The sequence below is a fragment of the Staphylococcus coagulans genome, from assembly GCF_022557135.1.
GTDB lineage: Bacteria > Bacillota > Bacilli > Staphylococcales > Staphylococcaceae > Staphylococcus > Staphylococcus coagulans.
Genome location: NZ_CP092966.1, coordinates 1,507,818 through 1,597,570, shown reverse-complemented (window position 1 = coordinate 1,597,570; position 89,753 = coordinate 1,507,818). Strand labels below are relative to the sequence as shown.

Sequence of the window (89,753 nt, the reverse complement as noted above, 5' to 3'; positions counted from 1 at the left end):
CAGCGTAGAGGTGATTCGATCATGAATCATCTCTACGCTATTATTTTGGGATTTATGTCCCAGGCTCTTTTTTGTTTTTTTCAATTAAAGTATAAGTATAAAGATTCAATTTCATCATTAAGGGTTGAACACGCTTATCAAGATGACTAGAAACGCTTTGTTATTTAAAAATCTAAAAGTTTGCTGAAAAAATTGTTGATTAGTAAAGAGCACGTTTATTAAAAGGCTACAATCAAGACTAGGCTATAAAATGTATTTTGAGTGCAGGTTGATTTTCACCACAAACTTAGGGATATTTTTTATTTTAATTGTAATCAGGTATAATATAAAAAAAGAGGAGGTTTTGTCATTGGTTGATACATTGATGAGTATACAAATCATTCCGCAGACACCTCACGGAGAGGATGTCATTCCTTTTGTTGATGAAGCAATTAAAGTGATTGAGGCATCCGGGTTGAAATATCGTGTTGGTGCATTAGAAACAAATGTCGAAGGCGATATGAATGCCTTGCTTATTTTGATCCAAAAAATGAATGATCGGATGGTTGAATTAGAAGCACCTAGTGTTATTCATCAAATAAAGTTTTATCACGTTCCTGAAGGCATCAGTATTGAAACACTAACTGGTAAATATGACGATACTGAAAAATAGTGTAACGATTTATATTGACTTCGAAAAATATCATTTTGCACTTTGTCTAGAATTTTAATATAATGAACTAATGATATATGGGCAGAAAGGGTTTTGTATGTGAACGAAGAACAAAGAAAAGCTGGGACGATTGATGTTTTAGCACAACGTAATAATAAAGAAAAAGATTATAGTAAATATTTTGATTTTGAGCATGTTTATCAACCGCCAAGCTTAAAAGAAGCCAAAAAGCGTGGAAAAGAATCAGTTCAATATAATCGTGATTTTCAAATCGATGAAAAGTATCGCGGTATGGGGAAAGGACGCACTTTCCTAATTAAAACATATGGTTGCCAAATGAACGCTCATGATACAGAGGTAATGGCGGGAATTTTTACTGCCTTAGGTTATACACCTACTGAGGATATCAATTTGGCAGACGTCATTCTATTGAACACATGTGCGATTAGAGAAAATGCTGAAAATAAAGTGTTTGGAGAAATTGGGAATCTAAAACACATTAAACAAGAACGCCCAGATTGTTTAATCGGTGTGTGTGGCTGTATGTCACAAGAAGAGTCTGTGGTAAATAAAATTTTGAAATCATATCAAAATGTGGATATGATTTTTGGAACACATAACATTCATCGTTTACCTCAAATTTTGGAAGAAGCCTATCTTTCTAAAGCAATGGTTGTGGAAGTATGGTCAAAAGAAGGCGACGTTATCGAAAACCTTCCTAAAGTAAGAGACGGCAAAATTAAAGCATGGGTCAATATCATGTATGGATGTGACAAGTTCTGTACATACTGTATCGTGCCATTTACACGAGGAAAAGAACGTAGTCGACGTCCAGAAGACATCATTGAAGAAGTATGTGATTTAGCACGTCAAGGTTATCAAGAAATTACGTTATTAGGTCAAAACGTGAATGCTTACGGTAAAGATTTAGAAGGTATCACTTATGGTTTAGGTGATTTAATGGCTGATATTTCGAAAATAGATATCCCGCGTGTCCGTTTTACAACAAGTCATCCTTGGGACTTTACAGATCGTATGATAGAAGTCATTGCTGAAGGCGGAAATATCGTGCCGCATATCCATTTACCTGTTCAATCTGGTAATAATGACGTATTGAAAATTATGGGGCGTAAATATACAAGAGAAAGTTATTTAGATTTAGTGGATAGAATTAAGGCTGCCATTCCAGATGTTGCGCTTACAACAGATATTATCGTAGGTTATCCAAATGAAACAGAAGCACAATTTGAAGAAACTTTATCCTTATATGAAGCGGTTGGTTTTGAGCATGCTTACACATATATTTATTCTCAACGTGACGGTACACCTGCTGCTAAAATGAAGGATAATGTACCAAATGAAGTGAAAAAAGCACGTTTACAACGTTTGAATCGTTTAGTAAGCGATTATTCTTCACGTACGCTAGCGGCTTATGAGGGACAAACTGTTCGTGTATTATGTGAAGGCGCAAGTAAAAAAGATGATGAAGTATTAGCAGGTTATACAGAAAAAAATAAACTCGTTAACTTCCGAGCACCTAAATCAGTTATCGGTAAAATTGTAGATGTTAAGATTGTTGAAGCAAAACAATTCTCACTTAATGGTGAATTTGTAGGTGTCAGTGAAGCAGCTGTGGTGACACCATAAGATGTATTCAAAAGAGTCGATTTTGGAAGCTGCTAAAGCATTGGGTCAGGCATTTCAATCTTTAGATACGATTCAAGATTATAGACGCATTGAAACACAAATTCATCAAAATGAACAGATTGCACAACACATGTCAGAGTTGAAACAGAATCAAAAGCAATCTGTAAATCTACAGAACTATAATAAGCCGAATGCCTATGCACGTTCTGAAGCAAAGATAGATCAAATCAGAACGACAATAGATGATATTCCTATTGTCAATGAATTTAGAACAGCACAGCAAGAGGCAAATGAGTTGCTCCATCTCGTTGTAGACACAATATCAACGCGAATTGAAAGTTCAACTGATGACTGAGATTTCTAGACGTTTAACATTGTGTAACTAAATGAGAAGTTGTGAATGAGGACATAGCTTTTTAAAGTAAAATTGAGTTTCTATTCTAAAAATATGGTAGAGCACATAATTGTTTCAACCGTGGTGGAGAGTGATATGTGTGAATACACGTAAATTGACACTGACTGCATTATTTATAGCCGTTAATGTAGTGTTGAGTTCAGTGATTGTCATCCCCATTGGTCCGATTAAAGCAGCGCCAGTGCAGCACTTTATCAATGTTTTAAGCGTTGTTTTAGTTGGACCGTGGTATGGGCTGGCCCAAGCGTTCCTTTCTTCAATCATTCGTGTATTGTTTGGAACAGGTACGCCGTTTGCGTTTCCTGGGAGTATGATTGGCGTTTTGCTAGCGAGCTTGTTTTATTATGTAAATCGGCACTTATTTGTTGCGGCGATAGGAGAAGTGATTGGTACAGGCATTATTGGGAGTTTGTTCTGTATTCCAATTGCGTGGATACTCCACTTAGATCATTTTCTTATTAAACCGTTAATGGCTGCATTTATTACATCGAGTTTGATTGGTGCAAGTATTAGTTACATTCTTTTACTTGTACTTAAGCGACGAGGTTTATTAGCATACTTAAAGTTAGATAAAAATAAAAGAAGATTAAAATAATTATTAAATCATTGAGGGGCTGGGGGTTTAAACAGAAGTTTATACTCTCAGCCTTGATACATATTTAAATCGCATACATAAAATACCTTCAAAAAGTAAATGAAATATAGAAAATTTTGTACAAAAGGATTGTGAAAGTATATGGCAAATGTTACACCAATGATGAAACAATATTTAAATATTAAGGCGCAACATCAAGATGCGTTGCTCTTTTTTCGACTTGGTGATTTTTATGAGATGTTTTATGATGATGCAATTACTGCTTCTCGCGTCCTTGAAATCACGTTAACGAAACGTGATGCTAAAAAAGAAAATCCTATTCCTATGGCAGGTGTCCCATATCATTCTGCGGATAGTTATATAGAAACTTTAATACAAAATGGTTTTAAAGTGGCCATATGTGAACAAATGGAAGATCCAAGACAAGTCAAAGGCATGGTTAAAAGAGAAGTTGTACGAGTGATTACACCAGGTACAGTGATGGAAAAAGGTGGCGTGGAGGATACACGTAACAACTATATTTTAAGCTTTATCCATAATGAAGATGGCTATGGGCTCAGTTATTGTGATGTTTCGACTGGTGAGTTAAAAGTGACACACTTTGAAGATGAAAGCACACTTGTAAATGAAGTGACGACCATTCAACCTAACGAAATTGTTGTCACACAACCGTTATCAGAGACACTTAAACGTCAATTTAGCATGATTACAGAAACAGTTACAGTTGTTGAACGTATTTCGGATACACATTATGCCGTTAATCAGTTGTCCGATCCAAGCATGTTTCAGGCAGTGCAGGTGTTATTAGATTATATATTTGATACGCAAAAAAGAGATATGTCGCATATTGAGAATGTGATTGAATACCAAGCGTTAGATTATATGAAAATGGATTTTTATGCTAAAAGAAATCTCGAATTAACTGAAAGTATTCGACTTAAATCAAAAAAAGGCACATTGCTTTGGCTAATGGATAAGACCAAAACACCTATGGGGGCAAGACGGTTGAAACAATGGATTGATCGCCCCCTTATTCAACGAAATGAAATAACAAAGCGCCATGATGCCGTCGATCAATTTTTACAATATTTTATCGAGAGAGACACTTTGCGCAACTATTTAACAGAAGTTTACGATATCGAACGATTAGTCGGTCGAGTAAGTTTTGGAAATGTGAACGCAAAAGATTTAATACAACTCAAGCATTCGATTGCACAGATTCCTTCTATAAAAACACTCTTACAAACCATTGAACATGAAGCGATCGCACATTTTAATGCGTTAGAACCCTTAGATGACCTTTTACAATTGTTAGAGGATAGTTTAGTGAATGAACCTCCACTATCTGTCAAAGAAGGTGGCCTTTTTAAATCAGGATTTAACGAAGAATTAGATCAATATTTAGATGCTTCAAAAAATGGAAAACAGTGGTTAGCTAAATTACAAGCGAAAGAACGTGAGCGAACGGGGATTAAATCTTTGAAAATAAGCTTTAATAAAGTGTTTGGTTACTATATTGAAATTACACGTGCCAATTTGACGCAATTTGATCCAGCTGAATTTGGCTATGAACGAAAACAAACATTATCCAATGCTGAAAGATTTATTACGGATGAATTAAAAGAAAAAGAAGCTGTGATTTTGGGTGCTCAAGATAAAGCAATAGAGCTCGAATATCAATTGTTCGTAGCGCTTCGTGAAAAAGTAAAAACATATACAGAACGCTTGCAACAACAAGCTAAAATTATATCTGAAATTGATTGCTTGCAAAGTTTTGCAGAGATAGCGCAACAATATAATTATGTCCGACCACAATTCAGCACAGACAAAACATTAGTATTAAAAGATTCACGTCATCCTGTTGTTGAGCGTGTGATGGATTATAATGATTATGTACCAAATGATTGTGAATTAAATCAATCACAATTTATCTACTTAATTACAGGACCTAATATGTCAGGTAAATCAACATACATGCGTCAAGTGGCGATTATAAGTATTATGGCACAAATGGGGGCTTTTGTACCTTGTGAATCTGCTGTACTCCCTATTTTCGATCAGATTTTCACAAGAATTGGTGCTGCAGATGATCTTGTATCTGGGAAAAGCACGTTCATGGTTGAAATGTTAGAGGCACAAAAAGCACTCAAATATGCCACACCAGATAGCTTAATTATATTTGATGAAATCGGTAGAGGTACTTCAACTTATGACGGTCTTGCGTTAGCTCAAGCTATGATTGAATATGTTGCGGAAACATCTCAAGCGAAAACTTTATTTTCAACGCACTATCATGAACTGACAGAATTGGAACAAGCACTTCCAAGCTTAAAGAATGTGCATGTCGCTGCAGATGAATATCAAGGTGAGCTTATCTTCTTGCACAAAGTTAAAGATGGGGCTGTTGCTAATAGTTACGGCATTCAAGTTGCACAATTAGCCGAGTTACCTAAACAGGTGATTGACCGTGCGCAAGTCATTTTAGATGCATTTGAAGCGAAAGAACAAGCCGCGATTAACTCAGAAGCAAATGCTGAAAAAATGGCTGAATTCACAAACCACAGTCTTGAAACACCTAAACAAGCAACATCAGCGCAACATTCAGATACAAAGCCCCAATTCGAACAGCCTGTTTTCGATTTATTTGAATCAGAAACACAAAATAGTGAAGTTGAACTTGAAATTAAACAGATGAATTTATCACAAATGACCCCAATTGAAGCATTAGTTAAGCTAAGTGAACTTCAAAATAGATTACAGTAGAGGGTGAAATTGATGGGAAGAATAAAAACGCTACAAACGTCTTTAGCGAATAAAATTGCTGCAGGTGAAGTAGTGGAACGTCCGAGCTCTGTTGTGAAAGAATTATTAGAAAACAGTATCGATGCAGGTGCAACTGAAATTAATATTGAAGTTTTAGAGTCAGGTGTATCTTCTATTCGAGTTGTTGATAATGGTTCGGGTATATTAGCAGATGATTTGGGACTTGTATTTCATCGACATGCAACAAGTAAATTACAAGAAGATGATGATTTATTCCATATTAGAACATTAGGTTTCCGTGGCGAAGCACTCGCGAGTATTGCTTCAGTTGCAAAAGTCACATTACAAACGTCTACGGATGGTATTGATGGTTACGAAGTGTATGCTGAAGAAGGTGCCATACTGAAAGAAAAACCAGCTAAAGCGCGTAAAGGTACAGACATTCGTGTAGATTCACTATTTTATAACACGCCTGCAAGATTAAAATATATTAAAAGTCTTTACACGGAATTAGGAAAAATTACAGATATTGTGAATCGAATGGCGATGAGTCACCCACATATCCGTCTTTCGCTTAAAAATGATGGTAAAACCGTTCTCCAAACGAATGGCTCGGGACGTACAAACGAAGTGATGGCAGAAATATACGGAATGAAAGTGGCACGTGATTTAGTGCATATTGAAGGTGAAACAAGTGACTATCGTATTTCAGGTTACGTAGCAAAACCTGAGCACTCAAGAAGTAATCGGCATTATATGTCTATATTTATCAACGGTAGATATATTAAAAACTTTCTATTAAATAAAGCTGTTCAAGAAGGTTATCATACATTAATGATGATCGGTCGATATCCAATTGTTTATATTAATATTGAAATGGATCCCATTTTAGTCGACGTGAATGTTCACCCTACGAAATTGGAAGTGCGATTATCTAAAGAGGATCAGTTATTTGATCTCATTGTGAATAAAATACGTGAGGCTTTTAAAGATAAGGTACTCATACCTCAAAATGATTTGAAACAAAAATACGCACCTAAAAAGGTTCTTGAACAATTTGAGCAACAAAAAATAGCTTTTGATCAGCAAGCGCACCAACATGAGAAGCATGAAACAACAACAGATAAAGACGACGTACAACCGTCGCAACCAGATTTCGAGGTTCAAGAGGAAGCGGAGTACTTTTCAACTTCAAACGAACCGTCATCAGCCAATCATTCAATACATTCTGATGACAATTTTGAAGTGGAACAAAAAGCGATTTTAAATGAACTTGATCGTCATCAAGATGTGGCGCGTCCCTTGTTCACTGAGCCATCAACTCAAAGTCAAGATGATGCACGACCTCATAACAAACCTCAAAAACCTAAAAGACGTGTGCCTTATATGGAAGTTGTAGGACAAGTACATGGCACATATATTATTGCCCAAAATGATCAAGGCATGTATTTAATTGATCAACATGCTGCTCAAGAACGTATAAAATACGAGTATTTTAGAGATAAAATTGGAGAAGTGGAAAATGAAAACCAAAACCTGCTCATTCCAATTACATTTAACTTTTCAAAAGATGAACAGTTAATTATTGAGCAATATCGTGATACATTAAAAGAGGCAGGCATCTTTTTAGAACCTTTTGGTGGATATGATTATATTGTGAATAGTTATCCGGTTTGGTTCCCAAGTGAGCAAGTTGAAGAAATCATTAAAGATATTATCGAATATGTGATTCAACACAAGAAGATTGATATTGCAAAGTTTAGAGAAGAAGCTGCGATAATGATGAGTTGTAAAAAATCGATTAAAGCCAATCATTATTTAAAAATAAATGAGATGGCAGATTTAATCCAACAATTAGGGGAAATGGAAGATCCATTTACATGCCCGCATGGAAGACCTGTGATTATCAACTTTAGTAATTATGAATTAGAGCGTCTGTTTAAGAGAATTCAATAATACGATGAAGAGGGAGAATGTTATGAAAAAACATATTTTACCAGCAATTCGTTCGATGAGAGATTTAGAAAGATTGTTTAAAACAGATTATAAAAAATGTGTCATACTTGATACGCATATTGGTCATTTGAAAGGCATGACGCAATTAATTAAAGAGCATGAACTACAACCTTTTATGCACATCGATCTCATTAAAGGGATGAGTCATGATGAGTTTGCTTGTGAATATATTATTCAAACTTATAAACCTAAAGGGATTGTATCAACTAAAACTAAAGTGATTAAAAAGGCAAAAGCGCTTGGTGTCGTTACGATTTTTAGAGTATTTGTTATTGATAGTCACGCTTTACAGAGAAGTATCGATCTCATTCAACGTATCGAGCCAGATTATGTTGAAGTCTTACCCGGTATCGCAGATAAAGTGATACAAGAAATACACGAGAAAACAGGTACAACGGTAATAGCGGGAGGTTTGATTAACACAGAGGAAGAAGTTGAAAACGCCATTAATAGTGGTGCTGCCTATGTGACAACAAGTGACGCATCATTATGGTAAGTAAAAAATAAAGGGGATTTAAATGATGAAAAAACCAGAGAAGTTACAAAAAGGGGATACAATTGCGATTGTTTCCCCGTCTTCTGGCCTTGCTGGTGAGCCGAATATTCAATGGCGTACACAACAAGGTATAGAGAATATCAAAAATTTAGGTTATCACGTTAAAGTTATGGAACAAGCGCTTAACACGATTGAATGGAACTATAATCATCCAAAAGAACGTGCAGAGACACTGACATCGGCGTTTAAAGATCCAGAAGTAAAAGCCATACTTTGTACGATTGGGGGTAAAGAATCAGCAAGAATTATCCCATACTTAGATGATGAAATCATTCAAGCGCATCCTAAGATTTTTATAGGTTACTCAGATATCACACCACTTCATTTGCATTTAAACCAATTAGGAATCGTTAGCTTTTATGGTCCAGCGCTGCTCACGGACTTTGCAGAAAATGTAGCGCTTGATGACTTTACACTTGATCATATGTTTGATGTCGTTTCTAAAGCGGAGCCATTTGGAAAGTTGATCACATCGGATTATGTGCGGATTTTTGGTTTGAGATGGGATGAAGAAAATAAAAATATCGCGCGTGAAACAAAGAAAAATGAAAGTTACATATTAGTAAACGGCGAGGGTAACGTTTCTGGAGAACTTATCGGCGGTTGTTTTGAATCATTAGACCACCTCAGAGGTTCACAGTATTTTCCAATACTTGAACAGTTTGACGGCAAAATTTTGTTTTTAGAAAACTCTGAAGTTAATATTGAACCGTGGGCTTTTGAAGATACTTTTCGTTCATTTGGATATATAGGCATTTTTGATCGTATTAAAGGGATTATATTGGGACGTCCTCAAAATGGAATATATCAAAATGAATATCACCAAATTATTCAAAGCATTTTAAAAGAGTTTAAGCAAGAGGATTTACCGGTCATCGGTAACGCTAGTTTTGGTCACAATGAACCTAAATGTACGATTCCATATGGTGTAAAAGCATCAATAAGTACATCTCCTTTAACATTTAGTATTGATGAAGCGGCTGTAAGTGAAAAAGAGGCACGTGAGAAACGTCAAAAAGAGTAATAATGATCAGGCGCTCAATATTCGTTTGATAGCAGTTTTTAAAACATTTTATCTTTAAAGTGATGGTTATTTAGATTTAAAAAAACAATTAAATAGATAGTTAATTCATTTTCACTAAAATTAAATTTTCATTTATTTATGAAAGCGTTTAAAATAATGGTTGACAACGCTTACATCAAACTGTAATATTAAGTCAAGTTGATAAATTATGAGAGATTGAGAGACTTCTGTTGGCGTATTTTTATTATGCGAAAGGAAGTCTCTTTTTCAATAAAGGGAGGAAAAAGCATGAATGTTTATTTAGCTGAATTTTTCGGTACTGCATTACTTCTACTCATGGGTGGTGGTGTATGTGCCAACGTCAATTTGAAAAAAACGAACGGTAATGGTGCCGACTGGATTGTCATTGCTATTGGATGGGGACTTGGTGTGACGCTAGGTGTCTATGCCGTTGGTCAATTTTCAAATGCACATCTTAACCCAGCAGTGACACTTGCATTTGCAATGAATGGTGATTTCCCATGGTCACAAGTGCCTGGATACATCATTGCGCAAATGCTAGGGGGTATTTTAGGTGGTGTATTGACATGGTTAATGTATTTACCACATTGGCGTGCAACTGAAGATAAAGCAACAAAATTAGGCGTCTTTTCAACTGCGCCAGCGCTTAAAAACTATACTGCAAACTTTATTTCAGAGATTATAGGTACTGCAGTTTTAACTTCAGGTCTTTTATTCATCGGGGCAAATAAGTTCTCTGAAGGATTAAATCCATTAATCGTTGGTGCTTTGATTGTAGCGATTGGTGTCAGCTTAGGTGGTACAACAGGATATGCAATTAATCCTGCTCGTGACTTAGGGCCACGTATCGCGCATGCTATTTTACCAATCCATGGCAAAGGTGGCAGTGGTTGGGGTTATGCGATTGTACCTGTATTAGGACCAATGGTTGGTGGTATGTTAGGTACGGTTGTATATCGCTTGATTTTTAAAGGCGCATTTGATGTTTGGACAATTGTAACGATTATTGTATTAGTTTTAACATTATTACTTGGTGTGGCATTAAATAAAAAATTGCCACAGGATGAGATTGCTAAAATATAATTCATATTACTGTTTTTGTCATAAGTATGAATGTTAAAGTAAGGCACGCAAAACTTTACAATACGTTGTGATCATAGAGGCATTAATAACATGGTGATGACGTATTGTTGTTTTTTAGTGCCTATGAGCTGTATTTGACATCTTATAACAGCATTTTAGGTTATAATAACCTTATCGTAATACTTTACAAGTTAATATCAGTGAAGAGTTGAGAGGAGACTATGTTATGGGAAACTATATCTTATCGATTGATCAGGGGACAACAAGTTCTAGAGCAATCTTATTTAACGAAAATGGGGAAATCGCAGGCGTAGCACAGCGTGAGTTTAAACAACATTTTCCTAAAGGCGGATGGGTAGAGCATGATGCCAACGAAATTTGGACATCAGTTTTATCAGTGATGGCATCTGTTTTAAACGAAAATAATGTATCGGCATCACAAATTAAAGGGATTGGTATCACAAACCAACGTGAAACAACTGTCGTTTGGGATAAAAACACAGGCCGTCCAATCTACAATGCGATTGTTTGGCAGTCACGTCAAACACAACATATTTGTGATGAATTAAAGAACGCTGGTCATGAAGAAACGTTTAGAAACAAAACTGGTTTATTATTAGACCCTTATTTTTCAGGAACTAAAGTCAAATGGATACTTGATAAAGTTGAAGGTGCACGTGAAAAAGCTGAAAAAGGCGATGTTTTGTTCGGAACAATTGATTCATGGTTAGTTTGGAAACTTTCTGGTGGTAGAACGCATGTAACAGACTATTCCAATGCAAGTCGTACATTAATGTATAACATCCATGATTTACAATGGGATGACGAATTGCTTGAAATTTTAGATGTACCAAAAGCAATGTTACCTGAAGTAAAACCATCAAGTGAAGTGTATTGCGAAACAATTGATTATCACTTCTTTGGTCAAAAAGTACCGATTGCTGGTATTGCGGGTGACCAACAGGCTGCTCTATTCGGACAAGCATGTTTCGAACGCGGTGATGTGAAAAACACTTACGGCACAGGTGGTTTCATGCTTATGAATACAGGTGAGGAAGCAGTTGTATCTGATAATGGATTGTTAACAACGATTGCTTATGGAATTGATGGTAAAGTTAATTACGCATTAGAAGGTTCAATTTTCGTATCAGGTTCAGCCATTCAATGGTTAAGAGATGGTCTCCGAATGATTAACTCTGCTCCTCAATCAGAAGATTATGCTAAACGTGTTGATTCTACAGAAGGTGTCTATGTTGTACCTGCATTTGTAGGTTTAGGTACACCTTATTGGGATTCTGAAGCACGTGGTGCGATTTTTGGTATTACGAGAGGAACAGAAAAAGAACACTTTATTCGAGCAACTTTAGAGTCTTTATGTTATCAAACACGTGACGTAATAGAAGCGATGGCACAAGACTCCGGCATTGATGTTAACAATTTACGTGTTGATGGTGGCGCAGTTAAAAATAACTTCTTAATGCAGTTCCAAGCAGATTTAGTAAATATCAATGTTGAACGACCAGAAATAAATGAAACAACTGCACTAGGTGCAGCATACTTAGCTGGTATTGCTACAGGATTCTGGAAAGATAAATCAGAAATTAGTCGTCAATGGAAACTCGAAAAATCCTTTGAACCAGCGATGGATGAAAAAGAAAGCAGTCGTTTATATAAAGGCTGGAAAAAAGCAGTTGAAGCCACTCAAGTTTTCAAATTAGACGAAGAATAAGTGGTGTGATATACTGTAGTTAAGTTAATAGCATCATACGAGATTGTGAGAGACGTCGTTCGTACAACTTTATTTAAGCTGTGGGAGAAGTCTCTCTTTTTTTATGATATTAGGAGGCGGAATATATGAGTTTATCAACTTTTAAACGTGATTCAGTAAAGAACAAAATGAAAAATGAGGAATATGATTTAGTTGTTGTCGGTGGGGGTATCACTGGCGCAGGTATCGCATTAGATGCAAGTGCAAGAGGTATGAAAGTCGCTTTAGTTGAAATGCAAGACTTTGCACAAGGTACAAGCTCTCGTTCTACTAAATTGGTTCATGGTGGTTTACGTTACTTGAAACAATTCCAAGTCGGCGTTGTTGCTGAAACTGGTAAAGAACGTGCAATCGTTTACGAAAATGGTCCACATGTCACTACACCTGAGTGGATGTTATTACCAATGCATAAAGGTGGTACATTTGGTAAGTTTTCAACTTCAATCGGTTTAGGTATGTATGATCGCCTTGCTGGTGTTAAAAAATCAGAACGAAAAAAAATGTTAACTGTACAAGAAACTACTGACAAAGAACCATTAGTTAAACAAGACGGCCTTAAAGGTGGCGGTTACTACGTTGAATACCGTACAGATGACGCCCGTTTAACAATCGAAGTGATGAAAAAGGCAGCTGAGCAAGGTGCAGATATTTTAAACTATGCGAAAGTAAACAACTTCTTATATGATAACAATGAAAAAGTAAATGGTGTAACAGTGATCGATCGCTTAGCGAATGATACTTTTAAAATTAAAGGTAAAAAAGTCGTTAATGCAACAGGTCCATGGGTAGATGAAGTACGTAGCGCAGACTACTCTAAAAACAACAAACAATTGCGTTTAACAAAAGGTGTGCACGTTGTTATCGATCAATCAAAATTCCCATTACGTCAAGCCGTTTATTTTGATACAGAAAAAGACGGTCGTATGATTTTTGCTATTCCTCGTGAAGGCAAAGCTTATGTTGGTACAACTGATACATTCTATGATAATGAAAAATCAACACCACTTGTTAACCAAGAAGATAGAGATTATTTAATTGATGCCATTAATTATATGTTCCCGACTGTTCAAATTAAAGATGAAGATATCGAGTCTACATGGGCAGGTATTCGTCCGTTAATTTTAGAAGAAGGTAAAGACCCTTCTGAAATTTCACGAAAAGACGAAGTTTGGGAAGGTAAATCAGGATTATTAACAATCGCTGGTGGTAAATTAACAGGTTACCGTCATATGGCATTAGAAATTGTAAACTTAGTTGAAAAACGATTAAAACAAGAATATAAATTGAAATTCAATAAAGTTGATACAAAATACATTCCAATTTCTGGTGGGGATGTTGGTGGTAGTGCAAACTTCCATAAATTCGTTGAAGAAAAAGTACAAGCTGCGAAAGCATTCAATTTAGATGAAAAATTAGCACGTCACTTAGCTTCAAAATATGGTTCTAACGTTGATGATTTATTTGCGATTGCGCAAGCTGCACAACATCAAACAACAGGTTTACCATTAGAATTATATGTAGAACTTGTATATAGCGTTCAAAATGAATTAGTTGTAAAACCAACAGACTTCCTTGTACGTCGTACGGGTGCATTATACTTTGATATTAATCGTGTATTAGAATATAAAGATATTGTTGTCGATGTGTTAGCTGACTTATTAGGTTACGATGCAAATACTAAAGCAACTTACCATGCTGAATTAGATAAAGCGATCCAAGAAGCAAGACATGGTCAACACCAACCTGCTGAAAAATAAGACATTAGTAAGCAATTTATGAGATATGAAGTAACACAAGTTGTTTTTAGCTTGTGTTACTTTTTATTTTTATCATCAAATAAATCAGTGATTTCCACTTTATCCGCGTATTTCACCTTATCCAAACAAGCACCTATTTTATACATTTTGTAGACGATGATTTTGAAGAAGTTAAAATTTTCACTTGATAGTTTCTTGGTGACAAGTGAAAGGTATCCTCAATTTATAGTATGCAGTTTAATTTTAATTCGTGTGTGTTTATTCCGATGTTGTGGTAAAGTTGAATTAAGTGAAGAGATGCGGAAAGGTGGATAACAATGGTTAAATCAGAAGCTATGAAAATAGCAGTTACAGACGGCACAATATTAGAAGTAAAAGTAGATCGAACGGATTGTGAGGCCGTTGGTGTTGTGCATATTTTCCACGGAATGGCAGAACATTTAGAAAGGTACAATGCGCTTGTTGAAAAATTAAACCAGCAAGGCTATCATGTGATTCGACATAACCATAGAGGTCATGGTATTGATATTGATAGTGAAAGAGGCCATTATGATTCAATGATACAAGTGGTTAAAGATGCACATGAAGTACAAACGACATTGAAAGCACAATTTGATGATACGTTACCTTTGATTGTACTTGGTCATTCAATGGGTTCAATTATTGCACGTCAGTATGTGCAAATCTACCCTAATGACTGTCAAGGACTCATATTAAGTGGTACAGGCTTGTTTCCATCATTTTATAGATTCACTATTGTACCATTATTAAAATGTATTACATTAATTTGTGGTAAAAAACGCCGTATGAAGTGGCTCAACAATGTGATGACGAATAGCTTTAATAAAACATTTAAGCCACTGCGTACTGAAAGCGATTGGATTAGTTCAAATGAAAGTGAAGTGGATGCTTATATCGCAGATCCATATTCAGGCTTTCTCGTATCTAATCAATTGATTTATAGTGTTGTTAATACAATGATGCAAACAGCACGTATTAAAAACATTGAAAAGATGAATCCACAATTACCAATTTTGTTAGTTTCAGGAAAAGATGATCCATTTGGTGATTTTGGAAATGCGATCAGAAACTTAGGTAAGTTATTAAAAAAAGGTGGTATTGAACACATCACTGTTCAATTATATAAAAACAAACGACATGAAGTGCTGTTTGAAATTGATAAAGAGACAGTTTGGAAGCATATGTTAGAATGGATGAGTCGACAGATTATTAAAAAAAGAAAAGTAGGTGAACTCAGTGATAGGTAAGAAACCTTTCATTGTAGTAATCGTAGGTCCAACTGCGAGTGGTAAAACTGAATTAGGTGTGGAACTTGCGAAAGAAATTGATGGGGAAGTCATTAGTGGTGACTCAATGCAAGTTTATCGTGGTATGGACATTGGTACCGCAAAAGTGACAGAGTCTGAAATGCAAGGCATCCCGCATCACTTAATTAATATTTTAAATCCAGACCAAACATATTCTGCATATGATTTTCAGCAACAGGCACGTACACTCATAACGGATATTACAAATCGAGGGAAAACACCTATCATTGTTGGGGGCACAGGTCTTTATATTCAATCTGTAATATATGATTATCAATTTGACAAAGAAGAAGTATCTTCAGAGGTTGCAGAAAAAGTTCAGAAAAAAATGGCAGAACTCCAATCATATTCAAATGAAGCGATCCATGAATACTTAGGAACATTTGACCCTCAATCATACGCTGATATCCATCCGAACAATCGTCAAAGAGTAGAACGTGCAATCTCTTACTATTTAACTACAAAAAAAGTTTTAAGTAATCGAAAGAAAAGTACCCAATTGACTGAAAATTATGATACATTATTAATAGGGATAGAAATGTCGCGCGATACATTATATGCAAGAATAAATAAACGCGTAGACATAATGTTGTCTCATGGTTTATTGGATGAAGTGCAAGAACTTATTGAATTAGGTTATGAATCGTGTCAAAGTATGCAAGCTATCGGCTACAAAGAAATCATACCGGTAGTTCATAATGAAATAGAACTTAACGAAGCCGTGGATCAACTTAAACAGCATTCACGTAATTACGCAAAAAGGCAAATGACTTGGTTTAAAAACAAACTTAATGTTCATTGGTTAGATAGAGAGAAGATGTCACTTACTTCAATGTTATCTGAGCTCAAAACCCTAATAAATAAAAGGAGAAATGAACATGATTGAGAAACGCAACATTCAAGATGAGTACCTAGAAACTTTTAAAAACGAGGGTAAGGAACTCACAGTATTTTTAACGAATGGTTTCCAATTACGTGGTACAATTGTTGATTTTGACCAATATGTAATTGATATACTCTCTCAAGGACGTCACCATTTAATTTACAAACATGCGATTAGTACTTTCTTAGAAGGCACAAACTAATTTATTAATCCACAATGGCGGAGTGGGGATGCATGTTAAATGTGCAATCTGAAAGGTTGACCATATGATGACCATCTTTTCAATACGCAATCATATTGAATAGATTGGTGTATTTAGCATACATCTCTACTATCATCCTTGATTGATCTGTTCATTTATAGGGTGTACTTCAATTTTAAATCATTAAATATAAAAACATCACCGCTTTCACTAGTAATATGAAAGGGTGATGTTTAATTTATAAAACATTTTCAATTTCTTTTGTAATACTTTCTGGTGTCTTTTGTGGTGAAAAGCGCTTAACCACATTTCCTTCGCGATCAACTAAGAACTTCGTGAAATTCCACTTAATTTTATCTCCAAATACACCTTTTTGTTGTGATTTGAGATAGTTGAAAAGTGGATGGGCATTTTCGCCGTTAACTTCAATTTTTTCATGCATTGGAAAAGTAACGCCATAGTTTAGTTGGCAGTTTGTCGCTGCTTCTTCCCCGCTACCCGGTTCTTGTTTTCCAAATTGATTACATGGGAAACCAAGAATCGTAAATCCTTTTTCATGATAAGTATCATACAACTTTTGTAAACCTTCAAATTGTGGTGTTAGACCACACTCACTTGCAGTATTTACAATCAATAAAACATCGCCTTTATACTCAGATAAAGGGTAATTTGTTCCATCGATTTTTGTGACTTCTATATCATATAAATGCATTGTCCTCACCTCTAATAAAAATATAACATAATTATTCAACATAGTCTTAATTGAAACACTATGTTAGAATACGTGATGATATGTTTAAAGAAAATGGTGATGTAATGCAAAAAAATGAACTCCATTCTACCAAAAAAGTTAAAGAAAAAGCACTTTTAATTGGTGTAGATGTTTACCAATCAGATTATGATTTTGACAGTACGATGAGAGAATTACATGCACTGGCGTATACATGTGATCTTGAGGTGAAAGGTGAAGTCACACAAAATAAAAATCAAGTGGATCATAAATATTATGTTGGTAAAGGAATATTAGATGAGATACAAGCTTTTGTCGAATCCCAAGAAATAGATGTCCTTGTGGCTAATGACGAATTAACGACAGCACAATCTAAACATTTAAATGAATATTTAGGCATTAAGATTATTGACCGTACACAATTGATTCTTGAAATTTTCGCTTTGAGAGCGAAAAGTAAAGAAGGTAAATTACAAGTAGAATATGCACAACTTAATTATCTTTTGCCTCGCTTAATGGGACATGGAAAAAGTTTATCTCGCTTAGGTGGCGGTATAGGTACACGGGGACCGGGTGAGACAAAACTAGAAACTGATCGTCGTCATATACGTACACGTATGAATGAAATTAAACGTAAATTAAAAGAAGTCGAAGCACATCGTGCACGTTATCGTCATCAAAGAGAAGAGAACCAATCTTTCCAAGTTGCACTCATTGGTTATACGAACGCAGGGAAATCTTCGTGGTTTAACACGTTGACCCATGCAGAAACTTATGAGCGCGATTTACTATTTGCAACGCTAGATCCGAAATCACGACGTCTTAAAATTAATGATGGCTTCGAGTTGGTCATTTCAGACACAGTTGGTTTTATTCAAAAATTACCCACAACGTTAATTGAAGCTTTTAAATCCACACTAGAAGAAGCAAGCGGTGCAGATTTGTTAATCCATGTGGTGGATGCGAGCCATAAAGAATATAAAATTCAATATGATACTGTCAATGAAATTATTAAAGAGTTAGATATGGCTGAAATTCCGCAAGTGGTTATTTTTAACAAAAAGGACTTGCATGAAGGCATAGAGCCAATTGTGGAACAGCCCTCTGTTTTTGTATCCGCTAAAAATCACGATGATATTCAAGTGGTGAAAGACATATTAATAGAAGCAATTCAGAATCAACTTCATTTTTATGAAAGACGCATAGAGAGTCATGAAGCTGATACGTTATATTACTTAAAACAACACACATTAGTTACGAAATTAGAATTTGACGAAACAACAAACGAGTATCTTATAGAAGGTTATAAAAAATAATAGAAAGAAGCAGAAAAATGAAGCAATTAGAACTATTGATTAATGAAGTAGAAACAATAATAACCCCATATTTTAAAGAAATCGAAGCACGTGCACTTGAAAATCAAGCACGTGTCCTTGATGCATTTCATCATGTAAAAATCACTGAATCAGATTTATTAGGGTCTACGGGATACGGCTATGATGATTTTGGTCGTGATCATTTAGAAGCGGTTTATGCGCATACTTTCAAGGCTGAAGATGCACTCGTGCGCCCACAGTTAATTTCAGGGACCCATGCGATTACTGTTGCTTTACAAAGTATGTTAAAGCCTGGAGACAGTTTAATGTATATAACAGGCAAACCGTATGACACATTGCTCGAAGTCATCGGTGAAAACGGAAATGGCATTGAGAGTTTAAAAGAATATGGTATCCATTACCAAGAGGTTGATTTAAAAGAAGATCAAATTGATGTTGATCGTGTTTTACAAGCAATTAACGAAACAACAAAAGTGATTGCGATTCAACGTTCTAAAGGATATAGTCAAAGACCCTCTATAAGCGTTGATGAAATAGGTCGTGCGATTCAAAGTATAAAAAAAGAACACCCTCATATTATCGTTTTTGTCGATAATTGTTACGGGGAATTTGTAGAAACCAAAGAGCCTATCGAAGTGGGTGCAGATTTAATCGCAGGCTCTTTAATTAAAAATCCAGGAGGAGGCCTCGCGAAAATTGGCGGCTATATTGCTGGACGACGAGACTTAGTAGAACGCTGTGGTTATAGATTAACTGCCCCTGGAATTGGGAAGGAAGCGGGTGCTTCATTATATGCATTACAAGAAATGTATCAAGGCTTTTTTATGAGTCCCCATGTTGTCAGTCAAAGTCTTAAAGGTGCGCTATTTACAAGTTTGTTATTAGAGCGTCTCAATATGCGTACGACGCCTCGATATGATGTGCAGCGTACGGATTTAATTCAGACTGTGTCATTTGATACACCTGAACAGATGATCCAATTTTGTCAAAGTATTCAACATGCTTCACCTATTAATGCCCATTTTAGTCCGGAACCTAGTTATATGCCGGGGTATGAAGACGACGTGATAATGGCTGCTGGCACTTTTGTACAAGGCTCATCTATTGAATTGTCAGCAGATGGACCAATTCGTCCACCATACGAAGCTTATGTTCAAGGTGGCCTCACATACGAACACGTCAAAATCGCAGTCATTCGTGCTGTTAAAACATTAATGCAAAAAGGATTAATTGCCATTTAAAATACAAAGTTTTACAATTTAAGTGAAATATGAAAATTTAACTGATTGTCTGACTTTTCTGATTACCTGATATGACAAGGCTTTGCGCTTTCATGTCAGGTTTTCTTACATATTTTTGAAATGCCTGAAATGATGTGCTATTGTTAATACAAGTTCAAAGTTAAGGAGATGCTGGATATGGACAACGATAGAATTCGACGTAACATGCCTGTATTTCCGATGAGTGTTGTCAGCCGTCTAACCGAATTAACTGCACGACAAATTCGTTATTATGAAACACATGAACTTGTAAAACCTTCACGAACTGAAGGCAATAAGCGTTTGTTTTCATTGAATGATTTGGAAACTTTACTTTCAATTAAGCATCTTTTAGAAAAAGGCTTTAATATGAAAGGAATTAAACAAATCATGTTGTCAGAAAGTACATACGCGCTAAACGAAGAGGAAGAACGGTTAAGAAAGCAAATGCTAGTGGATACGACACAAAAGCCACAGCGCGAGTCGATACCACTTAACCGTGGAGACTTATCACGATTTTTTAAATAATTAAAATTGGAGGACAATTATCCATGCCGAAACAAAATTTCACTAAAGATGACATCCGACGCTTTGCAGAAGAAGAAAACGTACGTTACTTACGTTTACAATTTACTGATATTTTAGGGACCATTAAAAATGTTGAAGTACCCGTGAGTCAATTAGAGAAAGTTTTAGATAATGAAATGATGTTTGACGGATCTTCAATCGAGGGGTTTGTTCGAATTGAAGAGTCAGATATGTATTTATATCCTGATTTAAACACTTGGGTGATTTTTCCATGGACAGCAGGACAAGGAAAAGTTGCACGTTTAATCTGTGATGTTTATACAACTGATCATCAACCATTTGCAGGGGATCCTCGTAATAATTTAAAACGTGTATTAAAAGAAATGGAAGAACTTGGATTTACAGATTTCAACCTAGGGCCTGAACCAGAATTTTTCTTATTCAAGTTAGATGAAAAAGGTGAGCCAACAATGGAATTAAATGACCATGGGGGTTACTTTGACTTAGCACCAACAGACCTTGGTGAAAACTGTCGTCGTGATATCGTACTTGAATTAGAAGACATGGGCTTTGATATTGAAGCTTCGCACCATGAAGTTGCACCAGGACAACATGAAATTGACTTTAAATATGCAGATGCAGTAACAGCTTGTGATAATATCCAAACATTTAAATTAGTTGTTAAAACAATTGCACGTAAACATAATTTACATGCAACATTTATGCCAAAACCATTATTTGGTGTGAACGGAAGCGGTATGCACTTTAACGTTTCATTATTTAAAGGAAAAGAAAATGCTTTTTATGATGAAAGCAGAGATATGCAATTAACTGAAGACGCTTGTCATTTTATTGCAGGTGTTTTGAAAAACGCACGCGGATTTACTGCAGTGTGTAACCCATTAGTTAACTCTTACAAACGTTTAGTACCAGGTTACGAAGCGCCGAGTTACATTGCATGGAGTGGTAAAAACCGTTCACCGTTAATCCGTGTCCCAAGCTCTCGTGGATTATCTACACGTATTGAAATTCGATCAGTAGATCCATCCGCAAACCCATATATGGCATTAGCAACAATTTTACAAGCTGGCTTAGACGGTATTAAAAACAAATTAACAGTTCCAGAGCCTGTAAATCAAAACATTTATGAAATGAATCGTGAAGAGCGCGAAGCTGTCGGTATCGAAGACTTACCTTCAACATTATACACTGCATTAAAAGCAATGCGTGAAAATCCAATTGTAAAAGACGCATTAGGAGATCACATTTATAATCAATTTATTAACTCTAAATCTATTGAATGGGATTACTATCGCACGCAAGTGTCTGAATGGGAAGTCGAGCAATATATGAAGCAGTATTAATAGAAGGAACCCTTGAAGCTATTGGCTTTGAGGGTTTTTGTTTTTGGGATTTGAAGTTGCCCAATAGGCTGAAAATTGATGCGTTGGGCAGAAAATGGGCAACTCCACACTAAGATATCTTCCTGTCATTAATAAATTTTTCAAAGTTCTCTTCTGCCTTATGATTCATTTCTAACAAAAATGTGGCATGTGTATGTGTTAATTTATAAGTATTCAACAATTTACGGTGTGCTACGATGTAAGTAATAGAGATTAAACTGTGCGACAAAATATGAATTATTATAGATATACTCATAATATCGGATGGGATACAACAGCTTCGGCGCACGTCTTAAAAGCATGCTATGTGATTTATGATACGCCAATCGATAATAATTGGTACTACGATGATACAAATGATATTGCATTTTCATCTGGCTTTGTTCTGGCTCTTGCTGAAGAGAAATTAGATTATTTTCAAGTGAAAGTTAAATATTTGAGTAATTAAGATTTGATTGTAGAGTTTGAGAAAAAGGTCATAATTTAAAAAATATATTCACAAAAGAAGAAATAAAAAGTATAAAGTTAAAGATCAATTAAGGTAGGGTAAAACTAAATAAACTGTAACAGAAGTAGATAAAATAACATTGTACTTTTCTTCTTCAGATACTAAAAAGATAGTTGCATTAGGTTCTGGTGCTATTAAATAAAATTGCTGAATTGACTGGTGTTATACTTGGAGCAAGTGTAGGGAATTTCTTTGGTTCTATAGCAGCATCAAATGTTGACACTAGTAAAAGCATATATATAATTTAAGTCTAAATAGAATTCTGAACGAGTATATGTTTTAACGCCGGTAAAATGAGGCTATCAGTATGGATGATTATATGGATAGGTTTAAATATTCTTTAAAAATTGGTATTTTAGCGTTCCTTCTATTCTGTACTTTGTTCCTATGCCTAGTGGTATTATCAAGATTGTTATTTATTCTTTTATTTTTGCTGTTTTGCTTATGATTTTAGTTCGTATATTTTTACCTTTAAAAATTACAAAACTGAAAAAGAACAGACTTTAAAGGTCTATCCTTTTTTAAATGATTGAAACAAGTTTTTTCTTATCTTGATAAAGTTAAAACAAAGTTAAATTTTATTACACGATATTTCGATTATTTATATTAGTCAAAGATGGTTATTTTGATTGAAATTCAATATTTTATACATTATGATTTGAGCATAACGACTACGCTCTCACTCCCTTTTAAGTAGTCCATTTCCGGTATCGGGGTATTTTTGAGTAAAAACTTCATCTAAGACAAAGTTCATAAGTCGTAATCATACTCGAATTGGTATGGTATTTTTTATGTAAAAATTTACGGGAAAAGATTGATTACATCCCCTTAGGATAGCATAATAATATATGTAAGTTAATTAACAACTTACAAGTTTTGTGTAGGGAGGTGAAAGCCTTATGCAAGAGATAATAAAAATGCTCCTAGAGCATCCAGTATTTGCGGTACTGGCTATTCCAGGAACATTAAAACAACTTAGAATGTGGCATCTCGGTTACCTAGACCGAAAGCCAAACAACAAAGATTAAATTATCTGGAGCCTTTTGGCTCCTCCTTACACTTGAAGTATATAATAAATTTTGGAGGTTTTCAAATATGACAGGTCAAATGTATTTATCATTATTTATATTAAGCCTACCATTATTGTTGTTTATCGGAAGAAAAATACATTTTTATAATCTAGATAGAAAAAATGCGAGAAAAAATGAATAAGTTTAAAGATGCGATCCAAATACTATTAGATATGACATTTCAGAATATAGAATTTTTAAAGATACGGGTATATCACAAGGCCTTATTTCTGATTTAAGAAGAGGTGTTAGAGAGTTAGGAGGCATCTCATTAGTCGCTGAGGAAAACTTTACGCTTATCAAAAACAACTTGAAAAAAATTAATGAATTACCCTACGTGTAAAATTAGGTGGGGTTAAAGATTAATAATTATCAAGTATGGGACCAAAAATTAATTACGGTAGCTATGGATCCCATTAGGTTGAGTTTATAGATTTTTAATATATTAAAAAAGCTGATATCATGGTAATTTTTACCTAATAATTTGAAGAACTCAAAGGATAGAATAATTGCTCGCTAGTATATAAATGGGAAAGTCGAGCAATATATGAAGCAGTATTAATAGAGTGGTGCTGGCATAGAATCATTCTTCAACGTATAAAAAGTAAAAAATAATAGGGTAGATAAGCTACCCTATTATTTTTGGTCATGATCCATAAGTAATTTAATGACTTGATTGTTTTGAGCAATTTGGGTTGAAATTTGCATTTACTTTTTCATATAGAAATTTTAAGCAATTTGTTTTTTTTGTGTTAGAAGTTAGTTAACTCAAAGCGTGGTAAAAATTATCAAAATTTGTTCTCTTTTGAAAACTTCTAATATTATGTTACATGAATTAGGATTACTTTGTATTTTAAATATTCCTTCCTTTTTTATATTAATTTCCACAACGCTGATGCCAAATAATAGATACTGACTCGTAAATTACTCTTATTTGATATCTGATTTTTTTATATTCCATTTGCCTTTTACATGATTTAAATCAGGCATAGCATTAAGTTCTAAGGTATAAATTTCCGAATCAGGTACATCATAATAAATATATCCATTAGCTGTATTATCTTTCTTCAGTTGATGAGAAAAATCAGCATTAGTATCATCTGTACCATACCACTCTTTAAAATTTTCTCCATTGACTTTAATTGAAAAGTCACTGCTATCAACTAATACTTGCTCATCGTTCTCATTTTTAAAACTCAAGTTTACTTTTAAAGCAACACCGTTGTCAGGTTCTGAAGCATATTCGCTTGAAGTATCTGCGTATTCTACACTTTCCAAAGTATAAGTTACTCCATCTCCTTTAATAGAATCACCAACTTTGTATGTTTTCTTTGCAATGTCTTTTCTTTGCTGTTGTTCTTTTTGTGTCCCATTTAATATATCTATCCCAATTGGAAGGGGTGAGATAAAAAAGATGTTTATTCTTAATAACATAGACTGTATAGCTGTTGGACTTCTGCCTTCTTTTTTATTCATTACGAATGTATTGAATATTAAATATACAACAGAAAATAAAAATGTAAGAACAAAAAAGAAATTATAAAAAGTGACACGATACTGCCTACACTAGGTGATATTTTTGCTATTTTATCAGCTAAAGAATAGATAGATGCCAAAATAGTTAAAGTGACACCGAAAGTAAATATTAATCCAAAGTAGAAGTTGCGCCTTTCTACGAACAGTAATTTTAGTAATATCAATAAAGTATCCTCATTCGTAACAGCTTCATATATACCTTTGCCATTAATCGTGATATTCCAATTATTTTAATAACTCTTTTTTTTAATTCAAACGTAATAACGTTACTCAATTGTTAAAGTAGAACGCAATAAATTTCGACGCTCTGAATTTTAGCGTGATCATGATTAAGATTTTTCAATATAGTGTGCCCTCAAAGCGGGTTAAGTTAGGTATTCATTTTTAGCATTGTCACTATTTATATTCTAACAAAACATTTGTAAGTATTAAAAAATATCATAAATAATAAATTTATAAAACTTAACTTGTTGTCTGGCATTAAAACGAATGAGGCGTTTTTACTTATGCAATAATGCCAATATACTCTTTTTCAGAATACGTTTTGAAGGTGAGTAAACAGTAAAGGTGATTAATACGTCTTTCTATCTATAAGGTGGCAGTAGACATTAAAATGAATTAAAAAATTATTAATATCATATTGTCAGTATAATGTAAACGCTTTATAATAATGAACAGGTCTACAAAAATTATTGTATAAAACCATTGTATCATTATTATTGGCAGCGATTAATCATTGTTTTTAATTTAATTTTTATAAGTGTGGATAATGTCGAATTACGATTGATAGGGTGTATTATCGAATCTAATACGCAATTTATTAATTGCTATGATTTTGTACAATAATAATGCAAGTGATACCAAAGTTTTGTAGATTTAATTTTCAAATTTAGTAAAGGGGATAATTATGACGAATATTTTCGCACATAGAGGATTGTCGAGTAAAGCACCTGAAAATACTTTTGCAGCATTTGATTTAGCTCGTAAAATTGAAGGGGTGAAATGGCTTGAACTCGATGTCGCTATCACTAAGGATGAAGTTTTAATTATATTTCATGATGATGACTTAGATCGAACAACGAATACATATGGAGAAGTGAGTGAAACGCGTTATGAAGCAATTCAGAATGCATCAGCTGGGGCTTGGTTTCATCCAGAGTTTGCAAATGAACGTATTTTAACATTTGAGCAGCTTATAGCATTTGCAAATCATTATAAAATAAATCTTAATATCGAGCTTAAAGGGGTTACAGGTCCAAACGGGACCTATTTAAGTGAACGCATGTTGCAATTAATGAAGACACAAATTGAGAAATTAGATGACGCGCTAGAAGTATTAATTTCTAGTTTTAACTTTAGTTTGCTCAAATTAGCAGAACAATATATACCACAATATAAGCGTGCGGTTTTATTTGAAAAATGTGCGTTTTATAATGATTGGCGTACAGTAGTAGATTATTGTGGCTCGTCTATTGTCCATTTAGAAGATATTAACTTAACACGAGAACTCGTTTCAGAAATTAAAAATTCTGGTTATACATTGAATGTATGGACAGTAAATGATAAAGATCGTGCAAATACACTGATCAATTGGGGTGTAGACGGCATATTTACAGATTATGCTGATGATCTTATTCATTTACAGCAACAATAGATTTTACAACAAAGTGGAAGGGGTACGTCATATGAAACGTATTATGGACAAATTGAACTTTAAAGATAGACAGACGCTTATTGGATTTTTAACTGTTGTGACAGCAGGGCAGTTGATTTACTCAAGTTTCGAAGCATTCAAAGGGACATTTTATAATTTATTACTCGATGTCTTACAAGTAAGTAATGCAGAGCTAGGAGCGATATTTGGGCTCATTGGTATTTCTATATTCTTTTACATTCCTGCGGGTTGGATTAATAACCGTTTTTCGGTGAAATCTATTTTAATTGTTGGATTGGTAATTCGCTTTATAACCATTTCAGTGATCATTTTCTTCAGCCCTACTTTTCAAATGTTAAAAGTAATTGCGATTATTTGGGGTATTGTGGACTCATTTTTTTGGCCAGCTGTACTTAACGGTGTTATGTTATTCACGAACCAAAGTAATCGAGGTATGGGTTTTGGATTATTAGAATCGATTCGACGTGCTGAAGAAATGATTATGAATTTAATTATTGTTGGAATCATGTCTTTAATCAGTGGGATTGTTGTATTTAAAGGAGGCATGCTCGCATATAATTTATTGATTATTCCTTTAATTCTATTAATTATCAAATACGTGCCAAAAAATGGAATTGCTGCAATTGATGAAGAAAAAACAGAAGAGATGCATCTTAATAAATCAGCTGAAGCACTTAAAGGTTTATTCTATGTACTGTTACAGCCTAAAGTATGGTTGGCATCAATGAGTGCGATGTCGATTTATTGGGGTTATATCATTTTAATTTATAGCGTGCCGTATTTACAAAAAACTTATGAACTTTCAACAACACAAACTGCACTTTTCGGAATCTTTAATACAGGACTTATGGGCGTCATTATGGGTGTTTCTGCTGGTTTAATATCAGACTATGTATTTAAGTCATCTTCGAAAATGATTTTCTCAGCGCTTATTTTATCATCATTCGTTTTACTAGGTGTTGTATTTATCGAAGGAAATCTCTTTATCAGCATGGCACTTTTAATTGTATTTTCAGTGTCAACGTTTTTAGCTAAAAGTGTAATATTAGCGCCTATTGCTGAGTTTGATATTCCTAAAAAATATGCTGGATCAGCAATGAGTGTAGGTTCGTTCGCAGCATATGCGCCTATTTTCTGGGTTTATACGATGAATGGTAAGCTCCTTGATGCGCATCAAGATAATGTTGTTACAGCATATCGTATGATATTTGAAATTGGCATTATCGTCTCATTTTTAGGCAGTTTATGTACTTTACTGTTACTCTTTTTAAACCGCAAATCTCCTGCATAGATTTTAATGATGACAGAAGAGAAGTGGCGAGAATTTAAAATAATAGATTGAAAATAAAAGCAGTTGTGTTAGATATTAAATCTTTCACAACTGCTTTTAATGTATAAATAAATAAACTAAAGCTAGTTATTTTTTGACGTGATAATAATTTTATATAACTTTTTGATAAGCTAAAAATTAGGATACTAAGTTAGCGTTCACAAGCAAAATTATCGTTATCCCTGTCTAATTTTGGTTGGTATGCAGGATGTCCTTGAGGAACGCCGTTTGGATAAACCGCACGTAACTGTGTACAATTGGCAAATGATTGAGTGCTTTGAGCTGGTTCTGTTTGTGATTGTTGAGGTGCAGGTTGTGCTGTGTTGTCATTTTTAGCAGGTGCTGGTGTTGTAGCAGGTTGCTCATGACTTTCTTCCTCAAAAGCAGAAGTCAAACTCCATATGCCTAACTTTTCTTCTCTTGCTTTTTCTTGAGAAGCTTCTAACTCAGATAAATATCTTGTATTCGGCGGATAGACATAAGCGACTCTCGCTAAGCCTTCTTTAACTAAAATATCGTTTAACATTTTTCCATCAACATAAATATATGCCAGATATCTTTGGTACTTATCTTGTTTTTGACCTACATCAAATTCTACTTCAATCTTTTTGGCATTTCTAAGTAGTTCAGCTGTCCGATCAGAAGCTTCTTGACCAAATGGCTGTTTGCCTAAACGAGGGTGCTTCGTTTCAGGTGTATCAATAAGTAGGAATCTAAATGTTTCAGTTTTATTATTGTAAACGAATTTCGCGGTATCACCATCTACCGCTGCACTTAACTTAACAGGTATGCGGTCTGTAGTTCCTGGCTCGTATGATTCCTTATCTTCTTTTTCTTTTTTTGCTTCATTTTTTTCATCTTTGTGTTTAGAAGTTTGTTTTTTGTGTTCTTCCTTATTCGCATGCTCTTGAGTTGTTTCTTGCTTTGTTGAATGGGAATCTTGTGGTTGTTTATTATTTTGAAAATTAATCATAAATATGATTAAGACTACGACTGTAATGATAATTTTAATCCACTTACCCCAAGACTGATATTTCCACATTAAAAAAAGACCTACTGGAAAAACAAAAATAAGCATTAAAATTGTAAACCATTGCGTTTGATACCACTGACGTTGTTTCATCTGGTTGACTCCTTCTACTATAATCTTATTCTAGTATCTAAATTTTGAATTCATGCTGGGTTAAACCTTCTTATGATGTGTCATTAAAAAGGAGTAAACATCACTTTAATTCATCTATCAACCGGTTAATCTAAGGTTAGAAAACTATTCAAAAGATGATAAATGTAAGACGATGTCATACAGTTACAAATCAAATTTTATAAATATGAACTGAAATCATCACGAATTATTATTTTTAGATATTAATGAACAGCACAATTATAGCATTAAAATCGATAGTGATAAATATAATTAAAGATTTAAATATAAATATGTCGAAAACATTTATGTGATTTAAAAGATTTTGCTCAAATAAGGAATAAATGAGTGGAATTTTAAGCTGTTTTAGTATAAAGATATGCACATATATGCGTAAAATTTGTATAAAGCTTTAATATAAAAATAAGCCTAAATTAAGATTTTGATTCAATAGCTTACGAAGAATGACACGATATCAAGTGTATAAAAGCAGTTTAAGCCATTATGTAGTTATAAAACAATTATGTGTTATAAAATGAAATTTTAAAATAAAGTTAATTTAAAGTTATAATAAATTGAAGTAAGCCATTAATTTGTATAAAGGGGATGACAATATGAAGAAAAAATCAAATACATTAACAATCATTAACATCGAAGTGAATATAATATCGACAGGACTTATTTTACGTTCACACCTGAAAAGAAAATCGTAAACATAAAAAGGGAAATACGATTAATCTTAATTCGATTTCATCGTATTTCCTTTAATGAATAAGATGAGCAAAAAGAAGCAGATACCAAGCTCTTGTATGTGATATCATCACTTTATCCTGTTTGCTTTGCTTTTACCGCCAGAAAAAAGTGAATAAAGCGATGATTGTCGTTAAAATCGTACCAATCACTGTTAAAGTAACAGCGATTCGGTTAATAATTTTGTCTCGATCTTTTATTCTTTCACCTCTAAGAATTTCTTTCTCTATTTGAAAAATGAGTTTCATCTTATCTTCTAAGTGCATCGGTAACGCATGTAAGTGTCTTTCTAAATCATCAAATCTATGATTAATTCTTTTTTCTAATTGTTCTAATTCATTTTTGTTTAACTCTCCCATTTTTTCTCTCCTAGTTGAAATAATTCTTAATGATACAAAGCTCAAAACTGAATTGCTGTTACGAACGAAGTGTCAAAAGGTAAGTTGAGAATGAGAAACTATCAAAAAATAAAGCACAACTTTAGTTTATTTTAGAAATAAAAATATGAGGTAAACAAGTTTCAGAGTGTAAAATTATCCACTTGTTTATAAGTCGTAATATACCAAAAAATACATTTATTATCAAATCTTTATTAAATCTCAAAAACAGTATTTATTTTCTTGATTTGATATATCATCACTTAGCATTTTAATCACAGCAATTAGTTGTAATAGATTTCTTTACATAGATAGCTTTATTTTGGCCGTATTTCTTTTATTAATGACGTAGAGCATTAAACAGATTTATAAATGTACATAAATAAAATTATATTATAAAAATTTTTAAAATTAATATATCTTATTTTTTAATCGATATCCAATCAGATATTCTTCTGTTTATTGGTTGTACAATAGTTCCATTTAAATTACCTTGAGAAATAATTCCAATGAGTTGATCATTTTCTTTTAAAAATACACCTGATCCTGACTGGCCTCCTGTCGATTGTAGAGTCGTCATCATAGATTGATTATTGTATGTACTAGTTATTACACCTTCAGTTTTATATTGTTTACGTCCTCCTTTATCAATAGGGTAACCTATGGAATAAACTTTTTTACCTTCTAAATCACTAAGGTTAAAACCTTTTACATCAATATCGACATTTCTCATATAATGTGTGTAGGCTGTTGAAGGATTTTCTCCTTTTATTAAGGCGATATCTGCACCGTCGTATGGATTAAATGTTGAAATGGTCATGTTTCCGGCGTTCGTAGACAAGCCTGATGAACCTGGATAGATAGTACCTAGTGATTTATTTTGCTCAAAACCACCATCTTTACAATGTGCAGCTGTTAATCCTACTTTTGGTGAAATCATAATAGCTGTACAATGATGTGTATCTGCCCCTTCATATTTAGCAGTTTCAAGACTTTTACTTGTATTAAATATATCAGTCACTAACTCTCTTTTATCTTCAGATGCGTATGACTCATCAGTGCTCAAGCCTTGTAAACATAAAGCTGAAAACAGTATAAGCGTGTATGGTTTTAATTTCATAATTACCTCCTATTTTTTTTAGAAATCTTTGTATATAATTTTACCATTAAATATAAAAATGATAAGATGTATTTAAGATATTTTAGAGTTTGATTAAATTTTGTGTTAAATTCATTATATCGTCACTAAAAATCTATTGGATTAAATAAACAAAATAGAGAAACTCACATTGAACGTAAAGGTTCGAATTTGGAATTTCTCTATGACAACAAAGGCTACTGATTCAATTGGATTTTGCTATAACTGTTGTAAAAATTGTAACAACATATACATAGAAAAGATTAGTAAAACAATACCCGTAATAAAAAATAGGCGGTTATATTTTTCTAAATGCTTATTTTTTTTAATATCAATCATAAATTGAAAGTCAATTTGGTTATTAAGTGATATGGAAATAAATAAAATTAATAACGCATTGGAGGTCAAAAAACTAAGCATAAACAAGACTATGGGCATGGGTCAATGACACCTCTATTATTCGATAAAGAAACACTTTTTCAACAAGTATTTCTAGACCATTATTTCATTAATAAAAGAATTTTATATTACAATTGTAATATAGAATGATTTGTGACAGATAATGATTTGCTATCAAGGGTTTATAAATTAAAAACGTATTTCCAAAATTATTGTACGATTTCAAAAAAATCCACTGCACAGACTGGCTGTGAGTGGAGAATCTGTTAAAGATTGAGTTGTATCATTTGTGCGTTTAAAAGTGTAGTCTTTTCTTATGATTTATACATATGTGTGTTCAGTTATAGTTTAAGTGAACTTTTTATGGATTATCATTGTATTTACTGACGATGTTTTTGGTCAGCGTCATGATTTTGATCTTTAGGCATTAAAATTTGTGTGATAAAACCACCTAGCATGCCGAGGAAGACACCGATGAATGCACCAGCAAATAGTGGAAGGTTGAATTTATGTTGTAAAAAGAAGCCGATTAAAATGGCTACAATGATAATCACTAAAGATAGATAATTATTTTTAAATGTTTTCATATTTTTTTCACTCCTAATGTCAACATTATAGCATTTGTAGATAAAAAGTCACAATTAGGGCAAGAAAACTTATGGAGAATTATATATAAATATAATAATATAAAAGTATTAATTTATAAATAATAAGGAGGAAATAATGAAGAAATTTACATCTGGTTTATTAATTGTTGTAGTAGCAATCTTTGTCTTAACATTACAATATGTAAATGGACAAGGACCGTTTAAAACGACGGAAGGCAGTACAAAAGGTGACTCTTACATAGTTACACGTGTCATCGACGGCGATACCATTATAGTCAATAAAGATGGAAAAGAAGAACGTGTGCGTATGATTGGTGTTGATACCCCTGAAACGGTTAAACCTAATACGCCAGTTCAACCTTATGGTAAAGAAGCATCTGATTTTACGAAGAAGCATCTTACAGGTAAACGTGTCACTTTAGAATATGATCGCGCGCCGAAAGACAGATATGGACGTACACTTGCTTATGTTTGGGTAGGCGATAAAATGTTTAATGTCAGACTTGCAAAAGAAGGATTAGCACGAGCAAAATTCTATTCACCAAACTATAAATATCGTCCTCAAATCGAACAAGCACAAAAAGAAGCACAAAAGAAAAAGCTCAACATTTGGAGTGAAGCGTAATTGGATAAATTGCTCATGTGAGGCCGATTTTTAAATCACAAGACGAGCGGAATATTTTAATTTTTCATGTGCAAATTGACAAATAAGCTGAGTTATCTACAGATTGAGTTTATACTGTGATAACTTCAGCTTTTTGTTTTATAAACACTTACACATTGAACGGTTATTGATAAAAAATGAAATATCTGACTTAAAAAGTCAGAAAAATCAGAAAGTTTTATTGACAAAATCGACACCCACATTATAATTAAAATAACTCAATTGTAATGGAGGGATGTATATGGTAGCTATAATAGGAATTACCGCCAATATTTTACGTGATAAAGACGGTATGTTTCCTGGGTACGAACGTTGCTATATCAACCAAGATTATGTTTATTCTGTTACTAAGCATGCAGGTGTGCCAGTTGTACTTCCTATACATTCAGATAAAAATGCAATCGTAAAACAGGTCGAACAATTAGATGGTCTGATTTTAAGTGGTGGTTATGATGTCAGTCCTCATTTGTATGGAGAAGATCCGAGAAACTTAATAGGAGAAACGTTATTAAAGCGCGATTTATTTGAATATACGGTATTAGAACAAGCGAAAAAACGTGGCATTCCTATTTTAGGTATTTGTAGAGGGGCTCAACTGATCAATGTATACCATGGTGGTACATTGTACCAAGATGTTTCTTATCGTGAACGCGAAACTTTAAGACATTGGCAAGGTGTGAATCCGACTGAAAAAACACATCGTATCCAAATATTAGAGCAATGTCATTTAGCTCGGGTGTTTGAAGAACGAGAGATTTTTGTGAATTCATTTCACCATCAATTAATTAAAGATATTGCACCGGACTTCAAAGGTACTGCTCGTTCAAGTGACGGTGTGATTGAATGTATCGAAGCTCAGAACTACCCTTATTTAGTGGGGGTGCAGTGGCATCCTGAAATGTTATGGCGAGAAAAAGCAATGGATAAGTTATTTATAGATTTTATTAAAAATGCGAAAGAAAGTGGTTAAAAATGAAGAAATTAGGATTTTGGTCAATCGTCTTATTAGCAATTAACTCAATTATCGGATCAGGGATCTTCTTATCTCCAGGTGCAGTCATATCCATTGCCGGGTCATACACGCCTTATGTCTATATATTAGCAGCTATATTTGCTTCTATATTGGCAGTAACATTTGCCGCTGCTTCAAAATATGTAAATAAAAGTGGTGCGGCGTATGCTTATGCAACTGCGGCTTTTGGCGACAATATTGGTTTCTATGTAGGTATTACACGCTTCATAGCGGCATGTATCGCATGGGGAGTTATGTCTACAGCAGTTGTGAAAACAGTCATCACAATATTCGGGGGTGACAATACAAACACCACACTAATTACAATTGGCTTTTTAATATTAATGGTAACACTACTATTAATTAATATTACAGGGAATAAACTCTTTGAGATTATTAATAATTTATCAACGATTGGTAAATTACTCGCACTCGTTACAACAATTGTAGCTGGTATTGTTGTAATTGTAACAACCGGTGAAGTTCGTTTTTCGGAAGTTACGCATATCGTCGACACTTCTAAAATCGATACCACAACTTTTGTTTTGGCGATTGTTGCTGCATTTTATGCTTTTACGGGCTTCGAAAGTGTAGCGAGTGGATCTGAAGATATGAAAAATCCAGAGAAAAATTTACCACGCGCTATCCCATTAGCTATTCTTTCGATTGCTACTGTTTATTTAGGGATTATTTTAGTTACAATGGCATTGAACCCACAAGCGTTAATTGAAACAAAGCAAGTTGTTTCCTTAGTAGCTGTTTTTCACTCACCAATCATCCAAAATATCATCTTATATGGTGCACTTATATCCATGTTTGGAATTAACGTAGCTGCTTCATTTTCTACACCAAGAATCATTGAAGCCATTGCGAATCAACAACAAATTTCCTCATGGTTTAAAAAACGTACAAAATATGATTTTCCGTTTAATGCCTTTATCGTTACTTTTTTAATTGCTATTATTATTCCTATGGCGTTTCAATATAATATGACAAGTATTATTGTGTTAAGTTCAATCTCACGTTTTATTCAATTTTTAGTCGTTCCAATAGGGGTGATTGTATTTTATTACAATAAAAATAAAGGGACAGTATTAGAAAACGTTAAGAAAAATGTCTTTACAGATGTGATACTTCCTACCATTTCATTTTTATTTACAATCATATTATTAGTTAAATTCAATTGGAAAGGGCAGTTTTCAATCGTTGAAGGCCAGCATACCACTTTGAACTATTTCGCAATTACAGCTATGTTCATTGGTTATATTGTGTTACCAGCTATTTTATTTATACTTAACAAAATGAGATATCAACAAAGTGACATAAAAGAATGAAAATTCTATTGAAACGATTTAATTAAAACTGATAATCAATTATAAAACTTGTTCTCTCCAAACGTTAGGGAGCAAGTTTTTAATAAGGAAGAAGGGCTGTCATAGTCTAACCCAAAAGCATGATACTTACATTTGTTTTTTGAATAAATTTTTATCTAATTAAGCTGCTTTAAATAGGTAATTAGTTAAGATCCAATAGAAATTTTTAAGAGTGCACATATCCAAAGTAAAATCACTGATAGATAATAAATTAAATAAAGCATTTTGATAAGCTGATAAATTTTATTTGTTTATTTATTTTGTTTCATCTAGCCGTATCATCAAAAGATATGAAGATCAACTTATTCTATATGATTTTTTAGTAATAAAAAGACTTGCATAAATTTCTGAAATCGTGTAATATAAAATCACAATATATATTGTATTTATACCTAAAATTACAGAATCTACTAAAACAAGACAAAATGTCGTGTTTATCCCACTAATTTATTAGTGGGATTTTTTTTCGTTTTAAAGTGTATTATAATGTAATAAATAAAATAAAAGGAGGATAAAAATTTGAAAAATAGTTATATTCTCGGTTTAGATGTTGGTATCGCATCAGTTGGATACGGTTTAATTCATAGTGATTCAAAATCAGTGATTGATGCGGGTGTGAGATTATTTCCTGAAGCAAATGTTGAAAATAATGAGGGTAGAAGAGCTAAAAGGGGTTCAAGACGTTTAAAACGAAGAAGAATTCATAGATTAGATCGAGTTAAAAATTTACTAGCACAATACCATTTAATCATTGATGACAAGATTCCTAAGAGTACAAACCCATACGCAATCAGGGTCAAGGGATTATCATCACCATTATCTAAAAGTGAACTAGTTATTGCATTATTACATTTGGCTAAAAGAAGAGGGATACATAATGTAAATGTTGTGATGGACGAGAATGAAAGCGCTAATGAACTATCGACAAAAGAGCAATTAAAAGAAAATGCAAAGCAATTAGAAAATCGATATGTTTGTGAACTTCAATTAGATAGGTTAAATGAACAGTATAAAGTAAGAGGCGAACGTAACAGATTTAAAACTGAGGATTTTGTAAGAGAAGCAAGACAAATATTAACAACCCAACAAAAATACCATGACATTGATGAACATTTTATAGAACAGTACACACATTTATTAGAAACGAGAAGAGAATACTATGAAGGCCCGGGCAAAGGTAGTCAATACGGTTGGGAGGGCGATTTGAAACAATGGTATGAAATGTTAATGGGAAGATGTACTTACTTTCCAGAGGAATTAAGAAGTGTTAAGTACGCATATACAGCAGATTTATTTAACGCACTAAATGATTTGAATAATTTAGTAATCGCAAGAGATGAAAATGAAAAGTTAGAATATTTCGAAAAGTATCATATTATTGAAAATGTTTTCAAACAAAAGAAAACACCAACATTAAAACAAATTGCTAAAGAAATAGATGTTAAAGAATCTGATATTAAAGGATACAGAATCACCAAAAATGGAAAGCCGCAATTTACATCATTTAAGTTGTATCATGATTTAAATAAAATATTTTTGGATAAGAAAAACTTAGAAAATATTGAATTATTAGATGAAATTGCATTTATTTTAACGCTTTATCAAGATCCTTTAAGTATTAAAGAAGCCTTGGATCAACTGCAGGATTTATTAACAGAGTCTGAGAAAGAAGCAATTGCTCATTTGAATGGTTATACGGGGACACATCGTTTATCGTTAAAGTGTTTACATCTATTAATCGAGGAAATGTGGCAGACATCTCGAAATCAAATGGAAGTATTTACTGCTCTAAATCTTAAGCCTCAAAAATATCAGCTTTCTAAACAGAAGCAAATTCCTAAGAACATGGTTGAAGAGTTCATTTTGTCACCTGTCGTAAAACGGTCTTTTATTCAATCAATTGAAATCGTAAATACAATAATTAAAAAGTACGGATTGCCAGAAGAGGTTATTATTGAATTAGCTCGAGAAAAAAATAGTGAAGATCGAAGAAAGTTTCTTAACCGTATACAAAAAGAAAATGAGAATACAAGAAAACAAGTAGAAGAAGTAATTCGAGAATACGGAAATCGCAATGCGAAAGGCTTAGTTGAAAAAATAAAATTGCATCAAATGCAAGAAGGAAAATGTTTATATTCTTTACAAAATATTCCATTAGATGATTTACTTAGAAATCCATCACATTATGAAATCGATCATATTATTCCGAGATCAGTTTCGTTTGATAACTCTTTTAATAATAAAGTTCTAGTAAAGCAAGAAGAAAATAGTAAGAAAGGAAACCGTACACCTTATCAGTATTTGAATTCTAATGAAAGCGCTTTATCATACGTGCAATTTAAGCAACACATACTCAACCTAAGTAAATCTAAGGAGAGAATATCTAAGAAAAAGAGAGAGTATTTGTTAGAAGAACGTGATATTAATAAATTTGAAATTCAAAAAGAGTTTATTAATCGTAATTTGGTAGATACACGCTATGCAACAAGAGAGTTAGTACAATTATTGAAATCTTACTTTAGTGCTAATGATTTAGACGTTAAAGTTAAAACGATTAATGGAAGTTTTACAAACTATTTGCGAAAAGCTTGGAAGTTTGATAAATCTCGAAATAAAGGTTTTAAACATCATGCGGAAGATGCGTTAATTATTGCCAATGTAAGTTATTTATTCAAACAGTCTAAAGAACTTAAAGAAGCTAATGCTATCTTAGAAAATAATAATTTAAGTTTAAATAAAAATAAAGGTTCTAAGAATTTACTAACTGAACAAGACTATCGCAAAATGTTTGAAATTCCTAAGCAAGTCCAAGATATTAAAGATTATAAAGATTTTAAATATTCACATCGAGTAGATAAGAAACCAAATAGACAATTGATTAATGATAGTTTGTATTCTACACGAGAAGTGAATGAAAACCATTATATTGTTCAAACTGTTAAAGATATATATGCCAAAGATAATACTAAAATTAAAGATTTATTTTTAAAAACGCCTGAGAAGTTACTTATGTATCAACATGATCCTCAAACTTTTGAAAAATTAATGCTAGTGATTAAACAATATGGAGAAGAGAAAAATCCATTTGCTAAGTATTATGAAGAAAATGGTGAATACCTTACTAAATATGCCAAAAATGAAAAAGGACCCACTATTAAAAGATTAAAGTATATTGGAAAAAAAGTAGGGACTCATCTAGATATAAGCACAAATTTTTCGGGCGCAAAAAGAAAGGTCGTACAGCTCTCTATTAAGCCTTTTCGCTTCGATGTTTTTCACTCAAAAGCAGGCTATCATATGCTTACTTTAACTTATATGGATATAAAGAAAAAAGAGAAGCATTATCAAATATTAAAAAATGAATATCAAGCATTGAAAGAAAGATATAAAGTACCAAGTGATGCTCAATTTATTGGTAGTTTTTATTATAATGACTTGATTTCTATTAACGATGAACTGTTCAGAGTAATTGGAGTAAACAATTCTACAAGAAATGTAGTGGAATTAAATATGGTTGATATTAATTATAAAGACTATTGTGACCTGATGGGAATTAAAAAAACACCACGTATTTTTAAAACAATAACTAAAAAAACTGAAAAGATTGAAAAATATTCAACTGACATTTTAGGTAATCAATTTAAAGTTAAACCTTCAAAAAGTCCACAACTTATCTTTAAAAGACGTGTCTTATAATGTCTTGGCGTATCGTTTATGCGAGTGATGTCACTAAGTTATCTTTATCATTGAATAGCTTGAAAGTTGCTAAGGGAGACCAGGAGATTAAAGTACCTCTGAGTGATATTTTTGCGGTTGTCATTGAAGATTTGACTGTTACGGTAACAGCTAGATTATTAGTTGAATTATCTGATTATAATATTTTAGTAATTTTTTGCAATCAAAAGCATTTGCCAGAATGTGTATTACAACCTATTTCTGGTCATTTCAGTCAGTATGCACAAATGAAAGCGCAATTGTCGTGGGATGAATTAAGTAAAGAAGAACTATGGAAGCAAATAGTGAAGCAAAAAATATTGAATCAAATTACGTGCATGGAACATAATAATATACACGAAGCTAGGATACGTAAAATGCATGAATTGAGAGATGTTGTTCAATTAAAAGATGAACACAATATTGAAGGACAAGCTGCAAAATATTATTTTAATAGCTTTTTTGAAGAATTCAGACGTGACGATGACAATTCATTAGAGAATGCAGTTCTTAATTATGGATACACGATTTTGAATGCAGCTATTGCAAGAACTATCGTAGCAAAAGGGCTCATTCCCGCGTTAGGTATTCACCATATAGGTGGAAGAAATCATTTTAATCTCGCATCAGACTTTATTGAACCCTTTAGACCTTTAGTAGATTTATTCTTATTCAAACATCCGCCTGAAGATTTTTTGACAAAAGCATATCGATTAAAGCTTGTGAATTTGTTACATGCTAGAGTGCTTATAGATGGTAAGATGCAAACAGTTATACGCGCTATTGAAATCATGATACAATCTATCATTGATTATTTTAGAGAAGGTCAAAAACAATTGCTTAAATTTCCAGATATTAAGCAATTTACTTTCTATGAGCTATAGGTTTATGAGAGTCATGATTATGTTTGACTTACCAGTTGAGACGAAAAAGCAGAGGCGAATTTATAGTAAATTTAGAAAAAGGTTACTTGAAAATGGTTTTTTGATGATGCAATATTCAGTTTATATTAAAAGTGTTGCCAATAAAGATGCTGCAGATTTTTCAGTTTTACAAGTAAAACAATTTTTACCTCAAGACGGCCATGTAAGATCTTTAATTATAACCGAGAAACAATACGAAAAAATGCAAATTTTGTTAGGTAAGGAAGATCAAAACATAGCTTTACTCGGTGATAATCGAACAATAATATTTTAAAGGATAATTATAATGAACAATATGATTTGGGAGATAAAAAGTACGCTTATCCCAAAGACTGAAATGAACATTGGGATGTACACATCAATATACAATGAATTTGAGACTAAGGAAGAAGACATATTAAATATCATATGTGATTATTTTCAAAAGCGCCATTCAAATAAGGATGAAGTAAGCATTTATGAAAGAATCAACCAAGAACAATTGCCTTACACTCTTTATCAATGTTACATGTTAAGTCATGAAGAAATTAATAAGGAACATACTTTGTCTGCCAATGCTTTAATAACTAAAAAAATCAATCGGCTTTTATCAGAACAATATGAACGAGAGAGCTATTTGAACTCTATTAACGTTTTATTAGAAGATTTGTTAAACCTTGTTAAAAGCGATTTACCCTTAAAAACAAAGCGATTTGATATAAAATCCTTTATTAAAAATATAGAGTTTGCATATGATTTAGATCATGAATATAGTCGCTTAATTGTCAGATTAGAATCACTCATACCTTTAATTGTTGAAGAGTTAAATTATCAATCTAATAATAAAACATTATTGATTTATTGCTATCCCGAATCTAATCTAAGTCCGAAAGAACAAATTCGATTTAGAAATATTTTAGAGGGATTAGGGGTTCCAATAATTGTATTAACAGGGTCTAAACATTTTATAGCTCATGATTTAGCGCATATGAATTATATTAGAAATGAAAAGCAATTATTGACAGCAGAGTTTATTGATCACTTGGTGTGGGATGCACCACTTAATTTTGAAAAGCATGAAATTAAACGTAGCTTAGAAAAAATTATTCAATTATATCAAGAGGTCATTGAATTAACTCCGAAGATTTCAAATTATAATTTAGCTGATATCATTGTGTTTGAGCCAATAGATATCTATGTTGTCGTAAGATACCTTAAACATGCAAAACAAGATTTTGAATTGGATATCCATTATGATAATTTACCGATTGCTGTAGCGAAATATATCAGAATGTATGATTTGAAGTTTAATAAATAAATCTAAACGCCTATTAAAGGGAAAGGTTCTAGCGCTTGGTCAATTGACTTGTAAATCAATCGATTAATCAAGCGCTTCTAGATTATTTTAAACAAAATTAAACGAAAATTTAAAAATGTCTAGCATAAACTTGCTTATAATAATCATAAAAATAAGCTATAATTATAGCTAGAGGTTTTAGTACTCTGTAATTTTAGGTATAAATGAAACAGATCTATGATTTAACGGAAGAAGAGAAACGTTTTAGTACTCTGTAATTTTAGGTATAAATGAAACCTGAAGCACTATAGACTGGATAACGCGCGTGTTTTAGTACTCTGTAATTTTAGGTATAAATGAAACCATTGAGCGAAGAATATATAAGAGTTCTTAGTTTTAGTACTCTGTAATTTTAGGTATAAATGAAACTAATCGTTCGTTTTAAAGACGGACAAGATGGTTTTAGTACTCTGTAATTTTAGGTATAAATGAAACTTAAAATACTCACATTCATATTGTACATATGTTTTAGTACTCTGTAATTTTAGGTATAAATGAAACTGAAACGGGAAAAATTGATGCAGGGTTTACGTTTTAGTACTCTGTAATTTTAGGTATAAATGAAACTAGTGTTACGTAAACGCCAACCGTTATTTAAGTTTTAGTACTCTGTAATTTTAGGTATAAATGAAACATGCGACTGTTAAACTATTTACAAATTGGCGTTTTAGTACTCTGTAATTTTAGGTATGAATGAAACACAGTTTAATGTTTGTTTCTATTCTTGCGAGTTTTAGTACTCTGCAATTTTAAATGAATACTAATCACGGATTGTTATAAAATTTGTTTATAATAAAGACAGAGATGTTTTCTAAGATACCTCGTGCTTTTTATTGATTGTATAGTACAAAAAGGCAGAGAAAAATTTGTGAATGTTTTTAACATTTGATATTAAAAAGAGACAAGAATCTTAATTATGTAGTACTGTAAGTTTAGCAAACAAATTAGAACAAATTTTAAAATTGTTCAAGACTCATATAATTCAATATATGAAAAATACAATAATACTAAAATCAATTGACAAGTATTCTTGCTACTGGCAAACGTTGTGACATAAACAATACGGTAGCTTTGTCTATAAAAGTATAAGCTCATTGATGTGAATCTGCTATATACATCAATGAGCTTTTATTTTTAAAGTACTTGTAGAATGAATACACTAAAATTCAGAATTTAATTATTATGTTCAATATTGTTAATTACTTGTTCATATGATGCATTTGAAAGGTTACTATGTGTTGTGGCAATAAATTGTTGTAAAGCATTTTTGAAATCTTGGTTGTTTTCACAAGTATAAACTTGACTATATGGTGTCGCATCGCCATCGATACGCTCTCCATTTTGTTTCGCACAGTAAATAACCCCAATTGTAGAAACTGGTACATCTACTAAGGATTCAAAATGCGTTTGCAGGTTTTGTGTTGCTTTTTCAGCCATTTCATATGGATCATATTTGTTAAATTGATACGTCACTTCATTCTCATGAATGTTTTCACTAAATGTATAGTGTGTTCTTAATTCTGATTGAAATTGGTTGTGGTATTGGTGGGCAATGTAATGACCGACAATTTGATGAATGTCACTTTCATCTTTTAAAGGTAAGCGTCCCTCAAAGTGATAAAATGTTTTTGCTTTTAAAGCTTTAAGATTCAATAGAATTAAACCAATATTTGTGACTACAAGGATATCAAACTGCGAAATAAAAGGATATATCGTATTCTTAGGTGCAATTTGACTTGTAGTAAATATACGATAATGGCGGATTTTCTCATCATCAACAAGTGCATCCAAATCTTGAGTTAATGTCTGTTTGGCGCGGCGCAAGTCGAGATGGTATTCACTTGAATCTTTTTCTTTAGTTTGGAATTGATATTTTTCTTGCTTCATTTTAGAAATTTTATTTAATAGCTGACTCTTTGTATAAAGCTCAACTTCTAATTTATTTTGATAAAATTTAACACGCAATATACTGAGCAAGACAATAATAAATAAGGCAGATATGATAACCCAAATCATAATTGACATGGCATTTATCCTCCTTTCATAACCTTGTTGTAATGAGATATAAGTTAATATTTATCTTATGTTAATTTTAAATGAATGTCTAATTTCATGCATGTGTAAAGTGAAAATATTTTTGAATAATAAAAAGACAGATACCACGGAGAATGATATCTGTTATATCGTACGGTCATTTTGTTGGGGTAGAAGGCCTATTGAAGCACTTCTTTTTGGATTTGATTAAAATCATCTAATAATTGATCCATCTTCTTAGCTTGTTTGTCATCAATAGTAATAAATACTTTTCTTTCATCTTCTGTAGAACGTTCTTTACCAATGATGTCTTTTTCAGTCAACGCCGTTAAAGATTTATGTATCTCCATTAAACTGAAGTCAATCGATTGTTTGACTTTGTGCAAAGAAATACGGCGGCTATTTGTCGTTTTTAAGTGATATAAAAACAAGATGTCGTTTAACTTGAGACCATGTTGCTTTTTTAATTCACTGATAATTTTCTTTCTATTTGATTCATAAAAGAAGATAGCTTCAGTTTCCATTTTAAAATGGTTGTTCATAATTTCACTCCTTTTCTAAATTCTTAATACCCTAAGTCATATTATATTAAAATTTTTATAGTTTTAAAAGAATATTCTTAAGGAAATTCAAAAAAACTGTTTATGTCATTTAAAAGTACACAAAATATCCAATCCATACATGTAAAATTTTAACTGTTATTAAATAGGAATTCAATTATTTTTAAAGCGAAATAGTTATTGTTCAAATGTAGGAGTGATATATTTAATAGCTTACAATGAAATAATATATAATTCAACGTAAAAGTATGAATATTAAAGATTTTTGTTATTAAATTTTCTGAAACTAAACAACTATTACTAGTATTATAATTTAATAATGGATTTGCATTGCCTAAAGATTATAATTATTATACTTAATAAAAAAATATCAAAATAATTGTGACAAAAGTAGCAACAAATGTTTTTTAAAAGGTATGTTGATTGATAAGTATAAGCTTATCTTGTATAATTACTGTCATGTGTAAGCGTTTTCCATGGAGGTGTGAATTAATGGAAGAAAATCAGAAATGTCATGTCAACCAACTGATGTACACATTAATTGAACGCGTTCCGAATGATTTTAAATTTCACGGAGAAGCAGCGACTAATTTATTTTTAAATGATCAATTATGTTTGGAAGATGGGATAGAAATATGTGTTAACAGAATGGATTTGTTGACTGTTTTAAGTGTAATTCCTCAAAATTATCGAATTAAGGGTTTGGATAAACATGGGAAAACGCTGAATTGTGAGAAACATCGTCTACATCAAATCGCATCTGTAGAAGTTTATGAAAATGAAATATTATTACTCAATATAATTGTTTATGATGTATATAATGAAGAGTGGATGTTTCGATTAAATAATAATATTAGAATTCCTGAAAAACAAATATATTATCATTCATTAAAATGGAATGTGGATTATATAAAACCTGAAATAGTTTTAATGTATTTATTACATGAACCTTTAAATCAAAAACAAGTTCAATACTATCGTCACTTAATAGATCGCATGAGTTATTATCAATTTATTACGTTAAAAGTGGCAGTAGGTGAAGATTTATTAAGAAAGGTACTTACAGAAAGAAGTACTTATCGTTAACACCTCATTAGAGAGGGGGGATAAGTACTTCTTCTTTACTTATTTTTGATAACAATGTTGATAGCACGCTTTGACTGCGTCATCGGCATCTTTAGTAGATATACCAAACATCATTGAGATTTCAGATGAACCTTGGTTAATCATTTTTAAGTTGATATTGGCCTGTGCGAGTGCGTCAGTAATTTTATTTGCTGTGCCTACCGCTGCGCTCATCCCTTCACCGACAACCATTAAAATGGCCAAATCATTTTCAACACTTAACTCGTCGATTTCACAACGTTGACGGATTTCTTCTAATACTTTTTGTTCTTTTCCAACGAGTTGTGCTGAACGCATGATAATACTAATATTATCGATTCCAGATGGCATGTGGTCAAATGAAATATGATGTTTAGCCAAAATATCAAGAATATTCACTGTGAAGCCCACTTGTCTGTTCATTAAATATTTTTTTATGTTAATGCTTGTAAAGTTTTTATCACAACTGATACCGGTTACGACATTTTTTCTATCAATTTCTCGATCATGCACAATATAAGTCCCTGGATCATCGGGGCGATTTGTATTTTTAATAACGACAGGTATGCGGTAATGATAAAGAGGTTGTAATGCTTCGTCATGAAAGACGCTAAATCCTGCGTAAGATAATTCTCGCATTTCACGATAGGTGATTTCGTTAATGATTTCTGGTTTTGAAATCACTTTTGGATTTGCACGGTAAATTCCGGAAACATCCGTAAAGTTTTCATACAAATCAGCTTTAACACCTCGAGCAACAATGGCACCAGTAATATCTGAGCCACCGCGAGGGAATGTCACAATATGATTTGTTTCAGAATAGCCAAAAAAGCCAGGAATAATGATTTTTTTATCATAGTTTTTAAGTTGGTTGATTTGATCGTAACTTGATTCAAGAATTTGAGCATTACCCGGATCATCTGTCACAATAATACCCGCTTCTTTTGGTGACAAATACGTCGTTGGAATGCCTTGTTCATTATTATATGCAGCGATAATTTGTGCATTGAAATTTTCTCCTGAAGATTTCAGCGCATCTAATAAACGTGCAGGCTGATCTTTTAATGTAGAAATATGGTGTTCTAATGTTTGATCGATTTCGTTTAGGACGTCTGTTTTGAGTGACAGTCCATCAATAATATCTTGAAAACGTGTTAATATTTCTTCTTTTTTATGTATATAATCTAACCCGTTAACTACTTTTTCGTACAACCTAATGAGAAGATCGGTTGTCTTGATATCATCATCATTCCGTTTACCAGGTGCAGAAACAACAATGATGCGTCTATCATTGTCACTGTTTACAATGTTTAAAACTTTTTTGATTTGTTCAGCAGACGCTACTGAACTTCCCCCAAATTTTGATACTTTCATAAATTTTGACAACCTTTCTTTAATGATGCTTTGCCTATTTAGTTTGATAAAGACTAATGGTAATATAAAGGTATATTTCTAAATTTTTAGAACTTTACAAACTTTGTGAATGAATTTATACTAAACCATATTTACATATATTTCAACTGTACTTGAATAATTTTTGAGAGAATTTAAGCGGAGGGATTTAGATGAAACAACTCAATGTTGCGTTATTAGGATTAGGTACTGTCGGTTCAGGTGTCGTAAAAATCATTGAAGAGAACCATCAACAAATTAAAGATACAATCCAAAAAGATATCCACATTAAACATATTTTGGTCCGAGACACATCAAAAAAACGTCCATTGAACATTTCTCGATATCACTTAACCGAGGATATCAATGACATTTTAAATGACAATGATGTTGATATTATTATTGAAGTAATGGGTGGGATTGAGCCGACTGTGGATTGGTTAAAAGCAGCATTGACTCAAAAGAAACATGTCATTACGGCAAATAAAGATTTATTGGCTGTTCACTTGCGCGTTTTAGAAGACCTAGCACAACAAAATGCAGTGGCGCTTAAATATGAAGCGAGTGTAGCTGGGGGTATACCGATTGTCAATGCAATAAATAATGGATTGAATGCAAATAATATCAGTAAATTCATGGGTGTCTTTAATGGTACTTCGAATTTTATTTTAACTAAAATGACAGAAGAAGGCACACCTTATGAAGATGCTTTAAAAGAAGCGCAAGATTTAGGATTTGCAGAAGCCGATCCAACAGATGATGTTGAGGGAATCGATGCAGCGCGTAAAGTCGTTATTACTTCTTATTTATCATTTAACCAAGTAATTAATTTAAAAGATGTTGAAACAGAAGGGATTAGTGGTGTAACGACCCAAGATATAGATGCTGCAAAAGCTTTAGGCTACAAGATTAAACTTATCGGGAAGGGTGCCTATGTCAACGGTAAAGTGGAAGCATCCGTGAAACCAACTTTAATTGCACATTCACACCAACTTGCAGCGGTTGAAAATGAATACAATGCGATATATGTTATCGGAGACGCTGTAGGCGAAACAATGTTTTATGGAAAAGGTGCCGGCAGTTTAGCAACAGGCTCAGCAGTCGTGAGTGACTTATTAAATGTTGCACTTCAATTTGAGTCTGATCTTCATACATTGCCACCGCATTTTGAATTAAAAACTGATAAAACAAAAGAAATGATGGACGATGGCGAAACAGTAACGATAAAAGAAAAGGAAAGTTATTATTTAGTGATTAATACACCTGAAGTTTCACAAAAGCAAGTCGAAGCGACATTGAAAAGCAAGCTACCTTTTCATAAGTCTCTTCAGATTGAAACGTTATCGTCTAATAGTGTAGCAGCGGTTGTTGTTGGTGTTGATCAACATCCAACAACTTACGTCGAATCAGAAGAAGGCTATCACGTACAAAAAGTATATCCAGTTGAAGGAGTTTGATAAGAATGAAATTATGGAAAGGTCTTGTTGAAGAATATCAATCATTTTTACCAGTCACAGATGATACACCTAAAGTGACATTAAATGAAGGGCATACGCCTTTAATTTATTGCGATACAATTTCAGAAATGTTAGGTGTCGAACTCTATGTCAAATATGAAGGTGCCAATCCTACAGGTTCATTTAAAGATAGAGGTATGGTGATGGCAGTCACTAAAGCCAAGGAACAAGGGCGTAAAATTGTAATTTGCGCATCAACGGGGAATACATCCGCTTCGGCAGCCGCTTATGCAGCAAGAGCAGGTTTAAAAGCAATTGTAGTTATTCCAGAAGGCAAAATTGCATTAGGTAAATTATCACAAGCTGTGATGTATGGTGCAGAAATTGTTTCTATTGAAGGAAACTTTGACGAAGCTTTAGAAATCGTAAAAGAAGTAGCGCAGGACGGTGAAATTGAATTAGTAAACTCTGTCAATCCATACCGTATTGAAGGTCAAAAAACAGGAGCATTTGAAATTGTCGACCAACTTGAAGGACAAGCACCTGATGTTTTAGCGATTCCTGTTGGTAATGCAGGCAATATTACCGCATATTGGAAAGGATTTAAAACTTATCATGATGCAAATCAATCTGGATTACCACAGATGTTTGGCTTTCAAGCAGAAGGCGCTTCACCTATTGTGCAAAATAAAGTAGTGAAAAATCCAGAGACTATCGCAACGGCGATTCGTATTGGTAATCCTGCAAGTTGGGACAAAGCGGTACAAGCTATTGATGAGTCACATGGGCTCATTGATGCTGTCACAGACGAAGAAATTTTAGAAGCTTATCAATTGATGACGTCTAAAGAAGGTATTTTTAGTGAGCCAGCAAGTAATGCATCCATTGCAGGTCTGATTAAATTACATCGTCAAGGTCGACTCAAACAAGGTCAACGTGTTGTTGCGGTATTAACCGGAAATGGTTTAAAAGACCCAGACACTGCGATTGGTTTATTGGAGAACCCAATTCAAGCATTACCAAATAATAAGGAAAGTATTATTCAATATATTAAGGATGCGTTACAATGACAAAAAATAAATTGAGCTTGAAAGTTCCCGCATCGACTGCGAATCTAGGTTGTGGTTTTGATTCAATTGGTATGGCATTAAACAAGTTTTTATATATTGAGGCGCAAATCATTTCAGGCGAAAAATGGCGTTTTGTTCATGAAGGACCGCATTTGGTTGGTTTACCTGAAGATGAGGCGCACTATATGTATCAGATTGCTCAAAAAGTGGCGGATAAGTATCGAGTGACCTTACCTGCTTTAGAAATAAAAATGTTTAGTGATATCCCTTTAGCACGAGGTCTTGGCTCTTCGGCATCTGCACTTGTTGCTGCTTTATACATCGCCAATTATTTTGGAGACATAGAGTTATCTAAGTATGAGCTTTTACAACTTGCCACTAATATTGAAGGCCATCCTGATAATGTCGCACCGACGATTTATGGCGGATTAGTAGTGGGCTATCATAATGTAGAAACACATATCACAAGTGTTGCACATATTGATGTACCAGATGTTGATTTTATTGTCACAATACCAAGTTATGAGTTAGCGACAACAACAGCACGAAAAGTGTTGCCAGAGACATTGACGCATAAAGAAGCGGTGAAATATAGCGCTATTAGCAATACAATGATAAGTGCGTTAATTCAGCATAATTATGTTCTCGCGGGTCAAATGATGGAACAAGATGGCCTGCACGAACCGTTTCGTCAACATCTCATTCAAGATTTTGATCAAATTAAAACAATTGCCCATCGCTATCATGCTTATGCCACTGTTTTATCCGGGGCGGGACCAACTATTTTAACAATGGTAAAAAAAGAAAACAGCGGTCCACTTGTGCGTGCATTACGCAAAGAAGTTAAAAGTTGTCATTCAGAATTAGCAACTGTTAATACAACAGGTGTGGTGAGTGACGTCATTCATCATTATTAAACATGTATCGTGTCGCGTTTGATTTACGTATCAAATAAGATGGAAAGTTGAGATTGAAATATAATACATTTAGTCTAAAAGAGAACTTTAAATATAAGGTGCATAAATGTACTGTTTAAGAGCGCTTTTGTATGAAAGTTTGTACATACTTAGTTATCTTAGCTAGGGAAGGGTGAGACGAATCCAAATCGATTTCTGTCTCACTCTTCTTTATTATCTTCATTGATTCATTTGTACACTATAAAAGGGCTTTATTTGTTGTTACTCAAACGGTTTTATTGTATATGTTCAGAAGACTATTGTAAGATATAAACAAGTTGAAAGGAGATTGTTAGATGAAAATTGAATTAATTGTAATGGATATGGATGATACGTTAATGACTTCTGAAAACCATCTTTCAGAAAAAACAAAATCTTATTTGCTTAATCTACAAAATGAAGGTTATAAACTTGCTTTAGCTTCAGGTCGTCCGACTGAAGGCATGTTACCGACAGCGAAAGAACTTAAAATGGATCAATATGGCAGTTATATAATGAGCTATAACGGTGCTCAAACAACAGACTTAGCCGCTGATGAAATTGTATCGAAAAAAGATATTGAGAAGGAAGAATTTGATAAAATTGTAGATTTTTGTCGAGAACGTCATTTATTTGTTCTTACGTATGATCACGGAAAGATTATCTATGATGGTGAACATGAATATATGAATCGAGAATCTGAACTGACTGGTTTAGAAATGGAAAAAGTAGATGATTTGAAAAGTTACATTCAAAAATCAGTTCCGAAAGTAATGGGTGTTGACTTTGAAGAAAACATTGAAAAAATAATTAAACAATTTGGAAATGAATTTAATAAAGCTATTGACATGACGACAAGCAAACCATTTTTCCTAGAATTCATGAGAAAAAGCGTTTCAAAAGGTGCAGCCATTGAAGCTTTAGCGGAGCGGTTGGATATTGATGTGAATCATATTGTTGCTTTTGGTGATAGTGCCAATGATATAGAAATGTTTAAAACTGCCGGTACTGCAGTTGCAATGGATAACGCATCTGATGAAGTAAAAGAACAAGCAGATATGGTAACCAAAAGTAATGATGAGGATGGAATTCCATACGCGTTGGAGCAACTTATAAACAAATAAGCAATACTCGGACTCGTGAGATTTAATAGATTAAAGTCGTTTGTTGTTTTCATAAAAAAATTTAAAAAGCAACACAAGTCTTTAGATAACGATAAAACACATTGAAGATAAAGTGAAATTCAACTGTTATCGTTGTAACTTGTGTTGTTTTTTTTATGGAACAAATTGATGATGCTATTTTGCAGTATGTGTCCACTCGTGTTTGCCACGATGACGTTTAATATGGGCATACACTTGATCCGCTGTATAGTCTAAGTTCGTATAGACCGTAATTGTGAATGCAGATTGATTCGCTTCAAACTCAGAGTCTAAATATAATTCTTTTAAATGTTGAAATAAATTGTTCATCTGATCATGGGTTAAGCTACTATATTCTCTTAATGTGCGTTTTGCTAACTGCCCATTTTTATTTTCTAAAGCTTGAACGACGATGACAAAACGTTCATCCGGCTTTAAAACATCATCGAAAAGGTTTGTTTGACCGACCATACAATAACCACCTTTACAATTTATTAACTTAATTATACATTATTTACCGATTTATAGTAAATGGGAGATAAATAAGTTTTCACATCAATATAGGGCAGTTAAAAGAGATAGTGGGATAAAAAGAAACATGGAGCGTGACTTTTTAAGTCTCACTCCATGATAGTGTATGATGACTACTGAAAATAGTCATCGTGTATAGGTTGTAATACAAAAAAGTGATTAAAGTGATATTTACGATTCACGATAGGACTCATGCTCACTTAAATCTATTTCTTCAAGAGGAATCACTTTTGTTTTATTGATTGCTTTGTGTACGAAATAAACAACAATTAGCACAATAATAGGTAAAAAGCTTTGAAGTAATTTAGAAACTTCAAAATGAACAATAGCTTCTGCTGAGCTACCAAATATTAAGAACAACAAGATTGCAATAACGATAATAGGTCCCACAGGGAAGAATGGTGCTTTATATGCAAGTAGTTGATCAATATTTTTATTTTGTTTCTTAATTGCACGTCTCATTCGGATTTGTGCAATTAAACTTGAGCCCCATACAAATGTGACAAGTGCACCAATAATATTTAGCAACCCAATGACGCTTTTTGGATTGTAGTTGGCATAGAGAGTAACAATCGCAATAAAAACAAAAGTTGTAAATAAAGCATTTAAAGGTAATTTTGAGCGATGATGAATTTTGCCTAAAAATTGAGGTGCTTGCCCATGTTGACTTAATGAATAAAGCATACGACTTGTAGTAAAAACACCAGAGTTAGCTGCTGAAAGTAATGAAGTTAAAATGACCGCATTAATGACAGAAGCAGCAAAAGCAATACCTACTTTGTCGAATACAATAGTAAATGGACTTTGTGCAATTGACCCATTTTCGTTGAGTAATGTAGGATCAGTATAAGCTAAAATGGATGAAATGACAGCGATGGATAACACATAAAACAGTAAAATTCGCCAGAACACTTGTTTAATCGCTTTAGGCATAGATTCTCTCGGATTGTCAGATTCCCCTGCAGTTACCGCAACAACTTCAGTACCACCAACTGAAAATCCAGCAATTAACAGCACGCTTAAAAATCCTGAAATGCCTCCTACGAACGGTGCTTCTCCAACCGTAAAGTTTTTAAGACCATAGTAATGCCCACCTAGAATACCAAAAATCATTAAAATACCGAGTATTATGAAAATAATAATTGTAATGACTTTGATTAATGAGAGCCAAAACTCAGCTTCTCCAAAAGCTTTTACAGTGAATACATTAACTAAGAATAGTAATGTTAGAAAAAGCAAACTCCAAACAAGAGGTGAGAAGAAATGAAAGGTATCCCAATAACTAATTACATTAGATGCGACGATGACATCTACGCTTGTAACCAACGACCAGATAGTCCAATAAAGCCATCCCATCGTGAAACCAAGTGACGGATCAACAAAACGTGTTGCATAACTACTAAAAGCACCTGACACTGGATAAAATGTTGCCATTTCCCCGATTGATGACATTAAAAAGTACAACATAATACCTATAATTATGTACGCGAGAATGGCACCTCCTGGGCCAGCTTGTGCGATAACGCCACCGGTTGCTACAAACAATCCTGTTCCGATAGCGCCCCCAATGGCAATCATTGTGATATGCCTTGATTGGAGGGTTCTACTCAAATTCTTTTCTTCCATAAACAATTTCTCCTCATAATTTAGATTTTCATTTATTTTACTTCTAAAATAGTATAGTTTCAATAGGAATTTAAGACTTTAAAGTGATAAAAAATAAGGTTTTTAGAGATATACGTTCAGAGTGGCATATGACAAATAGCATGGATGGCGTTAAAGTTACGATTCAGTTTTACTTTTACAAAATTAAATATAGTAAATGAACATTTCATTCAATGGTTTAAATAAAATATGAGGAGCCTCAAAATTTAAAATGGTATGTATTACAAAATAAATGCATTATGAAGATAATTTGAAGTGACTCAATTGACTTAAGTAAGCCTTTAAGGCGCATAAAAAAAGTCAAATTACGTATTCACGTGTGTAACGTAATTTGACTGGTGTCGTATTTTAAATAAAAGATAGGTATCCTGCTCTACTATCAAACGAGCCTAGGACATAAATAATTCAACTCAAAATTAATAATCAAATCGTTTAAATATAGAATTCTCAATGAATGTCTAATTGCCTCGAAAATATGACAAGGCAATGACACTTGTGATTTAAGTTAAAGAAATGATAGATTCATTTTCTTTTATACTTTATAATCGTAGTGTTATGATATAAGCACTACGATTATTTAGTTTCTCTGTGTAAAGTATGTTTGTTTAATCTTGGGCAGTATTTCATCATTTCAATACGCTCAGGATTAGTTCGTTTGTTTTTAGTTGTGATATAGTTACGATCACCACATTCAGTACATGCTAAAGTAACGTTTACGCGCATGGGTAGGACCTCCTTTTCAAATTGAAACTATTACGATTTAATATTTTAGCATGTCACTCCATTTTTGCCAACTCTTTTTTACTTTTTTATATTTTAAAGGCTTGCGAATAGGGAAAAGAATGTGCTATGATGTAAAACGTAATAATTACGATTCAAAGGAGTTGTTCATATAAATGGCTAAGAAGTCTAAAATAGCTAAAGAGAAAAAAAGAGAAGAAATGGTCGCTAAATATGCTGAAATTAGAAGAGAATTAAAAGCAAAAGGTGACTATGAAGGTCTTAAAAAATTACCTAGAGACGCATCACCTACACGTTTAACTCGTAGATGTAAAGTTACAGGTCGTCCTCGAGGTGTTATGCGTAAATTTGAAATGTCTCGTATCGCATTTAGAGAACATGCACACAAAGGACAAATCCCTGGTGTTAAAAAATCAAGCTGGTAAAACCGATCTCCCTTTATTTACTTTGTTTCCTAAAGATAGTATATTATCATAGGAATAAATATATAAAGGGGCTTTTTTTATGAAAATTTTTGATTATGAAGATATACAACTCATCCCTAACAAAAGTGTAGTTAAAAGTCGTTCAGAAATCGATACTTCCATTCAATTTGGACCGAAGCGTTTTAAATTACCTGTTGTCCCAGCAAATATGCAAACCGTGATGAATGAATCATTGGCAGAGTGGTTTGCTCAAAATGATTACTTTTATATCATGCATAGATTTGATGAAGCAGCACGCCTGCCATTCGTTAAATCTATGCATGAAAAAGGATACTTTGCATCAATCTCAGTAGGTGTAAAACAAGGTGAATTTGATTTTATCAATCAATTAAAAGCAGAAGGTCTTTCTCCTGAGTATATTACAATCGATATTGCACACGGTCATTCAGATCAAGTTATTGAAATGATTCAGCATATTAAAAAACAATTGCCGAATGTATTTGTTATCGCAGGGAATGTGGGTACCCCTGAAGGTGTAAGAGAACTTGAAAATGCAGGTGCAGATGCTACAAAAGTAGGTATCGGTCCAGGTCGCGTGTGTATTACTAAAATTAAAACTGGTTTTGGTACGGGTGGATGGCAACTTGCAGCAGTGAATCACTGTAGTAAAGCAGCGCGTAAACCGATTATTGCAGATGGTGGTATTCGTACACATGGTGATATCGCCAAATCAATCCGTTTTGGTGCTTCAATGGTAATGATAGGGTCATTATTTGCTGCCCATGAAGAATCACCAGGGGAAACGGTTGAAATAGACGGTAAAACATACAAGGAATACTTTGGTAGTGCATCAGAATTTCAAAAAGGTGAACGTAAAAATGTTGAGGGTAAAAAAATGTTTGTCGAACATAAAGGTGCATTAAAAGATACCCTCACTGAAATGAAAGAAGACTTACAAAGTTCAATTTCATATGCAGGTGGAAAAGACATTGATGCGCTTAGAAAGGTAGACTACGTCATCGTTCGCAATTCTATTTTTAATGGTGACAGAGATTAAAGGAGCTGTTGATTATCCGTAAATTCCTTTTGTTTTTTCTTTTAGGATTGCTAATTATTCTTTTTGTCCCAATTCAACCGAGTACAGTAATATCTGATTTTGTAAAGCCAGCTAATGAAAAAATTGATCAACTCGTCGATGGCAAAACAAATGAAACCACGTTAAAAACACCAGAACAGCAAGTTTTTGCGATGAGAAATATTCAAATGAATATGACCAAAAAGCAAGTTGATGCAAAACTCGGGCAACCAGTTTCCAAAATAGGCAACGAATACGGTACGCGCTGGTATGTTTATCATCATGATTTTAATGAGTTTGTCATGGTCAGTTTTATCAATGATAAAGTACACGGGTTGTATACGAATCAAAATATGATTACTTCTAAAAATGGGATTAAATATGGAAGCCCTAAAGATTTTGTCCGTGAAAAACTAGGAACACCTGTAGATGAAATTAAAAAAGGTCATACCATTTATAAAAAAGAACAACAAGATTATGATATTTTTGATAAAGATGGTATCTACACGACTGTTTTCTATGATAAATATGACAACCATCAACTCATGGGGTTGATGCAAATCAGTCATACGATGGAATATAAATTAAATGCGCAGTACGCTGCCCCTTCAAAATTTTTGAGTGATAGTTTTGAAAAAGGTGATTATAACTTGTTAAATGCTACAAGAGTTCAAAAAGGCTTAAAGCCATTAGCTTATTCTGATTCTCTTGCGCAAACAGCTAGAAAACATAGTACTGATATGGCAAAAAATCATTACTTTGATCATAATGATTTAAGCGGTAAAACACCATTTGATCGTATTAAAGCTGATGGTCATCAATATCAAGTTGCTGCGGAAAACTTAGCATATGGTCAAACGAGTCCTATATATGCCCATCATGGATTAATGAATTCTAAAGGACATCGAAAAAATATATTAAATAGAAGTGTGAAAACAATAGGTATTGGTGTTGATTTTAATTCAGAGCGCCAACCGTTTTTCACCGAAAATTATATCGGGTAATGTTTGATGCTGAGATAAAGGGGAATAGCTTCTTTGGAAGTGATTAACAGTGAATATGATTTGGAAAAATGAAATTAATCAACAAAATAATCCCCCTTTAAATCAATCGGAAGATATTTTAGATCGTATTAAAAAATTACTCAATAAAAAATAAAAAAATAAAGCAAGCGACTAGTGAATGTGCTTCATTAAGTCGCTTGCTTTTTTTAGAAGGAGTGATCAAATGCCATTTTTACATTTCTCTGAATAAGCCAATAACTTTTCCGAGTACAGTGACATTATCTAAATAAATAGGTTCTAAACTACTGTTTTCTGGTTGAAGACGGTATCTATTTTTTTCTTTATAAAATCTTTTTACTGTAGCCTCATCTTCATCAGTCATAGCTACAATGATGTCGCCATTTTCAGCGATTGATTGGCTTCTAACAATAACTTTATCTCCGTCTAAAATACCAGCTTCAATCATACTCTCTCCGATAACATTTAGGATGAATATTTGGCCATTATGTGTTGAAGTGAAATGTTCTGGTAATGGATAGTATTCTTCAACGTTCTCAATAGCAGATATAGGTGTCCCTGCTGTGACCTTACCAATGACAGGCACATAGATAGTTTCTTCCATATTGACAGGTTCTCCCATGAGTTCATTCACAATTTCTATGGCACGAGGCTTAGTTGGATCTCGTCGAATATACCCTTTTTCTTCTAATCTAGATAAATGACCGTGCACAGTTGAGCTAGAAGCTAAACCAACTGCTTCACCGATTTCTCGAACACTCGGTGGATACCCTTTTGTTTGCACGACATGCTTTATAAATTCAAATATTTCGCTTTGTCTCTTTGTGAGTTCTCTCATTTCGCACACTCCTTCTTCGTTTGGTTTGAGGTTAGTATAACATATTGATGAAATAATCACAAACGTTTGTTCGTTTTGGTGTTGACATAGAACATTCGTTCTGTTAGAGTGTTAATACAAACAAACGTTCTAGGAGTGATAGTAATGATTCATGTTAAAATTTCAGAAATATACCTGTTTTTAACGGTATTTATCATATCTATACTACTTTTCTTTACATTCTTTGTATTAGCAAGCGATAGCAGTCATACAGAACAAACGTACGAAATGACAGATCACCAATTGAAAACAAACCAAACAGAAAAAGTTCAAAAACACGAACACATCGATACGAATCAGCCAGCGATTGCGACAACACTTGGCCGTTAATCAAAATCAACTTTTTCTGCGTACGAAATACTTTCAATCTCCATTTTTACTTCCAATTTTTTCCAATTAGATATCCCATATATTATGACACTTCGAAGTTTTCAGTCTCATTTGAACCTCGAGTCAAAATATGCTCGAGGTCAATTAGACTTGTAGACGAACTCTTGATAAGTTCAATAAATGTAAAAGACAACCTCTTTTTGAATTAGGCATTTTAATTTTTTAATAAATTGTTTCTTTCTATATGCCTATTTTCCACAAGATAAGAAAGTTTCGGCTAAAAAACGGACGCTATTCCACTTTAATTGTAATACAAGTTTAAGCGTTTGGTTTTATCCATTATATCTGTTATATTTTTGTAAAGAAAATGACGGAGGGAATTGATGATGTTTACTCAAGAAAAATTGAATCGAATCAATGAATTAGCTAATAAGAAAAAGCAAGAGGGCTTAACAGAAAGTGAAGCAAAAGAGCAATCACAATTAAGAAGTGAGTACTTAGAGATGTTTAGAAGTAGCTTCAAAAGCCAAATAGAGAACACTAAGGTCATTGATCCAGAGGGTAATGATGTTACACCTGAAAAACTTAAAGAAATCCAAAAGAAAAATCATTTACGTCACTAATTTAAAATTAGGCTTATATTTGGTGATTGGCGTGCTGATTTATTAGGCTTTATACTACCATTTCGGTTATAATGAAAATATGATGAGCATTCGAAAGGAAGGAAGTAATAATATGACAGAAACAAAAGATCAACTTGCGATTAATACATTACGTGGTTTAAGTATTGACGCCATCGAAAAAGCGAATTCAGGACACCCTGGATTACCAATGGGCGCAGCACCAATGGCTTATACTTTATGGACACGTCATTTGAATTTCAACCCTAATTCAAATGAATATTTCAACAGAGACCGTTTCATTTTATCAGCGGGTCATGGTTCAGCATTATTATACAGTTTGCTACATGTTTCAGGAAGCTTAGAATTAGAAGAGCTTAAACAATTCAGACAATGGGGTTCTAAAACACCGGGACATCCAGAATATCACCATACTAAAGGTGTAGAAATTACGACTGGTCCCCTAGGGCAAGGTTTTGCAATGTCTGTAGGTATGGCAATGGCTGAGAAACATTTGGCGGCTAAATTTAATAAAGATATCGAAGTAGTCAACCACTACACGTATGTTTTAGCTTCTGACGGAGATTTGATGGAAGGTATTTCTCATGAAGCGGCATCATTAGCAGGACATTTAAAACTAGATAAACTCATTACGCTTTATGATTCTAATAACATTTCTTTAGATGGTGAGACAAATAAATCATTTTCTGAAGATATTAAAAAACGTTTTGAGGCATATGGTTGGAACCATATACTTGTTAAAGATGGTAATGACGTAGAGGCTATCGACAAAGCCATTTCTGAAGCTAAACAACAAAATGGTCCGACAATCATTGAAGTTAAAACAATTATTGGTGAAGGTTCACCAAATAAATCAAATAGCAATTCTGTTCATGGTGCACCTTTAGGCGAAGAAGAACGTAAGCTTACATTTGAAAACTATCAATTAGACAGTTCTAAATATTTCCATGTTGACGAAGAAGTTTATGAAATTTTCAATTCAACAATGATTAAACGTGCCAATGAAAATGAAGATGAATGGAATAAAAAAGTTGAAGTCTACAGTCAACAATATCCTGAATTATACAAAGAGTTTAAAGACGCTTTAGAAGGCCGTTTACCTGAAGGTTATGAAGCTGAACTTCCAAAATTCGAATTAGGTCATAAAGGCGCTTCACGTGCAGATTCTGGAGATGTAATTCAAGCATTAAGTAAAGCTGTTCCAACATTATTTGGTGGTTCTGCTGACTTAGCTTCTTCAAATAAATCAAATGTAAAAGAAGAAACAGACTTCTCAGCTGAAAATGGCGAAGGTAAAAACGTATGGTTCGGTGTGCGTGAATTTGCGATGGCTGCTGCCGTTAATGGTATGGCTGCACATGGTGGTTTACATCCATACGGTGCAACATTCTTTGTATTTAGTGATTATTTAAAACCTGCTTTACGTTTAGCAGCAATAATGGGACTTCGTTCTACGTTTGTGTTTACACACGATTCAATCGCTGTTGGTGAAGATGGTCCTACACATGAACCAATCGAACAATTGGCAGGCTTAAGAGCAATTCCAAATCTTAACGTGATTCGTCCAGCTGATGGTAATGAAACACGTGTTGCTTGGAAAGTTGCTGTTGAATCAAACGGTATCCCAACTGCTTTAGTATTAACACGTCAAGGTTTACCAGTGTTAGATGTAGAAGAATCTGTAGTAGAAGAAGGCGTTAGAAAAGGTGCATATGTCGTTTATGAAAGTGAAAAAGCGCCTGAGTATGTTTTATTAGCTTCTGGTTCTGAAGTAAGTTTAACAGTTGAAGTTGCAAAAGCACTTGAAGAACAAGGTAAAGGTGTTCGTGTTGTTTCAATGCCAAACTGGAATGCATTTGCAGCGCAATCAAAAGCGTACCAAGACGAAATTTTATTACCACAAGTAGGAAAACGTGTTGCTGTTGAAATGGCATCATCACTCGGTTGGCATAAATATGTAGGTATGCATGGTCTTGTTGTAGGTATTGATCGTTACGGCGCAAGTGCACCTGGCGACTTAGTTGTCGAAAAATATGGTTTTACAAAAGAAAACATATTATCTGAAATTGAAAAGTTATAATTGATGATCGCATTTAAAAGTCGAGCTTGAATTGTTCAAAATTGAGCTCGGCTTTTCTTTTAGTTATTCATATAAGTTTGCTTTCATATCTTGAAAAGAATACATAATTTTAGTAAAATGCAAAAGGATACAGAAAGTGGGTGAAACTATGGCTACATGGTTAGCAATTTTATTAATTGTTATTGCACTTATCGGTGGATTAGTGGGGGGCTTTTTCTTAGCACGTAAATATATGATGGACTATTTAAAAAAGAACCCACCTATTAATGAAGAAATGTTGCGCATGATGATGATGCAAATGGGTCAAAAACCATCTCAAAAGAAAATTAATCAAATGATGACAATGATGAATAAAAACATGGACAAAAAAATGTAATGTCCATGATGTTGATAATAGCAAAGAGAAGTACGGTAATAAAAATCGTACTAAACTTTGCTATTTTTTTAAGTTAAAATAAAGAAGGACTTTAAGCGCATAGCCATACCAGACATTTGGTTTTATTTTAAGACAAGTGGCTTCCACTCTATTAACTGAAAGAGGTAGGGTCTATGTTATACCAAATTGAGTAATGGTGTACGTCCAGTTTATTCATATAGAAAGATTTTAAAATAAATGTGATCAAACTGTGGTTTAGTTTATTTTAATGGATAAGAGGAGGTGTGACATATATGATAGGTATCATACTCATTATTGTTATATCAACGATCGTGACCATTTATTTGGGGATAACAAAAGATGTGAATATTATCGCTTCAGTTGATGCGCAAAAGGTGCCTGCGCATTTAAAAACTAAATTGATTTATTTGTTTATAGTAATGTTATGGTTGACTAGTTTAAGTCTTATATTGACAATTGCTTTAATCGAAACACATCTTTTTATTAGTCTTATTTTGTTCGTGATAAGTTTATTATTGATGGTCTCTTTTTACATATATTATTATAAGATAAGTCAGTAGTTTCAATAAAAGGCATTGATAGACGTGTGTATAAGATGAGTTATGAAAAAGCACATGTTTAGAAGTGAAACCTTAAATAATGCGTCGAAGTAAGAAAATTAACGAATTTAAATGTCATGTGCTATACTATTGAGTATCGAATGAGAAATGAGGAGGATCAACATTGACGTATTTAGTATTATCGATTCTTATTGCATTTGTCATGGGGGCAGCGGTCATTGTAATTAGAATGAAAGCGCAAAAATATCCAGTGAATGAAAAGAAAATTCTTTTACCTCCTTTTTTTATGGCAACAGGTGCATTAATGTACGTCGTTCCCTATTTTAGACTTTCTAATTTTGAAATATTAGAGTCAGTTGTATTAGGTGTGATTTTTTCGAGTGTACTCATTATGACATCACACTTTGAAACAAAAGGGAGTCAAATCTATTTAAAAAAATCTAAAGCTTTCCCGCTTGTGCTCATCACGCTTCTATTAGTGAGAACAGTATTAAAAGTGTTTATAGGCAGTAATATTGATCCGGGTGAGTTAGCAGGTATGTTCTTTTTATTAGCTTTTAGTATGTTATTGCCATGGCGCCTTGCGATGTTACGTCGCTATCGCAAAATTAAGCACCAACTTGTACAATAAAGAGCATGTCATTAAAATGAAAAGTTTCATTTATGTATAGTAAGTGTCGTTTGTTTTAATAAAAAATGCTTGAAGTTTAGCGATATATTCATGCATCGTTGAATCGCTATTATTTATAAACTAACCGTCGTGGATTGAGTTGAATGTTTCAGCCTCAATCCATTTTTTAATCATAATCAATATGCTGGAGTGGGATAATGAAATCTATTGATATCGATCTCATTCTTTTTTTAGGTTTATTGAGTTAAAGCGAGTACATTGATATCATCGTTAAATGATGAAATGATAAATTAGAATTGGACGCTTGAAATCCAATAAAAACACCTATACAATAATAACGAACGTTTGTTCTGAGGTGATGAATATGAAAATAATACATACCGCGGATTGGCATTTAGGAAAAGTATTAAATGGCCATTCATTTTTGGAAGATCAACAGTATATTGTAGATCAATTGATAGAAGTGCTTATAAAAGAAAAACCAGATTTACTTGTTATAGCTGGTGATATCTATGATACAACATACCCTAATAAGTATGTGATTAGACTAATGGAAAATACTATCGCAAAGATAAATCTAGATTTACGAATTCCTATTGTCATGATTAATGGCAACCATGATGGTAAAGAGCGTCTACGTTATGGCGCCTCATGGTTTCAGCACAATCAACTCTACATTGCTACAGAATTAGAGCAGTGCTTAACGCCCTACATATTTGATGATGTTGCACTTTACACTATGCCTTTTTTTACTGTATCGGAAGCGCGTGAATTTCTGAATGAACCGATTGAAACATATGAGCAAGCTGTTAAGAAATTGATTGCACGTATTCAACCACATCTAGACCAAAATAAGACGAATATTTTAGTGGGACATTTCACTTTAAATGGTGCGCCCAAAAGTGATTCAGAACGTGAAATAACTGTAGGTACTATTGAAGCGGTATCGCCCCAATTTTTAAATGATTTTGATGCCGTAATGTTAGGTCATATTCATCATCCGTTTGCGACGCCATTTAAGCATATCGTCTATAGTGGTTCAATTTTGCAATATTCTTTTTCGGAAGCTGGCCAGGCAAAAGGGATTCGAATCTTTGACGTACAGCCTCATGAAATAAAACAGTCTTTTGTCCCATTGAAACCTAAGCATGAATTAGAAGTGGTCGAAGCAAGATTTGATGATTTAATGAATGGTGAATTTGAGCGTAAAAGTAACGAAAGTTATTTTCACTTTATTGTTGAACAACTCAGTCATGTAAAGGATCCAATGCAAAAGTTAAAACAAATTTATCCCAACACTTTATCATTAACCCAACAAGTACAGACTTCCCAATACACATCTAAAGCTTTAAAAGATGTAAAAAAAATGCATCCAATAGATATTGTAGAGAAGTTCTATAGTGAAATGACGACTGAGAAGTTATCGGAATTGCAAAAAGAAAATGTAATGGCATTGTTAGAAAAGATAAAAGGGGAGGAATAAAAGATGAAACCGATACGCCTTCATCTTAAAAATTTTGGTCCTTTTTTAGATGAAACCATTGATTTTTCAAATATACAATCGAATCAACTCTTCTTAATTAGCGGAAAAACGGGTTCAGGTAAGACGATGATATTTGATGGAATGGTTTATGCGCTATATGGACGTGCGTCTACTGAAAAAAGAGAAGTGAAACATTTGAGAAGTCACTTTGCGCAACCTAAAGAACCTTTAACGGTTACCTTTGAATTTGAAATCAACGGTGGTCGTTATAAGGTCGTTCGAGAAGCTTCATTTTTGAAGCCGGGAAATAAAAATGAGACAAAACCTAAACTTGAAGTTTACCATTTAAATGGTGAGGTTTTTGAGCTGGTTGAAAGTACAATTCAAGCAGGAGACCAATTTATTTTAAATCTTTTAAAGCTTAAGCAAGATCAATTTAGACAGCTGTTTATCTTGCCACAAGGTGAATTTAAATCCTTTTTAGTTTCAAATAGCACAGATAAGCAAGCGATTTTGAGAACGCTTTTTAATACGCAACTGTATGACGCTCTTAAAAATGAGTTGGTAGGTAAAACTAAAAATATGAAGAATGAAATTGATCAAATCTATACAAAAATCCAAAGCAGTTGGGATGAAATGTATACATTAGATGACGCTGAATTGGTAGCGCAAAAACAATTGAAAAGTGAACAATATGAATTGATTCTTAATGCATTGCCGGTGTTTCAACGTATAGGACAACAACAGGTTGACGAAACAGCAGTGGAGAAAAGTAAGCGTGAAGGCGCTTTGAAAAAGATAAATGAAGCGGTTGCACGTGAAGAATCACGTCAACAATTAAAGCAACAAAAAGCGGACTTAGAACACAAATTAAATCAATTAAATGAACAACAACCTCGAATTACAGAGCTAGAAAAGAAATTAAAATTGATAACTGAAAGTCAATTCGCTATCAAAACGTATCAAAATAAGCTTGAATACGAAAAAACACTCAATTCTCAAAAAAGTAAACAGTCTACTTTAACATCAGAATTTGATGCATTGAAAGAGATAGAAGTACAAGATGCAACTTTGCTTGAAAAACATTTAGCTCAACAAGAACGGATAGACCAACAATCACAATTCATCCAAAATACAAGACATTATTTTCAACAAGTCGATCAGCTCAAACAAAAAGAACAGCGTGATCAACAAATTAATGCACAGCATCAGCAAGTAGTAGAAGAAATGGATAAAGCGAACAATGAATTACAACAAATGAGTGAAGAAGATATTGAGAAAAAACCGGATTATGAGAAAAAATCACAGTTACAAAATATGCAAATGACGCTCACTGAACAGCATACGTCACTTATAGAATCTGAAAAGCGTATGCATCTCAAGCTAAAACATGAAGAAAGTCTTGAACAGCTAAACAAACAATATGAAAATTTAACGCATGAAATTGAAGCACAGCGTGCACAGTTGCATACGATTTCAAGTCAAGATCAACACTTACTCGATCATGAAAAAGCGGTCGTTACTTTAAGAACAGTTTTACAAGTTGATGAACCTTGTCCTGTTTGTGGACAAAACGTTTCACATGTCGATTATGGTCCGGAAATCGATGCCATTAAATCATTGCAAAGTGAAAATGTGAAAATTGAAACTCAAATTCGAGAACTCACTGAGCAAAGAATTCATTGCGGAGCGGATATCACGAATACAAAGGAAAGATTAAATGAAATTGGAGAAATTCAATTTAATAAAAATTTATTAAATGAAAATGAAGCACAACTTTTAAATGTTAAAAATGATATAGAAGCGGTTGATCATGAAAATAAACGGATTGAAGCATTACAACAACAAGTTGAACGTATTAATAAGGTATTAGATGAAAATACGCGTCAAAAGCAACTTTTAGAAAAAGAACAACAACATATTCAAGAACAATTAGAAAATTTTCAACAAATAACAGGGTACGATGATATTGTGAAGTTTCAAAACGCATTTGAGCGAATTGATTCTGAAGTTCTAGCCTTTGAGGAGCAAAAACTAGCGTTAACACAACAATTAGAAAATACACAAAATAAAGTGAAAAATCATCATTATGATTTGCGCCTTATTGCACAACAAATCGATGATGTTACAACTCAACTCAATCGACTCGACGATGAGTTGAAAATAGCAATGAAGCAATTAGATATTGCGGATGAAGCGGCATTAATGACCATTTCAAACGAAAGTGAAAATAAATCAGACTATACGTCTGAAGTAGAACAATTTCACCATGAAATACAAGCGCTTCAATTTAAACTTCAAGATGTTACGACTCAAATTTTAAATATTGAACCAAATAATATAGAGACTTTAAAAAAAGAGCAACGAGAAATACAAATACAATATGATTCTGTACAAAAGCGGTTGAATGAATTTGCTTTTCAAGTAGATCAAAATAAGAAGACGATACAACGAATAGAACGGGAGATAGCACATTTAAAGCAGACGGTGTCAGCACAAATTGAGCTCTTTCAACTTGCCGAAATTTTAAATGGAAAAAATGAGCATAATTTAACTTTAGAAAATTATGTACTGATGCATTTTCTAGAACAAATTCTCGTTAAAGCGAATCAAAGATTGTTAAGTATGACAGGACAGCGGTATGAATTGATTAGAAATGAGAAAAAAGGGAGAGGTTTTAGTGGCTTAGAAATTGAAGTCTTTGACTATTATTCAAACCAATCACGTCATATCACCTCATTATCTGGAGGAGAAACATTTCAAGCGTCATTGGCGCTAGCTTTGGGCCTTTGTGAAGTGGTACAAAATGAGCAAGGGGGCATTGCGCTTGATGCAATGTTTATTGACGAAGGTTTCGGTACACTAGACCAAGAAACTTTAGAGACAGCATTAGATACATTAATTCAACTTCAATCGAGTGGACGATTAGTGGGTATTATTTCTCATGTCACAGAATTAAAAAATCGAATTCCTGTTATTTTAGATGTAGTTTCTAAAAATTATCAAAGTACAACTTTATTACGTTACAATGAATAAGTATACGACTTATATTATGAAATTGGTTTAAAATATAAACGACAGACGGTAAGATAGAGCTTCTTTTCTACCTTATCGCCTGTCATTTTTAATGCCCACTTATTTTTGGTTTTGACGTAATAAATCACGGATTTCAGTTAAGAGTACAGTGTTTTCTTCGATAGCTTCTTCCTCTTCTTCTACTTTCGGTTTTACAAGCGTATTTGCAATTTTAACAAAGATAAATAATGCAAAAGCGATGATAATAAAGTCAATAATAGATTGAATAAATATACCATACTTGATACCGAACGCTGCCCAATTTTTAGCGAAATCAACTTCGCCAAATAGTAATCCAATTAAAGGCATAATGATGTTTTCGACTAATGATGACACGATTTTGTTGAAAGCAGCGCCCATTACAACCGCAACGGCTAAATCAAGAACATTACCTTTTAATGCGAACGCTTTAAATTCTTTTAACATGACGTTTTCCCCTCCAAATAAACAAATTTAATGGCACACTGATTATACATTACTCATAAAATATTGCAACATTTAATTAATAAAGAAATTGATATGATTCTTAGTTCGTTGATTATACGATAATGTTTTGTTATTGTATATATGTTGATTGCGCTTTAAAATATTTGTACATTGTTAATATAAAGTGCGTGATTATTTAAAATTTAATATATGAAAGGGAGTATGTTATTTTATGAGTTCTTCAACTCCAGAACCAAATGGTAAGAAGTTTTCTCCGGTATTCCTGATTAGTGCAATTATTGTTTTTGCCATTGTATTAGTCGGTGTATTCATCCCAACGCAGTTTGGTGAATTTACGAATACGATAAAACTTTGGATTACAGATAAACTGGGTTGGTACTATCTTATTTTAACGACGATTATCGTATTCTTCTGTATCTTCTTAATCTTCAGCCCTATAGGGAAATTGAAGTTAGGCCGACCACACGATAAACCGGAATTCAACACAATTTCTTGGTTTGCGATGTTATTCAGCGCGGGAATGGGGATTGGATTAGTCTTTTATGGTGCAGCAGAGCCAATTTCTCATTTTGCGGCACCACCTAACGCTGATCCGAAATCAACGGAAGCATTTACTGAATCATTACGCGCGACGTTCTTTCATTGGGGATTCCATGCATGGGCAGTATATGGTGTTGTCGCACTTGCATTAGCTTATGCGCAATTTAGAAAAGGTGAACCGGGCTTATTATCTAAAACATTACGTCCTATTTTAGGGGATCATGTAGATGGTCTCGTTGGTACGATCATTGATGTTTTAGCCGTATTTGCGACAGTTATTGGGGTAGCTGTTTCTCTAGGTATGGGTGCACTTCAAATCTCAGGTGGTTTACATTACCTATTCGGCACGCCTAACAATATTGTTATGCAATCTATTATCATTGTGGTCGTAACGATTTTATTTATTATGAGTGCTTGGTCCGGTTTAAGTAAAGGAATTCAATACTTAAGTAACTTGAATATCGGTTTAGGGACTTTATTATTGATTGCCGGATTAATTGTAGGACCGACAATCTTAATCTTAAACATGTTTACAAGTTCAACAGGAAGCTTATTAAATTCTTTCTTATTTAACAGTTTTGATGCAGCACCAACAAATCCTCAAAAACGTGAATGGATGACAAATTGGACACTTTACTATTGGGGCTGGTGGCTAAGCTGGAGCCCGTTCGTAGGTGTATTTATTGCACGTGTTTCAAAAGGGCGTTCAATTCGAGAATTTATTTCAGGGGTACTGTTAGTGCCTGTTATTGTAAGTTTCGTTTGGTTTAGTGTGTTTGGCGTTTTAGGTATTGAAACGGCTAAAAAACATACAGAAATTTTCAAAATGTCACCTGAAACACAGCTTTTCGGTGTCTTTCATCATGTGCCATTAGGCATGGTGCTTTCAATCATCGCACTACTTTTAATTGCGTCATTCTTTATTACATCAGCTGACTCAGCAACATTTGTGCTAGGTATGCAGACGACATACGGTTCACTCAATCCAAGTGCTGTTGTTAAAGTGACTTGGGGTGTTGCACAATCACTTATCGCATTTGTGTTATTATTATCTGGCGGAGGCGATGGTGCGGCAGGATTAAATGCGTTGCAAAGTGCAGCGATTATTAGTGCTTTGCCGTTCTCATTGATTGTCATCCTGATGATGATTAGTTTCTATAAAGATGCGAATAAAGAGCGTAAGTTCTTGGGCTTAACATTAACACCTAATAAGCATCGTTTGAAAGAATATGTCGCAAGTTCACAACAAGATTATGAAGAAGAATTAATTTCAAAACGTAAAGCGTTGCGAGATCAAGAAAAATAAATTTATTTAATTAAAAGACAGGTTTCAATTCACTGAAATGAAAATACAGTGAATTGACCTGTCTTTTTTTATTGACCAATACTTGATTGAAAATCATTCTCAATTAATAATATATACTTATTACACCTGATGAAAGTCATAAGTTTTAGTTATAATAACCGATTAGAAAGTCAAAACTTCAAAACCCCAGTTTTAATCATCATTTAGTTGTTTTCATAAAGCGTTAATTATACAATTAAATCAACGGCATATAAAAATATCAGGGGGGATATTCGATGGCTTCAAAATTAAAAGAACAAGCTAAAAAGTCATTTCAATTAAACGGAAAAAACTTAACGTACTATGATTTGAAAACGTTAGAAGAACAAGGACTTACTCAAGTAAGTCGCTTACCATATTCTATTCGTGTATTACTTGAATCAGTATTGCGTCAAGAAGATGGTTTTGTTATTACAGACGAACATATTAAAGCGCTTTCAACATTTGGTAAAGAAAATAGTAAAGGTGAAGTGCCATTCAAACCTTCACGTGTTATTTTACAAGACTTTACAGGTGTACCAGCGGTTGTAGACTTAGCTTCTTTACGTAAAGCAATGGACGATGTCGGTGGAGACTTGTCTAAAATCAACCCAGAAGTTCCAGTAGACCTAGTGATTGACCACTCTGTACAAGTTGATAGTTACGCAAATCCAGAAGCTTTAGAGCGCAACATGAAATTAGAATTCGAACGTAACTATGAGCGTTATCAATTTTTGAACTGGGCTACTAAAGCGTTTAAAAATTATAATGCTGTACCTCCAGCAACAGGGATTGTACATCAAGTTAACTTGGAATATTTAGCTAATGTTGTTCATGTACGTGAAGAAAATGGGGAAGACGTTGCATTTCCAGATACATTAGTGGGAACTGACTCACATACTACAATGATTAACGGCCTTGGCGTTTTAGGTTGGGGTGTCGGTGGAATCGAAGCAGAAGCGGGCATGCTCGGTCAGCCATCATACTTCCCAATTCCTGAAGTTATTGGTGTACGTTTATCCAATGAACTGCCTCAAGGTGCAAATGCGACAGACTTAGCATTACGTGTAACAGAGTTATTACGTAAAAAAGGGGTAGTAGGTAAATTTGTTGAATTTTTCGGTCTAGGTGTAGATAAATTACCTTTAGCTGACCGTGCAACAATTGCCAACATGGCTCCAGAATACGGAGCAACTTGTGGTTTCTTCCCTGTTGATGACGAAACGTTAAAATATTTACGTTTAACAGGTCGCTCTGATGAACATATTGAAACAGTTGAAAAGTATTTAAAACAAAATCATCTGTTCTTTGATGTAAATGAAGAGCCAAATTATACAGACGTAGTGGAACTTGATTTATCTACAGTTGAGGCTTCATTGTCGGGTCCAAAACGTCCACAAGATTTAATTTTCTTAAGCGATATGAAAAAAGAGTTCGAAAAATCAGTGACTGCACCTGCAGGTAACCAAGGTCATGGTTTAGATGCATCAGAATTCGATAAAAAGGCAACAATCGAATTTAAAGATGGTTCAACAACTGAAATGACGACGGGCGACATTGCGATTGCAGCGATCACTTCTTGTACAAATACCTCTAACCCTTATGTGATGTTAGGTGCTGGGTTATTAGCTAAAAAAGCAGTTGAAAAAGGACTAGAAGTTCCAGCCTATGTTAAAACTTCTTTAGCACCGGGTTCTAAAGTTGTAACAGGTTATTTGCGGGACTCAGGTTTACAAAGCTATTTAGACAAGCTTGGTTTCAACTTAGTCGGTTATGGCTGTACAACATGTATTGGTAACTCAGGTCCACTATTAGAAGAAATTGAAAAAGCTGTTGCTAAAGAAGATTTATTAGTGACTTCTGTATTATCAGGTAACCGTAACTTTGAAGGACGTATCCATCCACTTGTTAAAGCGAACTATTTAGCTTCGCCACCATTAGTTGTGGCATATGCTTTAGCGGGAACTGTTGATATTGATTTACACAAAGAAGCTTTAGGTCAAGATGCACAAGGAAATGATGTATTCTTGAAAGATATTTGGCCTTCTATTCAAGAAGTAGCAGATGCTGTAGAAAGCGTTGTTACACCAGAATTGTTTAAAGAAGAATATAAGAGTGTTTATGATAACAACGAATTATGGAACCAAATCGATACGACAGATCAACCATTGTATGATTTTGATCCTGAATCAACGTACATTCAAAACCCAACATTCTTCCAAGGATTATCTAAAGAACCAGGTCACATTGAACCATTAAAAGATTTACGTGTCATGGGTAAATTTGGCGATTCGGTTACAACTGACCATATCTCTCCAGCAGGGGCAATTGGTAAAGATACGCCAGCAGGACATTACTTAACAGAAAATGGTGTTTCTCCACGTGACTTTAACTCTTATGGTTCTCGTCGTGGTAACCACGAAGTCATGGTTCGTGGTACATTTGCCAACATTCGTATTAAAAACCAATTAGCACCAGGAACAGAAGGTGGCTTCACAACATATTGGCCAACTGGAGAAGTAATGCCAATATTTGATGCAGCTATGAAATATAAAGAAGATGGCACTGGCCTTGTTGTATTAGCAGGTAACGACTATGGTATGGGCTCATCTCGTGACTGGGCTGCGAAAGGTACAAACTTATTAGGTGTAAAAACAGTTATTGCACAAAGTTATGAGCGTATTCATCGTTCTAACTTAGTCATGATGGGTGTTTTACCATTACAATTTAAGCAAGGTGAATCAGCGGATACGTTAGGTTTAGATGGTAAAGAAACGATTTCAGTTGAAGTTAGCGAATCTGTTCAACCTCGAGATACAGTGAAAGTGACTGCAACGAAAGAAGATGGTTCTACAGTTGAGTTCGAAGCCATTGCACGTTTCGATTCTAATGTAGAAATTGATTACTATCGTCATGGTGGTATTTTACAACTTGTTTTACGTAAAAAATTAGCTTCTTCATAAGGTGATTTAAGCAATTTTAGAAAATGTGATAATTTTATTTTGCTTTAATGAATAGCTAAGAAAATATTATATCAAGTCCGGTCATTTTGATGTACCGGGCTTTCTTTTTTTGAAATGAAGAGGTTAATATCCTTTGTACATCTATTGCAGAATTCATTATAAGTTTCTGGGTTGTTTTTTTATGGTAAAATGAGTGGCATGAGCGCTAAGAGAAAGAAGGTAAAATAATGATCTACGCATTAACTGAAATCGAAGCACGCTATCAAGAGACAGACCAAATGGGTGTGATTTACCATGGTAACTATGCGACATGGTTTGAAGTTGCACGTACAGACTACATACGTAAACTCGGCTTAGACTATGTAGAAATGGAAGAGGCGGGGATTGTTTCTCCTGTAACAGAACTCAATATTAATTATAAAAAGAGTATTGGTTATCCAGAAAAAGTAACAATTAAAACATGGGTATCTAAATTTTCAAAATTACGCTCTCGTTATCAATATGAAGTTTATAATGAAAACGGTGAACTTGCGACTACGGGTTACACAGATAATGTCATTATCACTAAAAATGAAGGCAAACCTGTTCGTTTAGATAGAGCTTTTCCAAATTGGTATGAAGTTTATCATGAAGTTCAGCAAAGAAATGAAGCAGGTGAAGAGTTAGAAGTCACACAAGATTCAACTATTTAAAAACATCAATTTGTTTTTATCATCTCGTTTGTGCATTAGCATATTATGTGTCAAATGAGGTTGTTAAAATTTATAGTAATGATTATTGTTGACTTAATTGTTTCGTCATAGAAATTGTTTCAACGTAATCATCAAAAAAATCGAGGTTAGGAAATTACGATTCCACCTCGATTTTTGTTGTTAATTCAATTATGATTCAATAAGTTCAGCTTCATAGAGTACATCATCATTTTTAATATCTACTTTTATATGATGATCTTCAAAATACCAAACATCTTTTTCTGCTACGATGACATGTATGCCATCAAACTTTTCTTCGTATCCAATTTCATCTATATCACGTGTGTAATCTACATTAAAAGCTGGGCTAAATCCTTGTTTTAATTGGAACTCCCCACCATAGCGAACAAAGAACCGTAACACTTTTCCGTCTTCTGGTAAGTCAAGTTCATCTTTAAACCAAGTAATGGCATCATTCGTAAATTCTATTTTCATATTGAATTCTCCTCCCAGTATAAGGATATGATTTGTTTACCTTATTTTAATGGGTTTTAAACTAAATTCAAATATTAAGTATTACATCCATTTGATTTTAGGTTCAGTGCCTTTAATAATGCGTTTAATATTACTACTATGTCGATAAATGAGTAAAACTGAAACAGCGATGCTCGTTATTAATAATACATAATCACTAATGAAAAATGAGCCGATCACACAGCAAATTGCTGCAATGATACTTGATAATGAAACATATTTTGTTAATTTTAAAATGATAAAGAAAATCAAAGCAAGTATTAATAGTAAAATCGGATTAACAGCGAGTAGGACACCGGCACTTGTCGCTACTGCTTTTCCCCCTCTGAATTTCAAGTAGATAGGGTAAACATGACCGATAATTGCAAAAATTCCTACGAGTAAACCGTGTATTTCCACATTGAATAATGCTGGAAGGAATACAACGATGAACCCTTTAAATATATCAAAAAATGTGACAGCAAACCCAGCTGGTTTACCTAGTACACGGAAACTGTTTGTTGCACCTGTATTGCCGCTCCCATATTCCCTAATATCTTTTTTAAAGAAAATCTTCCCAATTAAATAACCACTTGGAATAGAACCAATTAAATAACTTGCAATGAATAGTAGGGCTATCACCATAAGTATTCACATCCTTTTAGTACCTGCTCTTATTTTAACATAATTTCACAAAGAGTCATGTATTTTTATAGTCGTTTCTGCACATTTAATCAAAAGTCGGACTAAAAAAATGGCAATAAATCCTTGTTTTTTTGACATATTCCCTAATTTCTAAATAGATGACAGGATTGATAAAAATAATATTTATTTTAGTCATGATATAGATTCGCGCTTGCATTTTCAATGATTTTATATAAGAATAGCTATTGTATAGTTTGATGAACGAACGTATGTTTGTAGGAGGGGAATTGAGTGTCTGCAAAGAAAGTTAATAATTACTCGGATGATGCAATTCAAGTACTTGAAGGACTTGAAGCTGTAAGAAAAAGACCGGGGATGTATATAGGATCTACAGATAAGCGTGGTTTACACCATTTAGTATATGAAGTCGTTGATAACTCTGTTGATGAAATTTTAAATGGTTATGGTGACGAAATTAACGTCACAATCAATGCAGATGAAAGTATTACTGTAGCCGATAATGGACGTGGCATGCCAACAGGAACACATCGTTCTGGCAAGCCTACTGTCGAAGTGATATTCACAGTGCTACATGCCGGCGGGAAATTTGGACAAGGTGGTTATAAAACATCTGGTGGCTTGCATGGTGTAGGGGCGTCAGTTGTGAATGCGTTAAGTGAATCGCTCAGCGTTGAAATTCATCGTGACGGAAAAATTTTTGAGCAACACTTCGCCCATGGAGGTGTGCCGCAGACAAAATTAGTTCAAAAAGGCACAACGAAAAAGACAGGAACAAAAGTGACATTCAAACCGGATTCTGAAATCTTTAAAAATGCTACGAGCTTTAATTTTGATACGTTAAGTGAACGTTTGCAAGAATCTGCCTTTTTATTACAAGGATTAAAGATTACATTGGATGATCAACGTAAAGGAAAAGAACGCAGCGAAATTTACCATTATGAAGAAGGGATTAAAGCTTTTGTAAGCTATGTGAATGAAGGCAAAGAAGTCTTACATGATGTGGCTTTATTTCAAGGAACAGCGAATGAAATTGAAGTGGATGTCTCTTTTCAATACAACGATCAATATTCTGAAAGTATTATGAGCTTTGTTAACAACGTCCGTACGAAAGATGGTGGTACACACGAGGTGGGCTTTAAAACAGCTATGACACGTGTGTTTAATGATTATGCGCGACGTATTGGTGATTTAAAAGCAAAAGATAAAAATTTGGAAGGTAATGATATTCGTGAAGGCTTAACTGCGATTATTTCTGTACGAATACCTGAGCATTTATTGCAATTTGAAGGACAGACAAAATCAAAGTTAGGTACGCCCGAAGCAAGAAGTGCGGTTGATGCTGTCGTTTCTGAAAAGTTACCATATTACTTAGAAGAAAAAGGACAATTGTCAAAATCGTTAGTTAAAAAAGCGATTAAGGCACAACAAGCAAGAGAAGCAGCACGTAAAGCGAGAGAAGAAGCGAGAACAGGTAAAAAGAATAAACGTAAAGATACATTATTGTCTGGTAAGTTAACGCCAGCACAGAGTAAAAACACTGAGAAAAATGAACTTTATCTTGTCGAAGGAGATTCTGCAGGGGGCTCTGCTAAACTTGGACGTGATCGTAAATTTCAAGCTATTTTACCTTTGCGAGGTAAAGTTATTAATACAGAAAAAGCCAAGTTAGAAGACATCTTCAAAAACGAAGAAATCAATACGATCATCCATACAATTGGTGCTGGCGTCGGTAATGATTTTAGTTTAGAAGATAGTAATTATAACCGCGTCATTATTATGACTGATGCGGATACGGATGGTGCCCACATACAAGTACTGCTCCTGACATTTTTCTTTAAGTATATGCGACCGCTTGTAGCAGCAGGACGTGTGTATATTGCGTTACCACCGCTTTATAAGTTGGAAAAAGGTAAAGGTAAAAATAAACAGGTCTCATATGCATGGACAGATGAAGAGCTAGAAAAATTACAACAAGAGATGGGTAAAGGTTTTATTTTACAGCGTTATAAAGGTTTAGGTGAGATGAATCCAGACCAGTTGTGGGAAACAACGATGAATCCAGAGACAAGAACGTTGATTCGTGTTCAAATTGATGATGAGGTGCGTTCATCTAAACGTGTTTCAACATTAATGGGTGATAAAGTTGCGCCACGTAGAGATTGGATTGAACGTCATGTTCAATTTGGAATGCAGGAAGATCAAAGCATTTTAGAAAATGATGAGATTCAAGTTTTGTCAGACCAGACAGTTGAAGAGGAGGATGCATAATGAGTGAAATCATCCAAAATTTACCTTTAGAGGATGTTATTGGAGATCGATTCGGTCGTTATAGTAAATACATTATTCAAGAGCGTGCTTTACCTGATGTACGTGACGGATTAAAACCAGTACAGCGACGTATCCTTTATTCGATGTATTCTAACGGCAATACGTATGACAAACATTTTCGAAAAAGTGCTAAAACAGTCGGTGATGTGATAGGTCAATTACATCCACACGGCGATAGATCTGTGTATGATGCTATGGTACGTTTGAGCCAAGACTGGAAATTACGCCATGTATTAGTTGAGATGCATGGGAATAACGGTAGTATTGATAATGACCCGCCTGCAGCGATGCGTTATACTGAAGCGAAATTGAGTCAGCTTTCTGAACAAATCTTGCGTGATATTCATAAAGATACAGTGGATTTTGTTCCGAACTATGATGATACTGAAATGGAGCCTATGGTATTACCGGCACGTTTTCCAAATCTATTGGTCAACGGCTCAACAGGTATTTCTGCAGGTTATGCCACGGATATTCCACCACATAATTTAGCAGAAGTGATTACAGCGACGTTAAAGTATATCGATCATCCTAATATTACAGTGAATCAGTTAATGAAACATATTAAAGGCCCTGATTTTCCTACTGGTGGTATAGTACAAGGGATTGACGGTATTAAAAAAGCTTATGAGACAGGTAAAGGCAAGGTTGTTGTCCGTGCGAAGACTGAAACTGAAACGTTGAGAAATGGACGTCATCAAATTGTTGTTACCGAAATTCCTTATGAAGTGAATAAAAGCAGTCTCGTTAAAAAAATAGATGAGCTTCGTGCTGATAAAAAAGTCGACGGCATCGTTGAAGTACGTGACGAAACGGATCGAAGCGGTCTTCGAATTGCAATCGAACTTAAAAAAGATGTCAATGCGACTTCAGTGTTAAACTTTTTATTTAAAAATACGGACTTACAGGTTGCATATAATTTCAATATGGTTGCCATACGCGAAGGGCGTCCACAATTAATGGGTATTAAATCGATTATCGATAGTTATTTAAACCATCAAATCGAAGTCGTGAGTCGACGTACACGTTATGATTTGAAACATACGGAAGAGAGAATGCATATTGTAGAAGGACTAATGAAAGCTTTATCGATTTTAGATGAAGTGATTGCGTTAATTAGAAATTCAAAAAATAAGCGTGATGCTAAAGATAATTTAGTTGAAAAATACGATTTTACAGAAGCTCAAGCTGAAGCGATTGTGATGTTGCAATTATATCGCCTTACAAATACGGACATTGTGGCACTTCAAGAAGAACATGCAGAGTTAAAAGAAAAAATTGATGCGTTACGCCACATTCTGGATCACCATGATGCATTGTTAAATGTCATTAAAGAAGAACTTACAGCGATTAAAAAGCAATTTAAATCACCACGTCTCTCAGTGATTGAAGAAAAAATAGCAGAAATCAAAATCGACAAAGAAGTCATTGTACCGAGTGAAACTGTCATGTTGAGTATGACGCAAGAAGGCTACATTAAAAGAACATCATTACGTAGTTTCAATGCAAGTGGTAAAGATGAAATCGGATTGAAAGAGCAAGATGGTGTACTTAAAATTTTAGAAGTCAATACGCAAGACAATGCGCTTGTTTTTACAAATAAAGGGCGTTACTTGTTCATTCCTGTTCATAAAATTGCAGATATCAAATGGAAAGATTTAGGACAACATGTTTCTCAGATTGTGCCAATTGATGAGGATGAGCGAGTTATTGATTGCTATGTTGTTTCTGAGTTCGATGATCAAAGTGCCATCATTACAGCGACACGTCAAGGTATGATTAAAAAAAGCTTGCTCTCTGGTTTTAAATCAACACGCACGAATAAACCACTCGTAGCAGCTAAAATTAAAGATGGCGATGAATTGATTTCAGTCATGCATGTGTCAACGAAGATACCTTCGCAATTGTTGACATTTTTAACTTTCAAAGGGATGTCACTCACATATGCACTTGAAGAATTACCTGATACGGGCTTACGTGCTGCAGGTGTTAAGGGAATTAATTTAAAAAATGATGACCATGTTGTAATGGTTAATACCGTTTCACCACAAGACACAATTTTAATTGCAACTCAGCGCGGTTCACTCAAGCGTATCGCTTTCAAAGTCTTACAACAAGCGAAACGTGCACAACGTGGGATTACACTGTTGAAAGAATTAAAAAAACAGCCACATCGTATTGTGTCAGCGCGCGTGTGCCAACCTGATCAAAGTCGCTACAAACTTATTTCTCAAAATGATACTTTTGAAGGCGAAATTAAAGATATTCATTTATCAGAGCAATATACAAACGGTAGCTTCGTTGTCGATACCACAGTATTTGGCGAGATAGAGAATCTATTTGTTGAATAAGCACTAAAAAATTTATAGTCACTGTTATACTTTGATGATAAAATGGGACTAGTTGTTTTAACTTGATTGTTTACATTTTGAAATTAAAAAGTAAAGAGGGATTTGTGTGAGAGATTTTGATAGTTTAATTCCGGGGTGGTTTAAGGCTTTTATTCATGTCGGGAATGATTTGATTTGGTCTCAGTATTTAATTGGTTTACTTTTAACAGCAGGTTTATTTTTCTCAATTAGTTCTAAGTTTGTTCAAATCAGATGGATTCCAGAAATGTTTAGAGCTTTAACTGAAAAATCGGAAACTTTAGACAGTGGTGAAAAAGGTATTTCACCATTCCAGGCTTTTGCAATCAGTGCGGGTTCTCGAGTGGGAACGGGTAATATCGCTGGTGTTGCAACTGCAATCGTATTAGGTGGCCCTGGTGCAGTTTTTTGGATGTGGATTATAGCAATCATAGGTGCAGCGAGTGCATTTATTGAAGCCACTTTAGCACAAGTATATAAAGTGCCAGATAAAGAAGGCGGTTTCCGTGGAGGCCCTGCATATTATATTACTAAAGGACTCAATCAACGTTGGTTAGGTGTTTTGTTTGCGATATTAATTACAATTACATTTGCATTTGTTTTTAATACAGTGCAATCCAATACAATTGCTGAATCGTTAAATACGCAATACAACGTAAGTCCTGTGATTACAGGGATAATTTTAGCAGTCATTACTGCGATTGTTATTTTTGGTGGTGTGCGTAGTATTGCAACATTATCATCATTTATCGTTCCGATTATGGCAATTATTTATATTTTCATGGTATTAATTATTTTATTATTAAACTTTGATCAAATCTTGCCAATGATTTCAACGATTATTAAAAGTGCTTTTGGTATTGATCAAGCAGCAGGTGGTGCTGTCGGATTTGCAGTATTACAGGGTGTTAAACGTGGCCTGTTTTCAAATGAGGCAGGTATGGGTTCAGCACCAAATGCTGCAGCAACAGCTGCAGTCTCACATCCGGTTAAGCAAGGGTTGATTCAATCACTCGGTGTATTTTTTGATACGATTTTAGTTTGTACTGCAACAGCGATTATGATTTTGTTATATACAGGTTTGAGGTTCGGTGAAGGTCAACCACAGGGTGTGGCTGTGACACAATCAGCATTGAACGAGCATTTAGGTAGTGCCGGTGGAATTTTCCTTACAGTAGCGATTACATTATTTGCTTTTTCATCTGTAATTGGTAACTACTATTATGGTCAATCCAATATCGAATTCTTATCGACAAATAAAATGGTACTTTTTGTATTTCGTTGTTTTGTTGTTTTACTTGTATTTGTTGGTGCAGTCGTTAAAACTGAGACAGTTTGGAATACTGCAGACGTCTTTATGGGATTAATGGCAATCGTTAATATCGTGGCGATCATTGGGCTTTCTAATATTGCTTTTGCAGTGATGAAAGATTATCAGAAGCAACGAAAAGCAGGGAAACGCCCGATTTTCAGACCAGAAGAATTAGAAATTAATTTATTTGGTATTGAATGTTGGGGTAACGAAATTCATAAAAATAAAAAACACGATTAGTTTCAATAAGGGCTGAGGCATGAATGTCTACAGCCCTTTATTATCAAAATTTTTAGTGTGGTGTAGATAAAAGCGAAGACGCTATTTTAAAATGGTATCGTATTAATCATTTAAACGTATCTTTTTGTGAATAAGCCATAATTTTGTGCTTTCCATCTTCGGTAATAAGCGGTATGATTTGAATTGGATGTAAGAGGTGAAGACAGTGAATCAATATACAATTAAAAAAGTCCTCAATAATAATGTACTCATTTGCCAACATCAACAATCTGAAGTGATTATCATCGGAAAAGGATTGGGGTTTAATAAAAAGCCAGGCATGACGATTCAGGATCAAGAAACGATTGAGAAAGTTTTCAAATTAGAAAGTAAATCTGAACAAGATCATTATAAAATGTTAATTGCCAACACTGATGAACGAGTGTTGCGTGTTGTCATTGACTCTGTTCAAATGATTATGACGCATTTTGATTTGAGTCATGAAGAATCTTTTGTCGTTTCATTAACAGATCATTTGATTTTTGCATTAAAGCGCATGGAAAATGGGCAATTAATTACTAATCCATTTTTAAGCGAGACAAAATATAGTTATCCTGAAGCCTATCAAATTGCGAAAAAAGTGGTGACGCGAATCAACTTGCAACTGAATATTGATTTTCCGGAAGATGAAGTTGGTTTTATTGCACTTCATATCGCTTCGCAGATCAATGATGTTGAGTTTGGAGAAATGCAAACCGTGCCGAAATTAATTAATAATGCTATTCGAATGATTGAACATGATATGGGGATTGAAATTCCAGAAGCATCTATTCCATATCAACGTTTTGTAAGACATATCCATTTCTTGTTGCAACGGTTGAAAAAAGGTGAAGGCACAACTATTGAATTGAATTTTGAAAATCTATTGAAGGCACAATACCCGTTATGTTACAATATAGCTGTTAAAATAGTTAAAATGATTCAATCACAAATTGATGTTCGCGTCTATGAAGCTGAAGTGGCATACTTAACAATGCATATTCATCAGCTGTCGCTCGCGTCAAAAAAACAAGCATAAAAACGTGTTACTAAGTTAGATTAGGCATGAGTTTAAACATTGTGAACAGCTTTCACATGTCGTTGACTCATGCCTTTTTTTATGTCGTTTGAAGTGTGATGTGTCATAAATATAGGGAGGTTTATGTAGTGAGAAAGAAATTGTTTGGACAATTGCAACGTATTGGTAAAGCGTTAATGTTACCGGTTGCAATTTTACCAGCTGCAGGGTTACTCCTTGCATTTGGTGCAGCATTACAAGGTGATCAGTTACAATCGTATTTACCTTTTATTCAGAACCAAGGTGTTCAAAATGTAGCTGAAATGATGGCTGCGGCGGGGAGTATTATCTTTGATAACTTGCCTATCATTTTTGCGATGGGTGTGGCCATTGGTTTAGCAGGTGGAGATGGTGTAGCTGCCATTGCCGCATTTGTAGGTTTTATTATTTTAAATAAAACGATGGGTGAATTTTTAGGTGTTACACCTGATAATGTTAGCGACACTGCAAAAGGTTATGCAAGTGTACTCGGTATTCCGACGCTACAAACAGGGGTTTTTGGTGGTATCATCATCGGTGCGCTTGCGGCTTGGTGTTACAACAAGTTTTATAATATTTCGCTACCATCATACTTAGGATTCTTTGCAGGTAAACGTTTTGTACCTATTATGATGGCGACAACATCGTTTTTATTAGCATTTCCAATGGCATTAATTTGGCCTATTATTCAAACTGGATTAAATGCTTTTAGTGAAGGGCTATTAGACTCGAATACAGGCTTAGCGGTATTCTTATTTGGATTTATTAAACGACTACTAATACCATTTGGTTTACACCATATTTTCCATGCACCATTCTGGTTTGAATTCGGGTCATATACAAACGGTGCAGGTCAAATTTTCCGTGGTGACCAACGTATCTTTATTGAACAAATCCGTGAAGGTGCGAACTTAACAGCAGGTAAGTTTATGCAAGGTGAGTTCCCAGTTATGATGTTCGGTTTACCGGCAGCTGCGTTAGCGATTTATCATACAGCTAAACCGGAGAACAAAAAAGTTGTAGCAGGTTTAATGGGCTCTGCTGCTTTAACATCATTTTTAACAGGTATTACAGAACCACTTGAATTTTCATTCTTATTCGTGGCACCTTTATTATTCTTTATTCATGCTGTATTAGACGGTTTCAGCTTTTTAATTTTATACTTACTTGACTTACATTTAGGTTATACATTCTCTGGTGGATTTATTGATTTCTTATTATTAGGTATTTTACCAAATCAAACGAAATGGTGGCTTGTTATACCAGTCGGCTTAGTGTATGCGGTGATTTACTACTTTGTGTTCCGCTTCCTTATCGTCAAGTTCAATTACAAAACACCTGGACGTGAAGATAAACAAACGAAAGCAACGACAACAGCAACAAGTGATTTACCTTATGAAGTTTTAGAAGCAATGGGTGATAAGGACAACATCAAGCATTTAGATGCATGTATCACGCGACTACGTGTAGAAGTGAATGATAAGTCTAAAGTAGACGTCGCACGTTTGAAAGATTTAGGTGCATCAGGTGTACTCGAAGTCGGTAATAATATGCAAGCGATATTTGGTCCAAAATCAGATCAAATTAAACATGAAATGCAACAAATTATGGACGGTAAAGTGGTCAGAGATCCTGTGACACTTGATGACAGTGATGAAACAGTTGTTGTGGATGGTTCACAATCAGATCTTGAAGTGACACATTCTGGTCTCGTATCTGCACCAATGAATGGTGAAATTGTGCCACTTTCAGAAGTGCCCGATCAAGTCTTTAGTGAGAAAATGATGGGTGAAGGTATTGCGATTCGTCCAAGTGAAGGTGAAATTTATGCACCATTTGATGGTAAAATTCAACTCGTATTCCCAACTAAGCATGCATTAGGCCTCGTTTCAGATAACGGTTTAGAATTGCTTATCCATGTTGGTTTAGATACGGTGAAGTTAAATGGTGAAGGCTTTACTGTTCATGTTGAAGAAGGGCAAGAAATTAAAGCAGGTGATCATTTAATGACTGTTGATTTAGAATTAATTAGAAAATCAGCGAAAAGTGATATTACACCAATCATTGTAACGCAATCTGAAATTAAACATCTTAATTTTACAGATGCGCAAACGGTTCAGCATGGTGACAAAATTTTTGAAATTTAACAGATAAGTTTGGGTTAAGGGTCAAGTTGCATTTGACTTGATGTCATTACTCGAAATTGCATATTAACAGATGCGTTAAGTAGAAATCGCTCTAAGATGGTATTTGATTATAATCATCTTAGAGCTTTTTTATGTTATCCATGTGATTTATTTTTCTATGGAAAATATCGTTCAACAGAAAATCATGTCCCATTATTTGAATTTTTCGGCTTAAGGTCTGAGGAGTATTGGCAATATTAATGGTATAATGGGACGTATTAAGGGCATCGTTTGGGTAAAATTAAATTTAAAGACATGTTTACATATCATTGCGACAAATTCGTATGTTAGTTTGTTATTATAGATTTAAGTTTAAATTTTTGTGGAAAAGCGATAAACTATAACTAATTTCTAAAAGGCTTGGTGAAATCTATGACCAAACAGCAACAAAAAGATCAATTAGAACATCGAAATTTGAATATACATGAAAGTCGCTTTATGAAATTTTTCGGTGGCAAAGACTTAATTTTTGCATTATTGGTATTTATTTTAATTGGGGTTGTTATTTTTATATTTGATCGTGTATCTTATATTTTCCAACCCTTCATCATTATTTTTAATACTATAGCGGCGCCCATTATTATTGCGCTCATCCTATACTATTTGTTTAATCCGATTATCAATTTGATGGAACGTTATAATATTAATCGGTTATGGGGTATTACAATATTATTTCTAGGTATCGTCGGTATTATTACTATTGTTGTTAATTTATTAATACCACTTGTCACGATTCAATTTGAACGCTTAATGCATAATTTTCCAAAGTACATTAGTAAACTCAGTTCTTTTGCCGATAATATGATGCACATTCCATTTTTGTCTGATTATTATTCGCAAATTGAAAAAACACTGCATGGTTTACAAGAAAAAATCCCAAGCTTAGCGGATGGTTTAAGTTCAAAAATACGTGTTTTTGCTGAAACCGTTGTGAATATCACAGTTGTCATTGTGACAGTTCCTTTTGTTCTATTTTTCATGTTAAAAGATGGACATCGCTTTAAAGAATTTTCTAACAGAATTGTCCCGCCAAAGTTTCGTAAAGATGTGCATGATTTATTAGATAAAATGAGTGAACAAGTAGGATCTTACATACAAGGACAAATTATTGTCTCTTTCTGTATAGGGGTTTTATTATTTATCGGTTACTCCATTATCGGCTTAGATTATGCTTTGATTTTGGCAAGTATAGCCGCAGTAACGAGTGTTGTTCCTTACTTAGGACCAACGATTGCGATTTCACCAGCGATTATTATTTCTATTATTACCTCTCCGTTTATGTTGGTAAAATTGATTGTTGTCTGGACTGCAGTTCAATTTATAGAAGGTCATTTTATTTCGCCAAATATTATGGGGAAAACACTTAAAATTCATCCGTTAACGATTATCTTTGTCCTTTTATCTGCAGGTAATCTTTTAGGAATTGTAGGAGTCATTTTAGGTATTCCAACCTATGCGATTATCAAAGTTTTAGTTTCTCACATTTTCTTATTATTCAAGCGTCGTTATAACAAATATTACGCTGATGATGCAGGTGGATACGAGATGCCTGAGGAAGAATATAATAAAGAACAATAAAAGGTAGAGGGATTGAGCAATCATAAAGTGTCTCAATCTCTTTTTCTAAGACATGGATTCACACTTAGAGAAAGGAACAGTTTGTATGATAAAACAAAAACATCACTTGCTTAAATATCTTAAAATTGCATTTATCATTTTTTTAATCACAACGATTACAGTGATTTTAGTCAAAGAACTTGCGGCTATTGATTTTAAGAAAGTCTTCCTATTATTCAATCATATTAGCCCAATGGAAATGATTATTCTCTTCTTATTAGGGGGAAGTTCAGTCATTTTGTTATCACTTTATGACGTGATTTTAACTAGTCGTTTTAAATTAGACCTTTCTCCTTTTAAAGCACTACGCGTCGGCTATATTATCAATGCGTTTAATAATATTATTGGATTCGGTGGTTTTATTGGCGCGAGTGTTCGTATGTGGTTTTATGGAAGTTATACAAATGAGCGTAAAAAACTCGTCCAATTTGTCTCTTATATGTTGACGTCGATGCTGACAGGTTTAAGTTTTTTGTCACTATTAATCGTGACACATGTGTTAGATGTTAGCTTTTTATACCGCACATCGATTTGGTTTACCGTCTTTTTATACGTTATCGCTTTTTTATTACCTGTATTTATCATTATTTCATGGATTTGGCCTATTGATCGTGCGGCACGTTGGTTAGGTTCTATCTTTACACTTGTGTCTAGCTCAGAATGGTTATTAGCAAGTATCGTTCTGTTCTGTGCATTCCAACTTGTAGGTGTGCACGTCTCTTATCCAGTGATTCTCAGTGTCTTTATTGTTGCGGCGATTTCAGGGCTTATTTCATTCATACCGGGTGGTTTCGGTGCATTTGATTTAATTGTTCTGTTAGGTCTACAACATTTAGGTATTGCGGAAGAAAAAGTTGTATTAGGGTTACTTTTATATCGTTTTGCATATTACTTCTTCCCATTATTAATTGCACTTGTGTTAACTGTTTTTGAATTTGGTTCACTTGCGAAAAAATATGTTTCTGAATCAAAATACTTTTTACCAGCAAAAGAGGTTTCAGGCTTTTTAATGTCTTTCCAAAAAGACTTTGTTGCGTTAGTGCCATCGTTTGCGTTGAGTATTCTAGTATTAATGATGAGTTCGATTTTATTTTTTAGTAACTTCTCCATTATATTCGATGCTTTAAATACGAAGCATCATACACTGTTTATTTTATTGTATATTTTAAATGTCAGTGCAAGTTTGATTTTACTGTTGAATTTACGTGGGATTATTGCTAGAAGTAAGCGATCGATATTGTTTGCGATTGTAGCACTCGTAATCTTATTATTATCTAATTTTTACGTCTACGGTGCGACGTTATTATTACTCGTTATCGCTTTAATACTTGCAGCGCTGATCTTTGCTTATCGTAAAGCACGTGTACTTAAACGACCGCTCCGTATTCAAAAATTAACGATTATTTTAGTCATTAGTGCGATTGTCCTTTATTTCAATCAGCTATTAGTGAAGCAATTTTTATACTTAATTGAAGTACAACCGCCTAAAATTGACTTTTTCTTATTACGTTCAACTTTTTGGTTGTCTGTCATTGGTATGACATTAATTGTTGTTGTCATTATTTATCTTTTCGAATGGAATTATCGTCGTCCTCGAGAACATCATGATAAAGAAGTGGCCAGTCAAATTTTGAAACAGTATGGTGGGCATTTATTAAGTCATTTATTATATAGTGGTGATAAGCTTGTATTTGTTAATGAACAACAAACGGCTTTCGTTATGTATCGTTATGACCGAAGTGCCTATATCATTTTAGGTGATCCTGTAGGTTTAGAATCCGATTTCCGTTCGTTGCTGACAGAGTTTTATGAGTATGCCACCTATTTAGGTGGAGACGTCATTTTTTATCAAGTGTCTGAAGATTATTTGACGCTTTATCATGACTTTGGTAACCAATTCTTCAAATTGGGTGAAGAGGCGTTAATCAATGCTACAGACTTTACAGTTGCAGGTAAAAAACGGCGTGGTTTTAGAGCGACATTAAATAAACTTGAATCATTAGGTTATCAATTTGAAATTTTAGAGACGCCGTTAGACGATGAAACGTATGATCGATTGCATCAAATTAGTCGAGAGTGGCTAGGTCAGCAATCAGAGTTTTACTTTTCAGTAGGTCGATTCACGCCTGCTTATATTAACGCAGCGCCAGTTGGGGTGTTGAGAAATGAGGCGGGTCGTATTGATGCCTTTTGTACATTAATGCCTGTTGAAGGTGCAGACACCATTTCCGTCGATTTGATTCGTTGGGATAAATCATTAGGCTTACCTTTCATGGATGCGTTATATTTAAATATGATTTTATGGGCACAATCAGAAGGCTATTCACGTTTTAATATGGGGATGGCGACATTATCCAACGTTGGACAAGTGCCTTATGGTCATATTAGAGAGAAATTTGCAGGTCGCTTTTATGAACACTTTAATGGTTTGTATAGCTTCCAAGGTTTACGTCAATATAAAAGCAAGTTCAATCCAGATTGGGAGTCACGCTTTTTAGTGTATCATCGTGGTCAAAGTGTCTGGGAGAGTCTTATTAAAGTGACAAGAGTGATTCGACGTAAAAAATAATTGTAATTGAAAAATAAAAACACCGACAAAGTCATAAGTACTTTGTCGGTGTTTTGTGGTTTTAAACCAATCATGATGAGTCGGATATAAAAAACTTTTATTCAAATTAGCAATGGTATGCTTATGTTTATTTAATTTGATGTGATTGCGCGTAAGCTTCACGTTCTCTTTCTTGCTGTTCAAAACGTTCGGGGTCCTTTTTATAGAAATCTTGGTGGTATGCTTCAGCTTCATAAAATTCGGAAGCAGGCAGAACTTTAGTGGCGATTGCTTTATCGTGGTCAAAAGTGCCTTCGAGTGAAGTGATATAAGCTTCAGCGACTTCTTTTTGGTCTTCGTTTGTATAAAAAATAGCAGTGCGATATTGTGCACCTCTATCTTGGAACTGTCCACCGTCATCAGTCGGATCAATCACTGAGAAGAAGATTTCTAACAGCTTTTGGTATGAAAAGAGTGCGACATCATACTCGATTTTAACTGTTTCATAGTGACCTGTTTCTCCTGTTTTTACTTGCTGATACGTTGGTTGATCAACGTGGCCTCCCATATAACCTGATGTGACTTGCTCAATGCCCTCGTTTTGGTCAAATGGCTTGGTCATACACCAAAAGCAGCCACCTGCAAAATATGCTGTATTGATATTCATTTAAACACCCTTCCATATAAGAACTTGGTATGACTTTATAGTTTTCACTTGATTTTTAAAATAAATTTATATAACGTTAATATGTATTTATTATAGTACATAGATACATAATTTTGAAGATATAAGGTTGATAAGATGAATGAAAACAATTTAAACCGTAGTACCTCGAATGCTTCTGAGAAAACTTTAAAGCGTAAGAAAAAGAGAAAGATACCTAAATGGCCTTTGTTTATCTTGGCGTTTATCATTCTGCTTTTTGCCTTTGTGATGTATTGTGTTTCTAGTTATAAGTCAGGTCTTGAGGTGGCTAAAAAACATAATCAAGCACCGAAAATACATAAATTTAATGGTGCAATTAAAAATGATGGGAAAGCCACTGTATTAATTTTAGGTGCGGACCGTGAAGACGGCGGTGTGTCTCGTACCGATTCGATTATGGTTGCACAATACGACTATATTAAAAAAGATATGAAGATTGTGTCTATCATGCGTGACATTTATGCGGATATTCCAGGCTATAACAGCTATAAAATTAATGCGGCTTATTCATTAGGTGGACCTGAACTACTGCGCAAGACGTTAAAATCAAACTTAGGTATTGAGCCGGAGTATTATGCAACACTAGACTTTAATGGTTTTGAAGCGATGATTGATGAACTTGAGCCTAAAGGTGTACCAATTCACGTTGAAAAAGATATGTCTGCCAAAATTGGTGTGTCATTGAAAAAGGGCTATCATCGCCTAAACGGGAAAGAGTTACTAGGTTACGCACGTTTTCGTAATGATCCGGAAGGAGATTTTGGACGTGTACGTCGTCAACAACAAGTGATGTCGGCATTGAAACAACAACTCGTACAACCTTCATCTATTATGAAGGCGCCTAAATTAGCGGGTATTATGCGTGGTTATGTCGGTACGAACATGCCAGATTCAGCAATCTATCAAACAGGCTTCAGTTTTATTGTCCGTGGTGATAAAGATATTAAGACGTTAAGTGTGCCTGTTAAAGGAAGCTATGAAAATATTACGACGAATGATGGTGGCTCTGCTTTAGGTATAGATAAAGCTGAAAATAAAAAACGAATTCAAGCATTTTTGAATGATTAAAATGATGTTAAAGCGTTCGGAGCATAAAATCTTTGATAGCTTTGCCTTTATGAACTCGCTTGTTTAGTGGTGAAGTCTCAACTAAATTTGGCTTCAGCTCTTCCCTCAAGTGTCACGTTCATAGTGACAATCATGCCGTAATCATGTAGGTGGAGAGGACCATTTTATGAGATGATGAAAGTATTTTAGAAAATCAAAATCTCATAAATTATAGAGTCCTATCAAAGTGAATGTATTTTCAACAGTGACTTATCTTTTTAAGCATTATAGCGAATAATTACATGTACAATACGAAGTTTTATCGTAAAAAGAGCCTGGGACATAAATCCCAAAATAATAGCGTAGAGATGATTCATAATCGAATCACCTCTACGCTTTTCTTTTAACAATAATTCGTATTGTTTGGCTCGA

Annotated in this window: 72 protein-coding genes, 2 pseudogenes and 1 CRISPR repeat array; of the genes and pseudogenes, 57 read left to right on the top strand and 17 right to left on the bottom strand. The window is 33.9% G+C overall.

Annotated features, from left to right (window positions below):
- The first annotated feature begins 349 nt into the window (after window positions 1-349).
- From KM149_RS07650 to hfq, 14 genes are all read left to right on the top strand, one after another.
- Window positions 350-652, top strand: a complete 303-nt coding sequence (locus KM149_RS07650) for a thiamine-binding protein (protein ID WP_016424948.1) — start codon at window positions 350-352, stop codon at window positions 650-652.
- A gap of 99 nt (window positions 653-751) precedes the next feature.
- Window positions 752-2,299, top strand: a complete 1,548-nt coding sequence (miaB, locus tag KM149_RS07645; protein ID WP_241415274.1) for a tRNA (N6-isopentenyl adenosine(37)-C2)-methylthiotransferase MiaB — start codon at window positions 752-754, stop codon at window positions 2,297-2,299.
- Between the two features lies 1 nt (window position 2,300).
- Complete coding sequence (locus KM149_RS07640) at window positions 2,301-2,654, top strand: YlbF/YmcA family competence regulator (protein WP_037559109.1); 354 nt, start codon at window positions 2,301-2,303, stop codon at window positions 2,652-2,654.
- A 139-nt stretch (window positions 2,655-2,793) separates the two neighbouring features.
- Window positions 2,794-3,309, top strand: a complete 516-nt coding sequence (gene thiW, locus KM149_RS07635; protein WP_165544943.1) for an energy coupling factor transporter S component ThiW — start codon at window positions 2,794-2,796, stop codon at window positions 3,307-3,309.
- A 141-nt stretch (window positions 3,310-3,450) separates the two neighbouring features.
- Complete coding sequence (gene mutS / locus KM149_RS07630) at window positions 3,451-6,072, top strand: DNA mismatch repair protein MutS (protein ID WP_214970432.1); 2,622 nt, start codon at window positions 3,451-3,453, stop codon at window positions 6,070-6,072.
- 12 nt (window positions 6,073-6,084) lie between these two features.
- Window positions 6,085-8,028 (top strand): DNA mismatch repair endonuclease MutL, encoded by a 1,944-nt coding sequence (mutL, locus tag KM149_RS07625; RefSeq protein WP_214970434.1) that lies wholly within the window; start codon window positions 6,085-6,087, stop codon window positions 8,026-8,028.
- Window positions 8,029-8,050: 22 nt separating this feature from the next.
- Window positions 8,051-8,584, top strand: coding sequence for a glycerol-3-phosphate responsive antiterminator (locus tag KM149_RS07620; protein ID WP_060829996.1), 534 nt, complete (start codon window positions 8,051-8,053; stop codon window positions 8,582-8,584).
- A 25-nt stretch (window positions 8,585-8,609) separates the two neighbouring features.
- Window positions 8,610-9,668: a S66 family peptidase gene (locus KM149_RS07615; protein ID WP_214970495.1), complete on the top strand. Its 1,059-nt coding sequence runs from the start codon at window positions 8,610-8,612 to the stop codon at window positions 9,666-9,668.
- A gap of 288 nt (window positions 9,669-9,956) precedes the next feature.
- The gene (locus tag KM149_RS07610) at window positions 9,957-10,772 is read left to right on the top strand and encodes an MIP/aquaporin family protein (protein ID WP_060829994.1); all 816 of its coding nucleotides are present in this window, start codon (window positions 9,957-9,959) and stop codon (window positions 10,770-10,772) included.
- A gap of 226 nt (window positions 10,773-10,998) precedes the next feature.
- Window positions 10,999-12,501: a glycerol kinase GlpK gene (gene glpK, locus KM149_RS07605; RefSeq protein ID WP_060829993.1), complete on the top strand. Its 1,503-nt coding sequence runs from the start codon at window positions 10,999-11,001 to the stop codon at window positions 12,499-12,501.
- Window positions 12,502-12,626: 125 nt separating this feature from the next.
- Complete coding sequence (locus tag KM149_RS07600) at window positions 12,627-14,297, top strand: glycerol-3-phosphate dehydrogenase/oxidase (protein WP_165544946.1); 1,671 nt, start codon at window positions 12,627-12,629, stop codon at window positions 14,295-14,297.
- A gap of 317 nt (window positions 14,298-14,614) precedes the next feature.
- A complete protein-coding gene (locus KM149_RS07595; protein ID WP_214970437.1) occupies window positions 14,615-15,565 on the top strand; it encodes an alpha/beta hydrolase in 951 nt (316 codons plus the stop codon).
- Window positions 15,555-16,511 carry a tRNA (adenosine(37)-N6)-dimethylallyltransferase MiaA gene (miaA, locus tag KM149_RS07590; protein WP_214970439.1) on the top strand — a complete coding sequence of 319 codons (957 nt, stop codon included), beginning with the start codon at window positions 15,555-15,557 and terminating at the stop codon, window positions 16,509-16,511. Before KM149_RS07595 ends, miaA begins: the two co-directional genes overlap by 11 nt.
- On the top strand, window positions 16,504-16,710 hold the full coding sequence (hfq, locus tag KM149_RS07585) for an RNA chaperone Hfq (protein ID WP_016424961.1): 207 nt from the start codon (window positions 16,504-16,506) through the stop codon (window positions 16,708-16,710). The genes miaA and hfq overlap by 8 nt, the downstream gene beginning before the upstream one ends.
- A 238-nt stretch (window positions 16,711-16,948) precedes the next feature.
- Here the strand turns inward: hfq and KM149_RS07580 are convergent, their stop codons facing one another.
- Complete coding sequence (locus tag KM149_RS07580; RefSeq protein ID WP_050331124.1) at window positions 16,949-17,422, bottom strand: glutathione peroxidase; 474 nt, start codon at window positions 17,420-17,422, stop codon at window positions 16,949-16,951.
- 104 nt (window positions 17,423-17,526) lie between these two features.
- Between KM149_RS07580 and hflX the strand changes: the two genes are divergently transcribed.
- The 8 genes and pseudogenes from hflX (at window position 17,527) to KM149_RS07545 (ending at window position 23,687) form a co-directional block, all read left to right on the top strand.
- Window positions 17,527-18,756, top strand: a complete 1,230-nt coding sequence (hflX, locus tag KM149_RS07575) for a GTPase HflX (RefSeq protein ID WP_214970443.1) — start codon at window positions 17,527-17,529, stop codon at window positions 18,754-18,756.
- 17 nt (window positions 18,757-18,773) lie between these two features.
- Window positions 18,774-20,018: a methionine gamma-lyase family protein gene (locus KM149_RS07570; protein WP_214970447.1), complete on the top strand. Its 1,245-nt coding sequence runs from the start codon at window positions 18,774-18,776 to the stop codon at window positions 20,016-20,018.
- 177 nt (window positions 20,019-20,195) lie between these two features.
- Window positions 20,196-20,564 (top strand): MerR family transcriptional regulator, encoded by a 369-nt coding sequence (locus KM149_RS07565; protein ID WP_050331120.1) that lies wholly within the window; start codon window positions 20,196-20,198, stop codon window positions 20,562-20,564.
- A 23-nt stretch (window positions 20,565-20,587) separates the two neighbouring features.
- Window positions 20,588-21,928 carry a type I glutamate--ammonia ligase gene (gene glnA / locus KM149_RS07560; RefSeq protein ID WP_016424966.1) on the top strand — a complete coding sequence of 447 codons (1,341 nt, stop codon included), beginning with the start codon at window positions 20,588-20,590 and terminating at the stop codon, window positions 21,926-21,928.
- Between the two features lie 271 nt (window positions 21,929-22,199).
- Window positions 22,200-22,415 (top strand): hypothetical protein, encoded by a 216-nt coding sequence (locus KM149_RS07555; protein ID WP_142380868.1) that lies wholly within the window; start codon window positions 22,200-22,202, stop codon window positions 22,413-22,415.
- Between the two features lie 379 nt (window positions 22,416-22,794).
- Window positions 22,795-22,982, top strand: a pseudogene (locus KM149_RS12020) (hypothetical protein).
- Between the two features lie 369 nt (window positions 22,983-23,351).
- Window positions 23,352-23,503, top strand: a pseudogene (locus tag KM149_RS07550) (hypothetical protein).
- A gap of 67 nt (window positions 23,504-23,570) precedes the next feature.
- On the top strand, window positions 23,571-23,687 hold the full coding sequence (locus KM149_RS07545; RefSeq protein ID WP_103356762.1) for a hypothetical protein: 117 nt from the start codon (window positions 23,571-23,573) through the stop codon (window positions 23,685-23,687).
- A 788-nt stretch (window positions 23,688-24,475) separates the two neighbouring features.
- Here KM149_RS07545 and KM149_RS07535 read toward each other — a convergent pair.
- Entirely contained in the window at window positions 24,476-25,021 is a 546-nt protein-coding gene (locus KM149_RS07535) for a DUF4352 domain-containing protein (protein WP_214970449.1), read from the bottom strand.
- Window positions 25,022-25,988: 967 nt separating this feature from the next.
- Here KM149_RS07535 and KM149_RS07530 point away from each other — a divergent pair.
- On the top strand, window positions 25,989-26,735 hold the full coding sequence (locus KM149_RS07530) for a glycerophosphodiester phosphodiesterase family protein (protein ID WP_214970452.1): 747 nt from the start codon (window positions 25,989-25,991) through the stop codon (window positions 26,733-26,735).
- 31 nt (window positions 26,736-26,766) lie between these two features.
- Window positions 26,767-28,047: an MFS transporter gene (locus tag KM149_RS07525; protein WP_060829984.1), complete on the top strand. Its 1,281-nt coding sequence runs from the start codon at window positions 26,767-26,769 to the stop codon at window positions 28,045-28,047.
- A gap of 190 nt (window positions 28,048-28,237) precedes the next feature.
- Here KM149_RS07525 and KM149_RS07520 read toward each other — a convergent pair whose 3' ends face one another.
- The 4 genes from KM149_RS07520 to KM149_RS07505 all read right to left on the bottom strand — a co-directional run bounded on the left by KM149_RS07520 (window position 28,238) and on the right by KM149_RS07505 (window position 32,478).
- Window positions 28,238-29,209 (bottom strand): thermonuclease family protein, encoded by a 972-nt coding sequence (locus KM149_RS07520; protein ID WP_214970470.1) that lies wholly within the window; start codon window positions 29,207-29,209, stop codon window positions 28,238-28,240.
- Between the two features lie 863 nt (window positions 29,210-30,072).
- Window positions 30,073-30,336 carry a hypothetical protein gene (locus KM149_RS07515; protein WP_060829982.1) on the bottom strand — a complete coding sequence of 88 codons (264 nt, stop codon included), beginning with the start codon at window positions 30,334-30,336 and terminating at the stop codon, window positions 30,073-30,075.
- Window positions 30,337-30,775: 439 nt separating this feature from the next.
- Window positions 30,776-31,474 carry a trypsin-like serine peptidase gene (locus tag KM149_RS07510; RefSeq protein ID WP_165544953.1) on the bottom strand — a complete coding sequence of 233 codons (699 nt, stop codon included), beginning with the start codon at window positions 31,472-31,474 and terminating at the stop codon, window positions 30,776-30,778.
- A gap of 797 nt (window positions 31,475-32,271) precedes the next feature.
- On the bottom strand, window positions 32,272-32,478 hold the full coding sequence (locus KM149_RS07505; RefSeq protein ID WP_103356722.1) for a hypothetical protein: 207 nt from the start codon (window positions 32,476-32,478) through the stop codon (window positions 32,272-32,274).
- 136 nt (window positions 32,479-32,614) lie between these two features.
- On the opposite strand from KM149_RS07505, the gene nucI reads away from it, so the two are divergent.
- The 7 genes from nucI to KM149_RS07470 all read left to right on the top strand — a co-directional run bounded on the left by nucI (window position 32,615) and on the right by KM149_RS07470 (window position 41,482).
- Complete coding sequence (gene nucI, locus KM149_RS07500; RefSeq protein ID WP_016424977.1) at window positions 32,615-33,124, top strand: thermonuclease NucI; 510 nt, start codon at window positions 32,615-32,617, stop codon at window positions 33,122-33,124.
- A gap of 280 nt (window positions 33,125-33,404) precedes the next feature.
- A complete protein-coding gene (locus KM149_RS07495) occupies window positions 33,405-34,133 on the top strand; it encodes a gamma-glutamyl-gamma-aminobutyrate hydrolase family protein (protein ID WP_241415273.1) in 729 nt (242 codons plus the stop codon).
- 2 nt (window positions 34,134-34,135) lie between these two features.
- Window positions 34,136-35,509: an APC family permease gene (locus KM149_RS07490; RefSeq protein WP_241415272.1), complete on the top strand. Its 1,374-nt coding sequence runs from the start codon at window positions 34,136-34,138 to the stop codon at window positions 35,507-35,509.
- Between the two features lie 558 nt (window positions 35,510-36,067).
- Complete coding sequence (cas9, locus tag KM149_RS07485; protein WP_241415271.1) at window positions 36,068-39,244, top strand: type II CRISPR RNA-guided endonuclease Cas9; 3,177 nt, start codon at window positions 36,068-36,070, stop codon at window positions 39,242-39,244.
- Window positions 39,244-40,146, top strand: coding sequence for a type II CRISPR-associated endonuclease Cas1 (cas1, locus tag KM149_RS07480; RefSeq protein ID WP_241415270.1), 903 nt, complete (start codon window positions 39,244-39,246; stop codon window positions 40,144-40,146). Before cas9 ends, cas1 begins: the two co-directional genes overlap by 1 nt.
- On the top strand, window positions 40,136-40,459 hold the full coding sequence (gene cas2 / locus KM149_RS07475) for a CRISPR-associated endonuclease Cas2 (RefSeq protein ID WP_281060240.1): 324 nt from the start codon (window positions 40,136-40,138) through the stop codon (window positions 40,457-40,459). The genes cas1 and cas2 overlap by 11 nt, the downstream gene beginning before the upstream one ends.
- 12 nt (window positions 40,460-40,471) lie before the next feature.
- A complete protein-coding gene (locus KM149_RS07470; protein WP_214972252.1) occupies window positions 40,472-41,482 on the top strand; it encodes a hypothetical protein in 1,011 nt (336 codons plus the stop codon).
- 174 nt (window positions 41,483-41,656) lie between these two features.
- Window positions 41,657-42,221: direct repeats of the CRISPR family, unit length 36 nt; unit sequence GTTTTAGTACTCTGTAATTTTAGGTATAAATGAAAC.
- 473 nt (window positions 42,222-42,694) lie between these two features.
- On the opposite strand, the gene KM149_RS07465 is transcribed toward KM149_RS07470, so the two are convergent.
- Complete coding sequence (locus tag KM149_RS07465) at window positions 42,695-43,546, bottom strand: hypothetical protein (protein ID WP_214972249.1); 852 nt, start codon at window positions 43,544-43,546, stop codon at window positions 42,695-42,697.
- Window positions 43,547-43,734: 188 nt separating this feature from the next.
- Window positions 43,735-44,097 (bottom strand): transcriptional regulator, SarA/Rot family, encoded by a 363-nt coding sequence (locus KM149_RS07460; RefSeq protein ID WP_050331066.1) that lies wholly within the window; start codon window positions 44,095-44,097, stop codon window positions 43,735-43,737.
- Window positions 44,098-44,607: 510 nt separating this feature from the next.
- Here KM149_RS07460 and KM149_RS07455 point away from each other — a divergent pair.
- Window positions 44,608-45,201, top strand: coding sequence for a hypothetical protein (locus KM149_RS07455; protein ID WP_214972245.1), 594 nt, complete (start codon window positions 44,608-44,610; stop codon window positions 45,199-45,201).
- A gap of 39 nt (window positions 45,202-45,240) precedes the next feature.
- Here KM149_RS07455 and KM149_RS07450 read toward each other — a convergent pair whose 3' ends face one another.
- Window positions 45,241-46,593 (bottom strand): aspartate kinase, encoded by a 1,353-nt coding sequence (locus KM149_RS07450; protein ID WP_103356185.1) that lies wholly within the window; start codon window positions 46,591-46,593, stop codon window positions 45,241-45,243.
- 191 nt (window positions 46,594-46,784) lie between these two features.
- Here KM149_RS07450 and KM149_RS07445 point away from each other — a divergent pair, with 191 nt between their 5' ends.
- The 4 genes from KM149_RS07445 (at window position 46,785) to KM149_RS07430 (ending at window position 51,197) form a co-directional block, all read left to right on the top strand.
- Entirely contained in the window at window positions 46,785-48,068 is a 1,284-nt protein-coding gene (locus tag KM149_RS07445) for a homoserine dehydrogenase (RefSeq protein WP_214972242.1), read from the top strand.
- A 5-nt stretch (window positions 48,069-48,073) separates the two neighbouring features.
- Window positions 48,074-49,138: a threonine synthase gene (gene thrC / locus KM149_RS07440; protein WP_182280684.1), complete on the top strand. Its 1,065-nt coding sequence runs from the start codon at window positions 48,074-48,076 to the stop codon at window positions 49,136-49,138.
- Entirely contained in the window at window positions 49,135-50,055 is a 921-nt protein-coding gene (thrB, locus tag KM149_RS07435) for a homoserine kinase (protein WP_103356188.1), read from the top strand. The genes thrC and thrB overlap by 4 nt, the downstream gene beginning before the upstream one ends.
- Window positions 50,056-50,390: 335 nt before the next feature.
- Window positions 50,391-51,197: a Cof-type HAD-IIB family hydrolase gene (locus KM149_RS07430; RefSeq protein WP_050331058.1), complete on the top strand. Its 807-nt coding sequence runs from the start codon at window positions 50,391-50,393 to the stop codon at window positions 51,195-51,197.
- A gap of 174 nt (window positions 51,198-51,371) precedes the next feature.
- On the opposite strand, the gene KM149_RS07425 is transcribed toward KM149_RS07430, so the two are convergent.
- The 3 genes from KM149_RS07425 to rpmG form a co-directional block, all read right to left on the bottom strand.
- The gene (locus tag KM149_RS07425) at window positions 51,372-51,686 is read right to left on the bottom strand and encodes a hypothetical protein (protein ID WP_016424996.1); all 315 of its coding nucleotides are present in this window, start codon (window positions 51,684-51,686) and stop codon (window positions 51,372-51,374) included.
- A gap of 231 nt (window positions 51,687-51,917) precedes the next feature.
- Window positions 51,918-53,372 carry an amino acid permease gene (locus tag KM149_RS07420; RefSeq protein WP_165544964.1) on the bottom strand — a complete coding sequence of 485 codons (1,455 nt, stop codon included), beginning with the start codon at window positions 53,370-53,372 and terminating at the stop codon, window positions 51,918-51,920.
- A gap of 612 nt (window positions 53,373-53,984) precedes the next feature.
- Window positions 53,985-54,134 (bottom strand): 50S ribosomal protein L33, encoded by a 150-nt coding sequence (gene rpmG / locus KM149_RS07415; protein WP_014613994.1) that lies wholly within the window; start codon window positions 54,132-54,134, stop codon window positions 53,985-53,987.
- Between the two features lie 173 nt (window positions 54,135-54,307).
- Between rpmG and rpsN the strand changes: the two genes are divergently transcribed.
- The 3 genes from rpsN to KM149_RS07400 all read left to right on the top strand — a co-directional run bounded on the left by rpsN (window position 54,308) and on the right by KM149_RS07400 (window position 56,656).
- Window positions 54,308-54,577 carry a 30S ribosomal protein S14 gene (rpsN, locus tag KM149_RS07410; protein WP_016424998.1) on the top strand — a complete coding sequence of 90 codons (270 nt, stop codon included), beginning with the start codon at window positions 54,308-54,310 and terminating at the stop codon, window positions 54,575-54,577.
- 79 nt (window positions 54,578-54,656) lie between these two features.
- Entirely contained in the window at window positions 54,657-55,634 is a 978-nt protein-coding gene (guaC, locus tag KM149_RS07405) for a GMP reductase (RefSeq protein ID WP_165544965.1), read from the top strand.
- Between the two features lie 8 nt (window positions 55,635-55,642).
- Window positions 55,643-56,656, top strand: a complete 1,014-nt coding sequence (locus KM149_RS07400; RefSeq protein WP_425353367.1) for a CAP domain-containing protein — start codon at window positions 55,643-55,645, stop codon at window positions 56,654-56,656.
- Between the two features lie 232 nt (window positions 56,657-56,888).
- Here the strand turns inward: KM149_RS07400 and lexA are convergent, their stop codons facing one another.
- Window positions 56,889-57,512, bottom strand: a complete 624-nt coding sequence (lexA, locus tag KM149_RS07395; RefSeq protein WP_016425001.1) for a transcriptional repressor LexA — start codon at window positions 57,510-57,512, stop codon at window positions 56,889-56,891.
- Window positions 57,513-57,656: 144 nt separating this feature from the next.
- Here lexA and sosA point away from each other — a divergent pair, with 144 nt between their 5' ends.
- The 7 genes from sosA to sbcC all read left to right on the top strand — a co-directional run bounded on the left by sosA (window position 57,657) and on the right by sbcC (window position 66,709).
- Window positions 57,657-57,881 (top strand): DNA damage-induced cell division inhibitor SosA, encoded by a 225-nt coding sequence (gene sosA, locus KM149_RS07390; RefSeq protein ID WP_060829963.1) that lies wholly within the window; start codon window positions 57,657-57,659, stop codon window positions 57,879-57,881.
- Window positions 57,882-58,267: 386 nt separating this feature from the next.
- The gene (locus KM149_RS07385; protein ID WP_050331969.1) at window positions 58,268-58,504 is read left to right on the top strand and encodes a DUF896 domain-containing protein; all 237 of its coding nucleotides are present in this window, start codon (window positions 58,268-58,270) and stop codon (window positions 58,502-58,504) included.
- A gap of 112 nt (window positions 58,505-58,616) precedes the next feature.
- Entirely contained in the window at window positions 58,617-60,602 is a 1,986-nt protein-coding gene (gene tkt / locus KM149_RS07380; protein WP_241415269.1) for a transketolase, read from the top strand.
- Between the two features lie 148 nt (window positions 60,603-60,750).
- Window positions 60,751-60,978 carry a YneF family protein gene (locus KM149_RS07375; RefSeq protein ID WP_014613986.1) on the top strand — a complete coding sequence of 76 codons (228 nt, stop codon included), beginning with the start codon at window positions 60,751-60,753 and terminating at the stop codon, window positions 60,976-60,978.
- A 744-nt stretch (window positions 60,979-61,722) separates the two neighbouring features.
- A complete protein-coding gene (locus KM149_RS07370; protein ID WP_050331050.1) occupies window positions 61,723-62,190 on the top strand; it encodes a CcdC family protein in 468 nt (155 codons plus the stop codon).
- A 364-nt stretch (window positions 62,191-62,554) separates the two neighbouring features.
- Complete coding sequence (gene sbcD, locus KM149_RS07365) at window positions 62,555-63,673, top strand: exonuclease subunit SbcD (RefSeq protein WP_165544967.1); 1,119 nt, start codon at window positions 62,555-62,557, stop codon at window positions 63,671-63,673.
- A gap of 3 nt (window positions 63,674-63,676) precedes the next feature.
- The gene (sbcC, locus tag KM149_RS07360) at window positions 63,677-66,709 is read left to right on the top strand and encodes an exonuclease subunit SbcC (protein ID WP_241415268.1); all 3,033 of its coding nucleotides are present in this window, start codon (window positions 63,677-63,679) and stop codon (window positions 66,707-66,709) included.
- A gap of 99 nt (window positions 66,710-66,808) precedes the next feature.
- On the opposite strand, the gene mscL is transcribed toward sbcC, so the two are convergent.
- Entirely contained in the window at window positions 66,809-67,174 is a 366-nt protein-coding gene (mscL, locus tag KM149_RS07355) for a large conductance mechanosensitive channel protein MscL (RefSeq protein ID WP_165544969.1), read from the bottom strand.
- Window positions 67,175-67,406: 232 nt separating this feature from the next.
- On the opposite strand from mscL, the gene KM149_RS07350 reads away from it, so the two are divergent.
- The 3 genes from KM149_RS07350 to menI all read left to right on the top strand — a co-directional run bounded on the left by KM149_RS07350 (window position 67,407) and on the right by menI (window position 72,714).
- Window positions 67,407-69,041 (top strand): BCCT family transporter, encoded by a 1,635-nt coding sequence (locus tag KM149_RS07350; RefSeq protein ID WP_241415267.1) that lies wholly within the window; start codon window positions 67,407-67,409, stop codon window positions 69,039-69,041.
- Window positions 69,042-69,316: 275 nt separating this feature from the next.
- Window positions 69,317-72,022, top strand: coding sequence for an aconitate hydratase AcnA (gene acnA, locus KM149_RS07345; RefSeq protein ID WP_241415266.1), 2,706 nt, complete (start codon window positions 69,317-69,319; stop codon window positions 72,020-72,022).
- 227 nt (window positions 72,023-72,249) lie between these two features.
- Window positions 72,250-72,714: a 1,4-dihydroxy-2-naphthoyl-CoA hydrolase MenI gene (gene menI, locus KM149_RS07340; RefSeq protein ID WP_050331041.1), complete on the top strand. Its 465-nt coding sequence runs from the start codon at window positions 72,250-72,252 to the stop codon at window positions 72,712-72,714.
- Window positions 72,715-72,903: 189 nt separating this feature from the next.
- On the opposite strand, the gene KM149_RS07335 is transcribed toward menI, so the two are convergent.
- Both KM149_RS07335 and plsY read right to left on the bottom strand, forming a co-directional pair.
- On the bottom strand, window positions 72,904-73,209 hold the full coding sequence (locus KM149_RS07335) for a HesB/YadR/YfhF family protein (RefSeq protein ID WP_016425014.1): 306 nt from the start codon (window positions 73,207-73,209) through the stop codon (window positions 72,904-72,906).
- Between the two features lie 81 nt (window positions 73,210-73,290).
- Window positions 73,291-73,872 (bottom strand): glycerol-3-phosphate 1-O-acyltransferase PlsY, encoded by a 582-nt coding sequence (plsY, locus tag KM149_RS07330; RefSeq protein WP_016425015.1) that lies wholly within the window; start codon window positions 73,870-73,872, stop codon window positions 73,291-73,293.
- A gap of 291 nt (window positions 73,873-74,163) precedes the next feature.
- Between plsY and parE the strand changes: the two genes are divergently transcribed.
- The 7 genes from parE (at window position 74,164) to mprF (ending at window position 87,589) form a co-directional block, all read left to right on the top strand.
- Window positions 74,164-76,161: a DNA topoisomerase IV subunit B gene (gene parE, locus KM149_RS07325; RefSeq protein WP_050331040.1), complete on the top strand. Its 1,998-nt coding sequence runs from the start codon at window positions 74,164-74,166 to the stop codon at window positions 76,159-76,161.
- Window positions 76,161-78,572 (top strand): DNA topoisomerase IV subunit A, encoded by a 2,412-nt coding sequence (parC, locus tag KM149_RS07320; RefSeq protein WP_060829956.1) that lies wholly within the window; start codon window positions 76,161-76,163, stop codon window positions 78,570-78,572. The genes parE and parC overlap by 1 nt, the downstream gene beginning before the upstream one ends.
- Before the next feature lie 106 nt (window positions 78,573-78,678).
- Window positions 78,679-80,142 (top strand): glutamine transporter AlsT, encoded by a 1,464-nt coding sequence (gene alsT / locus KM149_RS07315; RefSeq protein ID WP_050345659.1) that lies wholly within the window; start codon window positions 78,679-78,681, stop codon window positions 80,140-80,142.
- 205 nt (window positions 80,143-80,347) lie between these two features.
- Window positions 80,348-81,199 (top strand): glucose PTS transporter transcription antiterminator GlcT, encoded by an 852-nt coding sequence (glcT, locus tag KM149_RS07310; RefSeq protein ID WP_050331037.1) that lies wholly within the window; start codon window positions 80,348-80,350, stop codon window positions 81,197-81,199.
- A 128-nt stretch (window positions 81,200-81,327) separates the two neighbouring features.
- Entirely contained in the window at window positions 81,328-83,364 is a 2,037-nt protein-coding gene (ptsG, locus tag KM149_RS07305) for a glucose-specific PTS transporter subunit IIBC (protein WP_241415265.1), read from the top strand.
- 411 nt (window positions 83,365-83,775) lie between these two features.
- Window positions 83,776-84,981: an AI-2E family transporter gene (locus KM149_RS07300; RefSeq protein WP_241415264.1), complete on the top strand. Its 1,206-nt coding sequence runs from the start codon at window positions 83,776-83,778 to the stop codon at window positions 84,979-84,981.
- A gap of 85 nt (window positions 84,982-85,066) precedes the next feature.
- Entirely contained in the window at window positions 85,067-87,589 is a 2,523-nt protein-coding gene (gene mprF / locus KM149_RS07295; protein ID WP_165544974.1) for a bifunctional lysylphosphatidylglycerol flippase/synthetase MprF, read from the top strand.
- 127 nt (window positions 87,590-87,716) lie between these two features.
- Here mprF and msrA read toward each other — a convergent pair whose 3' ends face one another.
- Window positions 87,717-88,235, bottom strand: coding sequence for a peptide-methionine (S)-S-oxide reductase MsrA (gene msrA / locus KM149_RS07290; RefSeq protein ID WP_165544975.1), 519 nt, complete (start codon window positions 88,233-88,235; stop codon window positions 87,717-87,719).
- A gap of 135 nt (window positions 88,236-88,370) precedes the next feature.
- On the opposite strand from msrA, the gene KM149_RS07285 reads away from it, so the two are divergent.
- A complete protein-coding gene (locus KM149_RS07285; RefSeq protein ID WP_126496120.1) occupies window positions 88,371-89,342 on the top strand; it encodes an LCP family protein in 972 nt (323 codons plus the stop codon).
- Window positions 89,343-89,753: the final 411 nt, after the last annotated feature.

Coding starts and splice junctions, on each gene's coding strand:
- KM149_RS07640 (WP_037559109.1), top strand. CDS start 2,301: ATGTATTCAAAAGAGTCGATTTTGGAAGCTGCTAAAGCATTGGGTCAG.
- mutS (WP_214970432.1), top strand. CDS start 3,451: ATGGCAAATGTTACACCAATGATGAAACAATATTTAAATATTAAGGCG.
- mutL (WP_214970434.1), top strand. CDS start 6,085: ATGGGAAGAATAAAAACGCTACAAACGTCTTTAGCGAATAAAATTGCT.
- KM149_RS07620 (WP_060829996.1), top strand. CDS start 8,051: ATGAAAAAACATATTTTACCAGCAATTCGTTCGATGAGAGATTTAGAA.
- KM149_RS07615 (WP_214970495.1), top strand. CDS start 8,610: ATGAAAAAACCAGAGAAGTTACAAAAAGGGGATACAATTGCGATTGTT.
- KM149_RS07610 (WP_060829994.1), top strand. CDS start 9,957: ATGAATGTTTATTTAGCTGAATTTTTCGGTACTGCATTACTTCTACTC.
- glpK (WP_060829993.1), top strand. CDS start 10,999: ATGGGAAACTATATCTTATCGATTGATCAGGGGACAACAAGTTCTAGA.
- KM149_RS07600 (WP_165544946.1), top strand. CDS start 12,627: ATGAGTTTATCAACTTTTAAACGTGATTCAGTAAAGAACAAAATGAAA.
- KM149_RS07595 (WP_214970437.1), top strand. CDS start 14,615: ATGGTTAAATCAGAAGCTATGAAAATAGCAGTTACAGACGGCACAATA.
- hfq (WP_016424961.1), top strand. CDS start 16,504: ATGATTGAGAAACGCAACATTCAAGATGAGTACCTAGAAACTTTTAAA.
- KM149_RS07580 (WP_050331124.1), bottom strand. CDS start 17,422: ATGCATTTATATGATATAGAAGTCACAAAAATCGATGGAACAAATTAC.
- hflX (WP_214970443.1), top strand. CDS start 17,527: ATGCAAAAAAATGAACTCCATTCTACCAAAAAAGTTAAAGAAAAAGCA.
- KM149_RS07570 (WP_214970447.1), top strand. CDS start 18,774: ATGAAGCAATTAGAACTATTGATTAATGAAGTAGAAACAATAATAACC.
- KM149_RS07565 (WP_050331120.1), top strand. CDS start 20,196: ATGGACAACGATAGAATTCGACGTAACATGCCTGTATTTCCGATGAGT.
- glnA (WP_016424966.1), top strand. CDS start 20,588: ATGCCGAAACAAAATTTCACTAAAGATGACATCCGACGCTTTGCAGAA.
- KM149_RS07555 (WP_142380868.1), top strand. CDS start 22,200: ATGAATTATTATAGATATACTCATAATATCGGATGGGATACAACAGCT.
- KM149_RS07545 (WP_103356762.1), top strand. CDS start 23,571: ATGACAGGTCAAATGTATTTATCATTATTTATATTAAGCCTACCATTA.
- KM149_RS07535 (WP_214970449.1), bottom strand. CDS start 25,021: ATGAATAAAAAAGAAGGCAGAAGTCCAACAGCTATACAGTCTATGTTA.
- KM149_RS07530 (WP_214970452.1), top strand. CDS start 25,989: ATGACGAATATTTTCGCACATAGAGGATTGTCGAGTAAAGCACCTGAA.
- KM149_RS07525 (WP_060829984.1), top strand. CDS start 26,767: ATGAAACGTATTATGGACAAATTGAACTTTAAAGATAGACAGACGCTT.
- KM149_RS07520 (WP_214970470.1), bottom strand. CDS start 29,209: ATGAAACAACGTCAGTGGTATCAAACGCAATGGTTTACAATTTTAATG.
- KM149_RS07515 (WP_060829982.1), bottom strand. CDS start 30,336: ATGGGAGAGTTAAACAAAAATGAATTAGAACAATTAGAAAAAAGAATT.
- KM149_RS07510 (WP_165544953.1), bottom strand. CDS start 31,474: ATGAAATTAAAACCATACACGCTTATACTGTTTTCAGCTTTATGTTTA.
- KM149_RS07505 (WP_103356722.1), bottom strand. CDS start 32,478: ATGAAAACATTTAAAAATAATTATCTATCTTTAGTGATTATCATTGTA.
- nucI (WP_016424977.1), top strand. CDS start 32,615: ATGAAGAAATTTACATCTGGTTTATTAATTGTTGTAGTAGCAATCTTT.
- KM149_RS07495 (WP_241415273.1), top strand. CDS start 33,405: ATGGTAGCTATAATAGGAATTACCGCCAATATTTTACGTGATAAAGAC.
- KM149_RS07490 (WP_241415272.1), top strand. CDS start 34,136: ATGAAGAAATTAGGATTTTGGTCAATCGTCTTATTAGCAATTAACTCA.
- cas1 (WP_241415270.1), top strand. CDS start 39,244: ATGTCTTGGCGTATCGTTTATGCGAGTGATGTCACTAAGTTATCTTTA.
- cas2 (WP_281060240.1), top strand. CDS start 40,136: ATGAGCTATAGGTTTATGAGAGTCATGATTATGTTTGACTTACCAGTT.
- KM149_RS07470 (WP_214972252.1), top strand. CDS start 40,472: ATGAACAATATGATTTGGGAGATAAAAAGTACGCTTATCCCAAAGACT.
- KM149_RS07465 (WP_214972249.1), bottom strand. CDS start 43,546: ATGTCAATTATGATTTGGGTTATCATATCTGCCTTATTTATTATTGTC.
- KM149_RS07460 (WP_050331066.1), bottom strand. CDS start 44,097: ATGAACAACCATTTTAAAATGGAAACTGAAGCTATCTTCTTTTATGAA.
- KM149_RS07455 (WP_214972245.1), top strand. CDS start 44,608: ATGGAAGAAAATCAGAAATGTCATGTCAACCAACTGATGTACACATTA.
- KM149_RS07450 (WP_103356185.1), bottom strand. CDS start 46,593: ATGAAAGTATCAAAATTTGGGGGAAGTTCAGTAGCGTCTGCTGAACAA.
- KM149_RS07445 (WP_214972242.1), top strand. CDS start 46,785: ATGAAACAACTCAATGTTGCGTTATTAGGATTAGGTACTGTCGGTTCA.
- thrC (WP_182280684.1), top strand. CDS start 48,074: ATGAAATTATGGAAAGGTCTTGTTGAAGAATATCAATCATTTTTACCA.
- thrB (WP_103356188.1), top strand. CDS start 49,135: ATGACAAAAAATAAATTGAGCTTGAAAGTTCCCGCATCGACTGCGAAT.
- KM149_RS07430 (WP_050331058.1), top strand. CDS start 50,391: ATGAAAATTGAATTAATTGTAATGGATATGGATGATACGTTAATGACT.
- KM149_RS07425 (WP_016424996.1), bottom strand. CDS start 51,686: ATGGTCGGTCAAACAAACCTTTTCGATGATGTTTTAAAGCCGGATGAA.
- KM149_RS07420 (WP_165544964.1), bottom strand. CDS start 53,372: ATGGAAGAAAAGAATTTGAGTAGAACCCTCCAATCAAGGCATATCACA.
- rpmG (WP_014613994.1), bottom strand. CDS start 54,134: ATGCGCGTAAACGTTACTTTAGCATGTACTGAATGTGGTGATCGTAAC.
- rpsN (WP_016424998.1), top strand. CDS start 54,308: ATGGCTAAGAAGTCTAAAATAGCTAAAGAGAAAAAAAGAGAAGAAATG.
- guaC (WP_165544965.1), top strand. CDS start 54,657: ATGAAAATTTTTGATTATGAAGATATACAACTCATCCCTAACAAAAGT.
- lexA (WP_016425001.1), bottom strand. CDS start 57,512: ATGAGAGAACTCACAAAGAGACAAAGCGAAATATTTGAATTTATAAAG.
- sosA (WP_060829963.1), top strand. CDS start 57,657: ATGATTCATGTTAAAATTTCAGAAATATACCTGTTTTTAACGGTATTT.
- KM149_RS07385 (WP_050331969.1), top strand. CDS start 58,268: ATGTTTACTCAAGAAAAATTGAATCGAATCAATGAATTAGCTAATAAG.
- tkt (WP_241415269.1), top strand. CDS start 58,617: ATGACAGAAACAAAAGATCAACTTGCGATTAATACATTACGTGGTTTA.
- KM149_RS07375 (WP_014613986.1), top strand. CDS start 60,751: ATGGCTACATGGTTAGCAATTTTATTAATTGTTATTGCACTTATCGGT.
- sbcD (WP_165544967.1), top strand. CDS start 62,555: ATGAAAATAATACATACCGCGGATTGGCATTTAGGAAAAGTATTAAAT.
- sbcC (WP_241415268.1), top strand. CDS start 63,677: ATGAAACCGATACGCCTTCATCTTAAAAATTTTGGTCCTTTTTTAGAT.
- mscL (WP_165544969.1), bottom strand. CDS start 67,174: ATGTTAAAAGAATTTAAAGCGTTCGCATTAAAAGGTAATGTTCTTGAT.
- KM149_RS07350 (WP_241415267.1), top strand. CDS start 67,407: ATGAGTTCTTCAACTCCAGAACCAAATGGTAAGAAGTTTTCTCCGGTA.
- acnA (WP_241415266.1), top strand. CDS start 69,317: ATGGCTTCAAAATTAAAAGAACAAGCTAAAAAGTCATTTCAATTAAAC.
- menI (WP_050331041.1), top strand. CDS start 72,250: ATGATCTACGCATTAACTGAAATCGAAGCACGCTATCAAGAGACAGAC.
- KM149_RS07335 (WP_016425014.1), bottom strand. CDS start 73,209: ATGAAAATAGAATTTACGAATGATGCCATTACTTGGTTTAAAGATGAA.
- plsY (WP_016425015.1), bottom strand. CDS start 73,872: ATGGTGATAGCCCTACTATTCATTGCAAGTTATTTAATTGGTTCTATT.
- parC (WP_060829956.1), top strand. CDS start 76,161: ATGAGTGAAATCATCCAAAATTTACCTTTAGAGGATGTTATTGGAGAT.
- KM149_RS07300 (WP_241415264.1), top strand. CDS start 83,776: ATGACCAAACAGCAACAAAAAGATCAATTAGAACATCGAAATTTGAAT.
- mprF (WP_165544974.1), top strand. CDS start 85,067: ATGATAAAACAAAAACATCACTTGCTTAAATATCTTAAAATTGCATTT.
- msrA (WP_165544975.1), bottom strand. CDS start 88,235: ATGAATATCAATACAGCATATTTTGCAGGTGGCTGCTTTTGGTGTATG.
- KM149_RS07285 (WP_126496120.1), top strand. CDS start 88,371: ATGAATGAAAACAATTTAAACCGTAGTACCTCGAATGCTTCTGAGAAA.